Origin of the sequence: Desulfovibrio sp. JY (assembly GCA_021730285.1) — a bacterium.
In the GTDB taxonomy this organism is placed as follows: Bacteria; Desulfobacterota; Desulfovibrionia; order Desulfovibrionales; family Desulfovibrionaceae; genus Solidesulfovibrio.
In genome coordinates, this window is record CP082962.1 from 4271196 (window position 1) to 4385599 (window position 114404).

The 114404-nt window shown below is 63.8% G+C and carries 108 protein-coding genes, 2 other RNA genes and 1 CRISPR repeat array (1 of these 111 only partly in view); of the genes, 69 read left to right on the top strand and 41 right to left on the bottom strand.

The genetic code is table 11. The features are described 5' to 3' along the window. From K9F62_19145 to ftsH, 8 genes are all read right to left on the bottom strand, one after another. Window positions 1-1599, bottom strand: partial view of a PAS domain S-box protein gene (locus K9F62_19145; protein UJX40780.1) — the 5' portion only. The gene continues 444 nt to the left of window position 1, outside the view; the window shows 1599 of its 2043 coding nt (coding positions 1-1599); its start codon is at window positions 1597-1599; its stop codon lies beyond the left edge, outside the window. A 52-nt stretch (window positions 1600-1651) separates the two neighbouring features. Next, complete coding sequence (gene priA / locus K9F62_19150; GenBank protein UJX40781.1) at window positions 1652-4051, bottom strand: primosomal protein N'; 2400 nt, start codon at window positions 4049-4051, stop codon at window positions 1652-1654. Between the two features lie 84 nt (window positions 4052-4135). Next, window positions 4136-5008, bottom strand: a complete 873-nt coding sequence (gene galU, locus K9F62_19155; protein UJX40782.1) for a UTP--glucose-1-phosphate uridylyltransferase GalU — start codon at window positions 5006-5008, stop codon at window positions 4136-4138. Between the two features lie 199 nt (window positions 5009-5207). Next, the gene (glmM, locus tag K9F62_19160; GenBank protein ID UJX40783.1) at window positions 5208-6560 is read right to left on the bottom strand and encodes a phosphoglucosamine mutase; all 1353 of its coding nucleotides are present in this window, start codon (window positions 6558-6560) and stop codon (window positions 5208-5210) included. Window positions 6561-6590: 30 nt separating this feature from the next. Next, window positions 6591-7487: a hypothetical protein gene (locus K9F62_19165; GenBank protein UJX40784.1), complete on the bottom strand. Its 897-nt coding sequence runs from the start codon at window positions 7485-7487 to the stop codon at window positions 6591-6593. Then, a complete protein-coding gene (gene cdaA / locus K9F62_19170) occupies window positions 7484-8254 on the bottom strand; it encodes a diadenylate cyclase CdaA (protein UJX40785.1) in 771 nt (256 codons plus the stop codon). Before cdaA ends, K9F62_19165 begins: the two co-directional genes overlap by 4 nt. Before the next feature lie 44 nt (window positions 8255-8298). Continuing rightward, window positions 8299-9150 carry a dihydropteroate synthase gene (folP, locus tag K9F62_19175; protein UJX40786.1) on the bottom strand — a complete coding sequence of 284 codons (852 nt, stop codon included), beginning with the start codon at window positions 9148-9150 and terminating at the stop codon, window positions 8299-8301. Further along, window positions 9134-11299 carry an ATP-dependent zinc metalloprotease FtsH gene (gene ftsH, locus K9F62_19180; GenBank protein UJX40787.1) on the bottom strand — a complete coding sequence of 722 codons (2166 nt, stop codon included), beginning with the start codon at window positions 11297-11299 and terminating at the stop codon, window positions 9134-9136. Before ftsH ends, folP begins: the two co-directional genes overlap by 17 nt. Before the next feature lie 143 nt (window positions 11300-11442). Between ftsH and K9F62_19185 the strand changes: the two genes are divergently transcribed. The 8 genes from K9F62_19185 (at window position 11443) to K9F62_19220 (ending at window position 18503) form a co-directional block, all read left to right on the top strand. After that, window positions 11443-11808, top strand: coding sequence for a response regulator (locus tag K9F62_19185; protein UJX40788.1), 366 nt, complete (start codon window positions 11443-11445; stop codon window positions 11806-11808). 22 nt (window positions 11809-11830) lie between these two features. Next, the gene (locus K9F62_19190) at window positions 11831-13231 is read left to right on the top strand and encodes a PAS domain S-box protein (GenBank protein UJX40789.1); all 1401 of its coding nucleotides are present in this window, start codon (window positions 11831-11833) and stop codon (window positions 13229-13231) included. Between the two features lie 232 nt (window positions 13232-13463). Further along, window positions 13464-14288, top strand: coding sequence for a nitrogenase iron protein (nifH, locus tag K9F62_19195; protein ID UJX40790.1), 825 nt, complete (start codon window positions 13464-13466; stop codon window positions 14286-14288). Window positions 14289-14343: 55 nt separating this feature from the next. Beyond that, the gene (locus tag K9F62_19200; protein ID UJX40791.1) at window positions 14344-14673 is read left to right on the top strand and encodes a P-II family nitrogen regulator; all 330 of its coding nucleotides are present in this window, start codon (window positions 14344-14346) and stop codon (window positions 14671-14673) included. Between the two features lie 10 nt (window positions 14674-14683). Further along, complete coding sequence (locus K9F62_19205; protein UJX40792.1) at window positions 14684-15058, top strand: P-II family nitrogen regulator; 375 nt, start codon at window positions 14684-14686, stop codon at window positions 15056-15058. A 54-nt stretch (window positions 15059-15112) separates the two neighbouring features. Beyond that, window positions 15113-16738 (top strand): nitrogenase molybdenum-iron protein alpha chain, encoded by a 1626-nt coding sequence (nifD, locus tag K9F62_19210; GenBank protein ID UJX40793.1) that lies wholly within the window; start codon window positions 15113-15115, stop codon window positions 16736-16738. A 31-nt stretch (window positions 16739-16769) separates the two neighbouring features. Continuing rightward, on the top strand, window positions 16770-18155 hold the full coding sequence (gene nifK, locus K9F62_19215) for a nitrogenase molybdenum-iron protein subunit beta (protein UJX40794.1): 1386 nt from the start codon (window positions 16770-16772) through the stop codon (window positions 18153-18155). Window positions 18156-18191: 36 nt separating this feature from the next. Continuing rightward, a complete protein-coding gene (locus K9F62_19220; protein ID UJX40795.1) occupies window positions 18192-18503 on the top strand; it encodes a (2Fe-2S) ferredoxin domain-containing protein in 312 nt (103 codons plus the stop codon). Window positions 18504-18604: 101 nt separating this feature from the next. Here the strand turns inward: K9F62_19220 and K9F62_19225 are convergent, their stop codons facing one another. The 3 genes from K9F62_19225 to K9F62_19235 all read right to left on the bottom strand — a co-directional run bounded on the left by K9F62_19225 (window position 18605) and on the right by K9F62_19235 (window position 22923). Beyond that, window positions 18605-18916 (bottom strand): antibiotic biosynthesis monooxygenase, encoded by a 312-nt coding sequence (locus K9F62_19225; protein UJX43253.1) that lies wholly within the window; start codon window positions 18914-18916, stop codon window positions 18605-18607. Continuing rightward, window positions 18916-20871: a molybdopterin-dependent oxidoreductase gene (locus tag K9F62_19230; protein UJX40796.1), complete on the bottom strand. Its 1956-nt coding sequence runs from the start codon at window positions 20869-20871 to the stop codon at window positions 18916-18918. Before K9F62_19230 ends, K9F62_19225 begins: the two co-directional genes overlap by 1 nt. A gap of 90 nt (window positions 20872-20961) precedes the next feature. After that, the gene (locus K9F62_19235; protein ID UJX43254.1) at window positions 20962-22923 is read right to left on the bottom strand and encodes a PAS domain-containing protein; all 1962 of its coding nucleotides are present in this window, start codon (window positions 22921-22923) and stop codon (window positions 20962-20964) included. Window positions 22924-23509: 586 nt separating this feature from the next. Between K9F62_19235 and K9F62_19240 the strand changes: the two genes are divergently transcribed. The 4 genes from K9F62_19240 (at window position 23510) to K9F62_19255 (ending at window position 26048) form a co-directional block, all read left to right on the top strand. Next, window positions 23510-23758 carry a hypothetical protein gene (locus K9F62_19240; GenBank protein UJX40797.1) on the top strand — a complete coding sequence of 83 codons (249 nt, stop codon included), beginning with the start codon at window positions 23510-23512 and terminating at the stop codon, window positions 23756-23758. Continuing rightward, a complete protein-coding gene (locus tag K9F62_19245) occupies window positions 23725-24804 on the top strand; it encodes a tetratricopeptide repeat protein (GenBank protein ID UJX40798.1) in 1080 nt (359 codons plus the stop codon). Before K9F62_19240 ends, K9F62_19245 begins: the two co-directional genes overlap by 34 nt. A gap of 19 nt (window positions 24805-24823) precedes the next feature. Continuing rightward, the gene (locus K9F62_19250) at window positions 24824-25558 is read left to right on the top strand and encodes a tetratricopeptide repeat protein (GenBank protein UJX40799.1); all 735 of its coding nucleotides are present in this window, start codon (window positions 24824-24826) and stop codon (window positions 25556-25558) included. 91 nt (window positions 25559-25649) lie between these two features. Continuing rightward, window positions 25650-26048: a hypothetical protein gene (locus tag K9F62_19255; GenBank protein UJX40800.1), complete on the top strand. Its 399-nt coding sequence runs from the start codon at window positions 25650-25652 to the stop codon at window positions 26046-26048. A gap of 188 nt (window positions 26049-26236) precedes the next feature. Here the strand turns inward: K9F62_19255 and K9F62_19260 are convergent, their stop codons facing one another. The 7 genes from K9F62_19260 to K9F62_19290 all read right to left on the bottom strand — a co-directional run bounded on the left by K9F62_19260 (window position 26237) and on the right by K9F62_19290 (window position 36064). After that, complete coding sequence (locus tag K9F62_19260; GenBank protein ID UJX40801.1) at window positions 26237-30673, bottom strand: DEAD/DEAH box helicase; 4437 nt, start codon at window positions 30671-30673, stop codon at window positions 26237-26239. Between the two features lie 241 nt (window positions 30674-30914). Next, the gene (locus K9F62_19265; GenBank protein UJX40802.1) at window positions 30915-31187 is read right to left on the bottom strand and encodes a hypothetical protein; all 273 of its coding nucleotides are present in this window, start codon (window positions 31185-31187) and stop codon (window positions 30915-30917) included. 9 nt (window positions 31188-31196) lie between these two features. Next, complete coding sequence (locus K9F62_19270; protein UJX40803.1) at window positions 31197-31997, bottom strand: class I SAM-dependent methyltransferase; 801 nt, start codon at window positions 31995-31997, stop codon at window positions 31197-31199. 267 nt (window positions 31998-32264) lie between these two features. Further along, window positions 32265-33407, bottom strand: coding sequence for an ABC transporter permease (locus K9F62_19275; protein ID UJX40804.1), 1143 nt, complete (start codon window positions 33405-33407; stop codon window positions 32265-32267). After that, window positions 33407-34327: an ABC transporter ATP-binding protein gene (locus tag K9F62_19280; protein UJX40805.1), complete on the bottom strand. Its 921-nt coding sequence runs from the start codon at window positions 34325-34327 to the stop codon at window positions 33407-33409. The genes K9F62_19275 and K9F62_19280 overlap by 1 nt, the downstream gene beginning before the upstream one ends. Beyond that, a complete protein-coding gene (locus K9F62_19285; GenBank protein UJX40806.1) occupies window positions 34324-35289 on the bottom strand; it encodes an HlyD family efflux transporter periplasmic adaptor subunit in 966 nt (321 codons plus the stop codon). The genes K9F62_19280 and K9F62_19285 overlap by 4 nt, the downstream gene beginning before the upstream one ends. Before the next feature lie 115 nt (window positions 35290-35404). Next, the gene (locus K9F62_19290; protein ID UJX40807.1) at window positions 35405-36064 is read right to left on the bottom strand and encodes a TetR/AcrR family transcriptional regulator; all 660 of its coding nucleotides are present in this window, start codon (window positions 36062-36064) and stop codon (window positions 35405-35407) included. 145 nt (window positions 36065-36209) lie between these two features. On the opposite strand from K9F62_19290, the gene K9F62_19295 reads away from it, so the two are divergent. The 6 genes from K9F62_19295 (at window position 36210) to K9F62_19320 (ending at window position 41000) form a co-directional block, all read left to right on the top strand. Continuing rightward, entirely contained in the window at window positions 36210-37016 is an 807-nt protein-coding gene (locus K9F62_19295) for an ABC transporter permease (protein ID UJX40808.1), read from the top strand. Window positions 37017-37074: 58 nt separating this feature from the next. Then, a complete protein-coding gene (gene mlaD / locus K9F62_19300; GenBank protein UJX40809.1) occupies window positions 37075-37524 on the top strand; it encodes an outer membrane lipid asymmetry maintenance protein MlaD in 450 nt (149 codons plus the stop codon). Window positions 37525-37579: 55 nt separating this feature from the next. Beyond that, window positions 37580-38170 carry an ABC transporter substrate-binding protein gene (locus K9F62_19305; protein UJX40810.1) on the top strand — a complete coding sequence of 197 codons (591 nt, stop codon included), beginning with the start codon at window positions 37580-37582 and terminating at the stop codon, window positions 38168-38170. Window positions 38171-38259: 89 nt separating this feature from the next. Beyond that, the gene (locus tag K9F62_19310) at window positions 38260-39132 is read left to right on the top strand and encodes an MlaA family lipoprotein (protein ID UJX40811.1); all 873 of its coding nucleotides are present in this window, start codon (window positions 38260-38262) and stop codon (window positions 39130-39132) included. 28 nt (window positions 39133-39160) lie between these two features. Further along, the gene (locus K9F62_19315) at window positions 39161-40015 is read left to right on the top strand and encodes an AraC family transcriptional regulator (GenBank protein ID UJX40812.1); all 855 of its coding nucleotides are present in this window, start codon (window positions 39161-39163) and stop codon (window positions 40013-40015) included. Window positions 40016-40046: 31 nt separating this feature from the next. Further along, a complete protein-coding gene (locus K9F62_19320) occupies window positions 40047-41000 on the top strand; it encodes a DMT family transporter (GenBank protein UJX40813.1) in 954 nt (317 codons plus the stop codon). A gap of 117 nt (window positions 41001-41117) precedes the next feature. Here K9F62_19320 and K9F62_19325 read toward each other — a convergent pair whose 3' ends face one another. The 7 genes from K9F62_19325 to K9F62_19355 form a co-directional block, all read right to left on the bottom strand. Beyond that, window positions 41118-42008 (bottom strand): SPOR domain-containing protein, encoded by an 891-nt coding sequence (locus K9F62_19325; protein UJX40814.1) that lies wholly within the window; start codon window positions 42006-42008, stop codon window positions 41118-41120. Window positions 42009-42044: 36 nt separating this feature from the next. Next, window positions 42045-42425 carry an Hpt domain-containing protein gene (locus K9F62_19330; protein ID UJX40815.1) on the bottom strand — a complete coding sequence of 127 codons (381 nt, stop codon included), beginning with the start codon at window positions 42423-42425 and terminating at the stop codon, window positions 42045-42047. Window positions 42426-42483: 58 nt separating this feature from the next. Continuing rightward, window positions 42484-43224 (bottom strand): L,D-transpeptidase family protein, encoded by a 741-nt coding sequence (locus K9F62_19335; GenBank protein ID UJX40816.1) that lies wholly within the window; start codon window positions 43222-43224, stop codon window positions 42484-42486. A gap of 88 nt (window positions 43225-43312) precedes the next feature. After that, window positions 43313-44218, bottom strand: a complete 906-nt coding sequence (locus K9F62_19340) for a nitroreductase family protein (GenBank protein ID UJX40817.1) — start codon at window positions 44216-44218, stop codon at window positions 43313-43315. A 43-nt stretch (window positions 44219-44261) separates the two neighbouring features. Further along, entirely contained in the window at window positions 44262-44954 is a 693-nt protein-coding gene (locus K9F62_19345) for a C40 family peptidase (GenBank protein UJX40818.1), read from the bottom strand. 100 nt (window positions 44955-45054) lie between these two features. Continuing rightward, entirely contained in the window at window positions 45055-46422 is a 1368-nt protein-coding gene (locus K9F62_19350) for a PAS domain-containing protein (protein ID UJX40819.1), read from the bottom strand. A 135-nt stretch (window positions 46423-46557) separates the two neighbouring features. Further along, window positions 46558-47340 carry a thioredoxin domain-containing protein gene (locus K9F62_19355; GenBank protein ID UJX40820.1) on the bottom strand — a complete coding sequence of 261 codons (783 nt, stop codon included), beginning with the start codon at window positions 47338-47340 and terminating at the stop codon, window positions 46558-46560. 206 nt (window positions 47341-47546) lie between these two features. Between K9F62_19355 and K9F62_19360 the strand changes: the two genes are divergently transcribed. Further along, window positions 47547-48158 (top strand): rhodanese-like domain-containing protein, encoded by a 612-nt coding sequence (locus K9F62_19360; GenBank protein UJX40821.1) that lies wholly within the window; start codon window positions 47547-47549, stop codon window positions 48156-48158. Here the strand turns inward: K9F62_19360 and K9F62_19365 are convergent. Both K9F62_19365 and K9F62_19370 read right to left on the bottom strand, forming a co-directional pair. Further along, entirely contained in the window at window positions 48140-50215 is a 2076-nt protein-coding gene (locus K9F62_19365; GenBank protein UJX40822.1) for a glycosyltransferase, read from the bottom strand. The genes K9F62_19360 and K9F62_19365 overlap by 19 nt on opposite strands. Before the next feature lie 2 nt (window positions 50216-50217). Next, on the bottom strand, window positions 50218-50964 hold the full coding sequence (locus K9F62_19370; GenBank protein ID UJX40823.1) for a DUF547 domain-containing protein: 747 nt from the start codon (window positions 50962-50964) through the stop codon (window positions 50218-50220). A gap of 222 nt (window positions 50965-51186) precedes the next feature. Here K9F62_19370 and K9F62_19375 point away from each other — a divergent pair, with 222 nt between their 5' ends. Continuing rightward, the gene (locus K9F62_19375) at window positions 51187-51738 is read left to right on the top strand and encodes a response regulator (protein ID UJX40824.1); all 552 of its coding nucleotides are present in this window, start codon (window positions 51187-51189) and stop codon (window positions 51736-51738) included. A gap of 143 nt (window positions 51739-51881) precedes the next feature. Here K9F62_19375 and K9F62_19380 read toward each other — a convergent pair whose 3' ends face one another. After that, the gene (locus tag K9F62_19380; GenBank protein UJX43255.1) at window positions 51882-52286 is read right to left on the bottom strand and encodes a hypothetical protein; all 405 of its coding nucleotides are present in this window, start codon (window positions 52284-52286) and stop codon (window positions 51882-51884) included. A gap of 152 nt (window positions 52287-52438) precedes the next feature. On the opposite strand from K9F62_19380, the gene rnpB reads away from it, so the two are divergent. From rnpB to K9F62_19400, 4 genes are all read left to right on the top strand, one after another. Beyond that, an RNA gene (gene rnpB, locus K9F62_19385) (RNase P RNA component class A) lies at window positions 52439-52801 on the top strand. Window positions 52802-52830: 29 nt separating this feature from the next. Next, a complete protein-coding gene (gene ispD, locus K9F62_19390) occupies window positions 52831-54039 on the top strand; it encodes a 2-C-methyl-D-erythritol 4-phosphate cytidylyltransferase (protein UJX40825.1) in 1209 nt (402 codons plus the stop codon). Between the two features lie 136 nt (window positions 54040-54175). Beyond that, window positions 54176-55258 (top strand): IS110 family transposase, encoded by a 1083-nt coding sequence (locus tag K9F62_19395; GenBank protein UJX40826.1) that lies wholly within the window; start codon window positions 54176-54178, stop codon window positions 55256-55258. A gap of 403 nt (window positions 55259-55661) precedes the next feature. Next, window positions 55662-56612 (top strand): IS1595 family transposase, encoded by a 951-nt coding sequence (locus tag K9F62_19400; GenBank protein UJX40827.1) that lies wholly within the window; start codon window positions 55662-55664, stop codon window positions 56610-56612. A gap of 91 nt (window positions 56613-56703) precedes the next feature. Here K9F62_19400 and K9F62_19405 read toward each other — a convergent pair whose 3' ends face one another. Then, a complete protein-coding gene (locus K9F62_19405; protein UJX40828.1) occupies window positions 56704-57339 on the bottom strand; it encodes a hypothetical protein in 636 nt (211 codons plus the stop codon). Between the two features lie 393 nt (window positions 57340-57732). On the opposite strand from K9F62_19405, the gene K9F62_19410 reads away from it, so the two are divergent. The 5 genes from K9F62_19410 (at window position 57733) to K9F62_19430 (ending at window position 65066) form a co-directional block, all read left to right on the top strand. Beyond that, the gene (locus tag K9F62_19410) at window positions 57733-60147 is read left to right on the top strand and encodes a glycyl radical protein (protein UJX40829.1); all 2415 of its coding nucleotides are present in this window, start codon (window positions 57733-57735) and stop codon (window positions 60145-60147) included. A 128-nt stretch (window positions 60148-60275) separates the two neighbouring features. Then, a complete protein-coding gene (locus K9F62_19415; GenBank protein UJX43256.1) occupies window positions 60276-61244 on the top strand; it encodes a glycyl-radical enzyme activating protein in 969 nt (322 codons plus the stop codon). 328 nt (window positions 61245-61572) lie between these two features. Next, window positions 61573-62364: an aquaporin family protein gene (locus K9F62_19420; protein ID UJX40830.1), complete on the top strand. Its 792-nt coding sequence runs from the start codon at window positions 61573-61575 to the stop codon at window positions 62362-62364. Window positions 62365-62640: 276 nt separating this feature from the next. Beyond that, window positions 62641-63300: a response regulator transcription factor gene (locus K9F62_19425; protein UJX40831.1), complete on the top strand. Its 660-nt coding sequence runs from the start codon at window positions 62641-62643 to the stop codon at window positions 63298-63300. Window positions 63301-63395: 95 nt separating this feature from the next. After that, a complete protein-coding gene (locus tag K9F62_19430; protein UJX40832.1) occupies window positions 63396-65066 on the top strand; it encodes a PocR ligand-binding domain-containing protein in 1671 nt (556 codons plus the stop codon). 143 nt (window positions 65067-65209) lie between these two features. Here the strand turns inward: K9F62_19430 and K9F62_19435 are convergent, their stop codons facing one another. Beyond that, window positions 65210-65851 carry a DsbA family protein gene (locus K9F62_19435; protein UJX40833.1) on the bottom strand — a complete coding sequence of 214 codons (642 nt, stop codon included), beginning with the start codon at window positions 65849-65851 and terminating at the stop codon, window positions 65210-65212. Window positions 65852-65889: 38 nt separating this feature from the next. Then, window positions 65890-67665 carry a protein-disulfide reductase DsbD gene (gene dsbD / locus K9F62_19440; protein UJX40834.1) on the bottom strand — a complete coding sequence of 592 codons (1776 nt, stop codon included), beginning with the start codon at window positions 67663-67665 and terminating at the stop codon, window positions 65890-65892. A 98-nt stretch (window positions 67666-67763) separates the two neighbouring features. On the opposite strand from dsbD, the gene K9F62_19445 reads away from it, so the two are divergent. Together K9F62_19445 and K9F62_19450 are read left to right on the top strand one after the other, a co-directional pair. Further along, window positions 67764-68426 (top strand): response regulator transcription factor, encoded by a 663-nt coding sequence (locus K9F62_19445; protein UJX40835.1) that lies wholly within the window; start codon window positions 67764-67766, stop codon window positions 68424-68426. Then, window positions 68423-69763, top strand: coding sequence for a sensor histidine kinase N-terminal domain-containing protein (locus K9F62_19450; GenBank protein ID UJX40836.1), 1341 nt, complete (start codon window positions 68423-68425; stop codon window positions 69761-69763). Before K9F62_19445 ends, K9F62_19450 begins: the two co-directional genes overlap by 4 nt. Window positions 69764-70004: 241 nt before the next feature. Here K9F62_19450 and K9F62_19455 read toward each other — a convergent pair whose 3' ends face one another. The 9 genes from K9F62_19455 to K9F62_19495 form a co-directional block, all read right to left on the bottom strand. Further along, the gene (locus K9F62_19455) at window positions 70005-71798 is read right to left on the bottom strand and encodes a calcium-binding protein (GenBank protein ID UJX40837.1); all 1794 of its coding nucleotides are present in this window, start codon (window positions 71796-71798) and stop codon (window positions 70005-70007) included. Window positions 71799-72352: 554 nt separating this feature from the next. After that, window positions 72353-74516: a CRISPR direct-repeat array (repeat unit 32 nt; unit sequence GCTTCAATCCACGCCCCCGCGCAGGGAGCGAC). Window positions 74517-74798: 282 nt separating this feature from the next. After that, window positions 74799-75089, bottom strand: coding sequence for a CRISPR-associated endonuclease Cas2 (gene cas2, locus K9F62_19460; protein ID UJX40838.1), 291 nt, complete (start codon window positions 75087-75089; stop codon window positions 74799-74801). A 4-nt stretch (window positions 75090-75093) separates the two neighbouring features. Then, the gene (gene cas1c, locus K9F62_19465; protein UJX40839.1) at window positions 75094-76113 is read right to left on the bottom strand and encodes a type I-C CRISPR-associated endonuclease Cas1c; all 1020 of its coding nucleotides are present in this window, start codon (window positions 76111-76113) and stop codon (window positions 75094-75096) included. After that, window positions 76110-76751: a CRISPR-associated protein Cas4 gene (cas4, locus tag K9F62_19470; protein ID UJX40840.1), complete on the bottom strand. Its 642-nt coding sequence runs from the start codon at window positions 76749-76751 to the stop codon at window positions 76110-76112. Before cas4 ends, cas1c begins: the two co-directional genes overlap by 4 nt. Before the next feature lie 407 nt (window positions 76752-77158). Continuing rightward, window positions 77159-78007 carry a type I-C CRISPR-associated protein Cas7/Csd2 gene (gene cas7c, locus K9F62_19475; protein ID UJX40841.1) on the bottom strand — a complete coding sequence of 283 codons (849 nt, stop codon included), beginning with the start codon at window positions 78005-78007 and terminating at the stop codon, window positions 77159-77161. A gap of 1 nt (window position 78008) precedes the next feature. After that, entirely contained in the window at window positions 78009-80027 is a 2019-nt protein-coding gene (gene cas8c / locus K9F62_19480; GenBank protein ID UJX40842.1) for a type I-C CRISPR-associated protein Cas8c/Csd1, read from the bottom strand. Beyond that, a complete protein-coding gene (gene cas5c, locus K9F62_19485) occupies window positions 80024-80815 on the bottom strand; it encodes a type I-C CRISPR-associated protein Cas5c (protein UJX40843.1) in 792 nt (263 codons plus the stop codon). The genes cas8c and cas5c overlap by 4 nt, the downstream gene beginning before the upstream one ends. A 13-nt stretch (window positions 80816-80828) precedes the next feature. Beyond that, window positions 80829-83330 carry a CRISPR-associated helicase Cas3' gene (cas3, locus tag K9F62_19490; protein UJX40844.1) on the bottom strand — a complete coding sequence of 834 codons (2502 nt, stop codon included), beginning with the start codon at window positions 83328-83330 and terminating at the stop codon, window positions 80829-80831. A gap of 414 nt (window positions 83331-83744) precedes the next feature. Continuing rightward, window positions 83745-84536 carry a helix-turn-helix domain-containing protein gene (locus tag K9F62_19495; GenBank protein ID UJX40845.1) on the bottom strand — a complete coding sequence of 264 codons (792 nt, stop codon included), beginning with the start codon at window positions 84534-84536 and terminating at the stop codon, window positions 83745-83747. A 477-nt stretch (window positions 84537-85013) separates the two neighbouring features. Between K9F62_19495 and K9F62_19500 the strand changes: the two genes are divergently transcribed. From K9F62_19500 to K9F62_19540, 9 genes are all read left to right on the top strand, one after another. Further along, window positions 85014-85169 carry a hypothetical protein gene (locus K9F62_19500; protein ID UJX40846.1) on the top strand — a complete coding sequence of 52 codons (156 nt, stop codon included), beginning with the start codon at window positions 85014-85016 and terminating at the stop codon, window positions 85167-85169. Continuing rightward, the gene (locus tag K9F62_19505; GenBank protein UJX40847.1) at window positions 85166-85384 is read left to right on the top strand and encodes a helix-turn-helix transcriptional regulator; all 219 of its coding nucleotides are present in this window, start codon (window positions 85166-85168) and stop codon (window positions 85382-85384) included. The genes K9F62_19500 and K9F62_19505 overlap by 4 nt, the downstream gene beginning before the upstream one ends. A gap of 13 nt (window positions 85385-85397) precedes the next feature. Then, window positions 85398-87515, top strand: a complete 2118-nt coding sequence (locus tag K9F62_19510; protein ID UJX43257.1) for a Mu transposase C-terminal domain-containing protein — start codon at window positions 85398-85400, stop codon at window positions 87513-87515. 17 nt (window positions 87516-87532) lie between these two features. Next, the gene (locus K9F62_19515; GenBank protein ID UJX40848.1) at window positions 87533-88309 is read left to right on the top strand and encodes an ATP-binding protein; all 777 of its coding nucleotides are present in this window, start codon (window positions 87533-87535) and stop codon (window positions 88307-88309) included. Beyond that, a complete protein-coding gene (locus K9F62_19520) occupies window positions 88310-88888 on the top strand; it encodes a winged helix-turn-helix domain-containing protein (protein UJX40849.1) in 579 nt (192 codons plus the stop codon). It begins immediately after the preceding gene. Beyond that, entirely contained in the window at window positions 88878-89237 is a 360-nt protein-coding gene (locus K9F62_19525) for a LacI family transcriptional regulator (GenBank protein UJX40850.1), read from the top strand. The genes K9F62_19520 and K9F62_19525 overlap by 11 nt, the downstream gene beginning before the upstream one ends. Beyond that, window positions 89234-89851: a DUF3164 family protein gene (locus tag K9F62_19530; GenBank protein ID UJX40851.1), complete on the top strand. Its 618-nt coding sequence runs from the start codon at window positions 89234-89236 to the stop codon at window positions 89849-89851. Before K9F62_19525 ends, K9F62_19530 begins: the two co-directional genes overlap by 4 nt. Next, window positions 89848-90063: a hypothetical protein gene (locus K9F62_19535; GenBank protein ID UJX40852.1), complete on the top strand. Its 216-nt coding sequence runs from the start codon at window positions 89848-89850 to the stop codon at window positions 90061-90063. Before K9F62_19530 ends, K9F62_19535 begins: the two co-directional genes overlap by 4 nt. Further along, window positions 90062-90127: hammerhead ribozyme type II (locus K9F62_19540), an RNA gene on the top strand. Before K9F62_19535 ends, K9F62_19540 begins: the two co-directional genes overlap by 2 nt. Here the strand turns inward: K9F62_19540 and K9F62_19545 are convergent. Further along, entirely contained in the window at window positions 90128-90787 is a 660-nt protein-coding gene (locus tag K9F62_19545; protein UJX40853.1) for a hypothetical protein, read from the bottom strand. It lies immediately after the preceding RNA gene. Window positions 90788-90854: 67 nt separating this feature from the next. Between K9F62_19545 and K9F62_19550 the strand changes: the two genes are divergently transcribed. The 29 genes from K9F62_19550 to K9F62_19690 all read left to right on the top strand — a co-directional run bounded on the left by K9F62_19550 (window position 90855) and on the right by K9F62_19690 (window position 114298). After that, a complete protein-coding gene (locus tag K9F62_19550) occupies window positions 90855-91280 on the top strand; it encodes a regulatory protein GemA (protein ID UJX40854.1) in 426 nt (141 codons plus the stop codon). Continuing rightward, window positions 91277-91699, top strand: a complete 423-nt coding sequence (locus K9F62_19555) for a DNA transposition protein (GenBank protein UJX40855.1) — start codon at window positions 91277-91279, stop codon at window positions 91697-91699. Before K9F62_19550 ends, K9F62_19555 begins: the two co-directional genes overlap by 4 nt. Window positions 91700-91711: 12 nt before the next feature. After that, window positions 91712-92227 (top strand): hypothetical protein, encoded by a 516-nt coding sequence (locus K9F62_19560; GenBank protein ID UJX40856.1) that lies wholly within the window; start codon window positions 91712-91714, stop codon window positions 92225-92227. A 110-nt stretch (window positions 92228-92337) separates the two neighbouring features. Beyond that, entirely contained in the window at window positions 92338-92688 is a 351-nt protein-coding gene (locus K9F62_19565) for a putative holin (GenBank protein UJX40857.1), read from the top strand. 2 nt (window positions 92689-92690) lie between these two features. Continuing rightward, window positions 92691-93431 carry a transglycosylase SLT domain-containing protein gene (locus tag K9F62_19570; protein ID UJX40858.1) on the top strand — a complete coding sequence of 247 codons (741 nt, stop codon included), beginning with the start codon at window positions 92691-92693 and terminating at the stop codon, window positions 93429-93431. After that, window positions 93412-94023 (top strand): hypothetical protein, encoded by a 612-nt coding sequence (locus K9F62_19575; GenBank protein ID UJX40859.1) that lies wholly within the window; start codon window positions 93412-93414, stop codon window positions 94021-94023. Before K9F62_19570 ends, K9F62_19575 begins: the two co-directional genes overlap by 20 nt. Then, window positions 94023-94283 carry a hypothetical protein gene (locus K9F62_19580; protein ID UJX40860.1) on the top strand — a complete coding sequence of 87 codons (261 nt, stop codon included), beginning with the start codon at window positions 94023-94025 and terminating at the stop codon, window positions 94281-94283. The genes K9F62_19575 and K9F62_19580 overlap by 1 nt, the downstream gene beginning before the upstream one ends. Further along, window positions 94280-94474, top strand: coding sequence for a hypothetical protein (locus tag K9F62_19585; protein ID UJX40861.1), 195 nt, complete (start codon window positions 94280-94282; stop codon window positions 94472-94474). Before K9F62_19580 ends, K9F62_19585 begins: the two co-directional genes overlap by 4 nt. 2 nt (window positions 94475-94476) lie before the next feature. Beyond that, the gene (locus K9F62_19590; GenBank protein ID UJX40862.1) at window positions 94477-94974 is read left to right on the top strand and encodes a DUF1804 family protein; all 498 of its coding nucleotides are present in this window, start codon (window positions 94477-94479) and stop codon (window positions 94972-94974) included. 3 nt (window positions 94975-94977) lie between these two features. Then, window positions 94978-96621 carry a phage terminase large subunit gene (terL, locus tag K9F62_19595; protein UJX40863.1) on the top strand — a complete coding sequence of 548 codons (1644 nt, stop codon included), beginning with the start codon at window positions 94978-94980 and terminating at the stop codon, window positions 96619-96621. Then, complete coding sequence (locus K9F62_19600; protein ID UJX40864.1) at window positions 96602-98170, top strand: DUF935 domain-containing protein; 1569 nt, start codon at window positions 96602-96604, stop codon at window positions 98168-98170. The genes terL and K9F62_19600 overlap by 20 nt, the downstream gene beginning before the upstream one ends. 3 nt (window positions 98171-98173) lie before the next feature. Next, a complete protein-coding gene (locus tag K9F62_19605; GenBank protein UJX40865.1) occupies window positions 98174-99415 on the top strand; it encodes a minor capsid protein in 1242 nt (413 codons plus the stop codon). A 135-nt stretch (window positions 99416-99550) separates the two neighbouring features. Further along, on the top strand, window positions 99551-100030 hold the full coding sequence (locus K9F62_19610) for a phage virion morphogenesis protein (GenBank protein ID UJX40866.1): 480 nt from the start codon (window positions 99551-99553) through the stop codon (window positions 100028-100030). Window positions 100031-100211: 181 nt separating this feature from the next. Then, complete coding sequence (locus K9F62_19615) at window positions 100212-102032, top strand: hypothetical protein (protein UJX40867.1); 1821 nt, start codon at window positions 100212-100214, stop codon at window positions 102030-102032. 124 nt (window positions 102033-102156) lie between these two features. Next, complete coding sequence (locus tag K9F62_19620; GenBank protein ID UJX40868.1) at window positions 102157-103311, top strand: phage protease; 1155 nt, start codon at window positions 102157-102159, stop codon at window positions 103309-103311. Beyond that, a complete protein-coding gene (locus K9F62_19625) occupies window positions 103312-104217 on the top strand; it encodes a Mu-like prophage major head subunit gpT family protein (protein ID UJX40869.1) in 906 nt (301 codons plus the stop codon). 12 nt (window positions 104218-104229) lie between these two features. Beyond that, window positions 104230-104532 (top strand): hypothetical protein, encoded by a 303-nt coding sequence (locus K9F62_19630; GenBank protein UJX40870.1) that lies wholly within the window; start codon window positions 104230-104232, stop codon window positions 104530-104532. Next, a complete protein-coding gene (locus tag K9F62_19635) occupies window positions 104533-104961 on the top strand; it encodes a DUF1320 domain-containing protein (GenBank protein ID UJX40871.1) in 429 nt (142 codons plus the stop codon). Further along, complete coding sequence (locus K9F62_19640; GenBank protein UJX40872.1) at window positions 104958-105536, top strand: DUF1834 family protein; 579 nt, start codon at window positions 104958-104960, stop codon at window positions 105534-105536. The genes K9F62_19635 and K9F62_19640 overlap by 4 nt, the downstream gene beginning before the upstream one ends. A 5-nt stretch (window positions 105537-105541) precedes the next feature. After that, the gene (locus K9F62_19645; GenBank protein UJX43258.1) at window positions 105542-105760 is read left to right on the top strand and encodes a DUF2635 domain-containing protein; all 219 of its coding nucleotides are present in this window, start codon (window positions 105542-105544) and stop codon (window positions 105758-105760) included. Continuing rightward, a complete protein-coding gene (locus tag K9F62_19650; protein ID UJX40873.1) occupies window positions 105760-107181 on the top strand; it encodes a phage tail sheath subtilisin-like domain-containing protein in 1422 nt (473 codons plus the stop codon). Before K9F62_19645 ends, K9F62_19650 begins: the two co-directional genes overlap by 1 nt. A 15-nt stretch (window positions 107182-107196) precedes the next feature. Continuing rightward, window positions 107197-107571: a phage tail protein gene (locus tag K9F62_19655; GenBank protein ID UJX40874.1), complete on the top strand. Its 375-nt coding sequence runs from the start codon at window positions 107197-107199 to the stop codon at window positions 107569-107571. 3 nt (window positions 107572-107574) lie between these two features. After that, entirely contained in the window at window positions 107575-107907 is a 333-nt protein-coding gene (locus tag K9F62_19660) for a hypothetical protein (protein UJX40875.1), read from the top strand. Between the two features lie 146 nt (window positions 107908-108053). After that, window positions 108054-110168 carry a phage tail tape measure protein gene (locus K9F62_19665; protein UJX40876.1) on the top strand — a complete coding sequence of 705 codons (2115 nt, stop codon included), beginning with the start codon at window positions 108054-108056 and terminating at the stop codon, window positions 110166-110168. Between the two features lie 2 nt (window positions 110169-110170). Further along, window positions 110171-111529 carry a DNA circularization N-terminal domain-containing protein gene (locus K9F62_19670; GenBank protein UJX40877.1) on the top strand — a complete coding sequence of 453 codons (1359 nt, stop codon included), beginning with the start codon at window positions 110171-110173 and terminating at the stop codon, window positions 111527-111529. Further along, window positions 111513-112613, top strand: coding sequence for a phage tail protein (locus tag K9F62_19675; GenBank protein ID UJX40878.1), 1101 nt, complete (start codon window positions 111513-111515; stop codon window positions 112611-112613). The genes K9F62_19670 and K9F62_19675 overlap by 17 nt, the downstream gene beginning before the upstream one ends. Next, window positions 112610-113257 carry a phage baseplate assembly protein V gene (locus tag K9F62_19680; protein ID UJX40879.1) on the top strand — a complete coding sequence of 216 codons (648 nt, stop codon included), beginning with the start codon at window positions 112610-112612 and terminating at the stop codon, window positions 113255-113257. Before K9F62_19675 ends, K9F62_19680 begins: the two co-directional genes overlap by 4 nt. A gap of 70 nt (window positions 113258-113327) precedes the next feature. Beyond that, window positions 113328-113711: a helix-turn-helix domain-containing protein gene (locus K9F62_19685; GenBank protein UJX40880.1), complete on the top strand. Its 384-nt coding sequence runs from the start codon at window positions 113328-113330 to the stop codon at window positions 113709-113711. Further along, window positions 113708-114298: an ImmA/IrrE family metallo-endopeptidase gene (locus tag K9F62_19690; GenBank protein ID UJX40881.1), complete on the top strand. Its 591-nt coding sequence runs from the start codon at window positions 113708-113710 to the stop codon at window positions 114296-114298. Before K9F62_19685 ends, K9F62_19690 begins: the two co-directional genes overlap by 4 nt. Window positions 114299-114404 lie beyond the last annotated feature (106 nt).

A 114404-nucleotide genomic window follows, 5' to 3' on the forward strand; every position in this document is an offset into this window, starting at 1 on the left:
GAGTTCCTCGTGAATAAGCGCCATGGTGGCGATGCGGTTGCGGCTTTCCTCGAAAATGTCCTGGACGGCCGGATCCTCGATGGCGTCTTTTTGCAGGAAAAGCAGGCTGGAAATGACTTGCAGATTGTTCTTGACCCGGTGGTGCACTTCCTTGAGCAGCACTTCCTTTTCCAGAAGCGAATCGCGCAACTGCCGCTCCCGGATCTTGTCCCGGGTCACGTCGCGGATGACGCCGACGATAAAGCGGCCCCCAGCGGCATCGACGAAAAGCCCCTTGCGCGTGACCAGGGTATGCGAATGCCCCTCCTTGTCGGTGAATTGCTCCTCGAAAAGGTCCTCACGCCCCGTCTCCAAGACCATATTGTCGCGGGCGATAAAGACATCCGCCTCTTCCCGGGCCACGAAATCGTAGTCCGTCGCGCCGACGATCGCCTCCGACGGCTGGCCGAGCATGGCGCAAAGCGCTCCGTTGGCCAGCACGAACCGGTGTTCGTTGTCCTTGACGAAGACAGGGTCGGGAATGGCTTCCACGATCATCCCCAAAAACTCGCGGGAACGGCGCAGCTCGGCTTCCACGGCCCGGCGCTCGGTGAGGTCGCGCAGCACCCCCACCAGCCCCAGGAAAACGCCCTCGGCATCGAAATAAGGCCGCACCACCGCTTCCGCCCAGACCGTTCCCCCGTCCTTGCGACGCAGCTCCAGTTCCAACCGGCTGACGAAGTTCGGATCGACCTTGTTCCCGCTTATGAGTTGCTCCGCCGCCTGGCGGACCCGGGTAGCCGATGCGGGCGTCATCATCTGCTCGATGGTTTCGGCCATGGCCTCCTGGACGCTTATTCCCCGAAGCCGCCGAATCGAAGGACTGACGTAGGTCGGACGCTGCTGCGGGTCCAAGGTGAAAATGACGTCGTGGCAATTGTCGGCCAGCAGACGGTAGGTGAGGTCGCGCTCCCGCAAGGCGAGCTCCATGCTTTTGCGGCGCGAGATATCGCGCACGAACACCAACGCCCCGGCCGTGGCCTCAAGCGCAAACGGCACGGCGGCCACCTCCACCTCGAGGGGGGTGCCGTCCAGCCGCAGATAGCGCTGCTCCCGAAGCCGGGCCGGCGCCTTACGCAGCACATTTTGCCGCATGCGCCCGGCGGTGGCATCCTGGGAATCCTCGTGCACGAACGCCATGACGTCCCGTCCCACGATCTCCTCGGGGCTTGCCGCGCCGAAGAGTTTGGCGGCTTCCGGATTGGCGAAAACGAAACGTTCGCCGTCGTGAATGAGAATGGCGTCCGGCGCGCTCTCCACCACCAGCCGGTACTGTTCCCGGCTTTCGCGCAGTTCGTGTTCCTTGCGCCGGCAGGCGGCTACATGGCGATGCAGGAGGAGAAACAGAAAAGACGAGGTGACAAGGACAAAGGCCAGCCCCTTAAACGACGTCACCCGCAGCAGCAGGTCCGGGTCGTCGCGGAAATACATGGAGGTGAGACGATTGGAGAAAACGACCCACAGAAGACTGATCAGCAAATAGACCAGGGCGATCCTGGCGGGTCTGAGGTTGACCAGCCCTCCCGGGTCGTCCCGATCGTTTCGTCGCGTCATGCCCATCCGCCCACCTTGTTGACGAAGGCTCGTTGAAACCGCCCTTCTCCATCGCCGGTCACAGCATGTCCACCGGGTCGAGATCCAGGGTGAACCGCATCTTGACCGCGCCGGCAAGGGCTTTCCGACCGGCGGCGAATACGCGGCGTACACACGGCCAGTCCGGGGATTTGAACAGGCAGTGAAAGCGCCTGCGCCCGGCGACCAGGGCCAGCGGCGCCGGCGCCGGTCCAAGCACCCGTACCCCGAGCGGCGTGGCGGCCTGGCGCATGGCCTCGCCCACGGCGGCGACGACGGTGAAACCGGCCTCCCACTCCCGGGGAAAGCTCAGGCGCGCGAGTCCCAACCGGGTAAATGGAGGATAACACAGGCGCTTGCGCCGGGAAAGCTCCAGCTCGAAAAAACCTTCAAAATCGCCGCGAACCACGAACTGGAAAAAGGGGTCGTCGGGCATGCGCGTCTGGATGAGCACGCGTCCCGGCCGGTCTCCCCGGCCCGCCCGGCCGGCCAACTGGGTCAGCAGTTGGAAGGTCCGCTCCGAAGCGCGGTAATCGGGCAGGTTGCGCCCGAGATCGGCATCGGCCGCGATGACCAGGGTCACGTCCGGAAAATGGTGGCCCTTGGAAAGCATCTGCGTGCCGACCAGCACCTGGGCCCGACCCGAGGCGAAATCGGCCAGAATGGCCTCGGCCCGCTCGGGCCGCCGGGCGATGTCCTTGTCGAGCCGGGCCACCTCGGTTCCGGCCGGCAGGACGCCGGCCAGCTGTTCCTCGAGCATCTCCGCGCCGACGCCCATGGGCAGAAAGCTGGCCCCGCCGCAAACAGGGCACGGCGCGGGATGGGGCCGGCTGTGGCCGCAATAGTGGCACACCAGCCGTTCCCGATCCTTGTGGTAGGTGAGCGACAAATCGCAGTGGGGACAGCGCACCGGGGCCTCGCAGTCGAGGCAGAATAAAAGCGGCGCATAGCCCCGGCGATTGAGGAGAATCATGGCCTGGTCGCCATCGGCCACGGTTTCGGCCAGGGCGGCGGCGGCGCTGTCGGTCAAAACGCCCACCCGGTCGCCGGTTTCGCGCTGCCCGGCCACGGACGTGAGCTTCGACGCCCCGCGCATGTCCACCAGCTCGATGGCCGGCATGCCGCCGCCGCCGATACGGGAGGGCAGGCGCACCATGGGCACATGGCCCTCCCGGGCGGCGTGGAAAGTCTTGACGTCCGGCGTGGCCGAGCCAAGCACCAAGAGCGCCCCGGCCCGGCCGGCCCGGAAAAAGGCCACTTCCTTGGCCTGGTACGGCAGCCGGTCCTCCTGCTTGAACGCGCCGTCATGTTCCTCGTCGAGGACGATCAGCCCGATGTCCCGCAGCGGCAGAAAAAGCGCCGAGCGCGTGCCGACGACAAGCAGGGGCGCATCGTCGCCGCCGCAACGGCGAAAGGCGTGCTCGCGGGCGGCCGGCGGCTGGTAGCCATGGTAGAGCAGGGGCGGACAGCCCGGAAAGGCTCCGGCCGCGGCACGGTGCAGCCGGGCGGCCAAGGCCACTTCCGGAGCGAGCAGCAGCACCCGCCGTCCCCGGGCCAGCGCCTTGGCGGCAAGCTCCATGTACAGGCGCGTCTTGCCGCTGCCGGTTACGCCGAACACCAGCCGCGCCGCCCCGTCCGGGGCATCAAAGACCGGGGCCAAATTTTCGAGGGCGGCCGCCTGGGCGGCGGTCAGCGGCGGCATGGCGGCCAGGGACGTCTCCCTGCCCCCGGCCTCGGTCGGCCCGACCATGCAATCCGCAGCGGCGGCCCCATCGTCGAGGCGCACCAATTCCAGGCCCACCAGCCGGCGCAGGACGGTGAGGGTGTCCGGGCCGATCTTTTTCTTGAGGTCGGAAAGCGGCATGGGGCCGGCATCGCAAAGCGCGTCGAGGACCGCGATCTGCCTGGCCGCGCCGGGACGCACCGGCCAGGGCGGATCGGCGGCAAGCGCGCACAGCGGATCGGCCGCTTCCTCGGCCAGCCGGCAGCCCATGGCCCCCCTCCGCCAGGCCGCGACCAGTCCGGCCCGGGCCGCCGGGGCAAGCCGGGCAAGAGCCTTGGCCGCCATGCGCCGGGGCAGGCCGGATTCGGTCACCTCGAAGACCACCTGGGCCGTACGCATGCCGCGCGGCAAGAGCGTGCCCAGAATGCGGCCGGGCTCGGCCATGTGCCGGCTGGCCAGGTTTTTCACCAGCTCCAGATAGTCGGCGTCGCAGGCGGGACGGCGTTCCAGGGGCCACAGCACCGGCCGCAGGCGCACGCCCTCGGGCGGCGTGACCCCGACCTCCCAGACCACGCCGGCCCGCAGCATGCCGGCCACCGGCGCAAGCAGGCACAGCCCCACGGGGAAATCCTCCGGGGCGAAGCCGTCCGGCACGGTATAGGTCAGGATGGCATACGGCGGGGCCGTCAGGGCGACGGCCAAGGTGGCGGCAGTCATGGGACACACGGAAAACGCCCGGGAGGCACGCCTCCCGGGCGATACGGACAAGAAAATTCGGACCCGGCGGCCCGTTCGAACGGACTAATCCGCAAAAGGCAAAAGCTCGCGCAGGCGCGGCACCAGGGATTCACGCAGCGCCTCGTCATGCAGGGCAAAATAAATATTGGCCGTCAAATAATCCACCCAGTCGCCGGCGTCGAAACGCTGGCCCTGGATCTTGACCGCCAGCAGGCGGTTGTTGCCGGCAAGGCCTTTGAGGCCGTCGGTGAGCTGGATTTCGCCGCCATGGCCCGGGGTCACCTTCTCCAGATGGTAGAAGATGTCCGGGAACAGCACGTAGCGGCCGACAATGGCGAGCCTGGACGGCGCTTCGTTGACCTTGGGCTTTTCCACCAGATTGCGCACCCGGAACATGCCCGGGGCGAATTCCTCGCCGTCGATGATGCCGTAGCGGGAAACCATGTTCGCCGGCACTTCCATGACGCCGATGACGGGCATGTGCTCGGCCTGGGCCACGGTCAAGAGCTGCTTGATGCCGGGCTCCATGCTGAACATCAGGTCATCGCCGACCATGACGCAGAAGGGATCGTTCTTGCAGACCTCGCGGGCGCACAAAACGGCGTGGCCCAGTCCCAGCTGCTTCTTCTGGCGCACGGAGATGATGTTGGCCATCTCCGCCACCTCGCGCACCATCTTGAGCATATCGGTCTTGCCCGTGCGCGCAAGCAGGTCCTCGAGGGCCAGATTATAGTCGAAGTGGTCCTCGATAATGGTCTTGTTCCGGTTGGTGACGAAAACGACATCCTGCAGTCCCGAAGCCTGGGCTTCCTCGACGACGTACTGCACGATGGGTTTGTTATAAACGGGCAGCATCTCCTTGGGGATGTTCTTCGTGGCCGGCAAGGACCGCGTACCCCATCCGGCAACGGGAATGACCACCTTCTTGATTTCCATGCTCTTCTCCTTGAAAGCGCGCACTGCCCGGTATGATTGCGGCTGTGGCGGACCGCGCCCGTGCGTCCAGCCGGCCGATTTTGACCTATCCCGCGACGCCGGTCCGCCCTGCCGGACGGTACCACGCATCACCAACCGACGTTAATGGCTTTGCACGAACAAGTCCAGCCCCAAAAGGCATTTCCGACGCCCCCGTCGCTCAGCGCAAGGCCGTGGCCAAGACTTCGGCCAACTCCTGGCTCAAACGCGAGACCAGTTCCGGATCCTCGGCTTCGACCATGACCCGGGCCAGGGATTCGGTGCCGGAATAGCGCAACAGCACCCGGCCCCGCCCGGCCAGCTGGCGCTCGGCATCGGCCGTGGCCTGCTCGATGGTCGGCACATCGCAGAAAGGGATCTTGCGCGCCACGGGCACGTTCACCAGTTCCTGGGGAAAGGGGGACAAAAGCGTGGCCAGCTCGGAGAGTGGCCTGCCCCGCTGCACCATGATCCGCATCAGCTGGAGCGCGGCCAGGGTGCCGTCGCCGGTGGTGCTGTGGTTGAGGAAAATCAGGTGGCCGGACTGTTCGCCGCCAAGCACCGCGCCCTGTTCCCGCATGGCCTCGACCACATAGCGGTCGCCGACCGGGGTGCGCAACAACCGCCCGCCATGGGACTGCATGAACAACTCGAGCGCCATGTTGCTCATGACCGTGGCCACCAGCAGATTGCCGGAAAGCTTGCCCCGCGCCATGAAGTCCAGGGCGCAGATGGCCATGATCTGGTCGCCGTCGAGGATGCGGCCCTTTTCGTCGGACACGATGACCCGGTCGGCGTCGCCGTCGAGCGCGATGCCGATGTCGGCCCCGTGCGCAACCACGGCCCGGGCCACGCCTTCCGGATGCAGCGAACCCACGCCCCGGTTGATGTTGGTGCCGTCGGGCTCGACGCCGATTTTCACCACGTCGGCCCCGAGCTCCTCGAACACCTCGGGCGCCACCCGGTAGGCCGCGCCGTTGGCGCAGTCGAGCACGATCTTCATTTTGTCGAAGGAGACGTCGAGGGGCACGGTATTTTTGAGAAACACGTTGTAGCGGCCGATGCTGTCATGGATCTTGGAGGCGCGGCCCACCGCTTCCGGGACCGGCAGTTCCCATTGCTGGCCGCAGCCCTCGACCAATCCCGCGATCTTGTCCTCCACGGCGTCGGGGAGCTTGAACCCCATATGGTCGAAAAATTTGATGCCGTTGTCGGTGTAGGGATTGTGGGAGGCCGAGATGACCACGCCGACGTCCACGCGCATGTCGCGCGTCAGAAAGGAGATGGCGGGCGTGGGCAGCGGGCCGACCAGGATCACATCCATGCCGGCGGCGCAAAAACCCGAGGCCAGGGCGTATTCGTAGACGTAGCCGGAAAGGCGGGTGTCCTTGCCGATAAGGACCTTGTGGCGCCGGCCGCCGTTGCGCAGCACCTGCCCCACGGCCAGCCCCAGCCGCATGACGACGTCCGGGGTCATGGGGTAGGCGTTGACCCTGCCGCGCAGTCCGTCCGTTCCGAAGAGCTTCTTTTCCATGCATTCTCCCAGGCCGGATGCCTCCGACCTTTATTTCACGGTCAGCGTCACCTTTTCGGGCTTGGCTTCGATCAGTTCACACCCCTGAGGCATCTTGACCCGGTACGAGGCAACATATTTACCCGGTTCGATTCCCGGCTTCAACTCCAGCGAAGCCTCGACCAGGCCGGCAAAGGCCTTGTCGGACAAAAGCGCCGCCGGCCCCTTGATGCGCAGCGTCACCGCGGCCGGACTGGCCGTGATCTCGCGCCCCTTGGGCGGCACGAGGGTCAGCGGCGCCCGCAACGTCACCTCCGACTCCCTGCCGACGAAGCCCATGGACACGTCCACGGCCACGGGCGACGCGTCCACGTCATCGGGGACGTCCAGGGCCACCCGCTCCTCGAACCGACCCGGCGGCGGGCTCGGCACGGTCACCGGCTGGGTGCGCACCTGGGTCATGCCGTCGAGCTTCGAGGACGGGCCGGTCAGGCGCACGCTGTCCGGCGTCACCCTGACCCCGGTCATGGAGTAGCCCTCGGGCACGGGCGAACGCAGCACCACTTTGACCGGCACCTTTTTGACCGTCCGCTTTTCCACCTCGAGCTCCAGGCGCGACGGCCTGATCTCCACCACCTCGTAGACCTTGGGCAGCGGGATGTTCTTGGCGTCGAAGACGATGAGATTCTTGCCGGGGGCGATCCTGCCGAGGTTCAGGTTGTAGACGAGCTGGCTGTCCTCGATGCGGCGGGCCACGCCCCGCGGGCCGCGCACCAACACGTCCACCGAGCCGACCATGCCGCTTTTGATGTAAAGCCCCTCGGGCGCGCCGGTCATCTCCACCCGCATGGCCATCCAGGTATCGACCTTCTCCCGGCCGGTGACGAGGTACCAGCAGAAAACGGCCATGGCGAAGGCCAAAAGCAGGTATTGCCAGTTCGGTTTCATACGCGTTTGGTAAAAAGATTCCACAACATGTTTTTGAGCGTGCGTTCATCCACCGGGGAAATGAGCCTGCCGCCCTCGGCCACGGACACCACCCCGCGCTCCTCGGACACGACCACGGCCAGGGAGTCGGTCTCCTCGGTGATGCCAAGGGCCGCCCGGTGCCGCGTGCCGAGCGAGGCGTCAAGCGGCACGCCGGCAATGAGCGGCAGGATGCAGCCGGCGGCGGCGATGGTCTCGCCCTGGACGATGACCGCACCGTCGTGCAGGGGCGTATCCGGGAAAAAGATGGTGCCGAGCAGTTCCCGGCTCATGCGGGCGTAGACCTCCACCCCGCGCTCGATCCAGTCGCCAAGGGGCACCCGGCGCTCGAAGACGATCAGCGCCCCGGTCTTGGTGCGGGCCATCTGGAAAACGGCCAGGACGCAGGCGTCGAGGGCCGCCTCGGTCATGGCCTCGCGCCGTCGGGGACGGAAAAAGCCCCAGGCCCCGACGCTCGAGAGCGCCTTGCGGATGTCGGCCTGAAACAAAATGATGATGACCAGGAAGATCGAGCCCAGGAAGTTGGTGAGGAGCCAATGCAGGGTGTTGAGCCCGAACTCCCCGGACAGGTAATAGAGAATGCAGATGAGCAGGAAACCGTGGAGCACGGACACGGCCCTGGTGCCGTGAATGAGGATGAGCCCACGGTAGAAGATGTAGGTGACGAGCCCGATATCCAGGACCTCGGTCCAGGACAGGTGCAGATTTTCGAGAAAGGCGAGGGACATGGCCACAGTCCGCGGCTGGAGGGTGATTGCCGGGGGAGGTCGCGTCAGGCGGCCATGGCGGCGGCCAGACGCAGGGCCTGGGCGACCCCGGCCACATCATGAACGCGATGGATACGCGCGCCACGGGCGGCGCACAGGGCGGAAGCCACGGCCGTGGCCGGCCCGCGGTTCTCCACCGGCAGGCCGAGAAACGCCCCGAAGAAGGCCTTGTTGGACAGGCCCATATAGATCGGACGCCCCAGAACGGCGAAGCGGTCCAGACCGCGCAGGAGGGCCAGGTTGTGCTCCAGGCGCTTGCCAAAGCCGATGCCCGGATCGAGGACGACATGGTCCTCGGGCAGGCCGGCCCGCACGAGCCGGGAAAGATGCGCCTCGAAAAAGGCCAGGATATCCTCGACCACGTCGTCGTAGCGCGGATCGTCCTGCATGCTTCGGGGCCGGCCCTGGCAGTGCATGAGCACATAGCCGGGCTTACCTACGACCAGCACGTCCGTGAGTTCCGGGTCAAAGGCGCAGGCCGAGATGTCGTTGACGATGACCGCCCCGGCCTCGATGGCGGCGGCGGCGCAGCCGGCCTTGAAGGTGTCCACGGACACCAGCGCGCCGGGAAGCTCGCGCAGAATTCCGGAAACCACGGGCACCACCCGGCGGATTTCCTCTTCCAGTGGCACCTGGGCAGCGCCTGGCCGGGTGGATTCCCCGCCGACGTCGAGGATGTCCGCGCCCTCGGCGGCCAGGGCCAGGCCGTGGGCCACGGCGGCGGCCGCAGTCTCGTGGCGGCCGCCGTCGGAAAAGGAGTCCGGGGTAACGTTTATGATGCCGGCGATGCGGTTGGCCGCGCAGTCGAGGACAAGCCCCCGACCCAGCCGCCAAAGCGTGTTAGCGTTCGTTTCCATGGCCTTCGTCGCCCGGCTTTTTTTCCGGATGCGCGGATTCGTCGGGCTCCAGGGTGAATTCCTCGCCGCCGGCGTGGGGTGCGGCGATGGTCGCCTCGGGCGCGGCAGCCTCAGGAGCGGTTGCCTGGGGAGCCGCCGGATCCGCCTGGGCGGGCGCGTCCTGCGCCGAAGCGGCGGCGGCCTGCGTCCCAGTGGCGCTGTCTGGCGCGGCTTCCTGCCCGGGAGAGGCGTTGCCCCCGGCCGCCGGGCCCGCCGTCCCGGCCGGGGTCTCGGGCGGGGGGAGGGTCTCGCCCCGCATGAGGCGGTCGATGTCATCGCCGGTGATGGTCTCGCGCTCGAGCAGGGCCTTGGCCACGGCCTCAAGGGAGTCGCGCTCGCTCTCCAGGATGGCGCGGGCCCGGCGGTAGGCCGATTCCACGATCTTGCGCACCTCGGCGTCGATCTGGCGCGAGGTCTCTTCGCTGAAGTTCTTGTGGTGCACGAGGTCCTTGCCGAGGAAGATCTCGTTGTCGTGCTCGCCGTAGGAAAGCGGCCCGAGCACTTCGCTCATGCCCCAGGAGCAGACCATCTTGCGGGCCATGGCGGTGGCCCGTTCGATATCGTTGCCGGCCCCGGTGGTCATCTGGTCGAGGACAAGCTCCTCGGCCACCCGGCCGCCCATGAGCACGGCCAGATTGTTTTGCAGGAAATCCCGGGAATAGTTGTGCCTGTCGTCGGTCGGCAGCTGCATGGTGATGCCAAGGGCCATGCCGCGCGGAATGATGGACACCTTGTGCACGGGGTCGGTGCCCGGAAGCTTCCTGGCGACAAGGGCGTGGCCGGCCTCGTGGTAGGCGGTGGTGCGCTTTTCCTCATCGCTGAGGATGAGGCTGCGGCGCTCCTTGCCCATGAGCACCTTGTCCTTGGCCTGCTCGAAATCGGCCATGTCCACCTGGTTCTTGTTGACCTTGGCCGCCTGCAGCGCCGCCTCGTTGACCAGGTTTTCCAGGTCCGCGCCGGAAAAGCCGGGCGTGCCCCGGGCCAGCACATCGAGGTTGACGTCCGGGGACAGCGGCGAACGCCGCGAATGGACTTCCAGGATGCGCCGGCGGCCGCGCACATCGGGGGTGGGCACCACCACCTGCCGGTCGAAACGACCGGGGCGCAGCAGCGCCGGGTCCAGGACGTCCGGGCGGTTGGTGGCGGCAATGAGGATGACGCCCTCGTTGGATTCGAAGCCGTCCATTTCGACGAGCAACTGGTTCAGGGTCTGCTCGCGCTCGTCATGGCCGCCGCCGAGTCCCGCGCCGCGCTGGCGGCCCACGGCGTCGATCTCGTCGATGAAGATGAGGCACGGCGCGCTTTTCTTGCCCTGCAAAAAGAGGTCGCGCACCCGGGCCGCGCCCACGCCCACGAACATCTCCACGAAGTCGGAACCGGAGATGGAGAAAAAGGGCACTCCGGCCTCGCCGGCCACGGCCCTGGCGAGCAGGGTCTTGCCCGTGCCCGGCGAGCCGACCAGGAGCACGCCCTTGGGAATGCGCCCGCCAAGGCGGGTGAATTTCTTCGGGTCCGAGAGGAACTGCACCACTTCGGTCAGCTCCTCCTTGGCCTCGTCCACGCCGGCCACGTCATCGAAGGTCACCCGCGTCGACTCCTGGGTGATCATGCGCGCCCGGGAGCGGCCGAAATTCATGGCCCGGCCGCCGCCGTTCTGCATCTGGCGCATGAAAAAGATCCATACGCCTAAAAGTAGGATCATGGGGAACCAGGAGACGAGCAGAGTCATGTACCAGGGCGACTCCTCGTCGGGTTCGGCCATGACCTCGACTTTTTTTTGCATCAGCGTGGAAACGAGGGTGGGATCCTCGGGCGAGTAGGTCAGAAACTTGCCGCCGCCGGTGGTGACGCCCGAGATTTTCGATCCCTGGATCTTGACGGAAACCACGTCCCCGGCGTTCACTTTCTGAATGAAATCGGAATAGGAAAGCTTGGCGCTTTGGGGCTGCGGTTGGTTGAACAAGTTGAACAGGACGACCATGACCAGTGAAATGGCCGCCCAAAGCATGAGATTTTTCGCAAAGCTGTTCAAACTGGAGTCCTCCAGGAGTCGGGCAAGGAAGGGTGGGGCCCGCGAGTTGTAAAGGTGATGGCCATAGCACAGCCGCATCCGGGCTGTCCACGCGGCAAAACCGGTTTTCCTTCGCCGCCGGCCAAGAGTCGGAAATGCCCGGGCAAGGCTTGCCAAGGCCTTCGTAGCTTCATATTGTATTGCATAATAAGCGTCCAGGACGCGTCCGGCAAGGAGCGGCGATGCCTTCTAAACGTATTTTGACGGTGGACGACGCAAAAAGCGTGCGCGGACTCGTCTCCAGGACCCTGCGCCAGGCCGGCTACGACATTGCCGAAGCCGTGGACGGGGCCGACGCCTTGGAGAAAACCGCCGACGGCGTCGATCTCGTCATTACCGATATCAACATGCCGGGAATGGGCGGCCTGGAACTCATCGCCCGGTTGCGGCAGCGCGAGGACACCCGCTTCACCCCGATCCTGGTCCTGAGCACCGAATCCCAGACAGACATGCGGCGACAGGCCGTTTCGGCCGGAGCCACGGGCTGGATCGTCAAACCCTTCGCTCCGGAAGTGCTGCTGGCCCTGGTGCGCCGCTTCCTGTGCTGAGCCCCGCCCGGACACAACGAACATGGCAGACACCCCGCAGGCAAAATGCTCCGTGCCCGACCTCGACGCCGCCGGCATGGACAGCGGCGCCCTGCTCTTCCACGACGCCCCGCTGGCGGTGTACCTGCGCGGCACGGACGGCGCCCTGCTCGACGCCAACATGGCCATGGCCGTGCTGTTCGGCTTCGACGGTCCGGCGCAGTTCCTGGAGGCCATGGCCGCGACCCCGGACCAGTACTACCTGGACCCGGACACCCGCGCCGCGGTGCTTTCCACCCTGGCCCGCGACGGACACCTGACCGGCCGGCAGCTCCAGGCGCTCGGCCGGGACGGATTCGTCATCTGGGTCGAGGAATCGGCCCGGCGGATCGTGTCCCCGGCCGGCGAGACCTTCTACTTCGGCTACCTCCGCGACATCACGGCCGAGAAAAGCTCGCGCTGGGCGCTGACCGAGATCGAGGAGAAATACCGGGGCATTTTCGAAAACGCCGTGGAAGGGCTTTTCCAGATGACCCCGGGCGGCCGCTTCGTCACGGTCAACATCGCCTTGACCCGCATGCTCGCCTATCCGGCCCCCGAAGACCTGACCGCCATGTCCAACGCCGCCGCGCACGTTTTCGCATCCCCGGCGGAATGGCGCCAGCTGGAGACCGCCCTCGACGCCGCGGGCATGGTGCGGGGATACGAGGTGGAGCTTCTCCGGGCCGACGGGGCGCGCATCTTCGCCTCGATTCATGCCAGGGCCGTACGCGACGTCGACGGTGGCATCGTGCTGTTCGAGGGCTCCATGGAAGACGTGACGGAACGCCGCCAGTCCCAGGAGCAACTGCGCCAGAACCTGGCGCACACCCGGGCGCTTTTTCACCAAACCGTCAAATCCCTGGCCACGACCGTACGCTTCCGCGATTCCTACACCGCCAGCCACCAGGACAACGTGGCCCGCCTGTCCTCGGCCATAGCCCGGACCCTGGGCCTGCCCGAGGACATGACCGCCGGCATCCAGGTGGCCGGACAACTGCACGACATCGGCAAGATCAACGTGCCGTTGCGCTACCTCAGCAAGCCGGGCCGGCTGGTCGGCCTGGAATGGGAATTCATGAAGCAACATGCCCAGACCGGGTACGAGATCCTCAAGGACATCGATTTTCCCTGGCCTGTGGCGGAGATCGTCCTGGCCCACCACGAGCGCCTGGACGGTTCGGGCTACCCGCGGGGGCTTTCGGGCGCGGCCATCGGCATCGAGGCGCGCATCCTGGCCGTGGCCGACGTGCTGGACGCCATGGCCTCCAACCGTCCCTACCGGCCGGCCCTCGGCGTGGACGCGGCGCTTGCGGAACTGGCCCGGCACCGGGGCACGGCCTTCGACCCGGAGGCCGTGGACGCCGCCCGGGCCGTGATCCGCGACGGCGTGGTCCGGTACTGACCCTCGCCCGGCCTGCAATCCTGTCGGGCCCTCCAATACCACAACATTTTTGTCGCATTTCTTGCGACATTTTTGTCTCCGACACTCTCCCCGCGGTTTTCGCCCACCTGCCGTATTTCAATAAACTTATTAAAATTAATAAGTTATCTCAAAAGTATCACGACTTTCCCTGGCTGGCATGACTCTTGCCTTAAAGGCCTCCATCACACTCTGGAGCAGGAGGCTTTACAAAATGCGCAAGATCGCTATTTACGGCAAGGGCGGCATAGGCAAGTCCACCACCACGCAGAACACGGTCGCCGGTCTGGCGGAAATGGGCAAAAAGGTCATGGTGGTCGGCTGCGACCCCAAGGCCGACTCCACCCGGCTCCTGCTGCACGGCCTGGCCCAGAAGACCGTCCTCGACACCCTGCGTGAGGAAGGCGAGGACGTCGATCTCGACGATATCCTCAAGGAAGGCTTCGGCGGCATCATGTGCACCGAGTCCGGCGGCCCCGAGCCCGGCGTCGGCTGCGCCGGCCGCGGCATCATCACCTCCATCAACCTCCTTGAACAGCTCGGCGCCTACGAGGAAGACAAGCACCTCGACTACGCCTTCTACGACGTCCTCGGTGACGTCGTGTGCGGCGGCTTCGCCATGCCGATCCGCGACGGCAAGGCCGAGGAAATCTACATCGTCTGCTCCGGCGAGATGATGGCCATGTACGCGGCCAACAACATCTGCAAGGGCATCGTGAAGTACGCCGACACCGGCGGCGTGCGCCTGGGCGGCATCATCTGCAACAGCCGTAAGGTCGACCAGGAAAGAGAGATGATCGAGGAGTTCTGCAAGCGCCTGGGCACCCAGATGATCCACTTCATGCCCCGTGAAAACCAGGTGCAGCGCGCCGAGATCAACCGCAAGACCGTCATCGACTTTTCGCCCGAGCATCCCCAGGCCGACGAGTACCGGACCCTGGCCAAGAAGATCGACACCAACGAAATGTTCGTCATCCCCAACCCCATTTCCATCAACGAGCTGGAAAAGCTGCTCATCGACTTCGGCATCGCCAACTAGTCACCGCGCCGCATCCAGTGAACACTACACCCACACGCACGTAAGGAGCACAGTCATGCAGACCATGGTGAGAGCCATCGTTCGTCCCGAGAAATGCGATGAAGTCCTGGCAGCCCTGATGGACGCCGGTTTCCCGGCCGTGACCAAGTTCAACGTGGCCGGACGCGGCAAACAGCGCGGCATCAAGATCGGCGAGATCCAGTACGACGAGATCCCCAAAGTGATGCTGATCTGCGTCGTGGACGACAAGGACAAGGAATTCATGGTCAAGACCATCATGGAAAGCGCCCGCACCGGCGCCAAGGGAGCCTTTGGCGACGGTAAAATCTTCGTGAGCCCCGTTGAGGAAATGTACACCATTTCGTCCGGTGTGAAGGAATCCTAAGGAGGGCGTCATGAAGGAGATCATGGCGGTTATCCGCATGAACAAGATGAACCAGACCAAGAAGTCCCTGGCCGATTCCGGAATCCCGGCTTTCGTGGCCCGCGAGGGCTACGGCCGAGGCAAGGGCCTGGTCAACCAGGCGGTGCTCGAAGGCGCCGCCGCCGGCAACGAGGAAGCCATCGCGCTCCTCGGCACCAAGGGCCGGCTGTACCCCAAACGCATCCTGTCCGTCATCGTTCCCGACGCCGAGGTCAAAAAGGTCGTGGACGCCATCATCTCCGTCAACAAGACCGGACAGGCCGGCGACGGCAAGATTTTCGTGATGCCCGTCTCCGATTCCATCCGGGTCCGTACCGGCGAGGACGGAGACGCGGCCATCGTCTAGGCGGCCCCTGCGGACGTCCCCGGACCAATACCGAGCTAACGAGGAAGCATCCAAATGAGCAGCAAGCCCATAAACGTCGAAGAGATCAAGAAGGAATTGATCGCCAAGATGCCCACCAAGGTCGCGCGCAAGCGGGCCAAGTCCATTGTTCCGGGCGCGGGTGGCAGCGGCGAGGCGATTCCCGAAATCCAGGCCAACGTCCGCACAGTTCCGGGCATCATCACCCAGCGCGGCTGCACCTATGCCGGCTGCAAGGGCGTCGTGCTGGGCCCCTCCCGCGACATCGTCAACCTGACCCACGGCCCCATCGGCTGCGGCTTCTACTCCTGGCTGACCCGCCGCAACGAGACCGACGCCGGCCCCGACGGGGACAACTTCATCCCCTACTGCTTCTCCACGGACTTGACCGAGCATGACATCGTGTTCGGCGGCATGAAGAAGCTGTCCGCGGCCATCCAGGAAGCCTACGACAACTTCCATCCCAAGGCGATTTCCGTCTTCTCCACCTGCCCGGTGGGACTCATCGGCGACGACATCCACTCCGTGGCCAGGCAGATGCAGGAAAAGCTCGGCATCACCGTGTTCGCCAACTCCTGCGAGGGCTACCGCGGCGTGTCCCAGTCCGCCGGCCACCACATCGCCAACAACCAGATCATGAAGCACATCATCGGCACGGACGACACGCCGGTGGAGGGCAAGTACAAGATCAACATTCTTGGCGAGTACAACATCGGCGGCGACGCTTTCGAGATCGAGCGCATCCTGGAAAAGTGCGGCATCACCCTGATCGCCACCTTCTCCGGCAACTCCACGGTGGAATCCTTCCGCAAGGCCCACTTCGCCGACCTCAACACCGTCATGTGCCACCGCTCCCTCAACTACGTGGCCGAGATGATGGAAACCAAGTTCGGGATTCCCTGGATCAAGGTGAACTTCATCGGCGCCCATGCCACGGCCAAGTCGTTGCGCCGCATCGCCACCTACTTCGAGGATCAGGAGCTCTTGGATCGGGTCGAGCAGGTCATCGCCGAGGAGATGCCGGCGATCGAGGCGGCGATCAAGGACATCCGCCCCCGCACGGAAGGCAAGACGGCCATGATGTTCGTCGGCGGTTCCCGGGCGCACCACTACCAGGAGCTGTTCGGGGAACTGGGCATGAAGGTCCTGTGCGCCGGCTACGAGTTCGCCCACCGCGACGACTACGAAGGTCGCCACGTGCTGCCCAAGATCAAGGTCGACGCCGACTCGCGCAATATCGAGGAACTGGAAGTCGAGCAGGACGCCACCCGCTACAAGCCCCGCAAGACGCCCGAGCAGCTCGAGGCGCTCAAGGCCAAGGGCGTCGAGGTCAAGGACTACGACGGCATGATCGGCCAGATGGACAAGAACTCGCTGATCATCGACGACATCAGCCAGTACGAGACCGAAAAGCTCATCGAGATCATGAAGCCCGACATCTTCTGCGCCGGCATCAAGGAAAAGTACATCATCCAGAAGATGGGCATGCCCATGAAGCAGCTGCACAACTACGACATCGGCGGCCCCTATGCCGGGTTTGTCGGGGCCATCAACTGGTACCGGGACATCGACCGCATGGTGAATTCCAAGATCTGGTCGCTGACCAAAGCGCCCTGGCAGTCCGAAGGGCCTGAACTCGAAGCCAGTTACGTGGCGGAATAAACAAGCTTTTCGCTAGAGAAGGAACGTATTTATGGCTCTCCTCAGACACACCACCGGCGAGATCAAGGAACGCAAGGCGCTCACCGTCAACCCGGCCAAGACCTGTCAGCCCATCGGCGCCATGTACGCCGCGCTCGGGGTGCACAACTGCTTCCCCCACAGCCACGGCTCCCAGGGCTGCTGCGCCTACCACCGCTCCACCCTGACGCGCCATTACAAGGAGCCCATCGTCGCCGGCACCTCGTCGTTCACCGAAGGCTCCTCGGTCTTCGGCGGCCAGTCGAACCTGATCACGGCCATCGACAACATCTTCACCCTGTACGACCCCGAGATCATCGCGGTCCACACCACCTGCCTGTCCGAGACCATCGGCGACGACCTGCGCCAGATCTCCCAGAAGGCCAAGGACGACGGCAAGGTGCCCGAGGGCAAGGTCCTCATCTACGCCAGCACCCCGAGCTATGTCGGCACCCACATCACGGGCTACTCCAACATGGTCAAGGGCATCCTCAAGGGCTTCGTCGCCAAGACCGGGACCCCCAACGGGAAACTCAACATCATCCCCGGCTTCTGCGAGCCGTCGGACATGGCCGAACTCCGTCGCCTGTGCGGGATGATGGGCATCGAGATCATCATGGTCCCGGACACCAACGGCGTGGTCAACGGCCCGATGACCGGCAAGTACGAGATGTTCCCCAAGGGCGGCGCCACCAAGGAAGAGATCGCCACCATGGGCGACTCCATGGCCACCATCGGCCTCGGCCGCTGGGCCACCACCGACGCCGTCAATTACCTCGACGCCGATTTCAAGGTGCCGGGCACCATCCTCGGCATGCCCATCGGCCTCCAGGCCACGGACCGCTTCATCGAGACCCTGCACAAGCTGACCGGCAAGGCGGTTCCCGACGCCATCACCTTCGAACGCGGCCAGCTCGTGGACATCATCTCCGACTACGACCAGTACCTCTACGGCAAGAAGGTGGCCCTGGCCGGCGATCCGGATCAACTGCTGCCCCTGGTCGAGCTGATCGTCACGCTGGGCATGATTCCGGCCTACGTCGTGTCCGGCACGGCCGGCAAGTACTTCGAGGACCGCATGGCCGAGCTGACCAAGGACGTTCCCTACGACTGCAAGTACAAGTGCGGCCCCCAGGCCGACATGTACCTGCTGCACCAGTGGATCAAGAACGATCCGGTCGACCTGCTCATCGGCAACACCTACCTCAAGTACATCGCCCGCGACGAGGACATCCCGCTTTTGCGCCACGGCTTCCCGATCCTCGACCGGGTGGGACACCAGTACTTCCCGACCTTCGGCTACTCCGGCGGCATGCGCCTTCTGGAAAAGATCCTGGCCGCCATCATGGATCGCCAGGACCGCGACGCCCCCGAGACCCGCTTCGAACTGCAGATGTAACGGAACCGCAACTTCAAGGGAGAGGAGACGAGACGCATGGCCATTGAAAAGCCGCAATACCTCATCAATGTCTGCGCGAGCTTTCGCGTCAAGGGTGAAGCCAAGGGCATCTGCCACAAAAAAGGCTCGCACAACCTGATGGGATACTTTGAAGAGGGTGTCCTCGACCGGGGCATCGACGCCCGAATCGTCAGCACCGGCTGCATGAAGCAGTGCGAAGAAGGCCCCATCGTGGTGGTGATGCCCGAAAACTGGTGGTACCGGGGCATCGACAGCGAAGACAAAGTGGACGAGATCCTGGACGCCCTGGAAAATGGCGAGGCCTGCGAGGAACACTTGCTCCCCTAACCGAAAGCCGGTTTGCCAACCGCTTGGATTGGACTTCCCATAGAAAAAGCCGCCCTGCTGTCACGGACCAGCGGGGCGGCTTCATTTTGCGCGACTTCGCCTCATACAAGCGTCGCGGCCACAACCTCAAAGTGCCGCACCACCGTCTCGGGCACGATTTCGTAGGCGTCGTCGCCGGGATAGAGCACCGCCCGGCCGATATCCGCACCGGCGAAAGCTTCTATGGCGGCCAGGGACTCCCAGTAGCTGACGAACGTCACCTCGACCAGGCCGTCGACCTTGCGCGTGAGAATCTGGTGCCCCCGATACCCCGGCGTCACCGATGTTTCGGCCACGCCCGTGGCGGCCAGATGGGCCAAAAAACCGTCCCTATGGACCGGCGGACACAGACATTTCCATTCCCTGGCAACCATCACGGCAACCTCTCCACGTCAACGACCGCTTCGTAATAGGGTGTTCCCTGCCCCACGGCGCTGACCATATCCGGGATGATCGTGTTGATCCCCTGCCCGGCCTTGATCCAGCCGCCCCGTTCACAGAAAACCACGTCCGGGCGCAGGGCCGGATCGTGGCGCACGGTCACGGGAAGCTCCCCGAGCTCCCCGACCAGTCTGGCCGGTCCGCCGTCGGCAATGCCGCACCGCGTCGCCTCCGAGGTGGCCATGGCCAGCACAATCGGGCCGCCATGGTCGCCCGGCACCCGCTCGGAACACAGATGCTTCGCCATGCCCGGGGTGAGCAGCCGGTACGGATAGCGCGTGGCCTCCCGGCAGTCGTCACAGCCCGTAACGTCCGTCAGAAGCTGGAACCGGCCGCTCGGAGTCGCGAATTTCCCGTCCGCCCAGGGCACCATGGGGGCGTCCGGAATACGCACCGGTCCTTTCCACAAATCGTCCCAGGCCACACCCTGGGCGAGCAGCGGCCGCAGGATCAGCCGCAGCCACTGTTCGTCGGTTTTGACGAACTCGTCGGCAAAGGGAAAGCGCCTGGCCAAGTCCATGAAGATATCGAACTGTGACCGGCACTGCCCGGGCGGCGGCGCGGCCGGCACCAGCGGCCCCACATGGTTGTGGCCGAAGCTGGCCACGATGTCGCGTTGCTCGAAAAAAGCGGCGCAGGGCAGAAACAGGTCGCAATGGTCGGCCGTGTCGTCGAGAAAAAGATTCATGTTCACGACAAAGGGCACGGCGTCGAGCGCCCTGGCCACCAGGTTGGAATTGGGAGCCATGCACACCGGATTGGCGGCGCTTATGACCGCCATTTCGATGGGCGGGTCCTTGGCCGCCAGAATCTCCCGGCCGATCTGCGGCATAAGGAGCTTGCGGCGCGGCGGATGGAGCCCCTCCCCCCACATGGCCTGGTCGTACGGCCCCCACTCCTCGAAGCCCTGGGACACCCCGCCGCCGGGGATGCCGATGTTGCCGGAAACGGCCCCCAGCGCATCGACAGCCCGCACCATCTCGTGGCCGAGCGTGAAGCGGTGCAGGCCCCAGCCCAAAAGCGTGGCCGTGGGCCGACCGGCCACGTAGGCCTCGGCCAGCTCGTCGACGACGCGTTCGTCCACGTCGCAGGCCCGGCACAACTGCTCCAGGGAATAGCGGTGCAAGAGCGCCAGATAGGCGTCCAGATGATCGCAATGGCGGGCAAGGAATTCCCGATCCTCCCGGCCGTTTCCCACGATGCGCCTGGCCACGGCCAGGGCCAGAAAGGCGTCGCGGCCGGGCCGGGGCGCGATGTGTTCGTGGGCCAGGGAAACCGATTCGCACGGGCGCGGGTCGATGAGGATGATGCGCGCGCCACGCTTTTTGGCCTCGCGCAGATGGGCCATGATCCCGGGCTGGGTGGCCACGGGATTACGGCCCCAAAGGACGATGGTGCGGGCGTTTAAAATATCCAGGGGATCGTGGGAAACGCGCGGCCCGTAATCGAGGCTTTGGGCGGCGTAGCCCGTGCCGCCGCACAAGGTGCCGGCCAGGGTGGTCACGCCGCCGAGGTGGGCGAAGAAGCGGGCGTTCACGATCTTGAGCGCCGTGCGCTCGCCAAAACCCATATAGTAGAGGATGGACTCCGGGCCATAGGTGGCCACGCAGGCCTTCAGCCGGTCGGCCATCTCGTCCAGGGCCTCGTCCCAGCTGACCGGGACAAAATTGTCACCCCGCCGGCGAAGCGGCGTCAGCACGCGCTCGGGGCTGTAAAAGCGGCGCAAAAAAGCCGGGGCCTTGCGGCAGATCGTCCCTTTGTTGACAGGATGGTCGGGATTGCCGGTCAAACGCACCACCCGGTCCCCTTCCACATGGGCCAGCAGGCCGCAGGCGCTGGGGCAATCCCGGGTGCAGGTGGCGACGAAGGTTCTCGCGCCGTTTCTCATGTCTCCTCCGGATGCGGGCGTGACCGTTGCCGTCACCCCGCCAACCGGCGTCAATACCGGGAGAAGACCGGCGGCGCAAGCCGCATCGGGTCACGCCTTGATCGGCGCGATCCCGGTCAGCGGCAGGGTCAGGAAAAAGGTCGTGCCCTGGCCGGGTCGGCTGACGAAATCCACAGACGCCTTGTTGCGCGCCATGATGGCGTGGACAATGGCCAGCCCCTGGCCCGTGCCCTTGCCCACCGGCTTGGTGGTGAAAAAGGGGTCGAACACGCGGGGGCGCGCCGTTTCCGGGATGCCGCCCCCGGTATCGGTGATAGCGATGCGCACGGCGTCGCCGTGGCGGGCGGCGCTGACGCGAATGGAGCCTTTGTCCCCGGAACCGGTGTTTTTTTCCTCGAGAGCCTGGGCCGCATTGACGATAATGTTCAAAAGCACCTGGTTGAATTCGCCAGGCACGAACGGCACCAGGGGCAGGCCTTCCTCGATGTCCGTTTCCACGTCGGCCACGTATTTCCAGGCGCTGCGGGAAACGGCCAGGGCGTCGTCGATGGCCTCGCCCACATCGAGCGGCCGTGCGCCCTCCATATCCGGGTGGGCGAAACGCTTCATGGAGCCGACGATGGCAGCCACCCGGTCGAGGCCCTCACGGGATTCGCGGATGGCCGCCGGCGTTTCCTCGAGCACGAAACGCAGGTCCTCGTCGGCCAGCATGGCGGCGAGCCGCTCCGGCAGGTCTTGCGCGCCGCCCCGGGAGGCCAGGACCAGGGCGCTTTGCGCATCGAGCAATTCCACGAGCCGGCTCAGGGCCTTGGCCAGAAATTCCAGATTGCCGCTGATATACTGCACCGGGGTATTGATCTCGTGGGCGATGCCGGCCGCAAGCTGCCCCAGGGACTCCATTTTGAGCGCATGGGCCAGTTGGCGTTCCATGTCCTTCTGGGCGGTGACGTCGACCACGCTCGCCACCACTCCCTCGAGGCCCCCGTCAGGCCCGGTCAGGGGCGCGGCGCTGACGGATATGAACCGCCGTCCGTCCGACGGCCGGGCGATGGAAAGCACCACGTCGTAGACGGGTTTTCCCGTGGCCAGGACCCGGTCAAAGGGATGCCCGCCCAACGGCAGAATATGCCCATGGAGGGTCTCGGGGGCGAACTCCGGCGCGTCGTAGGCCCAAGCGCCCGGACCGCGCGCCGTCAGCTCCAGGATAGCCTCGGCCCGCGGGTTGCAAAAGACGATGGTCCCCTTCCTGTCCAGCCGGACCACCCCGCCCGGCAGCGTATCCACGAGCAGGGCGGAATATTCCCGCTCCCGGCGCAAGGCTTCGTCGCTGCGAAGGCGCATCAGGGTGCGTTCGAGCCGTTCGGCCACAATCCGCGCCAGTGCCGTCTCCTCGGGCGAAAAAGCGGCGTCGGCGTAATGGACTTCCAGGGTGGCGTCCGGCTGCCCGGACCGGGCCAGGGGAAACGACAGTTTGTACGGCCCCGGCGTAAATCCCGGGGAGGCAAAGGCCTGGCCGTCGGCCAGAACGCGCGCCCCGGCGGCCTGCGGGCGCGTCATCGCCGGGGGGAGCAAGGCCGCGATGCCGCAGAAAAGCGCTTCCCGGGGTTGGTCGAAGCGCTGGATCACGGAATGGACGTCGGCCAGGCAGCCAAGCATCTTGACCTTCCAAGCCAGCACGGTCTTTTCCTCGCGCGACGCGACCCGGCAACGGCGCAAGGCCGAAAGCAAGCGCAGCCGCGCGGCCAACTCGGCCGGACCGGCGGGGTCACGCACGACCTCGTCGGCGACGGTAAGCGCCCGGACGACCGTTGCCTCGTCGGCACCCGGCGGCAGCACGGCCACGACCGGAAACCCGTCCGGATCGGCGGCGCGAAGGCTCCGCACGGTGTCGCCATGCCGGTCAAGGAGCGCCAGATCGGCCACCAACCCCTGGCAGTCCCCGGGCAGGGAGGCCGCATCGGTCACCGACCGCACGGAATATCCCGCCGCCTCCAAACCGGCGGCAAGAGCGCCGCCCGTCTTCCCGTCACGCCATAAGCCGATCACACTCATTTCCACCTCGCCGGCGCTTGCGCCCTTGTCCGTGGGCCTGGGCCGTTGCCCAACACCACGCGATTCCTGTATACGATAAAAGACCGCCCCGCTCGCCAGCCCCGTTTCGAGGAGAACCGCCTGGGCCATTCCGGCAGCGATCCTCGATTTGGCCGGCGCCTGGCTCGTCGTCCTCTACAACGGCCCGGCGCGCGGCCGCAACCTGGCCGCCGAGCCCAAAGCGGCATGGACGCGCCGCTGCAACGCCGCGCGGGCCCGATTCCCGATCTCGTCTCCACGGTCCAAGGCTCCATGGCCCATGAACGCGGCATTTTGGAGAGGGCCATTGGAAACGAGATACAGCTTGCCCGCCGCGATTACAACGACGCGGCCACGGCCCCGGAGTCGCGTTCGGGAAGCCCCGGCGACGGCGGAGACGAGGGCGGCGGCGAGGGCTGGTCGCGGCAATCAGGCAAAAAAAGCCGCTGTCCCACAGCCATGAACCCGTCATGGCCCTTGGTTTCAAGGCTGAGGCATGTTAGGCAACCGCAGGCTTTTCGGGCAGCCCTGTTTTCCCAGGCGAAAGCGCCGCAGTGTGGCGTTCCCCTTGAAGCAGCCGGACCGCATGACCGCATCCCCTGCCTTGCATGGCAATATTTCCGGATGCCGTCCCGTTTCCGGCGCGTGCGACATCGCGCTGACAGGCTTTTGCGTTGCCGCCATGTTCCGTTTGCATCCGGTGCAGGCGCGTTCGGTGACCGCCTCCGATCGCCGCCTTGCCCGTAAACGTTGCAACGTTTCCAGCTTGCCCCGTGAGCCACCATGGATAAAAGCGAAATATCCGTCGCCATACTGACCAACAACCAGCATCATGCGGCGCGGGACAAGCAGTGCCTGGTCAAGCTCAACGTCAAAAGCATCCAGGTGTTCGACGATCCGGAGGACGTGCTGGAGTCAATACGGCGGCAGGACGTGCAGCTTTTGCTCATCGACGCGTCCGTCCGGACCATGAGCGGCAGCGCCTGTCTGCGGACCCTGCGCAAGGCGGCGCGCAGCACGCTTTTGCCGGCGGTCATGGTCACACCCGAAAGCCAGTTGCAAAGCGTCATCGACGCCATCGCCGCCGGTTGCAACGGCTACGTCATTCGCCCCTATTCCCTGCAAACCTTCGAGCGCCATCTGCGCATGGCCTTCGATTCCATGCACGGCGACAGCATCGAATCGGCCCAGCTCGAAGCAGCCAACGAGCTGGTCGCGCAAGGCCGCTTTGACGAGGCCATCAGCGAATACACCGAATTGGTGGAAGAGGAAAACGAAGCCACGAGCTTCTTCAACAAGGGTATGGATTACCTGCATCGCCAGAAATTCGGCAAGGCCATCCTGGCGTTCAACAAGGCCGTTGCCCTCAATTCCATGTACGCCGAAGCCTACAAGGGCATGGCCTACGCCTACAAGGGCAAGGGCGACGAGGCTGGTTTTCGGGCCTGCCTGGATAAATCGGCAGCCATCCTGGCCATGCAGGACCGTCTCGACGAACTCAAGGAACTTTTCGCCGAAATACTCCAAGCCAACCCCGACGCGGTCAATCCCTACAACACCATGGGCATCGACCTGCGCAAAAAGGGCGACTACGTGGGCGCGCTGCATGCCTACACCCAGGCCCTGACGCTGACGCCCAACGACGAGAACCTGCACTACAACATCGCCAAGGCCTGCATTTTCTCCAAGGACTACGACGCGGCCATGGGACATCTGGAACAGGCTTCCGCCCTGCGCCAGAATTTCGAGGAAGCCAAGCGCCTGCTTGCCAAGCTTCGGGCCAAGCAATACGATTCCCTCGGCGGATCAAACGGCGCGGCCCGGGACCCTTCCGGACGGGACGGCCTGGCCATGGACTCCTGACCGGTTCCCGCAGCGCGACATGGAGCAAGAAAACCGCATAAACGGCATCTTTTCCCGCAAAACCACCATCAAGGTCGGTTTCGGCACGACAAAGCATGCCGCCCTTTCGGAAACCTACTGGTTCGTCAAGGAACTGGAGTCCGGGCAGTTCCAGGTGCAAAGCCTGGACATGGACTTCAAGCCCCAGGGCCAGCCCTTCACCATATCCCGGAACAAACTCTTCGAGGATTACCATCTGGAGCCGGACCTGAGCTACCGGCTTCTCAGCCAGCCGCTGCTCGTGGGCGACCATTACCGGTCCACGGCCAAATACGGCAACGCCGAGCAGGAATACCTCAAGATCAAGCGTATCGACGAGGACAACATCCGGGCCAATTTCGGACTGGGGCTGATCTATCTGGCCCTCGAGAAGACCGACAAGGCCACCTACATCTTCGATCGGCTGGTGCGGTTGGAGGAAACCTTCGAGCCCAAGCACAAGCACCTCTTCAACGAATTCGGCATCAGCCTGCGCAAGAAAGGCCTCCACGAAGAAGCCCTCAAGTACTACTTCAGGGCGCGTGAACTCTCCCCCAACGACGACCATCTGCTGCTCAACATCGCCCGCGTCCACTACGAGCAAAACCGCCTGCCCGAGGCCGAAGCCGCCGCCCGCGAAGCCCTGGCCATCAACCCCGACCTCATCGAGGCCCGGCGGCTGCTCAACCGCATCTGGGACGGCCCGCCGCGCGAAAAGTCCCCGCCGGATATTTGAAAACCCGGCCGTGAAAAGCGTCGCGCCGACCTACCGCCGCCGCCGGGCCTGTGTTACATACGGGTGACGACCCGCGAACACAGGAGGCGCCATGACCAAGATCGCATCGTTTACCAAACTGGAAAACACCCTGGTCCCCCGCTTCCGGGAAAGCATGTCCCGGGCGCAATCCACGGCCGACGTGCAAAAGTTTTTCGTCTACAGCATGCTGGATCTGCTCAATAGCGTCCTGGCCGAACCCGAAGGCGGCTTCGAGCTGCACTACGAGGACATCTGGCTGACCCCGGACGAGGAGGCCGGGCCGGGCTACGCCCTTTCGCCGCGTCTGGCCGGAAACGAAGCCCTGGCCGAACACCTCGCCGGCTCCGACCTGTCGGCCATCCTGGCCCGATTCGCGGCCGTGGGCGTCAAGCGCTACCAGTATCTGGCCCAGAAACCCGAAAAGACCGAAGCCAAGATGTACCACGGCACCGGCCGCGCCGCGCGGTAGGAAGTGTAAGAGCTTGGGAAGATGAGACCGGGGGGAAACCTTTCTGAAGAAAGGTTCTCCCCCCGGGCCCCCTTTCCAAAGACTTTTAGCGATAACATCCTGTAACCAATAAAAATTTTTCGGAGGGGAGAGCGCGAGAGGGGGATCCTTTTTTCAAAAAGGGTCCCCCTCTCGCACACTCTTTTCCTTCATTTCCTACTTCTGAAAAGTGTAACTCCCTTGCGTTCCTGGACGGCTTCGAAAAGCTGTCGCAGTAGCGCGGCGTAGGGACTTTTTTCGGCGGGCGTTTCGTTGATGCTCGTCAGGGTGAGGCGCGGGACGGGGGCAACGCGGCGCGAGAGCAGGTGCGTCAGGGGCGCGAGGGCTGCCGGGAGCGCGGCGTCTTCGGGTGGGAGTCTTATCGTGAGCCGTCCGGGGCCGGTTTCGAGGGTCAGGACGGGGTCCGGGCCGAGGAAGGCGACATACACGCCGGCGGCCCGGCGCGGCAGCGGGAACTCCCCGATTTGCGGCGTCGGCAGGCTCCACAAGGCGGCGGGATCACGGCCGCAGCACCACCAGTCCTCTCTTCCCGAGAGGCCGGCGGCAACAAGGCGCACGGCCCGGGAGGCCGCGAACTGCGGCCCGGAGAGGCCGGCGAAAAATTCCCCGGAGACGACCTCGCCGGAAAGCTCCATGCGCCGCAGTGCCCGAAATACCCCCGGCCAGGCAAAGGCCTTGCCTTCCCTGGCGATGGTCTCCCGACAGACCACGCCGTAGCGCGCCAAAAGAAGCCGGGCCCGGTCCATGGCCAGTTCCTCGCGGGCCAGCGGATCGTCCGGCGGCTCCGGAACGCGTAGCGCCCGCCACATGCCGGCCGTGGGCAGCGCGGCGGCAAACCGGGCTGGCGCGGTGCGGCGGATGGTACGCCGGCCGCGTATGGCTCCTTCGTAGGTCGCGGCCTCGGGGGTGAAATCCGTGGCCACGCCCCGGCGCAACACAGCCAGGGAGTCGCAGGACGCCCGACCGTCAAAGGCCGCCTGCCACAGGGCCTTGGCCAGTTCCGACGGCGGCAGACCGGTAATTTCCAGCAGGGCGGAAAAATCGTAGCCGGCCCGGGGATCGGGAAACAGCCCTTCCGTCCCCTTGGGCGGCATGAATCCGGCCAAATCCAGGTCGTCCGGCAAGGCGAAAAGCACCCGCTTGGCCCCGGCCCCGTACCAGCCCATGCCGGTCGCGCCAAGGGCCGCGTCGAGCCAGGCCGGATCGTAGCTTATGCTGCGCGCCGGCAGCACGTCGGCCTCCCACAGCGCGGCCGGAAGCGGCAGGCAGGCCAGCTGTTCCAGGCGATCGGCCAGATCGTCGGCATCCCGGGCCGGCTTGGCCAGGCCCTGCCAGACGGCGGCGAAATACGGCAGTCGGTTGGCCGCAAGCGCCGCCACCCGGGGACGCCGGGCCGCCCGGGCCAGCCGCAGCAGGGTCTCGAAATTGGCCGCGTCGCACCAGCGCGATTCTTGGCGGCCGGAAACGAGTTCCCCGGACACCCACTTGCCGGCGGCGGTCAAATCCTCGGCCACCCCGGTCACGATATCCGGTCCGAGGGAAAGCAGTTCCGCCATACGGGCAAGGGGTATGGGGCCGTAAAAGGACATCCATTCCGTGAAAAGCGTTTCCCGTACAGCGGCGATCTCCTCCCCGGCAAGGGCGGTCCGGCGCGGCAGCTTCCCCTGTTCCGAAAAAGGCTTGGCCAAGGTGGCGTCGCCGTAGAGGGCCAGGGCGATCTCCCCGGCCCGTTCCAAGGCGGCCAGACGCGGTTCCCCGTCTCCAGGGACATCGATGTAAGCCAGCTTCGGGGCAAGGGCCGCTTCGAGCGCCTCCGGCTCCTCGCCACTATCGCGGTGGGCGGCGGCGAGCATGTCCCGCCACTGTCCGCGCGTCACCAGCACCCGTTCCTTGAGCCATTCGAGCAGTTCGGCCGGCGTGGTGGGGGCGTAGCCCGGGAAAAGTCGCTGCCGTTTGGTCTCGAAAGCCGTCACCACAGCCTCGGGCACGGCCGGCCGGACCGGCCCCCGGGCCACCTCGGCCACCAGATCGGGCCGGGCTCCGGTCGGACCGGCGGCGGTGCCGGCGTCGGTCAGGTACATGTATTCGGTGACGTGGCGCCAGACGAGATCGGCGGCAAAGGGGCTCTGGACACGGGTATGGACGATGCTGACGGCCACATCCCCGACCCGCAGGGCAGTCAGGAAGCCGGCCAGACCTTCGATGTCGAATATCTCGCCAAGACAGGTGCGCCAGGCTTCGAGCACCATGGGGAAATCGCCGCTTTGGGCCACGGCGGCGAGCAGCTTGCGAGCCCGAAGCCGCGTGATCCAAAGCGGCTGACGCTTGCCGAAGCCGTCCTTGGGCAACAGGAGCGCCCTGCCGGCCGCTTCCCGAAAAGCCAGACCGAACGCGCCCGAACCTTCGAGGCGCGAACGTAGCATGGGGGCGACATCCCCGGCCGGCAGCGCGGCGAGCACGGCCTGCGGATCGATCTCCCGGGGCAGGGTCACGGCCACGCAGTCGTTGCCGGCAAAAACCGGAGCCGTCTCGCCCAGCCGTTCGGTCAGCCCCGTTTCCAGCACAAGGGACAGCGGCGCGGTGACGGCGAGCCCAAGCGGCGCGTGCAGGATCACCTGGCTGCCGGGCGCGCCGCCGGGACCGGTGGCCGTGACCTCGACCACCAGATGCCGGGCATGGGGCAGGCCTACGCCGGTCGTCTCTCTCTGGCCGCGCAGGTAATCGAGGAGTTCCCCGGCCGCCTGGGGCTCCATGGCATATTCGGTTGCAAGCTCCCGGCGGAAATCGGGATCGTCGAGCCGGGTGTCGGCCTCCTCCAGAAAATCGGCCAAGAGCTTCGAGAAATGGCGGTCGCGCGAACGGCCGTCGCCAATCCAAAACGGGGCCGGCACGGTCCCGGTCGGCGCCGGCGACACAAAGACGTCGGCGTCGGTGATGCGCTCGATGCGCCAGTTCTGCGCGCCAAAGGCGAAAATCTGGCCAAGCCTCGCCTCCCAGACGAACACCTCGTCCAGTTCGCCAAGCCTGGCCCCGCTCTCCTGGCGGCGCAGGGCATAATAGCCCCGATCGGCAATGACCCCGCCCGAGGCATAGAGCCGCAACAGCGCCCCCTTGCGGGCGGAAACGGTCCCGTCCAGGCCGTCCACGGCCACGAGCGGGGCCAACTCGCGAATGCGCGTGGCGGCATAGCGCCCGGCCAGCATGCCAAGCGTCAGGTCGAAGGCGGTGCGGGACAAGTCGCGATAAGCCCATATCCGTCGCACGGCCCGATAGAGCGCGCCGACGTCCCAGGTTTCCATGCCGCACATGGCCACGAGCGTCTGGGCCAAAACGTCAAGGGGAGCCAGGACCGGGCGCAGGGGCTCGATGTCACGGGCATTGGCCGCCTTGGCCATGACCGCCGCCTCGAGCAGGTCCTTGCCGCCGGTCGGCAGGAAAACGGCCTTGCTCACCTCGCCCACGCGGTGGCCCGAACGGCCGATGCGCTGCACGGCGGAACTCACCGTGGGCGGGCACTCGACCAGCAGCACCGCGTCCACGGCTCCGATGTCGATGCCGAGCTCCAGGGAATTGGTGGCCACCACGGCCCGTAGCTCGCCGGCCTTGAGCCGCGTTTCCACGGCCTGGCGCAGTTCCCGGGAAAGGGAGCCGTGATGGGCGTAGGCTAGCGGCTCGTCGGCTTCGGCGTTGATGAGCCGGGCCAGCTTTTCGCACAGCCTGCGGTTGTTGACGAAAACGAGCGTCGTGCCGGCGGAAAGAATGCGCGCGCGGATGTCGTCGGCCAGGGCCTTGACGTAGCCGCCTTGGGTCTCGCCGGCCGGCCAGGGAATGCGGCGCACGCCAAGCGACATCCGCTTTGCGGCCCGGCTGGTCACGATGGAAACCGGACGCGGGACAAGCTCCGGGGCATCAGGATCAAGCGGATCGGGCAGATCGGGCGCAGGGGCAAATCCCCCGACCATGGCCGCCACCGTCTCCAAGGGCGAAACCGTGGCCGAAAGGGCCACGCGCTGGAACTCGCCGGCAAGCAAGGCCAGCCGCTCCACAGCGGCCAGCAGGAACACGCCGCGCTTGCTGCCGGCCACGGCATGGATCTCGTCGAGAATGACCAGCCGCACGTCGCCGAGCATGCCCCGGCCGCCCCGGGAACTGAGCAGCAGATTCAGCGATTCCGGCGTGGTGATGAGGATCTCCGGCGGTTGGCGCAGCATGCGGCGTCTGGCCTCGGGCGCGGTATCGCCGGTGCGGACCTCGGCCCGGATGGGGGGCATGGTCCGGCCGGCGGCCACGAAGGCCCGGCGCAGCCCGGCCAGGGGCACGAGCAGATTGGCCCGCACATCCGTGCCAAGGGCTTTGAGCGGTGAAACGTAGACCACCGAAACCCGGCCGGACGGCCAGACGCCCGTGGCCAGCTTGTCCAGGGCGCACAAAAAGGCGGTCAGGGTCTTGCCCGAACCGGTCGGGGCCACGGCCAGCACATGCTCGCCGGCGGCGATGCGCGGCCAGGCGCGCTCCTGGATGTCGGTAGGCGCGCCGACATGCGCCCTGAACCAGTCTGCGACAAGGGGATCGAACGGAATGCCCATGGCCGGCAGGATATGCCGGAGGACGGGCCTGAGGCAAAAGGCTTTCCAGCCCGCGCCAAAAATTATTTCATCTTTTTATTTCAATGTATTACTTAAGATACGCACAGAAAAGGAACACATAGGGAACAATTTCACCATCAAAAGGAACAGCAAAGCGACAATCCGGCCCCGGAAAGGAACACGGAAGGAACAGGTCGCGCACAAACCTTCGCCCGTAGAGAACACGATACGAACACGTTTCCTACACGTCCTCGCCAAAGGCCCGGCGCACCCGCACCTCCACGCCCCGGCCGGAAAGATAGGCGGCATACGCCTCGGCCGAAGCCGCATCGGCAAAAGCCCACACCACCAACTGGGCCCGGTCGATTTCGTCCCAGACCCAGACGTATTCGTCCGGCACGATGGCCAGCAGCAACAACTCCTGGCGCAGCCGCACCCGGGCCACCTCGCGCGCCCCAAAATCGTCGGGATCGTACGCCCCGCCGAGCGCCAGCACCCACCACCCATCAGCCATCCGCAGCCCTCACTTCACGCCGATGCGCATGGTATAGCCCCAATGAAACGGCACGTCGCCAAGCGCCGCCGCTTCCCGGCGCAGCACGTCCAGCCCGAAGGCCGACTCCTCCACCCCATGGGCCAACAGCGTCGCCACGCCGCCCATGGACAAGGCCAACTCCACCAGCCGCGCCCCGCTGCCCGGCTCCACATGATGCGCCAAGACCTCCCGCGTGTAGCGAAACTGGCCCGAGGCAGCCATGCGCCCCAGATGTCCGGCCTTATCCCAGCGCTTGACCGGCGTCAGTTGCAGCTTGTCCTCCAGGGCCCGGTGCCGACGCCGCAGCGACAGAAACGCCGCCTCGGCCGGGCCGCCGAAGGACGGCGTCATGTCCGCGTCAATGGCCGCGAACACCCCGCCCGGCCGCAGGATCCGCGCCGCCTCGGCAAAGGTCGGATGCGGGTCCATCCAATGCAGACTCTGGCTGCACGTCACGATATCCGCGCACCCGGACATAAGCCCCGTTTCATCACCATACCCCTTGCGAAACGAAATGATCTCCCCGCCCGGAACCCTGGTCGTGACCTCCTCCGCCCGCTGCCGCATATCGTCCCCCGGCTCGATGCCCATCACACGCCCGGCCAGCCCGATCCACATCCGCGTCGCCAGCCCGGTGCCGCTGCCAAGATCCACCACCAGCTCCGGCCGCTCCACTCCCGCATACCGGCACAACAATTGCGCCAGGACCACCGGCGGCGCGGGACGGCTTGCCTCGTACACCGCCGCCAAGCCCTCGAACCGATCCGCATTGGATTGCAAATTTGTCATAATAGTTTCCTCCGGAAACTATTATATCGCGTCCCTTGCGGCTTCTCAACCGGGGCTCTGCCCCGGCACCCGGCAGGGGCAGAGCCCCGGCACCCCGCCGGGAGGCCACGGGCCCCCCGGGCCCCCCTTCTCGGCTCTGGTTTGGCGGGGATGACGTTGGCTAGCGGAAGGGCGGAGAGTGGAGAAGATGGAGGCGGAATTTGTCGGGACGCTGCCGCCGCTTCGCGGCAGGCTCGTCCCAAGCAAATTCCGCCTCCACCCCGCCGCCTAATCCAGCGTCTGCCGGTAACGCACGACGCCGATGCCGAGGGAGACGAGCAGAAACAGGCCGATGGGCCACATATGGGGCGCGATTTCGATCCAGGTGTTGCCCTTGAGCACGATGCCCCGCACGACGCGCAGGAAATGGGTCAGCGGCAGCACGGAGCCGATCCACTGGGCCCATTGGGGCATGCCCTGAAAGGGAAACATGAAGCCCGAGAGCAGAATGGAGGGAAGAAAGAAGAAAAAGGACATTTGCACGGCCTGGAGCTGGTTCTGGGCGATGGTGGAAAAGGTGATGCCGACGCCAAGGTTGGCGGCGATGAAGGGAAAGGAGACGAGAAAGAGCAACGGCAGGCTGCCGACGAAGGGGACGTGGAAGAGGAGTTTGGCGGCGATGATGATGAGTATCATCTGGAGATAGCCGACGACGATGTAGGGCAGGATTTTGCCGAGCAGCACCTCCACGGGCCGCACCGGGGTGATGAGCAGGTTTTCCATGGTGCCGCGCTCGCGTTCCCGGGTGATGGCAAGCGAGGTGATGATGACCAGCGTCATGGTGAGGACCACGCCCATGAGTCCGGGCACGATATTGAACTGGGTGATGGCTTCGGGGTTGTAGCGGGCGTGCATGCGCAGGTCGACGAGGCCCTCGCCGGTGCGAAGCGGCAGCAGCGGCCCGGTGAGGTCGCGGTTGAAGGCCTCTGTTGCGGCCTGGCGCACGGCGGCCACGGCATTGGAGGTGGCCGAGGGGTCGGTGGCGTCGGCTTCGAGGAGCACCACCGGCCGGTCGCCGCGCACGAGGTCGCGGCCGAAGTTCTGAGGAATGGTCAGTACGAACTGGATGCGGCCCAGGCGCAGCAGTTCGTCGGCTTCGGCCTCTGTCGTGAGTTCCTTGGTGAACTTGAAGTAGAGGCTGTTTTTCATGGCTGCGGCCATGTCGCGGGAAAAGGCGGACCGGTCGTTGTCCAGGATGGCCGTGGGCAGGTATTTCGGGTCGGAATTGATGGCGTAGCCGAAGAGGATGAGCTGAAGCAGCGGGATGCCGACCATCATGCCGAAGGTGACGCGGTCGCGGCGCATCTGGGTGAATTCCTTGGCCACCATGGCCGCGAACCGCTTGGGGGAAAAGCTGAACAAGCGCGCCATCACGACACCGCCTTGCGCATGAGGCTGATGAAGACCTCTTCGAGGTTGGGGGGAATCTTTTGCAGGGTAAGGGGCGGGTTGGCGTAGGGAGCGAGGCTTTTTTCCAGGGCCGGGCCGTCCCGGCCGCTGACGTGGAGCGTCACCCCGAAGGCCACCACCTGCTCCACGCCGGGAAGCCCCCGCAGCTTGTCGATGAGGCCGTAGAGTTCCGGCCCGGCAATCTCGTAGGTGGTAAGTCCCTCGGACGCCACGATGGCAGCCACGGTCCCGGTGGCGAGCAGATGGCCGTAGGCGATGTAGGCCAGCCGGTGGCAGCGCTCGGCCTCATCCATATAATGGGTGGAAATAAGCGCCGTGATGCCCTCGCCGGCCAGCGTGTGCACCTCGTCCCAGAAGTCGCGCCGGGCCATGGGGTCCACGCCGGCCGTGGGCTCGTCGAGCAGCAGCAGCTTCGGTTCGTGGATCATGCAGCCGGACAGGGCCAGACGCTGTTTCCAGCCGCCGGAAAGCGTGCCGGCGAGCTGGTTGGCGAAGCGGCCGAGGTTCATGCGGCCAATGGTGGCATCGACGGCCTGCCGGCGGTTGGCCACCCCGTACATGCGGGCGATAAATTCCAGGTTTTCCCGCACGGTCATATCCTCGTAGAGGGAAAAACGCTGGGACATATAGCCCACGTGGGGCTTGATGAGCTCGGCCTGTTCCCGGACATCGAATCCGAGACAGGTGCCGCTGCCGTCGTCCGGGCGCAACAGGCCGCAGAGCATGCGGATAAAGGTGGTCTTGCCCGAGCCGTTGGGACCGAGAAAGCCGTAGATCTCGCCGCGCGACACCCGCATATCGATATGGTCGACCACAGTCTTGTGGCCGAAGACCTTGGTCAGCCCGGTCACGTCGATGACCGGTGGCGACGAGGCGTTCATGCGCCGCCCCCGGCCTTTGCGGCCGGCTCCAGGGACACGTCCATGGGCTGGCCGGGGTGCATGCGCGCGGCCACGTCCGGGGCGAAACGCGCCTCGACCATGATGACGAGCTTTTCCCGAAAGCTCTGGCTGTAGATGACCGGCGGCGTGTATTCCACGCTCGGGGCTATATAGGAGATGGCGGCGGTAACGGGCGCCTTGCCGCCGTCCCAGGAAACGCGGATCTTTTGGCCGACGGCCAGCGCGCCGGCCACGGCCTCGGGCACGAAAAAGCGCACCTTGACGTTTCCCGGCGGCAAAAGGACCACCACCGGGCTGCCGGCCGCCACCCATTCGCCCGCGTAGTGCAGCACGTCGTAGACAAGCCCGGCCACGCCGGCCTGCTGGGTCATCTGGTCCAGGTTCCACCGCGCCTGTTCCACGGAGGCCTTGGCCGCGTCCGCAGCGGCCTGGGCGGCCCGGACCTGGTCGATGCGGCTGGAAAGCTTGCCCGTGGCCAACTGGGCCTCCAGGGCTTTGACCTGCTGCTTGTCGCGGTCGTGGGAGGCGCGGGCGTTGTCGAGCTCCTCCTTGGCAATGGTGGCGTCGGCGTAGAGCTTGACCCGGCGATTGAATTCCAGGGTCGACAGGGTCCGGGCGGCCTCGGCCCGGCGCAGGTCGGCCACGATCTGGTCGATCTCCTCCGGACGCAGCCCCTTTTCCTTGTCGTGGAGCGTATCCTCGGCCTGCTGCAACTGCGCCTTGGCCAACGCCAGCCCCTCGGTCTCGTAGGCGTGCTCCAGCACATAGAGTGTCTGCCCGGGCGTGACGGTCTGCCCCCGGGCCACGCGCAAATCGTCCAGCCGGCTGGCGATCTTGCCGGCCACGTACACGAACTCGCCTTCGACATAGCCCTGCCAGACGGCGGGCTTTTGGGCCTCGCACCCGGCCAGGAGAACGAGCACGGCGGCCACCAGCGCCACCTGGAAAAAACGCTTTCGGAAGACAGATTCTCCCCCCCGCCCTTCTTTCCAAGGACATTTCCCCTGGGAAAAGGGAGGGAGACATGCCGCGTCCGCAACCGCTTGCAACCGCGTCTTAACCATGGCCATCGCCTTCCTCCTTGGCCGTCGCGTCCGGCCGCAGTCCCCTGCCGATCAGGTCGCCCAAAAACGCGGCAGCCTCGGCCAGCGGCGCATCGATGCGCGCGTCCATATCCCGGGCTGCGTCCGCAAAGCGCAGGCGTAACGGTTCGGACAGGCTGTAGACCACCAGCGTGCCGACCAGGGCCAGATGAACAAAGGCGGGATTGGCCGGACGCATGACGCCGGCTTCCTGCCCACGGCGCAGGATGTCGCGCGTCGCGCCGAAAATGCGGCGAAATTCGGCCAGGGCCGCCTGGGGCATGTTGCGCGCGCCCGAGGCCATTTCCATGGCCATGATACGCGGCAGCATGGGCAGACGGGCGAAAAGCCCGGCCAGGGCCCCGGCCAGGGCGGAAAGCGCGGCCACCGGGTCCGGGCCGGCCTTGGCCGCCTGCTCCAGGGTCCCGGCCACCTGGCCGAAGAGGTGCAGCAACACGGCCTCGTAGAGCTTTTCCTTGGTGCCGACGTGGTAATACAGCGCCGCCTTGTTCACCCCAGCCAGCCGGGCGATGGCGTCCACCTTGGCCCCGGAAAAGCCGACCCGGCCGAACTCCTCGGCCGCCGCCTCCAGGATGCGGGCCAGGACCGGCGCGGTTTCTTCAGCATCGACCATTTTGTTTAACCTCTTTGTTTAACTATTTGGTTAAAACATATTGTCAGCCTCGTCAAGCCCGCCTGATCGCTTCCCATTCGAGTTAAAGAAGTGTAACCGACACACGCGGTCGGCCCGCGAACACCAAGGGCCAGGCCAGGAAACCATGACCGATGCGCTGATCATACTTTTTTCCCCCATCACCTGGCTTGGCCGGACGGTGCTTTCCATCCTGTCCGAACTGGGCGGTTTTTTCATTTTCCTGTGCCAGGGATTGTGGCGCATCTTCGTGCCGGCGCCCTCGGTGACGAAGATCGTGCAGCAGGTCTATTTCATCGGGGTCAAATCGATCTTCGTCATCGTGCTCATCGGGCTTTTCACGGGCATGGTGCTGGGGCTGCAAGGTTACTACACCCTGGTCAAGTTCGGCTCGGAAGGGCTTCTCGGCGCGGCCGTGGCCCTGTCCATCATCCGGGAGCTGGGGCCGGTGTTGACGGCCATCATGCTCACGGGCCGGGCCGGATCGTCCATGGCGGCCGAGATCGGCATCATGCGCATTTCCGAGCAGATCGACGCGCTGAGCACCATGGGGATCAACCCCATGCGGTTTCTCATCGCGCCGAGGCTTGCCGCATCGCTGATCTGCTTTCCGCTTTTGACGGCCATATTCGACGTGGTCGGCATCGGTGGAGGCTACGTGACGGGCGTGGTGCTTTTGGGCATCAATCCCGGCGTCTATTTCGATCGCATCGACGCGGCGGTGGAGCTGGCCGACGTGACCGGCGGCTTCGAGAAATCCCTTGTCTTCGCCTTGCTCGTTGCGGCCGTGTGCTGCTATGAAGGCTACTTCACCCACACCCGGCGGGAAGGCTTCGGCGCCAAGGGGGTCAGCCTCGCCACGACATCGGCCGTGGTCGTGTCCTGCGTTACCGTTTTGGTGGCGGACTACGTGCTGACATCGTTTTTACTGTGAAGGACACGGAGCCAAGCGTGTTGCATCTTCGACGGGTTCGCCGTAAAAGGCCACTGGCATGAAAAAATACACGATGGAAACCACGGTCGGGGTTTTCGTTCTGGCCGGGCTTTTGTGTGTGGCCTACCTGACCATCAAACTCGGCAAGCTCGAAGTCATCAACAGCGACAGCTATACGGTGACGGCCCGGTTCAAGGACGTGACCGGGCTTAAAAACGGCGCTTACGTGGAGATGGCCGGGGTCCGCATCGGCCGGGTGACCGGCATCAGGCTCGATCCCAAGGACAACATGGCCATGGTCAGCCTGGACATCCAGAAAGGCGTTCGCCTGACCGACGATACCATCGCCTCCATCAAGACCAGCGGGCTTATCGGCGACAAGTTCGTCAAGGTTTCGCCGGGCGGTTCGGACGATATCCTGAAGCCCGGGGGCCTTATCGTCGAAACCGAGCCCTCGATCGATCTCGGCGACCTCATCGGCAAATACGTTTTCGGGGGCGTGAAATAGCCGGCCCTGCCGACTGTCCCAACCCTCTAGCCCAAAAAAAGAGTGGACTGGCCGTATGCATCGCACCCTGCTTCGTTTTTTTCTCGCCCTGCTGCTCGTGGCCGCAACCGTCGCCCCGGCGGCGGCAACTTCGGCCTCGGCAACGCTTTCCGCCTCCGTGGACCGCATCATAGAACTGCTGGTCGATCCGGCCTACAAGAATCCCCAAACCCGGCCGGCCATGCGGGCCAAGCTCATCACCGCCATCAACGGCATCTTCGACATGAAGGAGCTGTCCCGCCGGGCGCTCGGCGCCCAGTGGAACAGGTTCACGCCCGAGCAGCAAGGCCGGTTCGTGACCGCGTTCGGCAATCTGCTGCAACACACCTACCTTGACAAAATCGAGAGCTACACCGATGAAAAGGTGCAGTATCTCAAAGAGCAGGAGTTGGGGCCGGGCAAAGCCGAAATCGCCACCAAGGTGGTCGGCAAGGGCAAGGAAATCCCCATCACCTACAGGCTCATCGACCATAGCGGTTGGAAGGTCTACGACGTGATCATCGAGGGAGTCAGCCTCGTGCAGAACTATCGCACCCAGTTCGGCCAGATACTCGCCAACGAGACTCCGGACGTGCTGATCGCGAAAATATCGGCGAAGATGTCCTGACGCCGGGAAACCAGTCCGTCCAGGAAGACTGTACAGGGAATACGGATCGGTCGGCACCACGGCCGCAAGACCATTCCCGGAGAGGTTCCATGAACGCCATGCCGCGACGTCTCGTCATCTTTCCCCTGCTTGCCGCCATGCTTTTGGCGGGAGTCGATTGCTTCGCCGGTCCCCGCACAGGGGCCCCGGCCAAAGACGCCACGCCCGCGGTGTCCAAGGTCGCCAAGCCGTTTATTCCATCCGCCACGGCGGACGCGACGGCCCAACCGGCCCAATCCACGTCGCAAGCGACGCCCCCGGCCGACGACGAGTACGATGCCGCGCCGGCTCCCGTCGCCGACCCGCTTTACCGCTGGAACAAGTTCTGGTTCGGCTTCAACAACCTTTTCTACAGCGGCCTGATGCGCCCCTTCGCCAGGGGCTACGCCTACGTCGTGCCCAAGCCCCTGCGCCAGGGACTGACCAATGCCTACCAGAACTTCATCTTCCCCATCCGATTTGTAAACGCCCTGCTGCAGCTCAACTTCACCCAGGCGTCCCGGGAATTCGGCCGGTTCATGATCAACTCCACCCTCGGCATCGGCGGCCTGATGGACGTGGCCAAGGCCGATCCGAACCTCCAGCCCGGCAACGAGGATTTCGGCCAGACCCTCGGCCATTACGGCATTGGCGACGGCTTTTACATCGTGTGGCCGCTGCTTGGCCCGTCGAGCCTGCGCGACAGCATAGGCCTCGCCGGCGACGCCGCCGCCAATCCGCTCACCTGGATCTTCGGCCCCTGGTCCATCCACGGCGATTACAACCCCTGGTACTGGTCCTACATCATCAAGGCCGGCGACGTGTTCAACAACATGCCCGGCACGCTTGAGGCCTACGACAGCGTGGTGGGGCCGGCCGTCGACCCCTACAGCGCCATCAAGGACGCCTACATCCAGTACCGCCGCAACGCCGTCAGCAAGTAGACCGCACGCGGCGCGGTCCGGCGGCACCATGAACGGCCAAAGCGACACGCCCTCCCGATCGAAAGTCACAGCCCGCCCGCTCCCTCTGGGAACGGGCGGGCTGGCGCTTTGGGCCAGCTACCATAACCAGCGCTTCTCCCGCCACGCCCACGAAGGCTACGCCCTGGGCGTGATCGAGGCCGGGGGGCTGGCCTTCCGCTACCGGGGCAGTCGACTGGTGGCCCCGGCCGGCAGCGTCAATCTGGTCCAGCCGGGCGTGCCCCATGACGGGGAACCCGCCCTGCCCGGCGGCTGGCGCTACCGCATGCTCTATATTCCTGTCGAGCTCCTGGCCATGGTCCAAGCCCAAGGCGCGCCGCCGCCCTATTTCCGTCAGGGCGTGATCGAGGACCCGGAGCTGGCCGGCTTGGTCGCCGCCACCCACAAGCTGCTTCTGGACGCCAGGGCGGACGCCCTGGCCCGACAAACGCGGCTGTTGTCGCTTCTCGCCTTCTGGGTCCGCCGCCATGCCACGGAGGGGACGGCCGCACCCGCGCCCGGTCCCGAACCACGTGCCGTGCGTCTGGCCCTGGAAGTGATCGACGACCGCTTTGCCACCCCCCTCGCCCTGGCCGATCTGGCCGCCGCAACCGGCCTTTCTCCCTGGCACATGGCCCGCGTGGTGGCCCGGTCCACGGGCCTGCCGCCCCACGCCCACCTGCTCGCCCGGCGGCTGCGGGCCGCCAAGGACGCCCTGGCCGGCCCGACCCGGTTGGCCGACATCGCCGCCGCCGCCGGCTTTGCCGACCAAAGCCACCTGACCCGGGCTTTCGCGGCCCGTTTCGGCATGACGCCCGGGGCCTACCGCAAGATTGTTCAAAACAGCGATTCCGCCGAAGGTTAGCCTGCTTCCCGCAGCAACGCGGGAGGTTTTCATGCACGCGCGCACTCTTGCCGTGACCGCCCTGGTCGCGGCCATGATCCTGGTCGGTTCGTCCGTCGCCGTGGGCCGCATCCTGGCAACCACACTGCCCATTCATTTCGCGTCCATGGTCCGGTTCGCCCTGGCGTCCCTGGTGCTCGTTCCCCTAACCATGGCCGTGGAGGGCCGCTTTCCACGCATCGCCCCACGGACCCTGGCCATCCTGGCGGCCCAGTCGCTTTGCGGATCATTTCTTTTTACGGTTTGTCTGCTCGAAGGACTGCGCCTGACCGGAGCGGCCGACGCCGGCGTGGTGGCGGCAACGACGCCGGCCATGGTAGCGCTTCTGGGCTGGCTGCTCTTCCGCGAGCGGCCGAGCCGACGCGCTCTGGCCGGCATCGTGATCACGGTCGCCGGCGTGGCCGCCGTGAGCGCCGCTCCGGCAAGCGCCCATGGCGCATCCTCGGCCCTTCTCGGCAACGGGCTCGTCGGGCTGGCCGTGGTCTTCGAGGCCGTTTTTTTACTGCTGCGCCGGGCCGTCGACGAACCGCTTTCCCCCCTGGCCGCCGCCATGTGGGTGTCGCTGCTGGGCTTTTTCCTGTTTCTCATCCCGGGGCTCTGGCAGGTGGGCGAGATTGCGGTCGGGTCCATGACGCCCTGGGCCATGGCCGAACTGGCCTACTACGGCCTCGGCGTGACGGCAGCGGCATACATGCTGTGGTTTTACGGCGTGGTGCGGGTGGAAGCGGCCACGGCCGGCGTGGTCACGGGCGTCATGCCCGTGGCGGCCCTGGCCTTTGCCGCCTGGCTGTGCGGCGAAGGGATCGGCGTGCGCCAACTCGTCGGGTGCGCCGGGGTTCTTGCCGGCATCGCCATTTTGTCCGGGATGGGCAGAAGAAAAAGACCGGGGGGAAACCTTTCTTGCAGAAAGGTTCTCCCCCCGGGCCCCCTTTCCAAAGACTTTTAATAGGATAATTGGCCTATTACGGACAAATTCACCCTATTATAAAGTTTAGGAAGGGGAGAGCGCGAGAGGGGAGAACCCTTTGCAAAAGGGTTTCCCTTCTCGCATGTTCATTCTCCCCTATTCCTTCGTTTTGGGAGGCGGCGGCACGTAGCCGTCCGGCAAGGGCGGGGCCGGTTCCACCACCGGGGGCGCGTAGCGCACCTGGGGCTTGGCCGTGGCGGCGGGAGCCGGTTTGGCGGCGACGGGGGCAGGCTGCGCGGCTGTGGCAGGGGCCGGTTTCGCCGCCGGGACGGCGGCCGGAGACGCGGCTGCGGCCGGAGGCGCGGCGACATGGCCGGCGGGCGCGGGAGCCTTTTGCCCGGCCGGGGCGGCGGCGCCGGCGGGGCGCTCCGCCGTCAGGCGCGGCTCGGTCACGCCCAGGGAAAAGAGTTCCCCTTCCAGGGCTGCCCTTGTTCCCTCCTTGGTGGCGAAGACCTTGTAAAACGTCTTCTTGTTGAGCTTTCCCTGGTCGATACGCACGGCGTAGCCCCGGCCCTGGAGCGTGGCCATAAGCTGGTTGGCCGTCTGGGCATGGGCGAAGGCCCCCACCTGGAAGGTGAAAAGCGCGCCATGGGACGTGCCGTGGGCCGCCGGGACCGGCTTGGCCGGGGGCGTGGCCGGGGGCGGCGTGGAGACGGGTCCGGCCGGAGCCGGCTGGGCCGGAGCAAAAAGCTTGGGCGCGGCGGGTTCCTCAGCCGGAGCATGGGGCACGACGGGAGCCGGCGCGTTTCCCTGGGGGACTGGCGCGGGCGCCTCGGCGGGCGGCGGCGCAACCGGCCTTGGCGCGGGCGCGGCGCTCGGCGGCGGGGGGGGCGGAGGCGGTGGTGTTCCCGGCCCACGGGACCACCCCGTGTCGTTCGGTGACGGGGGCGCCGGATGTCCCAGGATTTCCTTTTCAAACGACTTGTCCGTGGCGCACCCGGACAGGCAAAGGGCCAGTGCGGCCGCAGCCAACAACAAACGCCGCATGGGCGACTCCTTTCGTAATCTTGCGGACCGGATTTGTTAACGCGGTTCCATGCCGACCAGACGGCAAAGCGTTTCCCGGGCCGTGCGCAACGCATCCATGGCAGCGTCGAGGGCCTGCTGATCGCGGGCCTCGGCCGCGTGTTCCACCGTAGCGGCGGCGCGGCTCAAGCCCTCGGCGCCAATGGTGGCGGCAGCGCTTTTGATGGTATGGGCATGCAGCCCGATCTGCTTGAAATCCCCGGCCTGCCAGGCAACATCGATCAGGGTGCGGCGCTCGGACACCTCACGCCAGATGTGCTCGAACACGCGGCCAAAGCCGGCCCGGTCGACGCCCATGTGACGCCTCGCCCGTTCGGGATCGAAGGCGGACAGGGCATCCTCGGGCAGCGACGCGCCGCAAGGATACATCGCTTTCATGCGTCTCCTCCCCCGCGCCCCCGGGAATGCCCCGTGTACGGCAGGCAGCCGGGCCTTTTTACTGCAAAAAAACCACTTCCGTGCCTACGTCGAGGAGCTTGGCCATTTCCTTGCCCTCGTCGTTACGCATGCGGATGCAGCCGCTGGTGACGGGAAGGCCGATGGAGCGAGGATTGTTGTTGCCGTGAATGCGAAATCCCATACCGTGGGACAAAAAAACCTTGAAGGTGCCCATGGGGTTTTCCCTGACCCCGGGCGGCACCACCGTGGGCAGCGTCTTGCCCTTCTTGCGGGCCCGTTCCTTCATGGCCACCGTCGGCCGCCACCAGGGCTCGAAGCTGATCCCGGTCACCACGCCCCAACCCTGCGGCGCTTCCATGTCCCGGCCCGGCACGGCGACGGTATAGACCCGGTCCAGCCGCCGGGACCCGTCGGGCAGGTTTTCATACAGATACAACCTTCGCTGGGAGAGACGCACCTCGATGGAGTACCGGTTACTGCTGGCGGCAAAATCCGCCATGCGCGCATCGGACGCCAAGCCTGACCGGCTTCCGGCCGGTTTCCCCAGGTTGCTGATGAAAAGGTCCAGCCCGCCGCCGTCAGCCACCGGCGCATAGGCCGGTCCGGACGCGCCCGGATGCGCCGCCGCGCCTGGCGTGGCCTCGGTCGCGGCCGGCATGTTTCCCGGCAACGAGGCGACCTGCTTGAAATTTTTTCCTTCCTCGGCCGCGACAAAGCGCGGCGACGCCATCGCCAGTCCCAGCACCAAGGCCAGGACGAAAGAGAACCTGCCCCGCATCGCTTCCCCTCCCCGAAAACGTCGGCATCCCCGGCCCCCGCCGGACACGCCCCCCGGACGTCTCGGAATGGACTGCCCCGCCGACTGCTCAGGCGGTGTGGTAGCGCACGACCGGCCGACGCCGAAACGTGTGCCGCAAAAATACTCCGTCCGGCCACCCGAGCGCCACCACGGCGTGTACGGCTTCCCGGGCCGGCAACCCCGCCGCCGCCCGAACCCGCTTGTCGTGGCGGATGGCCTCGACGGCGTAGCCGATCAGGCAGGAGCCAAGGCCCATGGCATGCCCGGCAAGCAGCATGTTCTGGGCGGCCAGCAACGCATCCTCGGCCGGACAACTCGCCCCCGGCGCCGAACCGATGACGATGGCCGCCGTGGCCCCGTGAAAGAGCATATCCGTCTGGTCCCGGTCCCACTTGGCCAAGGCGGCGGCAACGGAAGAATAATGCTCCCGAAAGTAGTTTTCAAGCTCCACCCGGCCAAGCAGGGCATAACCTTTGCGCACGATCGGGTTCGCGGCAAGCTTGTTTATGCGCCGGAAAAAACCGGCCACGGCCTCGGCCAGGCGCAGCACCGCCGCCCGCGACGTCAGCACCGTGAATGTCCAGGCCTGGGAGTTGGTGCCCGACGGGGCGGTCACGGCCGCGCGCACGAGGTCCTCGAGCATGGGACCGGGGACGGGATCGGGCTTGTAGCGGCGGCAGGAGCGCCTGGATCGCAACAGATCCACCAATTCGGCCGGGGAGAACTCTCCGGGCGCGACCACCTTGCCGGGAGCTTCGATGGTGGCGAAGGCCGCCGTCCAGTTTTCCCCGGCGGCAACGGTCACGGCCTCGGCCGGACACACGGCCGCGCAATGCCCGCAGCCGATGCAGCCGTCGGCAACGACAGAGGCCTTCTGCCCGTCGAAACCCAAAACACCCGAAGGGCACACTGCGGCGCAAGCACCGCAGCCCAGACAGGCATCGGCATCGACGCGGGGAACGCTTTTTTCCATGACAACTCCCGTCAGCCGCTTTTTCGCGCGGCGACACGCCGCCTTATCTGGCCGCTCCTTTGGCCTCCGCCACTTCGACCCGGGCCAGACGCCTGGCCCCCACGAACCAGCGCTCATAGTCGGTTCCGGCCAGTCGGTCCACCCCGACGCCGCCACGACGGGGACTCGAGTGCAGCATGCGCCCGCCGCCGAGATAGATGCCCACATGGCTTATGCCCGCGTTTCTGTCCGGGGCGAAAAAAAGCAGGTCCCCGGCCTCAAGCTCGGTCGGGGCGACGGGGGTGCCGCGCTCGGCCTGCAACCGGCTCTGGCGCGGCAGATCACAGCCGAAGCCGGCGAAAACGCCCTTGGTCAGCCCCGAACAGTCGATGCCGGCCGGCGTGTCGCCGCCAAGGCGATACGGCGCGCCGAGATACGGCTGGGCCAGATGCATGATGCGCTCGCCGCGTTCGGACAGCGGACCGAGGTCCACCGGCAGCCCGGCGGCAAGCCGTGGCGGCGCGGGGCCGCCGATGGCGTCCTTGTCCTTGAGTGCCCGCATCAGGGTCTCGTGGTCGGCCTTGCCCGTATACAGCAGCTTGTAGTGGGCATTGCGCTTGACCGGGCTCGTGTGCAGCATGCCGCAGTCGTCCTCATAGCCATAGACGGCCCGCCCCTTGTCCGGACCGGCCCAGGCGACCGGCGCAGCGGCCGCGACGACCGCTGCGGTGAGGGCGCACGGCAAAAGCCACTGCATGGCAATCCCGCATAAGCCTTTCCCGCAACTGCGCCGGATACCGACTTCAATTTCCCTTTTTCTCATAAAAATCAGCGCCGGGGTTGGCGACGAGTTCCCTTCAGGTCGGACCGTCATTGGTCCCCCCGTAGGTGATGCGGCGCACGTCGCCGATGCGGGTCGTCTTCACGCATTCCCGGCGAAAGGCGCACAGTTCCTGGCCGCAGCGGTCATGCACGCCCCAGGCGAAACACGGGGCGAATCCCTCTTTTTCCTGGATGGCCCGCACGGCGTCGATGGTCGTGAGCCCCGTGACGTCGAGCCCCAATTCCCGGGCCTTGGTCTTGATCTCGCGCACATCGAGGCCCATGGGCCCGCAAAAGGCCTCCCGGCCAAGCCCGGCCTCGGGGGTGTCGAAAAGGCGCATGGACACGGTCGTGCCCCCGCCTTCGGCCGGACGCACGTCGATTTCGCCGTTGTGCTCCGACACGGCCCGCCGGGCCAGAGTCAGGCCGATGCCCGCGCCCCGGGCCTTGGTGGTGAAAAACGGGTCGAACACGAAGGGAAGCAGGTCGCGGCGCACGCCCGGGCCGTCGTCGGTCACGGCCAAAAGGACGTTGTCGTCGCGCCGCGCCAGGGTGATGGCCACGCGCACGGTGTCGCGCCCGGAAAATTCCAGGGCGTTGAGCAAAATTTCATGCAGCGCCTGGCCGAGCATGCTGCCGTCGGCCACGATCTCGACGTCCTCCAGGGACAGGGAGCATTCGAGGCGCTTGTGCAGGGACTCGGCCGCCTGCTCGGCCCTTCCCGCCGCCTCCTCGACCAGCCCGCCCAGGGGCAGGGCCGTCAGGCGCGGATGGGGCAGCGAGGACAGCCGCACCACCGCCGCAACCAACTCCTCGAGCCGTCTGGCTTCCTGAAAAATGATGTCCGGGGATTCCGTCGGCAGGTGCCGCTCCTTGTGCTCGCGCAAAAGCTTCAGGGCGAAGCCGCCGATGGCCGCGGCCGGATTGCGGATCTGGTGGGCCACCGACAGGGCCAGATTGTTGAGGCTCTCGATCATGTCGTATTGCAGGCGGTTTTTCTCCCGCAATATGGCCGTCTCGCGCTCCCGGCTGCGGTAGAGCGCCGTGACGTCGTCGAGCAGAAAAGTCACGCCGGCCCGCTTGCCCCCGTTTTCCGCGCACGAGGCGGTCATGGAAAAACGGCGCGGCTGGCCGTCCGGGCACTGGTAATCCGTCAGGCAATGGCGAAAGGCCCGGCCTTTTTCCACGGCATCGCCGACATTGCGATTGAACTGTTCGTTGGCGGGTTCCGGGCGGATGAGCGTGCGCCAGCTTTTGCCTTCCAGGCTTTCCGCCGGTATGCCGAGCAGCACCCCCGCCGAGGGGCTGGCCACCATCACGTCGCCTTTCGGGTCGATGACGACAAGGCCCACGGGCAAGGATTTGATGACGTTCTGGACGAGTATCTGTCTGACGCTTGGCATGGCACGACCTGGCCCAAAGGCCTTTTGGATATCCCTCCATAGGCCGGGCGGGCCCGGATGACAAGCCCGCCCGGGGAGGAGGTTCCTTCCTGCCCGCCTGCGAATCCCGCCCGCGTCAGGGACGGTACGGCGGCGTCAGGGCTTCGGGGTCGCGGCCGCCTTGGGATTCTTGGCCACGGCCACGTATTCTTCAAGAATATCGAGCGGTACGGCCCCGCGCACCGCCGCGCCGTTGATCAGGAAGATGGGGGTGCCGGCAAAGCCGAAGCCCCGCGCCTCCTTCACGTCGGCCTTGATGCGCTCGGCAAGGTCCTTGTGGGTCAGGTCCTTGGCCAGCCTATTCATGTCCACGCCGACTTCCTTGGCTATGGCCGAGAGGGCCTCGTCGCCCTTGGTGGCCACGGCTTCCTGGTCGGCGAAGGCCTTGTCCATGAACGTCCAGGCTTTCTTGGGGTCCTGGAGGTTGATGGCCTCGAAGTAGAGGGCGGCCCGGGCGTCGTTTTTCCCGGTGGCGAAGTGCTTGAAGATGAGCCGCACATCCTCCGGGTGCTTTTTGAGCAGGGCCTTGACCGTGCCGTTGGCCTGGGCGCAGAAATGGCACAGGAAATCGGAGTATTCGACGATGGTCACCGGAGCGTTTGCCGGTCCGAGGGCGGCGCGGCCGGGCTCCAGCGCGGGTTTCAGCGGTTTGGCCAGCTCGGCGGCGAAACGGGCGCGCTCGAGATCGCGTTGCCGGGCCCTGGCCGTATTTTCGATCACTTCCAGCACGGCCGGACCTTGGGCCTTGATGGCCTCCACGACGATCTCGGGGTGCTCCTTTAGCACCTTGCGCACCCGGTCGACATCGTCATCAGCCCGTGCGGGCGCGGCCACGCAGGCAACCAGGGCGGCCGCAAGCAGCCAGTTCCATTTTCGCATGTGTCCTCCAATAGAGCTTCAAAAAGCTATGGCAACTGTCGCCGTCAGATAGATCGTTTTGACGCGGCTGTCATCTCTTGCCCATCGACGTGGAGAGGGAGACATGATAGGATTGCAACAATGGAATATTTGGTCATCATGGCGGTCATCATCATCGGCGTCGTCGCGTTTTGTCTGACCGGCGACAAAGCGAGCCCGGGGGGAACATGATTGCCCGAGACCTGCCGCCGGGAGCGGCGGGAAATTTCAAGCCTCTCTCCCGCCCGAAAGCCTGGGCCGGACAAAAAGAAATCATGAGCCGGACACCGCTGGCAACGGCCCTTTTTCTGCTGGCGGCCCTGCTCGCCCTGGCCGCCTGTTCCCGGCCGCCGGCCGATGACGCCGGGCGCAAGGCCCGCGTCTACGAACTGTTCGCCCAATACAAAAAAGATTTCCCCACCGCGCCGGAAGTCTCGGCCGAGGAAGCCGTGTCGCTGTGGCGGCAGGGCAAGCTCCTGCCCATCGACGTGCGCGAGCCGGCCGAGCGGGCCGTATCCACCCTGCCCGGGGCCATCACGGCCGAGGAGTACCTGGCCGATCCCGGCCGGTTCGGCGACAAGCGGCCCGTGGCTTATTGCACCATCGGCTACCGCAGCGGGAAATGGGCCGAGGCCAAGGCCAAGGAAGGCCTGCCCGTGGCCAACATGGCCGCCGGCTTGCTCGGCTGGCTGCACGCCGGCGGCACGCTGGTCGACGCCAGGGGCGAACCGACCAAGACGGTCAACGTCTACGGCCGCACCTGGGACCTTGCGCCCAAGGGTTATATCGGCGTCTGGTGAGGCGGCCGGCCGTAGTAGCGCCGGTAGTGGCGCACGCCCGTCGGATCGCCCAGCCCCAGGCGGCGGCCCAGGAGATAGCCGATAAAAAGCGTGAGCACCCGGACCACGTTGGGGCCAAATCCCCGGCCGGACCACCGCCTGGCCGAAACGGTCAGCCCGCCGCCGAGATAAGCCGTCTCGCCGGCCTCGCGCAGCCTTAGCGCCAATTCCACGTCCTCCATGAGCGCCATGTCCGGAAAGCCGCCCGCAACGTCCAGGGCCTCGCGCCGGAAAAACTGGCCCTGATCGCCAAAGCTTAGGCCCGTGGCCCGGGCGCGCAGGGCGTTTAAGGCGGCAATGCCCCAAAGCCCGAAACCGCCGCCGGAAAAATCCATGCCCACCGCCCCGCCGGAAAGGCGCAGGTCCCGGTTGAGGGCGAAAAGCACCCGCCCCGGCACGTCCGGCCGGCACACCGCGTCGGCGTGGACCACCAGCACGGCCTCGCCGGCCCAGGCGGCCAGGGAGGCCAGGGAGGCCAGGGCGGCGGCGATCTGCCCCCCCCGACCGCCCGTTGCCGCGACCACCCGCGCCCCATGGGCGGCGGCCACGGCGGCGGTGGCGTCGCTCGAACCGCCGTCGGCGACCACCACCCCGGCGAGGGTTCCGTCGGCAAGCCCCGAAGCCAGGGACGTGAGGCACGCCCCGAGCCGCTCGGCCTCGTTTCGGGTCGGGACCACCACCCAAAGCCGCGCCACCGGCGCAAAGCGCTTGCCGGCGACCAGCAGCAACGGACGTCGCCAGCCAAGGATCGTCAACGCGACAAACGGCAGCCAGACGACCGCCATGGCCCAGGCCTCGCCGCCAAGCCCGCCGGCCCGGAGCCAACTCGGCGCGGTCACAAGGCCCTGGCCGGCCAAAATCCACCAGTAGGCCCAGCCCGGTCGGGCCAAAAGCAAGGGCACAAGTGGCAGGAAGTACCAGGGATAGACCGTGGGCAGGCAGGCGAGCCCGACGGTCAGCCCGGCGATGGGGCCGCGCCGATCGTCCTGGACCGTAAGCCACAGGCCGGTCAGACAAGCCGCGCCAAGGGCCAGGGACGCCCACGGGGCCGCACTTCCGAAAAGTGGACGTAGTCCGGCCGCAACCGGCCCGCCATGGGCGACATAGCCGGCAAAAGCGGCCAGGGAAGTGAAAAGATGCCCCCCGGCCGGGCCATACAGCCCGAAGAGCGCCAGGGGCAGGCAGGCCGTCCAGGCCTTGCCGGCGTTGGTCCGGTGCAAAAAGAAAGGAACAAGGAGCACGGCCGGGTATTTCACCATGGCCGCCGCGCCGAGCAGGAAAAAGCCCATCCGGTCCCGCCTGGAGGCAAAAGCGCCCACGGCCAGGGCTACGCCGAGGGCCGCGAACGCGTCGCAATGCCCCTCCCCGGCCGCCATGGCAAGCGAGAGCGGATTGGCCACGCACAAAAGCAAAAGCGCCGCCGGACGTCCCGTGCGCCACACCCAGACGGCCGCGGCCAGGCACAGCGCAAAGTCCGCCAGGGCGGCCACCGCCTGAAACGCGCCCGGCGTCGGGGAAATCGCGGCCACCAACCGGCAAAAGAGCTCGGCCAGAGGCGGATAGGCGGCAGAGAGTTCCGGGTGGTTGACCCGGCCAATCACCGGGCGCAGGGCTTCGGGCAAAAGCCGCAACGTTTGCGGATCACCCGGGGCCAGCAGATACGGATTGCCGCCGGCGGCTTGCAACGCGCCTTCGACGATGTAGCGGTTGACGTCGGAGTCGGCCGGCCAGGCCCACACAAAGACCAGACGCAGCCCAACGCCCAGGGCAAGGAGCGCCAGGACCGCCCTGCCCCGCCCGAGCGCCGGAAAGCGGACAACGGCCCAGGCCAGCCCGCCAAAGGACGCCAGCCACCAGAAGACAAACCACCATCGCCCGGCTTCCAGCCGCCCGGCCAGCGCCAGCCCGGCCAGGGCGCAGAGCAAGCACAAAAGTGGCGTCGCCGCCCTGGAACTCCACGGCCGGGGAACTCCTTTCCCTGCCCCGCCCGGGAGGAAATCAGGCTTGGCGGAAGGCATGGCTATCCGCCGTTGAGCGACCAGTCGTACGGGTCATAGACCAGTTCGTGGCGGGGCGCGGCGTCCATTTCCCCGGCCAGGGGGGCATCGGCGAAGCGGCGGATGAAGGCCCACACCCCGGACTCGCCGCCGAAATCCTCGCCGTACCAGTCGAAGATGCGACTCACATGCAGCGCGCCGTCCTTGAAAAAGGTGTTTTTCGGGTTGTTCACGAAGGCCCGGGTCGCGGCGTCGAGCTGGGCGTCAAGCGTCTCGCCGCGATACGGCGCGCCGGCCAGGGGCGGACAGCTTATGGAGGCGCAGTTGACGGCGAAATGCACCCGGGGGTCATGGAAACGCGGCCGCAGGATGCCGTGCTCGATGTCGTCGAGGCTCACCACCCCGTCCCGCAGACGCACGAAGGACCGTTTCCACGGCGAACGAAAAAGACTCCCCGCCTCCTTGATGGAACGAATGCCCGGGTAATGCTCCAGGATCAGCTTCAGGGTCCAGGCGTTATAGACATTGATATAGTAGGCGAATTGCTCCTGGGGCGAGAGCGCGGCCGGGTCGACCCGGGCCATGGCCTCCAAGGCCGCGTCGAGTTGCGCTTCCTCTTTTTTCAACCCGGCATAGTCCACGCGCCCGTCCGCCACATGGCGCGCCAAAAGCCGGCCATACCCCGCGTCGTCGCCGGCAACAGCCGGCACGGACACGACGGCCGCCAGAAACAACACCATCGCCGTCAGCAGAACAATGCGCCTATTCATAAAAGAAGCTCAATAATCCTGATCTCTCTTTTGCCGCAAGCCTGCCATAAGCACGTTCATGTTGTCATCAGGCAAGAAGGTTTCTTTTTTTGCGGAACCCTATTGAGCCTGGCAAAAAAAAGTTCCATACTGGAAGAACCGTGATATGTCCGCTATTCGTTGTCCGTTTTCACCCAACAAGTTAAACGTTACGCTTCACGAGCAAACAACACGCGACACACTATGCCAGACTGCCCACGTCCGCCCAACCACCTGCCGGCAGGCCGGCGCGCCCCGCCAGCGGCCCCCTTGCCCGGCATTCTGACCGGGCGGGAGACCGGCCCTCCGCCGGACGCGTCCCCGGACAAAAACGCCGCCCGGACCGGACCGGCCTGGCCCCCGGGCGGCCCCTGGCGCCTGCTCGTGGTCGACGATTCCACCATCAACCGGCACCTCGTGCGGCTGTACCTGGAAGAGGCGCCCGTTGTCCTGGAAGAAGCCCGAAACGGCCGGGAAGCGCTGGAACGGTTCGTCGCCGGGGCCTACGACTGCGTCATCATGGATACGATCATGCCGGTCATGGACGGCCTGGAGGCCACGCGCCGCATCCGGGCCCACGAAGCCGGACGCGGCCTGGCTCCGACTCCCATCGTGGGGCTTTCGGGCAGGGCACTCAATGCGGACGAAGCCGCCTGTCTGGAAGCCGGCTGTACCCTTTTCCTGCGTAAACCCGTGCGCAAGGCGACGCTGCTCGCAGCCCTGGCCGGAATTTTGCCCAAGAAGCCTCCGCAGTGATGCCCCTCGAAAAGAGGCTGGGGGGAAACCTTTCTTGCAGAAAGGTTCTCCCCCCAGACCCCCTTTCCAAAGACTCTTCAACAGAGCCGAATCACCACAGAGCTACAAGGAATATCTAGATAATTTAAACAAGCGTGATCCGTCTAATCCAGTTCCTGGCAAAGCGCCTGGCCCAGGCCCCCGTAGCGCAAGGGCCGCCAGGGCACGCCCGGCGTGGCCACGGTCCGTTCGAGCAGTTTGCCGTTTACGCCGAACCACGCCGCAGCATTGCGCTTGATCCGCCGGCCGGCGCAGTCCAGCAGGATGCGCTCCACACTGTAGGCAATGGGTTGCCCGTCGCCGTGCTCGGCGGCCAGTTCCCGGCCTTCGTCCTCGGAAAAGACCCGCTTCACACGGACCCAGACGGTGTTTCCGGACACCCGCACGGAGTGGCGGTCATAGTATAGTTCCACGGACTGGTCGTCGTGCGCGCCCAAAAAGACCCAATCCGTGGCCAAAGCCGGGCTGGCCACAGTCACGGCAAGGACCATGAAAAAGCAGGTCCGCATCACGCCGCCTCCCGATAATTTCGTGCCATTTCCCATGGTTTCCGTGTATCATCGGCGCGGCGCGGGCACAATATCCCGATCGGAAAGCTTCCCGACCGGGATCGCCCCAATCCCTTTGACGCGCCTGGGAAACGGCCTTATTGGAATGTCGGGGAGTCGGACAGGTCGTCGTCGCGGGCCTTTTGGCCCGGGGAGGAAAGTCCGGGCTCCATAGGGCGGGACGCTGGGTAACCCCCAGCGGGAGCGATCCCGGGAGAGCGCCACAGAAAGCAAACCGCCGGCGCATGCGCCGGTAAGGGTGAAACGGTGGGGTAAGAGCCCACCAGTTGTCGCGGTGACGCGGCAAGCTCGGCAAGCCCCGTTCGGAGCAAGACCAAATAGGAGGGCGTCAAGGCTGGCCCGGCCGTGCCCTCGGGTAGGTTGCTTGAGGCCGCGGGTAATCGCGGTCCTAGAGGAATGACGACCGCCCCGGAATCTCCGGGGAACAAAACCCGGCTTATCGGCCGACTCCCCTTTTTTTCCACCTTAGCCTGAAGGATGTCCCGTGTCCGTTTGGACCGTTCTGCTCGCCGCCGGCTCGGGGACCCGACTCGCCGAAGCCTCGGGCGGCATCAAAAAACAGTTTCTGCGTCTTGACGGCAAACCGCTCTACTGGCGGTCGCTGACCGCCTTTGCCCGCTGCCCGGATGTCGTCGGCGTGGTGGTGGTGTTTCCGCCGACCGAGCTGGACGCGGCCCGGGAAGAGCTGGCCGGATTGCTGGCCGCCCACGATCCGGGCGTGGCGGTCGTCACCACGGCCGGAGGCGTCCGCCGGCAGGATTCGGTCCAAAACGGCCTTGGCGCGCTGCCGTCCGGCTGCCGCTTCGTGCTCGTCCACGATGCGGCGCGGCCCTTTGTCGATCCGGCGCTCATCGGCCGGGTCGTAACCGCCCTTCGCGAGGGACACGAAGCCGTCATTCCGGTGCTGCCCGTCACGGACACCATCAAGGAAGTGCGCGAAGAAACGGTACAGGCCACCTTTGACCGCAGCCGGCTGGCCGCCGTACAAACGCCACAGGGGTTTGACGCGGCCCTGCTGCGCCAGGCCTTCGCCCACGCCGGCGAGGATTTCACCGTCACCGACGACGCAAGCCTCGTCGAGCACCTCGGCCGCCCGGTGCATACCGTACCCGGCCACCCGGACAACCGGAAAATCACCAATCCCGAGGACCTGCTCTTGCTCGAAGACGCCACTCCATCGCCCGTGCCCGTGGTCGGCTACGGCTACGACGTGCACCGCTACGCCGATCCCGCCCACCCCGGCAAACAGCCGGCCCGGCCCATGAAACTCGGCGGCTACCCTATCCTCGGCGCGCCCGAGGTGCTGGCCCATTCCGACGGCGACGTGCTGCTGCACGCCCTGACCGACGCCATCCTCGGCTGTGTGGCCGGCGGCGACATCGGGCAGCTTTTCCCGGACAGCGATCCCGAGTTCGACAACATGGCCTCGGGGGTCTTCGTCAGCGAGGCGCTGCTTCTGGCGCGCGACCGGGGACTTGCCATCACCCACGTGGACCTGACCGTCATCGCCCAGATTCCGCGCATCGGACCCCATGCCCAGGCCATTCGCCTGAACGTGGCGGCGCTTTTGGGGCTCGACAAGTCCCACGTCAACGTCAAGGCCACGACCGAGGAAGGACTGGGATTTACCGGCGAGAAAAAAGGCATCAAGGCCATCGCCCTGGTCACGGGCTGGAAGCTCGCATCGAAATAAGCATTGGGGGAAACCTTTCTGAAGAAAGGTTTCCCCCCGGACCCCCTTTCCAAATACCATGTTGGCCTCGACCCTCAAACTGGCTGATAGTGCCAGTAAATGTGCTCGTAGACACAAACGAGGCGAGGAGACCAACATGGCAGGACAAGCGTTATCCCAACTTCAAGCGTTTGTGGAGGCTTCACAAGGTCGATCTTTTTTTGTCGGATTGGATGTCCATAAAAATAGTTATTTTGTTGCGTTACGTCGGTTTGATGGAGTCGTCCACACCTTGGTGATGTCGGCGAGCCCGCAGGCTCTGATCGACAAATTGGCCGCGGTGGGCGTCACCGTGGCCATGGCGGCCAGTGAATCCGGGCCGACCGGATTCACCCTGTCCAGAGCGCTCACAAAGGCAGGGATTCCCAATCTCGTGGCGGCTCCCAGTCGGATTCCCCGCCCCGTGGTCTGGGGCGCAAAAACAGACCGGCTCGATTGCGTCAAACTGGCCGATTACGCCGCCAAGGGGATGCTGCGTCCCATCGCCGTGCCGACCGAGGAGCAAGAAGCCCAGAGGAGCCTGGAGCGCCGACGACACGATCTGGCCGACGACCTGCGTCGTGTGAAACTTCGCATCCATTCCCATCTGCTTTTTTTGGGCCTTACCGAACCACCCAATCTGAAATACTGGAGCAAGGTCGCTGTAGCATCCCTGCTTAAACTGCCCATGCATCAGGCTGCCCGGTATACGCTGGAAAGTTTTGTGCGGGAGATGCATGCCATCACCAGCGAATTGTCCCTCGTTGAACAGCAACTTGAGACAATTTGCCGCCAGGGAGAGCATGACAAAGTCATCAAGTGCCTGCGCACCGTGCCCGGTGTGGGGCCGCTCATCGCCGCGACCTTCCGTCTGGAGTTGTTTCAGCCGGAACGTTTCAGCCGGGCCGAAGAGGTGACAAGCTATCTGGGACTTGCGCCCATGGTGCGCCAGAGCGGCGAGAGCAAGGGCCGGGCCAGGTTACGGCCCGTGGGGCAGACCAAACTGCGAAGTCTTTTAGTGGAGGCGGCCTGGAAATGGCGCGCACACGATCCGAAGGCTCAGGCCTGGTATCACAAGTTGCTGGGGAAAAGCGGCCTGGCCCAAAAGGCCATCACAGCCTTAGCTCGAAAACTGGCCATCATTTTGTGGCGGCTGAGCCTGGAGAAACGAGCGTACCGATTTGAGGCGGTTATGGCGTGAAACGGCGGCGGGCGAGGATCACGCCGGCTCTGGGAAGCCCCGTGCTCCTCGCCCGCCAAGAGGGTATTGCAGCGCCAACAAGGACCTGTGGCAACGAACGGGGAAGACTGAAAGCCTAACAGCCAACAATTTTTCGGATTGGTCGCGGAAAAGTCTGGCCGCATGGCGGCGTTTCTCAAATGGCGAAAATCCGAAAACTACCGAATCGGTACTTGGCGCTTCGGGCGCGAATAGGAAACGGGCGGTTAGACTACATCAGCCGGCTTGACTTCGGGCCACATAGGAAAGACTTTTAACGATAACAACTTGTCACCGTTAAAAGTTTTCCTGCTTACACACAATCATCAGCTAATTGTCAGCGGTCATTGTTTTGTGTATTTTCTGGGGGTTGGAGGCGCTGGATATGGCAAGAAACATTGTGCAATTCCAGAAGGGTATGAGCGAAGATGCGTTTGAGGCGCAATTCGGCACCGAGGAGAAATGCTGGGCACACCTCGTGCAATGGCGTTGGCCCGAAGGATTCGTTTGTCCAATTTGCGGCAGGGATAAGTACTCGCTGCTTATTGTTGGCAGGCGACGGCTCTTTCAGTGCTCACATTGCCGTACGCAGACTTCGGTGACCGCTGGCACAATCTTCGCTTCCACCAAAGTTCCCCTCAAGAAGTGGTTCCGCGCCATTTATCACCTCACTCAAAGCAAGGGCGGCATCTCCAGTGTCGAATTAGCCCGCAGACTTGGTGTCACGCAAACGACGGCCTGGAAAATGTCTCACAAGCTGATGCAGGTCATGCTCGAACGTGAACACCAGCAACGTCTCACCGGCCGCGTAGAGATGGACGATGCTTACCTTGGCGGTAAACGACGTGGTGGGAAACGTGGACGTGGTGCCCCAGGAAAAATTCCGTTTATTGCGGCAGTTGAAACGACAAAAAGTGGACAACCACACAAGATGAAGCTGTGCCGAGTCAAAGGTTTTCGGCGTAATGAGGTGCAGCGGGCATCTCAGAAAATCTTGCGTTCCGGGACATTGGTGGTGACGGACCGGTTGCCATGTTTTTCCGAGGTCCAGGCTGCGGGCTGTCGGCACGAACCCGTTCAAGACAGTGGCCGCAAGGCTGTGCAGGACTCAGTATTTAAGTGGGTCAACACCATGCTTGGCAATGTGAAGTCAGCATTATTGGGAACATATCGTGCCGTGAGAGGCAAACATGTGTCGCGCTATCTGGCCTCGTTCGGATATCGATTCAATCGCCGTTATGACTTGGCGACAATGCTCACGCGGTTGGCCTGGGTCTCCTTGCGGACGCCGCCCATGCCTTACAGACTGCTCAAACTGGCTGAGGATTGTGCGTAACCAGGAAAGTTTTTGGGAGGGGAGAGCGCGAGAGGGGAACCCTTTTTTCAAAAAGGGTTCCCCTCTCGCATTTCTTTCCTCTCTTCGCCTCCTACCGCGCTTCCACGCGGAGGAGCCGTGGGCCACGGTAGGAACCGTCCGGACCGAAATCGAGGGAGAGCAAGGCCTGGCCGAGCACATCGCAGGCGTGGCAGCCGTTTAGGAGCGGATAGCTGAAGACGAACCCCTGGCCGCCGCCGGGCGGGGTGTTCACGGCGCTCGGGCCCTCGCCGGTCGGCCAGAACATGAGTTCGGGATGGGCCTTTTGCAGGGCGGCATAAACCGGGTCGGCGGCAAGCGGCAGGTCGGCGGGCTCGATTTCGCTCGAAACGAGAGTCGGCGACCCATTGACCAGATAGGTCACGGCGTTGGTGTTGGCCCGCAGCGGAAAGACCATCACCGCCACGTCCACCCGTCCCATTTCCTGGAAAGCCTCCATGTAGCCTTCGCCCTCGAGCAGCTTGTTTACGGCCAGGGCCTGGGGCGTCGCGCCGGTTTGCTCCATGATGCGCGCCAGGCAGCCGGTGGCGTCCTGCCCCTTTTGCAGACAGTCGGTCCAGGCGGCCTCGGGCAACGCCCACACGCCCTTCTGGTCAATGGTTTCCGCGCCATCGGCCAGGGCCAGGCTCTGGGAAAAAAGCGCCCAGACAACCAACCACACGAGAACGCATCCATACCTGGGTCCCATGGGGCCTCCTTTTCCGACCTCCTGCCGACATAGGGGGAATCTGGAGACTCCGCAAGCCAAGCCTATCCCAAAGCACGGTTCAACGTCCGAGGGACCGTCATGGCGATTTCCGGCGGGCCAGGGGCGACGCCGGCGGATTACCGGCCGGCCCATCCCCAAAAGGGGGGAGAACAAATCCCCCTTTCGGGGGATTGGCAAGGGAAGACTTTTTAGGTCACGCTTTTATAAGAAAAGGTAGCGGAAGGATCCGGTCCAGGGGAAGCCAGGGATGCATCCACGCGACGGCGCAATGATACGAATATTTTGAACGGGAAGCAAAGGGAAAATACGCATGTAGCATTGCCATGAAGCCTGGGCCGCTTCGTCAACCTCAACCACCAGGAGGCTTGCGTCATGACCAGCAGTATTGAGAAAGAGTTGTTGAGCAAGATCGACGTACTGCATTTGCCCGGTCCGACGCCGCGTGTCGAGGCCATACGGGAACGCTTCATCTCCCTGACTCCCGAAATCTGCGTGGAACGGGCCCAATACATCACCGAATCGTACAAGGAGACCGAGGACCAGCCCATCCACATCCGCCGGGCCAAGGCGTTGGAAAAGATCCTCGGCCAGATGACCATCTTCATCCAGCCCGACGAAATCATCGTCGGCAACCAGTGCACCAAGCCCCGCGCCGCGCCGGTCTTTCCCGAGTTTTCCTGCAAATGGCTGGAGGACGAACTCGATCGCCTGGAAAAACGCACCGGCGACGTCTTTTTGATCTCCGAGGCCAAGAAGGCCACCCTGCGCGAACTCTTTCCTTACTGGAACGGCAAGACGACCAACGAACTGGCCACGGCGCTCATGCCCCACGCCGCCAAGGAAGCCCAGAAATACGGCGTGTTCACCGTCGGCAACTATTATTTCAATGGCGTGGGCCACATCTCCGTCGACTATGCCAAGGTTCTGGACAAGGGCCTCGACGGCATCATCGCCGAAGCCCGCTCCGAACTGGCCGGGCTCGACATGACCAACCCGGCCCACTCGGCCAAGATCACCTTCCTCAATGCCGTCATCATCTCCAACCAGGCGGTCATCGCCTTTGCCAAGCGCTTTTCCGATCTGGCCGCCGAAATGGCCGAAAAGGAAGCCGACCCGACCCGCAAGGCCGAACTGCTGGAGATCGCCCGGGTCTGCGCCGCGGTGCCCGCCTCCCCGGCCCAAACCTTCGCCGAGGCGCTCCAGTCCTTCTGGTTCATCCAGCTCGTCTTGCAGATCGAATCCAACGGCCACTCCATCTCGCCCATGCGCTTCGACCAGTACCTGTTCCCCTATCTGCTGCGGGACAAGGACCTCGGCGTTGAAAAAGCCCAGGAGCTGCTGGACCTGCTTTTCATCAAGTTCAACGAGATCAACAAGGTGCGTGACGAGGGCTCGACCAAGGCCTTCGGCGGCTACCCCATGTTCCAAAACCTCATCGTCGGCGGCGTGGACCGGGAAGGCGAGGACGCCACCAACCCCCTGTCCTACATGTGCCTCCAGGCCACGGCCAACACCCGGCTCTACCAGCCCTCCATCTCCATCCGGGTGCACAGCGAAACGCCCCGGGCCCTGTACGAGAAAGCGGCCGAAGTGACGCGCCTGGGCCTTGGCATGCCGGCCTATTACAACGACCGCTTCATCATCCCGGGACTGCTCAGCCGCGGGCTCACCCGCGAGGACGCCCGCGACTACGGCATCATCGGTTGCGTCGAACCGCAGGTCGGCGGCAAGACCGAGGGCTGGCACGACGCCGCATTCTTCAATATCGCCAAGGTCCTCGAGCTGACGCTCAACAACGGCGTCGATCCCCTCTCCGGCGAGCGCCTCGGCCCGGAAACCGGCGACCTGACCACGTTCGCCACCTACGACGACCTCATGGCCGCCTACCGCAAGCAGATGGAATACAGCGTCAAGCTGCTCGTGGTCAGCGACAACGCCGTGGACGTGGCCCACGGCCAGCGCGCCCCGCTGCCCTTCCTGTCCTCCCTGGTCGATGACTGCATCGTCAAGGGCAAATCCCTCCAGGAAGGCGGCGCGCATTACAACTTCACCGGCCCCCAGGGCGTCGGCGTGGCCAACGTGGCCGACTCCCTGGCCGCCCTGCGCAAGCTCGTCTACGAGGACAAGGCCGTCAGCCTCGCCGAGCTCAAGGCGGCCCTGGCCTCGGACTTCGCCGGCGTCGAGGGGGAAAGCCTGCGCCAGAGGCTCGTCAACCGCGCGCCCAAGTACGGCAACGACGAGCCCTATGCTGACGAAATCGCCCACGAAGGCGCCCTGATTTATTGCAAGGAAGTCGAGAAATACACCAATCCCAGGGGCGGGCGCTTCCAGCCCGGCCTGTACCCGGTCTCGGCCAACGTGCCCCTGGGCACCGTCGTCGGGGCCACCCCGGACGGGCGCAAGGCCGGCACGCCCCTGGCCGACGGCGTCTCGCCGGTGTCGGGCATGGACCACTCCGGCCCCACGGCCTCGGTCAAGTCCGTCACCAAGCTCGACCACGTCATCGCCTCCAACGGCACCCTGCTCAACATGAAGTTCCACCCGAGCGCCCTCAAGGACGGCCAGGGCATCTCCAACCTCATCGCCGTGACCGAGACGCTCTTTAACGGCGGCGGCACGCATATCCAGTACAACGTCATCAGCAAGGACACGCTCACCGACGCGCAAATGCACCCCGACAACTACCGGGGCCTGGTCGTGCGCGTCGCCGGCTACAGCGCGTTCTTCACCTCCCTTGACCGCTCCATCCAGGACGACATCATCTCGCGTACCGAGCAGATGTTCTAGCCGTCCGCAAGCGGAAACCGAAAGCCGCCGCCTCGCCTGGGAGGCGGCGGCTCCCCGGACGCCCGAAAAACGGCCACGGGGCGATGCCCATGCCGCCCCTTCGGCCCGGCATGGCAAACGGAGCCACCATGACCTTGCGCAAGAAATTTCAGCTTTTCTCCCCTCGGGGCGTCGACGCCGACGACACGACCGGCGTGGTCAGCGACTTCCAGCGTTTTTCCATCCACGACGGCCCCGGCATCCGGACCATCGTCTTTCTCAAGGGCTGCCCGCTCCATTGCCTGTGGTGCCAGAACCCGGAAAACATCCGGCCCGCCCCCCAGCTCATGTACATCGCCGCCAACTGCATCCGCTGCGGCAAGTGCGTGGAGGCCTGTCCCAATCACTGCCTCACGGCCACGCCGGAGGAAGGCATCGTCCTTGACCGGGAGCGCTGCGCCCTGCCCCAGTGCGGGCAATGCCAGCGCGTGTGCTACGCCAACGCCCTCACGGTCTGCGGCCGCTACCTGAGCGTGTCCGAGGTCATGGAGGAAGTGGAGCTCGACCGGGAATTCTACGACCGTTCCGGCGGCGGCGTGACCTTTTCGGGCGGCGAACCCTTCGCCCAGCCCCGCTTTCTGGAGGCGTTGGCCGAGGAGGCGAAAAATCGGGGCCTGCACACGGCCGTCGAAACCTGCGGTCAGGCCGACTGGCAGGTCATGAGGCCGGCCCTGCGCCACATGGACCTGGTTCTTTTCGACATCAAGCACATGGACGCGGCGGTCCACAAGGAACTTACGGGATCGACCAACACGCGCATCCTGGCCAATCTTCGCGCCATCGACGACATGGGCATCCCGACGCGCCTGCGCCTGCCGCTGATACCGGGACGCAACGACTCGCCGGAAAACCTGCGCCGGACAGTCGCCCTGGCCGCCGAACTCAAGCATCTGATCGCCCTGGACATCCTGCCCTACCACCGTATGGGCGAACCGAAATGGCAACAATTGGGCCAGGACTACGCCCTGCACGGCCTCGTTCCCCACGGCCGGGACGAGGTCGAGCGGCTCACGGCGTCGCTGCAGCCGTTTCCCATCGCGGTCACCATCGGCGGTTGACCGCGAAAGCCCTCCGCGCTGAGCGCCGGGGGAGACGATGCGTCTTGTCGCCGTGTCGCCGCCACGGCCGTCTCTTGGCCTCGAAGGCCTGCGTCATGCCATGGGAGTTGCCCCGGTCGTGAGGGCAGGCTGGGGGGAGCGCGGCGGCAAGGGGACCGTCGCGCAAATGAGGAGCAGTGTGCCAACCGCCGCCTCCTGCCCGCATTTCCGGGCAGGAGGGCCGAAAGTCCGGTTGGCGAACACCGTGTCGAAGGAATGCCTGGGCAAACAGCCCATTCCCTCCCGGAGGGGAAGGGATAACGGTCGAAACGCCGCAAGGGAGGGAACCATGAGCGCGCCGTCATTGAGCAAAGAGATGTTCTCCGAATTCCTGGGAACCATGATCCTCATCATCTTCGGAGCCGGAAGCGTGGCCATGAAGGTCTTTTTTGGCGATGCACTCAACATCTCCTGGGATACGATCACCTTCGGCTGGGGCCTGGGCGTATTTTTCGGGGTGCTCGCCAGCCTGCGTTCCGGCGCGCACATCAATCCGGCCGTGACCCTGGGGCTCGCCGTCACGGGTCGCTTCCCCTGGAGCAAGGTGCTCCCCTACGCCCTGGCCCAGACTGCCGGCGGGTTTCTGGGCGCGGCCATCGTATTCCTCGATTTCAAGGCCAAATGGCTCATGGCCGACCCCGCGCTGGTCAAAACGGCCGGCATCTTCTGCACCTTCCCGGCCGTGCCCGGCTTCTGGCCCGGTTTCATCGACCAGGTCATCGGCACCGCCGTGCTGCTCTTCGGCATCCTTTCCATCGGCGACTTCGGGGCCAAGAACAAAGTGCCCTGGATCGGGCCCGTGGCCGTGGCCATGCTGGTCATGGCCATCGGCATGAGCCTTGGCGCCATGAACGGCTACGCCATCAATCCGGCCCGCGACTTCGGTCCCCGGTTCTTCGCCCTGGTGGCCGGCTTCACCCAGCCCAACCTGATGGACGCCAGCATCGTGCTCGTGCCCATCCTTGGTCCCCTGGTCGGTGGCGCGCTTGGCGCGTTCGTGTACGACATGACCACGGGCGCCTTGAACAAAGACCCCGATGCCGAGTTTTGCGAAGACGGCGCGCAGGCGTGCGAGTCATGACCACGCGCCGTGCGCCCACGGGGACACGACACAGCATACATTGCGTTGTTTCCTGACATACTGGCGTACTTTGGATGGACGCAACGCGAACCCGCAACCGCACCCCCGGGCCGTCGTTTCGCTTTCGAGGCGACGGCCCGGCCGGCGGGCGTCTGGCCAGCAGCGTGGCCCGGCACGACACGACACGACAAAGGGGACATACCCTTGCCAGCAAGCCCAGGATATCGCATGCTTTAAACGCCGCCCCGGCAAGACGCACTGGCAGGGAGGAAGCTCATGGGACCGACGGCAGCCAAGCCTCCGATCACGCTTTTTATCGCCGATGACCACCCCTTGCTGCGCATCGGCCTGCGCTTGGCCTTCGACAGCATAGACACCATCACGATCGTCGGCGAATCGGACAACGGCTTCGACACCATCGAAAAGATCCAAAAGACCGTTCCCGATGTTGCCCTCATCGACATCGACATGCCAGGCCTCTCGGGTATCCCGGCCATCCGCGTCTTGCGCAAGGTCTTGCCGGCCATGAAGATCCTGGCCCTCTCCACCTACAACGACACCAATTACATCAAAAACGCCATGCAGGCCGGGGCCGACGGCTACGTGCTCAAGACCATCGGCATCGACAACCTGGCGCGCCTCATCGAGGCCTTCCATGCCGGCGAGCCCATCGTTTCCCCCTATCTGGTCAATCTCTCCATCGACCTGGCCCCCGAGGATGCCCAACCGGACCTCCCCATCGAAGCGCTCACCCATCGCGAGATGCAGATTCTGCGATCCATCGCGGCGGGAAAAAACAACAAGGATATCTCGGCGCTGCTTTTCCTGAGCATCGAGACGGTCAAGTCGCACATCAAGCATATTTTCAGGAAACTCCACGTCAACAACCGGTTCGAAGCCGTGATCGCGGCCCGGGAAGCCAAGCTGATCGATTGACGGCCCCGCATGGCCCTTGGCCACGAATCGATCCGTCCTCTCAATCCCCGGTCCCCACTGGCGCAAAACGTGTCAGGCCCAGGAGTCACGCCGTCATGAAGCAGTCCATCAAGCTTCTGGATCTGATATCCAAAGAAAAACTCGATGAGATTTTGCAAGCCGTCAACGAAGCCTGCGGCATCGGATCGGTCATCGCCGATACCGAGGGCCGGCCTATTTCCAGCGAATCCAATTTCTGCACCTTTTGCAAGGACTACTGCCGGGCGACCACGGAAGGACGGCTGAAGTGCTATGCCAGCGACGCCTATGGCGGCAAGATGTCGCTCAACGACAAGGAACCCTACGTCTACGATTGCCTCAATGCGGGCTTGGTCGACTGTGCGACTCCGATCATCGTGGCCGGGCAACACATCGGGAACCTCAACGGCGGTCAGGTCTTGGAGGAAGCCATCCCCATGGAGGAAGCCGTCCTGCGCGCCAAAAGCATCGGCGTCACGGATCTGGACGGCTACCTGCTGGCGCTCAAAAAAATTCCCCGGGTGAAACGCTCGCGGCTTCGCAAGATCGTCAACCTCATGTCGGTCATCACGCAGACCATCAGCGACATGGCCTTGCAGCAGATCCTGTTGACCCTGCAATCCAAGGAATATTTGAACAAACTCATCAACAGCGTTTCGGACTGCATCATCTCCGTGGACACGGATTTCTCCATCGCCGTCAACAACGACCGCTGCGCGGACGTGTTCGGCTGCCCGCCGAGCTCCTTCACGGGGCAGTCCCTGCTCAATTTCATCCAGGATGAGAAGATCCTCAACGCCTACAAGCAGAACCTCGACCAGGGCGCTCAGGACAACTTCCGCTTTGAATTGACGGCCCTGACGCAGCAAAAAAGACCTTTTCCCGCCCAGATATCCCTCTCGCGCGTCAACGACGAGTCAGGCAAGGCCGTCAGTTACGTCGCCATCCTGCGCGATATCACCGAGGAAAGACGCATCGCCAAGATGAAGGAAGACCTCGTCGGCATGCTCACCCACGACATGCGCAATCCCATCCTGGCCATCGACCGGGCCCTGGAACTGCTGTGCAACGGCCGCCTTGGGCCGGTCAGCAGCAATCAGGAGAAAATCCTCAAGCTGGCCATCAATACCAACGATCAGTTGAGCAGCATGGTCAACGCCTTCCTCGACATTTTTCGCGACGAAAGCGGCCGGTTCGAACTCCATGCGAATTACTACGATATCCACAAGATCATAAACCAATGCATAGAAGAATATTCCCTTCTGGCCGAAGAGAAGGAATTGACCATTTCCTTCCCACAACAAGGACATTTCCTTAAATTATATTGTGATTTATTCCGAATAAAAAGAACTATCAGCAACATCCTTGCCAACGCCATCAACTACAACGTGATAGGCGGCAGAATCGATATCTCCACCACGGTCATCAATGGCAGCACCCTCGGGCTCAGCCCCTGCCTGCCCGGATCGTACCGCCAGAAGGTCGTGCCAGCCCGAAGTTATCTCTGGATCATCATTTCTGATACCGGATTTGGCGTCCCCGAGGCTTACCAAGAGACCATTTTCGAAAAATTCTTCACGATCCAAACCGAGGAAGGCCTGGGCCGGCGGGGGATCGGACTTGGCCTCGCCTTCAGCAAGCTCGTCGTGGAAGCGCACCAGGGCTTCATCTTCTGCCGCACGCCGTCTCGTTCGGACAGCAAGTCCCGTTCTCCCGGCGTGGAATTCCATCTGATCCTTCCCCATTAGCGACCGCCGTACGGGTATCCAGCCAGGTTATCCGCATGAGAAAAGGGGTCAGGCATACATTCCCTGACCCCTTCTTTTTCTTTTCGTGCGCTCGGAAGGATTCGGACCTACGGCCGTCTCCAGGAAGCACCCCGGAAGGCTCCCTACTTGTCGCCTCTCATTTTCGTCCGCGCATCGGCGACAACCTGCTTGAAATCGTCATAGCCAAGAGCGGAAGGAACAATGTAGGGGCCGACGAGAAATGCCGGCGTCCCTTGCAGGCCCAACGTTTCGGCCTGTTCGGAATTGCGTTCCAGCAAGGCGTCGATCTCCTTGGCATGCGCTTTGAGATCGCTTTCCAGACGCTTCATATCCACGCCCGAGGCCTTGACGGCTTCCAGCATCCGGTCCTTTGGAATCCGCATGCCCGGGATTTGCATGAGCGCCGCATGGACCGCGGCGTATTTCCCCTGATAGCCGGCGGCCAGGGCCAAGCGCGCCCCATAGGCCGAGGCATCCGTCAGCACGGGCCAATCCTTGTGAACGACACGGATTTTGCCGTCCGACTTGACCAACTTGTCGAGGGCCGCGGCGGATCGCTTGCAAAAGGGGCAATTGTAATCGGAAAACTCGACGATGGTGACATCCCCTTTCGGATTGCCGGTGACCGGAGCGGCGGGATCGTTAAATACCGCGGCGGAATCCACGGACACGGGTTGCTCGGTCGCGACGGCGCGCCGCAACGGCGCGATGGCGGCCACCAGGGCCAGACAGACGACAAGCGCAAACAACACCTTCGATTTCATGCATGCATCCTTTCTTTTGCGGTTGGAAGGGGGATCGCTCAGGCGCCGACCTTCCCCAGGGTCCGGAGAAACTGCGCGACCGAAACCGCGCCGACAGAGCGGCTGTTGTCGATTTCCCGGCCGGTATGGGCATCGACGAACAGCAGGGTGGGCGGTCCCACGACGTCGAAGCGGCGCATGAGCGCGCGGCTTTGGGGAGTGTCCGCCGTTACGTCCACGCGCAGGATGGAAACGTTGCGCAGGCGCGGGGCAACGGCCGCATCGGCCATGACCTCGCGGTCGATCTCCCGGCAGACCACACACCAGTCGGCAGAGAAATCGACCAGGATAGGCTGCCCCTTGGAACGGGCCTCGGCCATGGCCGCGTCAAACCCGTCCATGGTGCGCACCTTGCGAGAAAAAACACTCGCCGTATCCATGGATGCCGTCGGCGCATCGGCGCAGGCTGCCAGGGGACAGGAAAAGGGGAAAACGCCCAAGCTGACCGTCAACAGGAGCACTCCGCCAAGAGCGATCCCGCCGCCAGCCAGACGCATCCCGTATCCGTGGCTTCGCAGCAGGCCGAACCACACTCCGGCCGCGATCGCCAACAGGCCCCACAACCCACGGATCACCTGCCCGGGCAACACCCGCCCCAGGATCCAGATGGCAAGCCCCAGGAAGAGGAAGCCGAACACCTGTTTGACCGTGACGAGCCAGGGGCCGGATTTCGGCAGCAACCTGCCGCCGAATGCGCCAAAAGCAAGAAGTGGCAGCCCCATGCCAAGCCCCAGCGCGAACAAGGCGGCCGCCCCCCGGGCGATGTCACCCGTTTGCGCCACGTACAAAAGCGCCGCGGCCAAGGGCGGCGTCACGCACGGGCCGACAATGAGCGCCGATCCGAAGCCGAGCAGCGCCGCGCCGCCGACCGAGCCCCCGGTCCGCCCCGTGGCCCGGGACAGGCGCACGGTGAGCGATGCCGGCAGCGCCAGATCGTAGAGCCCGAACATGGAGAGCGAGAGGACCACGAAGACAAGGCCCATCAGGACGATCGCCACCGGCCGTTGCAGCAGAATCTGGAGGTTTTGCCCCGACCAGGCGGCAACGACGCCAAGGGCCGCATAGGCAAGGGCCATGGCCAGCACGTAGGCGCCGGAAAGGACAAGTCCCTTGCGCGCCGAAAATTCCCGGCCGGAGCGCGCCAGCATGCCGGAAAGGATCGGCACCATGGGGAAGACACAGGGGGTGAAGGCCAAAAGCAGGCCGAACCCCAGGAAACTGAACACCATCGCCGGCAAGCCGCCGGAAAGCGCGGACGCCAACGCGCCGTCCGTCTTGCCGTGGGCGGTTTGCGCCGTTTCGGCTGGCAGCGCGACGTCCGGCTCAAGGCTCTTTTTTCCCGGCGACAACGCGAGCGTGGCCAGATCGATGTTCTTGCGCACGGGTGGATAGCACACGCCATGCTCGGCGCAGCCCTGGTAGGTCACCTGGACCGCGCCCGAGGAAGGCAGGGCCGACCTGGCGAGGGACGCCGCCACGTGGTCGTGGTAGACCTGCGTGCTGCCGAAGGTCGGATCGTCCTTTTCCTGCCCGGGGGGCAGGGCAAGGGGCACGGCCTTGCCGTCGTTCGTCGTGACTTCGATCCGGTCCTTATAAAGGTAATGCCCCGGGGCGATATCCCAGGTGCAAACGAGGTTCCCGTCGCCGCCCCTGGCGACGCCCAACCGGAATGCCGCATCGGCCGGAAGTGGCGTCCTGGCCGGTGCCGCGGCGGGAAGCAGGATCAGCGCGACAACAAAGGCCAGGCTGTACGTCCATGGAAATGCTCTTGACATGCCGCTCCTTCCTTGAATGAAGTTTCCCCCAGTTTCGCCGTCCACCTTAAGCCAGCCTTAAGGCGCGGGAAGAAAACCGGGGGCGGAGGAAGCCGGACATGCGGATTCTTATTATCGAAGACGACCAGATCCTTGCCGACGGGCTCAAGGTGGGGCTTGGCCTGGCCGGCATGACCGTGGATCTGGTCGGCTCCTGCGCGCAGGCAGGCGAGGCGCTTGCCACGACAACCTTCGACGCCGTGGTGCTCGACCTGATGTTGCCGGACGGTTCCGGGCTTGATGTGCTGCGGGGCATGCGCCAGCGGGGAGACCGCACCCCGGTCCTGCTGCTCACCGCCCTTGACGAGATCGCGGACAGGGTCAAGGGACTCGACCTCGGCGCGGACGACTACTGCGGCAAGCCTTTTGATCTGGAGGAACTGGCCGCACGCATCCGGGCCATAGGACGGCGTGGAGCCGGGCGCGCCTCCCCTTGCCTGACGGCCGCCGGCATTGCCCTTGAGCCGTCAACCCTGTCGGTCACCTTAAACGGGCAGCCTCTCACGCTGTCCAGGCGGGAGTTCGCGGTCCTGGCGCTCTTGATGGAGCATCCCGGCGCGATCCGCTCCAAGGGTGAAATCGAGGATCGCCTCTACGGCTGGGGCGAGGAAGTGGAAAGCAATGCGGTGGAGGTGCACGTGCATCATTTACGGGCCAAGGTCGGCCGTGAAAAAATAGAAACCGTACGGGGTATTGGCTACCGTATGCGGGTCTCGCCATGACGTCCCTGCGCCGGCGTCTTTTCGTCATTCTGGTCGCCGCCACAGGCATCATATGGCTGTGCGGCATCCTCTGGATTTTCGTGGGGGCAAAAGCGGAACTCGAACATGTGCTCGACACCCGCCTGAAGGAGGCGGCGCGCATGGTCAATTCCCTCGTGGCCAAAAGCGGCCCCTCCTTTGCCGCCGCGGCAAGCGCCGCCGCAACGCCGGAACATTATGAACGCCAGCTTTCCTGCCAGATATGGACGTTGGACGGACACCTTCTCGCCCGGTCCGGCAGCGCGCCGGACGTCTCCCTGACCGACCAGGCGTCCGGCTTCTCCGATCGCCGCATCCAGGGCGAATACTGGCGGGTGTACACCATCGACAACCCGGCCAAGGGCGTGCGCGTGATGATCGGCGACCGTCTCGGCCAGCGCGACCAGCTTGCGGTCGACCTGGTCAAGGGGCTTTCCATCCCCGCCATCCTGATGCTTCCCCTGCTCGGCGGCCTCATCTGGCTCAGCCTGGGACGCGGACTGCGCCCACTGCTCGGCATGGCCGTGGAGCTCAAATCCCGGGCAGCCGACGACATGCGGCCTTTGCGGACACGACACGCCCCTGACGAACTTCTGCCCCTGGCCGAGGCATTAAACAGCCTGTTCGCCAAGGTGGAGACGGCCCGACGCCACGAACGAGATGTCACGGCCTTCGCCGCCCACGAACTCCGCACGCCCCTGGCCGGGTTGAAGACCCATGCGCAAATCGCCATGGCCACCGACGATCCCGGCGTCCGGCAAGGAGCCTTGCGGCACATCCTGCTCTCCGTCGACCGCTCCACGCGCCTGGTGCGCCAACTGCTGACCCTGGCCAAGCTCGAAAGCGGACTGGTCACCAGCCAAGCGGAGCCGATTTGCGTTGGCGAGATTATCGAGGAGATCGGCAAATCGGCGCAGCCGGCCGGGCAGGTCATCACGGTGCGCATCGATCCCGCCCTGCGAGACTTCACGATCACGGCGAATCGGGAAACCCTCGGCATCGCCCTGCGCAACCTCCATGAAAATGCACTGCAACATACGCCAGACGGCGGCACCGTCACCTGGAACGTCATGCCGGATGGGCGTGGCATACTGGTGGAAGACGAAGGCCCCGGCATGCCTCCTGACGAAATTCCCCTGGCGACGCAACGCTTCTTTCGCGGCAAACGGCAGACGCCTGCGGGGTGCGGGCTGGGACTCGCCATCGTCGAGGCCGTGCTGCAACAGATGGGAGGCCACCTTGTGCTGGAAAATCGAGAAGGCGGCCTGGGGCTTAGGGCCATGGCTGTGTTGCTGCGCGCAACCACTTCGTGCCCTTGAGGTTGTCCCGATGGACGTGCCGTCAGCCCTACAGCATAGGCCTTGCCGTTCTTGGGGATAAATTTCGAAGCAATCTCCTCTACACGGTCCGCCGACGTTGGGTTGTGGCGGTTCGTCAGCTCAAAGCGGTTCGCTACCGTACCACAGGGGGTTCAGGAGCGGCGGATTTCAAAGGCGCCCGCCGAAAATCCTCCTCCATTTTGCCGGCGTTCCCCGCTTTTGCTGATGGTTCTTCGTCCGTTCAACCAAAATAACGGGCACTCCACTCGTGCATGAAATTATCGTTAGCGGCATTGCGTGCTTCAATCTCCGCTGTGGTCATGGACCGATTGAGATAGGTGGTCTGCCCGGTGCCCTGCTTCACAGGGGTTTCGTCTCTCCCAAAAAAGATGGTATTTTGGCCATTCCCCACGCTGATGCTTGGCGACAAGGTAAACCAGCCAAAATACTCTGCCAATTCAAGAGTATTGTTGCCGTCACCCAAGGTAAGGTCGCCAATTATATCCATGCTGCACCCTATGGCAGTGTTGTTTCCATCGCCAAGATGGATTGATACGCCAGGAGCTGACGAATTCCAGCGCAGAGTGTTATTGCCATCGCCCATTTCCACCTTACCACCTATCATATTTACTGTGACCGTATTATCGCCTTGCCCCAGAAAAATGGATGTTTTGCTATGGCCGAACATACGCCCTATGTTAACGGTATTGTCTCCACCACCTGCGGCAAGCATTCCTTGAAAGGAGTTGATAAGGACAGCATTGTTTCCGTCGCCTGCCGTTATGCCGCCGTCACGCCATGAATCAGCCGTAATCGTGTTGTTCCCTTTGCCCAGCATGATGTTCCCGCTCCCCGAACACGCAGTGATGGTATTGTCGCCGCCCCCCGCAGTAACCTGACCTGAAAGATAACTGGCATTCAGGGTGTTATCGCAATTCCCCATAATAATCTGGCCTGACAAAGAACAAGTAGTCAATGTATTAGTGCCGCATCCCGCAGAAACATAGCCTTCAAGAGAGCAGGTATTAAATTCATTGCTTCCACCACCAACAGTAACTTTGCCAGCAAGGGAACATATATTCAATGTATTATTGCCATCCTCCGCAGTAACCCGTCCGGCAAGATAATCGGCTTTCACGGTATTGTCGCCGTTCCCCAAATCTATGTTCCCCTTCACATTGCCCACCTCCACGGTGTCGTCGCCATCGCCCATATCGACGGAAATACAGGCATTCAGGACGTCGCCGCGGAGGGTGTCATTTCCATTGCCGGCATTGAGGCAGGTCGCGCCTGCAACCCCCTTGCCGACCAGAATAGTATCATTGCCCGCGCCGGCGTTGGTTGCTCCGCCCCCGGCCAACACGACAATGGCGTCGTCGCCCGCACCCGCGTCAATGGTGCTGGCCGCCGTAAGTTGCAAAAATACGTCGTTTCCGTCCGTGCCGGACAGTTCGCCGGGCGCTCCCTGTTCCACGGTCACGGAACCGTCCGCAGCGTAAATGCGGATTTCACCCGTGGACGCAAAGGCCACGGCCAGAGATCCGTCTTCCCGCTCGTTAAGGCGCACGTTGCCGTCCGCTGCAAAGGCGACGCTTTGCCCGTTGGCGCGGACAACGGAAACGGAAGCTCCCGTCACGGCAGCATTGTGATAATTTGTTGTCACAACAACACGCATGCCGCTGCCGGTGGTCAGCGCGTCTTGCGTCTGCGTCGGCGCTATCCCTCGCGCGGCGGCCAAGGCGGGAGATACCGTGCCCTTATTGAGGTATTCAAGTAGATCCGCGCCGCTCACCATATCTGCGGAGCGCACCAGGCCCTTGAGCAAATTATGCATGGTGCAACCGCGGGATAGCAACGTTTGCTCCAACAGGGATTGCGCACGCTCGGTCTGGCTCTGGCCGGATTGGCCAAGGGAGACGGCATCGCCCGCAGCAGCAGTCGCAGTGGACGTATCCAATTGCTCCATGGGAAATTCATATATTCGCTCTGGCGCAGTCCACTGATGAACATTATACGCATATGAAATACTGTTCATGTAATACTCATTATAATATAAACTATTACGACGTTACATAAGGCGCATCCAACTCATTTTTTAAAGGCATGTACTCCGTGTCAAAAATTGACCAATGGCGGCACGGTATGAAGTGTATCGGGGAACGCGCCTGAAGCGGTCAGGCTCTCCCGCCGTGCTGTCATCCTGCCAACGGAGCCTTTCTCCCCGGGTAATCCTTTTTGACGTCCTCAGTACAGGATTTCGCAGTTGCGTGAACGCCGGACATGTTTCCTCCTCACCCTCTTGCCGCTCGAGGCAATGGAGACCCAGAGGGGAATTTTTTTCCCAATAAATAATATAGCAAAATTGACGCCAAAAAGCCCTGAAGTTGCGGCCTTGAAATAAACATACCGTCTCCTGTTAAAGAGACTCGCATGGGGGGTTCGGGTAACAGTCGCGTTGGCGGAGGAGCTGGCAGCGAGGCTGTGCATATGGGTCGGTTCCGGTCTAAATGGGGGCTACTCCAGAATAAATTTACCGAATATTTTATTCATTCTATTAAGGTATGACTTTCCCGACGCCACGGTATATCCGCTTCAATCCACGCCCCCGTGCGGGAAGCGACTGGCGTCTACCTTGAGAGCTTGAAGCATCGTTCGACGTTTCAATCCGCGCTCCCGCGCAGGGAGCGACGTGGTCCTGATGTCCTGGCGCACCCCTCCGTCCAGACTTCAATCCACGCTCCCGCGCAGGGAGCGACCCAGCCCGGCCATGTCGTTCATGCCCATGCGGTGCTTCAATCCACGCCCCCGCACGGGGAGCGACTGGTTCGGGAGCGGCGCAAGAAGATGAAGGGCATGCTTCAATCCACGCCCCCGCACGGGGAGCGACGCCGCTGATCGTGCCGTAGGAGAGCGGTACGCAATGGCTTCAATCCACGCTCCCGCGCAGGGAGCGACCCGGAGACGACCAGGGGCATGACCTCCCCTTCCTGCTTCAATCCACGCTCCCGCGCAGGGAGCGACTCACGCACTACATTAGACTCTTTTAAACGATTGATGCTTCAATCCACGCTCCCGCGCAGGGAGCGACGGGCTCGATGTCGGGCAAGTTCGGTTCGGGCATAGGGCTTCAATCCACGCCCCCGCGCAGGGAGCGACACATCCAACGGGTGGTGACCTTCACCGGGCCTGCGCTTCAATCCACGCCCCCGCGCAGGGAGCGACTCGCGCTTGACCGCCCGCCCTTGGCCGGGGCCGTGCTTCAATCCACGCCCCCGCGCAGGGAGCGACCCGGGTCAGTCCGCTCTAAGCCTTTGCCGACGATGCTTCAATCCACGCCCCCGCGCAGGGAGCGACTTGATCGCCCCGCCCGTGGAGCCGCCCGCGTTGGTGCTTCAATCCACGCCCCCGCGCAGGGAGCGACCCCGCCGCGACCTCGATTTCCGTCTCGGGGAACGCTTCAATCCACGCCCCCGCGCAGGGAGCGACACGCCGGCTGCACCATCGTTTCGTCGGCCGAAAGCGCTTCAATCCACGCCCCCGCGCAGGGAGCGACTAAAGGGGGCGACATGAAAGCGATCTGCAAAACGCTTCAATCCACGCCCCCGCGCAGGGAGCGACCACAAAATGGGCCTGCTGCGCAACGTCGTCGGGGTGCTTCAATCCACGCCCCCGCGCAGGGAGCGACGAACGCGCCGGCTTTAACCAAGTCACGTACGGTCGGGCTTCAATCCACGCCCCCGCGCAGGGAGCGACCGATGGAGCGCCTTCCCCGGATACAAAACAGTACGAGCTTCAATCCACGCCCCCGCGCAGGGAGCGACGCGACGTGCGGAAGAGGCGGAGGCAAAACTGCGTGCTTCAATCCACGCCCCCGCGCAGGGAGCGACCTTGTCCTTGGCAAGGACATGTATTATTTGTATCTGCTTCAATCCACGCCCCCGCGCAGGGAGCGACGTCGCGCTTGACCGCCCGCCCTTGGCCGGGGCCGTGCTTCAATCCACGCCCCCGCGCAGGGAGCGACCGAAATTCCAGGTCCGGTAGGGTCTCTTGAGGCTTGCTTCAATCCACGCCCCCGCGCAGGGAGCGACCTGTTTGAGCATGCCGCCCTTCGATCCCAGCGATGCTTCAATCCACGCCCCCGCGCAGGGAGCGACACATGCTCGAACTCTCGGGGGATTGTCGCCACCATGCTTCAATCCACGCCCCCGCGCAGGGAGCGACCAGACGTTATTGAGGACCTCGTCAATGCTGAAATGCTTCAATCCACGCCCCCGCGCAGGGAGCGACGGAGGTTACCCGGCGTGGCTCTAAACGTAAGGATGCTTCAATCCACGCCCCCGCGCAGGGAGCGACCGGTCGCCGGGGGCGCATTGTTGTCCAGCGCATGAGCTTCAATCCACGCCCCCGCGCAGGGAGCGACGCGCACGCGGAGGCCGGGCCGCAGCCGACGGGCGGCTTCAATCCACGCCCCCGCGCAGGGAGCGACGCAGTCCCGGTAGCGTCAGTGGCCAAGTCAGCCTGGCTTCAATCCACGCCCCCGCGCAGGGAGCGACTTCCTGTATTACAACAAAATTACGTCGAGAAAATGCTTCAATCCACGCCCCCGCGCAGGGAGCGACTCGGACTCGGGCCGTCTTTTTCTCTCCGAGGCGAGGCTTCAATCCACGCCCCCGCGCAGGGAGCGACCCGGAGTGCTCGGACACCAAAGCGCAGGAGACGGCGCTTCAATCCACGCCCCCGCGCAGGGAGCGACTGTTACGCCGATTATGCCTTGCCGTCACACGATTTGCCAGCCACGATTCGAGGACGGCGTCAACCTCGAACGGCAAGCGCTGGATCACTTCAACCACAAAAATATTAAGTAAATTATATCAATGCATTACAAAATCGAGGACCTCCCAGGAAAACCCTGTGTGCTTCAGGTCCTCGCACCCCAGCCTCCCCTCCTCCGCGCCTGGCATTTTTCCGGGCCAGCTTGTTCCTCGCAGACGGTCGCTGGCCAATGTCCGCCGCATCCCGCACATCCGGAAGGCTGTTAAAGAATGAGAAGTCCCTGCGGATCATAGGCGGGTTTGGCCCCCACATGCTCAACACGATTTTTCCAGTTGGCCCCGAGAAAATAAAACCGCAGACTGTCTTTCTCCGTATCCATGCACTCCAGCAGATTGGTACGCAGGGCTACCCACTGGGCGGGGTCCACCACGCACTCGAAAACCGAAAACTGCACCCGCTGTCCCCAGTTCTCACAGTGCCGCGCGATCCTCCGCAACCGACGCCGTCCGGCGGCATCCTGCGTGTTCACGTCATAGCTTACCAGAACCATCATGGCGTCACCGGATCACAAAGGGAGGGTAGGCGTCCAGGTCACCGCGCAGATAGCGGGCAAGCAACCGTGCCTGACAATGATACAGCAGGCCCGCCGCCATCTTTTCCTGCAAAAAGGGATGCTCCACGGTCTCCTGTTTGCGCTCCTGCCAGGCGGTTATCACGTCCTTGCGGGTGTCCTCGTCCATGATGACGGCCCCTGATTCCGTGCGCCTGAAGCCTTTGCCCTTCACCTGCCCCCGGTTGATCAGCGTGCAAGCCAGTCTGTCCGCCAGATAGGGACGAAATTCCTCCATGATGTCCAGAGCAAGGCTTGGCCGGCCGGGCCGGTCGCGGTGCAGAAAACCTACCGCCGGATCAAGCCCGCAGCCTTCAAGCGCGCTCCGCACGTCGTGGGCAAGCAGCGTATACAGAAAGGAAAGGAGGCAGTTCACGGCATCCAGCGGCGGACGCCGGTTGCGGCCGGCAAAACGGAACGCGGGGTCCTTGCTATGGATAAGACTGCCGAAAGCGCCAAAATAGGCCTGCGCGGCCTCGCCCTCGATACCGCGAACCATATTAAGAGGTTGAGGCTCGCGTAAACGCATAAGACACTGGGCCAGGCGGGCTACGGCTGTATCGAGCTCCGGGCCTGGGCGCTCCCGCGCGGTGCGCAGCAGCACGGTGCGGCAGTTGGCTATTTTGCCGATGACGATGAACGCGGCAATGGCGGCGGAGGAGGCATCCTCGTCCGCCCGGCGGTACTGCTCGCGGCGCAGCAGCACGTTGCCGCTGACCGGGCCATGCATGGAGGCCAGAAAACGCCCGTTTTGCGTCAACCACGAGACCGTCACGCCGTGTTCCGCGCAGTGGCCCAGCAGAAAGGGGCTGCACGAGATCTGACCGAAAAGCACGAGCCCGCCCAACGTATGGATAGGCACTTTGCCCTTCAAGGCATCGCCCTGGTACACGGCCACGCATTCGCCATCCTTGGCGAGATAACTTTCCTGGGTGGTGACGAACAGCGTGTTGAGCAGCGGCTTCATGCGTCCTCCAGTACGGATTGCAGATAGGCAGCCGCCGATTTTCGCGGCGCAAGCGGCATGCAGACGTCGCGCAACGAGCAGGCCGGGCAGATGGTGTTGGCGATTTCCAGCGGCGGAGGCGGCGGCGTTGCGCCTTGACCCAACAGGGCATGCACGGCCTCGGCGGTTTTGCGGGTTTCTTCCCGCAGGGCTTCGTCGAAGGACACCACCTGTCGTCGTCGGGTTTTGCCGTAAAAAAGCGCACCCTCGGGAATGGAGGCATCCAGCATTTCTTCCAGACAAAACGCCTGGGCGCAAAGCTGTATGCGGTCGGCGTCGTTGTTTTTGGGGCGACCGCGCTTGTATTCCACGGGGTACGGCTGCCAGCGTCCTTCGCGCCGGTGGAACTCCACCACATCGGCCTGGCCGGTCAGCCCGTATTCATGGGAGCAAAGCAAAAGCCCGGTGACGATTTTGCGGTCGCCACGGCTTTCCGCCACGTTGCCGTGGGCTTTTTCGTGCAGCTGCCGCCCTTCGGCCGTGTAGACGTTCTCCGTCCACAGCTGTTCCAGATGGATAAGCGCGCACTGCCGGGGGCAGTACAAATAGTGCTGCAACGCGGAGATGGGGATGGGGTCGGTCGGGGGAAGGTGCTGCATGGCGGCATTCTCCTAAGAGGTTTCGGCCCCCTCCTTAAGGAAGGGGCCTGCCTACCACCGCGAATCATCTCATACAGGCTTCAATCCACGCTCCCGCACAGGAGCGACGAGCAATCAGTGGACCCATGATTGCCCCGCCTGTTGACAGACGGGACAATCATAAGTTTAAATGAATAGAAATCGACAGGGACTGGAGAGTCTTCCTGACACTCTTGCCAGGACGCGCGGGAAGACTCTCCAACTGCGGCGAAAATCACGCCCCTATATGACTGCCGCCTGCGGCTAATAACATCTGCATATTGCCATCCTCCTTAATACCCTTTTTCCCGGCCCCAGAAATACGTACGAGAGAATTTGCGGGCTGTCTAGCAAAAAATCTTCCTGTAGAGATAATTCAAGGTAACAAATTAAAACCCCTCCAAAACCTCCGCCGTCAGCCCCGGCGTGGCCTCACCGTCCAGCTCGTAACTCCCGTCGCCCTTGACCGTCAGGCTCTTGTGGACCTTGGCCGACGAGAACTGCCCGGCCTTGCTGTTGTGCTGCCACCAGAAGACGTGGTTGACGGCCATGCTGCCTTCCGGCCGGGCGGACGAGGCGTCGTTCTCGAACAGCCGGGGCAAAATACCCTTGAGTACCGTCGCGTCCTCGTCACGAAAGCCCGTGCGCTCGGCAAGCTGTGGGTTGATGCTGCCGTAAAAAACGTACACGCCCCTATCCACACGGTGCTTCATGCCCATGGTGTCCGAGCCGCGCTTACTGCCGTCGCCCTCGCTGCTCACGCTCTTGGTGATCTGGATGCTGGCCACGCTGACCGGCTCCACACTGAAGGCGGCATGGAGGCTCACCGGGCCGCGAACCGCAATGGAAACGCCGGCGGCGTCATCCTGCTTGCCAAAGGCGAAAAGCTGGCCGAAAGCCCGCACGTCGTACCACTTGGCGCAGGCCTTGCGCGCCGTTTCTTCCTTGCTGCTCTTTTTCGGGTTGAAAGCGTCCTTGCCCAGGCCATGTTCGGCGGATTCCGCCCGCTCCTTGAGCGAAGCCATGCCGTCCAGCTTGCGGTCGTCGGACTGCACAAAAACACCCTGCCCCAGCTCCATGAGCCGGTCACGAATCTTGCGTTTGAGACAGACGTCGCTGATTTCGCCGTAGCCTTCATAGTCGGTGCGGGGGCGGTTGCCGTTGAGCGGATCGCCGTTGGGGTTGGCATGGTCAACGGTGAGAATGACGGCGAAGTCGATCTTGTGTTGCAGACTCATTCTATTCTCCTTCCTGATTATTTTCTTCTGGTGTATTGTCTTTTTCTGTCTTGGTATAGAGATCTGCCATCTGGGTGTGATAGCCCAACAGAAATTCTCCGCTGAGCTTGGCAGAGGAGATAAACGCCTCCGGCAAAAATTTATCGAAAATTTCGCGCAGAACTTTCTGCGCGCGCGCAAGCAACTTGACACGTGCGCTACTTTGCAGCCGCTGAATATAGGGAGAAAGTTGCAGTTCCAGCTGCCGCCAAGTGGCATACGGATGGTCGGCAAAGCGCTGCATAAGACGCTCCGCATTCGTAGGACGTCTTTCTTCCGTCATCGTAAGAGCCGTGCGCTCTATGTATTCCGCCACAGCCAGAAGTCGCCCGTACAGGTAGTCTCGGGATGTACGATCCTTATCAAGAGCCATACCGTATTCCTCTTTTTGAAGATGCCTGGCGTAATACCCTTTATAGACGCCGCAGGCCACGCCGAGCACTTCCGGCCATTCCCATTTTTCCAGCGCGACACGGTTGCAGGCCCGGCGCACGCAGCACTCCACGATGTCGCGCGGCAGAGGCGCGGCATCCACAACGCAGGGCAGCAGGCGCTCCACCGTGGCCTTGCGCAGCTTGTCGTCGATACGCCTGCCGTAGGCCACCCGGGCGATGGTTTCCGGCGTCGGCGCGCAGACGGCAAAGACCGTTCGCAAACGCTTTTTACCACGCCCCGTATCTTCTTCCGGCAGACGCACCGGCAGCACCCAGGCGCAATCTTCCTGCCATTTTTCCAGATTGCCCAAATACTGTTCCAGCATCTGTTCGCGGTAGAAGGTCACGGCAAGACGGCCGGGGCTGGCGGCATCCAGCGCCATGATCGCAATGCCGTCCGTGTCTCGCAGGTCGGCCCGGTAGCCCGCCAGGGCCTTGCGTAGCCTTTCGGCGAACACCAGCCCCATATTCGGCGGCGGCGTTTTGGGCTGCGCGCCGGCGTCCGCGTCCGCCGACAACTCCGGCGCATCATCCCGCAACAAATCCTCGTCAGCCATGTTTAAGAAGTCTTCGCAAGGATTGGGCACGCGCGCGCCGCTCACGGCCCAGGCCACAACCGCCTGCTCCCCGTTGCGGTAGCCTTGGCGGGCGATGAGCCAACGCAGAGCGTTATGGGCCTTGTGGCTTGTTTCATACCCCACGGTGCAGGCCTCATCCGCCTCGATAAATCGCCCCCTGAAGGTGAAGTTGGCGGCATCATTGGACGAGATGAGCTTGGCTCCGTCACCGGGGCGACGGATATTGCGGGGATGGTTCTGGGCGCACGCCACAACCTCGCCGGCAGCCATACAAAGTGCGCTGTTCTTTACCAGCTGCGCATCGAAAAGCATCCACTGCTTTTGCAGTTCCTTGTTTCTCCACGTGCGGTCTTCCAGTTCCTTACCGACAACTTTCCAGCATACGATGGCATCACCCTGATCAAAGAGTTTTGTCTTCTGATCCTTGGTGATATATTTAAAAATTCCGTCGATCTCCCCTTCCTTCGGGTTTGTCAGCAAATTTCCCGACGTATCGACACGAAGGATTCCTTCCTCAACAAGCTTTGAAACCAGCTCTCCCTTGGCAATGAATGCGCGAACAGCCTGAACCATGGGATGTGTAAATTCTGACTCGCTCCACTTCGTCAAAAGCTCAAAATATGCTTCAAACCCACCCTTGAATGTTTCCGCCTTTTTCCCCTTGTAGTCCCTGGCGCAATAATGGATCTTATCAATCAAAGGGTGCGGGGCGACTTTTGCGCCAGCTCTTCCAGCGGAACCTTCCGTCGCGGGAATGATGAGTTGCGCCTTAAGCGGCATGAGTTCGGCGCGTTTGAAATTGCCCTCGCTGTCAAGCGTAACGCAAATGTGCGCCTGCTGGCTGGTGTGGCTCACGGGCATGAGCGTCGGGGCTTCCTTGCCGCCGTCCTCCGCCTGCGGTGGCTCCGTGTAGTCTGAGTTGCTGGCGCAGGCCTCATAGGTTTCAAAAAGCTTCTGCATCCAGCTCACAGCGCGCCCCCTTGCGACCCGTCTTCCCCAAGCAGGGTTCGCGCGTCCGGGTAGGCCACGGTTTCCGGCTCCTGGACAAGGCGCGTCAACTCCGCTTCCTCATATCCCGCATGGTTCTTGCCTGGCGTGAAAACCTTGGCTTCCATGGCGCGAATATCCTTGCGCAAAAGCGAAGCATCGTCCGGGGCGGGAAATTCTATGATCCCACGCCGCATGACAGGCTTCCAGAACCGCGCCCCGAAACGCGTTTCGCCGGTTTCATCCGGGTAGTCGAAGCCATGAAACGTGAGGCCGAAGGCCAGTTCCTCCAGATCGTCATAGGCTCCCTGCCCTTCCCCAAAAACGCAGGGCTCCACATAGCCCTGACAGTCGCGTGTGCCCAAAAAAATATCCTGCCGACCGCCGCGCGCCAGCATGCGCTTGGCGATTTCGTAATGCTTGCCGTCAATCCGGTCCCGCTCCAGTTCCGGCCTGTGCTCGTTCCAGACAAAGCGGGCCGTGACTTGATAGGCCACATCCGCCAGATACGTGTAGATGGAAAGATCGTTGCCGCCCGTGGTGGGCCGGATGGGTTTGATGCCCTTGGTCTGGGTGCGGAAGGGACGCAACACGCGCACCTTTTCGATGATCCAGATGAAGGTGGGTTTCCAGTAGATCGACTTGGCGATGCCCTTGAGGGCCTCGTAGGTGGGGATGTGGTAGGAACATTTCTCGCCCCCCACACGGGTGACCGGATCGGAAAACAAGGCATAACGCCCGTAGACGGTAAAAGATATGTCGTTTTTCACTCAAGCCTCCTGGCTACATTTGCAAAGAAGCGAGATTGGCCAGCGGTTGCGTAACAACCCCCATTTCATCGCAATAAAAATTCTTTTTCAATGCATAGATGCCACTGTCTTGAATAGGATACAAGGCTTCCTTTCTGTCAAGTTGTGTTTTGATATTCGGAAAAATATTCACGGAATAACGCTGTGCCTGGCGCAACAGTTCCTTTTTTTTGTACAGAATATCCATTGAACAAAGATCGGCAATGATCCTTTTCCCTTCTCCATACGGCACCAAAATACTTGTCGCCGCCGATTCTATGGCCTGGAACTTCTTTGCCGCCGTGCCAAAGGACTGGCCCAGCATGGGGGCACAACTTTTTTCTCCAGTGGCATGCTTGTTACTGCCGAGCAAATCCAGCAGGTTTTTTTTACCTCCGTCAACAGCATAGAACATGACGGCGGCCCTGCGGTGAAAATAATGTTTGAAATAGGCTGCTGTCAGTTGCGGCAGGGTCAGGTCATCGTTCGAGGCCTGCAATATATCCGCGAACGTTACCCGTATCACATCCAAAAAGATATCCCGACCATCCTTAATGTCTTGTAGCCGCGTGAGATTTTCCGCATCGCCGTCCACGCGCACCACATGCACCCGCCCTGCGGCCCCCTCGCCGTGACGGTTGCAGCGCCCCGCCGCTTGCAAAATGGAATCCAGCCCCGCCGCCAGACGGATGACGGAGCGAAAACTGATGTCCACGCCGCATTCGATAAGCTGGGTGCTTATGCACAGCACAGGCTTTCCGGCATCCAGATCCTTGCGCATGGCTTCAAGCTTTTCCAGGCGATGCGCCGGACACAGGTTTGTGCTGAGGTAATAGCGGCTCAGGTCCTCTCGCGCGGCGCAGAGCGCATAGAGGTTTTCAGCCATTTTCTTGGTGTTGCACACCACAAGACAGGAACCGTTCCCGGCCAGTTCTTCCTGGGCCAGGGCGGCCACCGCTTCGGCGCTCATACTTTCCTGACAGTGATCGAAAAACTCCGTGCGTCGAAGCTCCTCAAAATAGCGCGGCACGTCGGGCATGATTTCCTGCTCCGGCCCCAGGGACAGGCTGCCAAGCAGCGGCCTGGGCAGGTCACCGAGGCGGGGCTGGGTGGCGGTGCAAAGCACAGCGGAGGAACCGCACTGGCCGACCAAAAACTCCACGGCGTTGCAGAACATGCGCAGACAGCGCACCGGCACGGTCTGGACTTCGTCAAAGACAATGACGCTGCGGGCAAGATTATGCATGCGGCGGGCATGGCGCGCGCCGGAACCGAACAGGCTTTCCAAAAATTGCACCATCGTGGTGAAAACCACCGGGGCATCCCAGTTTTCCGCCAACTTTTCCCACCGCTTGACCGCGTTTTCGTCGGTGGTGTCTTTGTCCGGCAAGAAGTTGGAGTGGTGCTCCAGCACCATGGAACCGGGCGTCTCGCCCTCTTCCAAAATTTTGCGCGCCACATCGGCGTTCTGGTCGATGATGGAGGTATACGGGATAACGTAGATCACCCGATCCAGATCGTGCTTTTGCGCATGCAGCAGAGCGAACCGCAGGCTCGACAGAGTCTTGCCTCCACCCGTAGGCACGGTGAGAGTAAAAATGCCCTGATCATCCGTGGCCCGACGGGCACAGTGGTCGGAAATATCACACCGCAGGTGGTCAATGGGATGTTTTGGTTTTTTCGCTGCCAGGGCCGCCTCCAGACGCGGCACAAGCCTCTCCCACGGGCGACGTGGCATAGCGGCACGCAGCTTTTGTAACGCCGGCTCTTCAAATTCGGCGCTGTCCGTTCGGTCCGCGTCCACGAGGCAACTGAACAAAAAACGCGCCAGCAAACCCTGCTGGAAATCGCGGCTGTTCTCGTTATCCAGCTGATCATCCGTGCTCGCATCGTGGTGCAGCCGTTTCCGTAGCCGCGCATGCAGTTTTTTAAGGACGCCGCAGACTTCTCGCACCAAGTTATCCGAAATCATTGAATGTAGTTCAGCGGTCAAGGGAGGATCGCAAGCCCGCTCGCATTGATTGTGATGGGTTTTCTCCTCGCTTCGCGTCATGTAGTCGTCAAGAAAGGCATTTTCACCCTCAGGCGTCATGCAGTCCTTGAGGCCAGAATGGTGTGAGAGCACACACAGGGCCAACATTTGCGCTATGGCCTGCTTATAAATATTGCCTTTCAAGTGCCGCCAGAGGTGTTGCTCACCTGCGAAAGCGTGATTGATCTTGCCCTTGTGCGCGACCGGATCGACATAGTGCGGTTCTCCAGGCTGGATGCAGCCCGCCGCTGACAGGATGTAATACTGAAATGCTTCGGAGTACTTTCCGAAATCGTGTAGGAGCCCCACAAGGTGGCCAGCCAACGGTATGCCCGCCTTGCCCGCGAATATTTCCGTCAACATCGCCACATTGCGCAGATGCTCTTCCAGCGGTTGCACCCTGGCACAGGGAGTGCCTTTCAGGCTGGATACATGAGCAATATAAGATTTTCGAGCGTCGACCATAAATATTCTATTTCCAATTCGTTGCAACTTATCACACTGCGCAATATGGATATACCTCACCACACCCGCTTGTGGATCTGCGAATATTACCCCTATAGAAATTATAAATCACTACAAACATAAAAATATCGATACAATCTACTTAAAACCTGCGTCAGCCCATTTTTATGGGCTAGAAGCACCGACGCCTGCCAGGGGGCAGTCGCGGCCGTGCCGGTCGGTCCCATCTTTCGCTTCACGACCGGGGAGGCGATCAGTTTGGCACTAGAAAGAAAGGGAGGTGAACGGCCGAAAATGCCCGCCGTGCCTAGGTTTTAGGGCGACGCCAAGCACGAAGGAGTTTTGGCACTGATTGACAGAAAATGACGGAAAAATGCGCGCCTTTTGGCACGGAATTGAACGGCTTTTGACGGGCTAGCGCACGTACTCGCGGCAGCTCCAGACAACGCGCCCGATAATGCGCACCGTGCCGGCCAAGTCGCCGTTCATATCCACTTCTATGGGCGCATAGCGTTCGTTACGGCTTTGCAAAACAAGCTTCCCAGGCACACGAAGCAGGGACTTCACAAAAACTTCCTGCTCTATGCCCACCGCAAACATCGCACCGGCTATTATCTCTCGTTGACTTTCATCTATTAAAACCGTGTCACCGTCCAAAAGCATCGGCTCCATGCTGTCGCCGGCGACATCCATAAGCACCATTTTCTTTGGGTGCCCCTTCCGCTGCAAGAAATCCAACTTGAACGCGTAGTACCCGATTACTTTTCCTTCCGTTTCCAGACTTCCCGTCCCGGCCGCCAATCGCGCCATCACCTTGGGAACAAGGGCATACCCCATGCTCGGCGCGGCATCCGGGGCCATCCACTGCGGCTCGCCAGGCGGAATTGGGCACTTTGTCTGTGCTTCCGCAGACGCTACTTGGGCGTTCCCGCGATACTTGGGGGACTCTCCAGTGACAAGCCAATCAATTGAAATATTAGTCTTTTTTCCTACGGCGAGAAACCAGGCTGGAGGAATTTTGGCAGCCCTTCCAGCTTTATAGATGGCGTCTTTGCTGATTTCGAGAAACGAGGCGAGGTCTTCCTGACATTTGCCTTCAATGGCCTGCAACATTCTGGAAATCGTTGCTTCGAATTCCTTCCGACTTTCGGAGTGAAAGTCGGAAGAAAAGTCGGAAGTGGACGAATTTCTATCTTTATTATTCATTTTAATTAGTTACAAGAATTTTTGAAGCCGTTAATCGGAACAAAAGTCGGAAGAGTCAAAACACTAGTTGACGACTTTTCTTCCAAACTGTAGAGCTTTGGTCGTGGGCGACGGTTAACCCGCTACAAACGTAGCTATCAGGGGCGACACCGTTACACAATGTCCGACGCCTGGGAATTTTCGGATCAAGGATCACGCGTTCGATGCAAAGCGCCCGACATCTCAGCCCGCTGGAACCGCCCAGCCTCAACGTGGATGCGCAAATCGCGGCATCCATGAACCGGATCGGGGAAAGCTCCGGGCTTTCACGGGCAAAGGCTGTCAACCGGCCCAACAGGACGGCGTGGTGCTACGGGGTGATCCTTTGTGGCGGCAACGCCGAAGCCCTCGCACCGGCGACTCTCGAAAAATGGCTCCGTCCCAGCGACCCCAGAAACGTGCCGCGCACGCGGGTCTTGAACATTTTTTGCCGCGTGTTTGCCAGCGGGACCTCTGGACTGCGGGCTCGGCCGCATGGGCAAGGGCTGGCGGGTCATCGACGGCGACGACGCCCGGCTCCTGGAATGGGCGCGGACGGAACAGGAAATCAAGCGTCTGAAGGCGCGCAAACGCAAAATCGAGACGGAATTATGAAGCGTGAAGGCAGGAAAGTCCGGGCCTGGATGGTGGAAAGAGACATTTCGGTATCCGACGTCGCCCGTCGGGCCGGCATCGCCCGCTCCATCGTCTCGGAAACCGTCCACGGCAGGCGCAACAACAGAAAGGCGCTTCGGGCGCTGCTTGCTGTGGGTTGCCCGGGGCGGCTGTTGGCGTTGCCGGAAGACATGAGAGGAAAGGAAGCGGCCTAAGGCGGTTGTGATGATGCAAGATACGGTCACGGTAAAAGAGATTGCGCAGGCGCTTGGTAAATCCGAGCGCGCGATCCAGCTGAGAGCGGGCAAGGAATCCTGGCCCTTTGAACAATCCACCTGCCGTGGCGGCAAGCGCCGCCTCTACCCTGTGCGTTCCCTCCCCGAGAACGTGCGCCAAGCTCTTGCCGCCGCCATGCTGGCCGGCAGTCCCGGACCGGACACCCCGCCCGCCGTTTCCTCCCTCTCTGTACCCGCGACGCCGGCTCAGGCCCGCGTGCCGTCTCCCCTCTCCAGGCTGACCAGGCACCAACGCGAGACCGCCCTGGCCCGGCTGGCCTTTGTGCGCGAGATCGAACACGCCATGCCGCTCGTCGGCAAGGAGAAGGCCATTCGCAACCTGCTCGCTGCGGCCACGGACAAGACCCTGCCCACCCGGCTGGCGGCATTGATCCAGGTGGCCAACGACCGCATGACCGTCGGGCGCGGCCTGTCCCGACGCCGGCTTTACGACTGGTGCTCGAAGTTCGCCGAAGGCGGCGAAGCGGCGCTGGCTCCTCGCCGTCAGGGCCAGGACATGGGCGTGCCCGATTGGGCTCCGGCCTTCCTGGCCATCTGGCAGCGGCCGCAAAAGCCCACCGTGGCCGATGCCTACAAGCGGTTCGCGGAGGCCTGGGAAGGCACGCCGCCCTCCATTTTCGCCGTGCGGCGGTTTTTGGCCAAGATGGCCGATCCCGACCGCGAGGCCGGCCGCGACACGGGCAACGCGCTGCTCAAGCGCCGCCCCCACAAACGCCGCAGCACCACCGAACTGTGGCCCGCCGACGTCTACACCGCCGACGGCACCACCTTTGACGCCGAAATCCAGCACCCGATCCACGGCCAACCTTTCAAGGCCGAGGTGACCTTCGTGCTCGACGTGGCCACGCGCCGCTGCGTGGGCATGTCCATCGGCGAGGCCGAAAGCGCCGGCACGGTGCTGGACGCCCTGCGCATGGCCTGCCTGTTCGGCGGCATCCCGGCGCTTTTCTACACCGACAACGGCCCGGGCTACGTCAATAACATCATGCTCACCCCGGGCTCGGGCATGCTCGACCGGCTAGGCATCGAGGCGGTCCGCGCCATCCCCGGCCGACCCCAGGGCAAGGGGCTCATGGAGCGCGCGGTCAAGACGCTGTGCGAGCCCCTGTCCAAGCGCCTGCCGTCCTGTTCCCATGCCGACATGGACGGCGACGCCGCCCACAAAATTTTCAAGATCACCCGGGCGGACCTGAAAAAGCACGCCGCCTCACGGCTGCTCCCCACCTGGGAGGCGTTCAAGGCGGCGCTTCTCGCCCGTGTGGAAGAATACAACGCCACGCCGCATCGCGGCCTGCCCCGGATCGAGGACCAGACCACCGGCCGGCGGCGGCACCTTTCGCCCAATGAAGCCTGGCAACGCTTCGTCGAACGTGGCTTCGAGCCTTTTCGGGTTCCCGAGGCCGTCCGCGACGAGCTTTTCATGCCCGGCATCCCCCGCAAGGTGCGAAACGGCGAGGTGCGGCTTTTCAACAACACCTATTTTTCCGAAGTGTTGGCCGACTTTCACGGCGATTTCGTGGACGTGCGCTACGACATTTGGGACGCGTCCAAGGTCTATTGCTGGACCACCCGGGGCGAGATGATTTGCACGGCCCGGCTCGACGGCAACAGCATCGACTATTTCCCGAAAAACCAGGTGGAAGCCGCCCGCGAGCGGCGCGCCAAGGGGCAGGTGGCCAGGCTCGCCGGCAAGATCGCCCGGATCGCGCCCGGGGCCACGGTGAAACTCGCCGAAGCGCCGCAAGACATCACGCTTGTGGCCGACGCGGTCACGCCGCCCGCGCCCGAGCTGCCCAATCTGCCCGACCTGCCGGCTCCCGAGCCCCAGGCTGTCGTCCCGGCGGCCTCCGGGAAGCGGCCCCTCTTTTTGTCCGAACAGGAGCGCTACACCTGGCTCATGCGCCACCGCGACGGGTGGACCGAAGGCGATCAGGCCTGGATGGACGCCTATGTCCGGTCGCCGGCCTACGCCGACCTCCACGATTTCTACCGCTACGAAGGCATCGCCTGGGACGGCGGCAACGTCCTGCCCAGGGCGCAAACCAAATAGACCGACAGGGAGAAGGCATGCGCAAGCAGTTTGTCAAAACGGAGAACTATTCGCGCTTCACGGCCGGCATCGCCGCCGTGGAGCAGCGCGGCGCGGCCGAGGCCGGCATGATGCTGGTGCACGGCGCGCCGGGACTCGGCAAGTCCCATATCGTCGGGCATTGGGCGGCCGAGACCGGGGCCGTGTTCTTGCGGGCCAATGTGGATTGGACGCCCAAGTATTTCCTGGTGGAGCTGGCCAAGGCCATCAAGGTGGACCCTTCGGGCACGGCGCAGCAGCTTTTCGGCCGCCTGCTGGAGCGGGTGGTGGAGACGCAGCTGCCCATCGTCATCGACGAAGCCGAGTTCACGCTCCACAACAAGGCCGTGGTCCTGGAGAAAATCCGGGACCTATCCGACCGGGCCGAGGTGACGGTGGTGCTGATCGGCATGGACCGCATCCAGCAGCAAATCGGCAAATGCAAGCAGATTCACGGTCGCATCGCCCAGGTGTTGGAGTTTCAGCCCGCGAGCCTCGCCGACGTGGCCCATGCCTGCGAGCAGCTTTCCGAGGTGCGCATGGCCCCGGCGCTCATGGCCGAGGTGCACCGCATTTCCGGCGGTCGCATGCGCGAGGCCTTAAACGTCATCGCGGCCGTCGAACGCCTGGCCAGACTCAACGGCCTGGACACGGTGGACGTGGCCGACCTGGAAGGCGCGCCACTGGCTTTCGACTGGCAAAGCCGCACGCCCAAGATGGTCCGCATCGGCGTCGCCGGTCCGAACCGCGCCACCCGCGCCGCCGGAGGCCGTTAGATGGGCTGGTCAGGGCTGGCGATCCTTAACGCTTTGGCGGAAGGGCCGAAGCTGACGCGGCAGATCGCTGCCAGCCTCGGGAAAACCCGCGATGCCGCGCGGCTGTGCCTGGAAAGCCTATGTCGCAAGGGGCTTATCCTCTCCGCCGAAGGCGCGCACCAGATCACGGACAAGGGGCGGCAATTCCTGGCCGAGGGGCGCGAGATTACTTCCGGTCCCTGCGGCAATGCGGCCCCGAGCCGACGCGCGTTATCCCTGCGCCAAAAGGCCTGGCGCGCCATGAGCATACGCGACGGCTTTAGCCTCGACGACCTGCTCACCATGCTGTGCGACGGCAGCGAGAAGGAACCGGAGCGCAACCTGACGCGCTACCTCGCCGCGCTGGAGACGGCCGGCTATCTGCTGCCGCTTGCCCGTCGCGGCGAAGGCGGCGTCCAGCGCTGGCGGCTGCGCCGCGACCGCATCAGCGGCCCCGAAGCCCCGGCCTTCAACACCCAAACCCGACGCTTGACGGATTGCAACACCGGCCAGGTCTTCGAGCTTGGCCGCTCATCCCGGAGGGCCGCCCATGTCCGCTGACTGGCTGGCGCTGCTGGCCGCCGAAGCGGCGCGAACGTCCATTGCGGCCACTGGCCGGCGGCTGGGCTACTCGCGCACCTCCATCAGCCTGGCCCTGGCCGGCAAGTATCCGGGAGGCACGGACAAGCTGGCCGCCAAGGTCCTGGCCACTCTCGGACATCGGGTCTGTCCGCATCTCGGCCGGGAAGTGACGCCGGCCGAATGCGCGGACAACGGCGACAAAATGCCCACGTCCAGCCCGGCGGCCCTGCGCCTGTGGCGGGCCTGCCAGACCTGCCCGCACCGGACAGCCCCCCAAACCAACGCCAACGCCCGGCCCCGGGAGGCCGGAAAGGAGCAAACGGCATGATGACGGCTACGGCAATTCCCGACGGCTACATGGAAGACGCCAAGGGACGGCTTATTCCCACCGCTAAGGTCAAGGAAGTGGACAAGCTGCGCGACGAGCTGACGCGCAACATCGTGGCCACCGCCAAGGGCGTGCAGACGGCCATGCGCGATTTCCGCGCCAACACCCTGGGCGACATCCAGGCCTTCGCCGACCTCTCGGCCGAGAAGTACGGGGCCAGGCGCGGCGGCCTCAAGGGCAATCTTTCGCTTTTGAGCTTCGACGGCCGCTACAAGGTGCAGGTGCAGATCAGCGAACACCTGGCCTTTGACGAGCGCTTGCAGGCGGCCAAGGCGCTTATCGACGAGTGCCTGACCGAATGGACCCAGGGCAGCCCCGACGAGATCAAGGCCATCATCAACCAGGCCTTTGCCGTGGACAAGGAAGGCCGGGTCAACACCGGCGCGATCCTGGGCTTGCGGCGGCTCGACATCCAGGACACGCGCTGGACCGGGGCCATGACGGCCATTGCCGACAGCTTGCAGGTGGTGGGCAGCAAGAAGCTCCTGCGCGTCTACGAACGCCAGGACGACGGTGCCTACGCCCCCATCGCCCTGGACCTGGCGGCGCTGTGATGGACGCGCTGCCCAGGAATGAACCGGGGGCGGCCCCGCCGGTGGGCCGCCCGGTCCCCCTGCGGGTGCTGCGTAGCGCCGAAGCGCAAGCGCTGCGCTGGAAGAAACAGGCCGAAGCCCTGTCCCAGCTGCTGAACCAGGCCATCAAGGACGGGCAGCTGGGCGAGGCCTACACCCTCCAGGCCAAACGCATCATTGCGAGGACCGTTTAAGCGAAACCGCCCCGCGTGGGCGGTCGTCCGGGCGTGGCGGCCCTGGCCTGACGAGCAGCCAATATCAAAGAAAAAATATTAAGAAACTCTTTGACATGAGAACATACGAGATCATTCCCCAAATATATATACCAATATAGCCGTAAAAAAAGACAGACATAATTCCCGACATACTCGTTGGTGCTGAATAATAGATATATAGTGTTGTACCAACTATCACGATATACTCGGTAAAGAAAAAAATAAATCTAACCATTGAAGGATAGCTCTTTCCTTTTGTTCTCGCATAGCTAAACAAGAATGAAAAATTAATATTGCTGATTAAATACCTATGAAACCCATTTTGATACAATATTGGATCTAGAACTTTGCTTATATTATCATATAGGTATAAGTTTTTAGCACAAAAATAAATATTCTTTTTGTAGATACTTTCTACAAAAAATGTAACTATTGGAAAAATAATTATGACAATATCATTATTTTTTATACTTAAAACTGTCACGGAATTAATTTCTATAGCACCGCAAACAAGCAGTGAATACGAAAGCATCAAAATAAGACGAAATATAAATAATTTTTCTATTTTTGTGGAGGTGGTATTAATTTGGTCAACAAGTCCAGCATAGTATTTATCAAGTAAGTTTTTATTGTTTAAACTGTTGACAACATCTTTGATGCGATCTTCTAGCCGCATGCTTTTTTGTGCATATGTGAAATCCATTTTATACTTTTCCTACATGGTGCTTTGTTAAGATGAAATACAACTACAACTACAGGATAAAATCACAATGCTAAATTATAACTCCCACAAGTTGCGCAGGTCAATGCTGGCCAAAATCCATATCGCCAAGAAAGACTTGGGATTGGATGACGCCAGCTATCGCGCCGTCCTGGAACGGCTGACCGACCACGAAAGCGCCGGCGACTGCACCGTGCCGCAGCTGGTGCGGGTGGTCGCCTACCTGCGTACCCTCGGCTGGCAGGAGCCGGCCAAGAAGCCCTCGCGCCGCAAGCCGGCCGTCCCCGGCGCGGCCGGGTATATCGACAAGATGGAAGCCTTGTTGGCCGAGGCCAAGCGGCCCTGGAGCTATGCCGGGGGCATCGCCAAGCGCATGTTCGGCGTGGAAAAGCTGGAATGGCTTACGCCCGAGCAGGCGCGCGGCGTGCTGGCGGCGCTTTCCCGCGACGCCAAGCGCCATGGGAGGCCGGCATGAGCGAGCGGCACAACCTTCCGGCGTCCGTGCAGGAGCTTGTGGACCTCATCGGCCTGCCAAAGGCCATGAAGCTGGTGCGGTCCCTGGGCGGCACCACCTTCCCCGTGCCCAAACGGCAAACCAAGCTGGGCGAGCTGCGCTACAACATGCTGGCCGACGTGGTGGGCGTGGACGCGGCGGATGCGCTGGTGCGGCATTTCGGCGGCGACGAGCTGTACGTGCCACGGTGCGCGGCGGCCTTGCAGGCGGCGCGTGATGCCGAGATCAATGAATATTTCGTGGCCGAGACCAGCAAGGGCCGGTCGTCGGCCGAGGTTGTTTTCCATTTGGCCAGACGGTATAAACTTTCCGATAGGCGTATTTGGCTCATTCTCAAGACCGTTCCGGTCAAGCCAGATGACCAATTCCGGTTAGTTTAACGGAGGAGAAGCATGAAACGGGTGATGGTGTTGGCGGTTGCATGGTTGCTTTTAACCGGCTCAGCTTGGGCTGCGTCCAAAAAAGCCTTCGACATCAATCCGGTGGGCTGTGTTGATGGTTTTGCCACGTCAGCCGAAAAGGTCGGTGCAATCAATCCCGAATCATGGCAGTTGGGTATAAAGGGAAAGACGCCTATGTTGGGCGGTCAAAGCGGCAAATCTATCGTGACCTTTGTCCTGGATAGAAAATCCGCTAAACCAACCGGCATTATCGTTGCGGCTTCTCATGTCGCAGGCGCAAACAAGGACACCATGGCCCAAGCATCCAGTATCATGGCCATGCATGCCGTGGTTGATATGACAGCCTCACTTTCTTTGAAGCAACGGACTAAGCTTGTAACAGAATTGGTCGACACGGCAAGTCAAGGGAAAGAAGCGCAATATAAAGTTGGTTCTATTGCTTACACATTGAGCTTGGTTGATGACACCCTTATGTTTATGGCCACACCTGCTGAAAACTTAAAATAATATCGTCTGAATCCCTTCACCTATCACCGCCCCTGGTGCGCCGCCTAGCATAGGCGGCGTCCGGGGGCGGTTCCATTTCCGCCTCCCAACCGCAATGCAAGGAGGCGTCCATGTTCCACAAATTCCATTCCCCGCGTCTGCTCGCCTGTTCCGTGGCGGCCGCGTTGCTGGTGGCGGCGCTGGCCGTTGTGTCGCCGGTGCAGCTGCCGGTCATGCTCTACAAGCTCACCCTGGTCTTGCTCGCCGGCTATGTGGGCTACTGGCTCGACCGCTGGCTGTTCCCCTACGCCAGACCCGACGGATACCTGGCCCGCGAATGGCGCGCCCACGACACCGCTTTCCCCGACGACGAAGCCGATTACGCCGTGGTGCCGGGCTACGCATCCATCTTCGCCGCCGCGCTGCTGCGCCGCGCCTTGATCGTGCTCGGCGTCATGCTGGCCGTGTGCCTGGGGCTGTAGCCATGCGCCGGTTCCTGGCCGACGTGCTCGGCCGCATCCCCGACGCCTGGCTCGCCCGGGCGGAAGCGGCCTCGGGCTTTGTCTGCAAACACTTTTTCACGGGCTTTCTGTGGGGCGCGGGCTTCGCCGCCGGGGCGTTGGCCGTGCTCCTGTTCACCCTTGTGGCGGCCCGGGCCGAGACCATCCCGGCCAATGCCCTGCGCCACCGGGCCGAGCTGACCCGGTGCGGCCGCTACGCCTTCGGCCTGGAAGCGCCGGTCGCGACGCTCGCCGCGCAGGTGCACCAGGAAAGCCGCTGGCGGGAAAACGCCGTCTCCCCGGTGGGGGCGCGTGGCCTGGCGCAGTTCATGCCGTCCACGTCCAAGTGGATCGCCGGACTTGTGCCCGAGCTGGCCGCCAATGATCCCTTCAACCCCGGCTGGGCGCTTCGCGCCCTGGCCACCTACGACAAGTGGCTGTGGGACCGGGTGACGGCCCGGGACGGCTGCCAGCGCATGGGCATGGCCCTTTCCGGCTACAACGGCGGCCTGGGCTGGGTGCGGCGCGACAAGGCGCTTGCCGGGCGAAACGGTGCGGACGGGCTCGTCTGGTTCGGGCAGGTGGAGCGCTACAACGCTGGCCGCAATGCCGCCGCCTGGAAAGAAAACCGGGGCTATCCCCGCCGCATCCTGGGGACGCTCGAACCGCTCTATATCCGGGCCGGCTGGGGCCAGGGGGTGTGCCATGTCACTGCTGCTCAATAAGTGGGTGCTGGGGGCCGTGGCCGGGGTGCTCGCCTGCATCCTGGCCTTTGGGGCCGGCTACCGCACCGGCTTCGGCCGGGCCGACGCCGCGCGCCGGGCCGAGGTGGCGGAGCTTTCCGCCCGGGCCGAGACCTGGAAGGCCGAGCAGGCCCAAGCCTGGGCCGAGGCGGAACGCAAGGCCCGCCAGGAGCTGGAAGCGGCCCAAAGCCGGGCCAACGCCCTTGCCGCGAGGCTGGACCGGAGCAAGCGCCAAAGCGCGGCCAAGATCAGAAGCATCACAAGGAGAATCCCCCATGCGACTGCCGGCCTTGATTGTGTTTTCGGCCCTGAGTTTGTGCGCCTGTACAACGAGGCCATCGGTGCCGCCGCCCCTGGTCCCGGTGACGGTGCCGTGCCCCAAGCCGCAGGTCCCGCCCCAGTTGCTGGAGCGCCCGACGCCGCCCCGGCCGCTCACCCCGGATTACGACCGCGCCGCGCCGTGACCCCGGCCGACATCCTGGCCCACATCCGCGACTATGGCGCACGCTCGCAAGCCATGGAAGCGCAGCTTGACGCCCTGATCGACCTGGCCACGGACGGCGGGAATCGCTGATGGACGCCGCCGTGTGGGTGCCCATGGCCGTCAACGTGCTGCTGGGCCTGATCGCCTTTTTCGGCGGCCTGTGGGTCAAGCACTTGCAGGATGCGCTCAAGCGCCACGAGGCCGACGTGGCGGCCTTGCGGGAAAAGGTGGCGGACGGCTGCGTGCGCCGCGACGATTATATCCTGATGCGGTCGGAAATGCTGGAACGCCTGGCCGTTATCGAAAGCAAGCTGGATCGTCTCATCGAGAGGCCGGGAGGAAAAGCATGACACAGGAACGGGAAAGCGAATCCGCCGAGCTGGCGCTCCTGCGTCGCATCGACGGCAAGGTGGACTGTCTGACGACGCGCCTGGACGCCGTGGACAAGAGAGCGGCCGTCGCCGGGGCCGTGTCCGGCTCCGTGGCCGGCGGCGTGGTGGCGGTCGCCATCAACTATATCCGGGTCAAGATGGGCTGGTAGCCATGGCCCACGGCAAGGACAAGGTCGCGGCCGTGCGGGCGGCCTACGTGCATGAGCGGCTGCCCCTGGAGATGGCGGCGGCCAAAGCCGGCGTGTCCACGGCCACGGCCGGCCGCTGGAAGCGCGCGGCGCGCGAGGCCGGCGAGGATTGGGACAAGCTGCGGGCCGCCTGCCTGCTCGCCGGCGACGGCGTGGAGGCGGTGGCCCGGCAGATGCTGGCCGACTACGTGGTGCAGCACAAAGCCATGATGGACGCCATCGCCACGGGCGACATGCCGGCGGCGGCCAAGGTCGATATGCTGGCCAGCCTGGCCGACAGCTTCAACAAGACCATCGCCGCCAGCAAGCGCGTGCTGCCCGAGACGTCCGAGCTGGCCACGGCGCTGGCCGTTCTGGACAAACTCGGCAACTTCATCCGCGACCGCTACCCGCAGCACGGACCGGCGTTCCTGGAGATTCTGGAACCGTTCGGGGCGGAGATTGCCAAGGCCTTCGGTTAGCCCATGGCGCGCAAACTCAAGCAAAAGGATTTCCTGGCCGAGCTGGCGCGGCTGGCCGAAAGCATGCGCCGCACCATCGAGGCCGAATGCGACGGCTTCGCCTCGGACCCGGACGCCTCGCGCGAGCGCCGCGACCGCGTGCAAGGCGATTTTTCCTTTTTTCGCCACACCTATTTCCCGCATTACTGCCGCTACGGCGATTCCGTGCTCCACGCCTGGCTGGACGACACCCTGCCGGCGCTGGTGGACCGCCCGGACGGCCAGCGGTTGGCCTGCGCCGCCCCGCGCGGCGAAGCCAAGTCCACCATCGTGGCCATGATCTTCGTGTTGTGGTGCTTGGCGACCGGCCGCAAACGCTACGTGATCCTCATCGCCGACGCCTTCGAGCAGGCCGCCGCGCTTCTCGAAGCGGTCAAGGCGGAGCTGGAAGCCAACCCGCGCCTGGCCATGGATTTTCCCGAAGCCGTGGGCCTGGGGCGCGTCTGGAACGTGGGCGTGGCCATCACGGCCACGGACGCCAAAATCCAGGCCTTCGGCTCGGGCAAGCGCATGCGCGGCCTGCGCCACGGCCCGCACCGGCCGGACCTGGTCATTTGCGACGACCTGGAGAACGACGAGAACGTCAAAAGCCCGGAGCAGCGCGACAAGCTCCTCGGCTGGCTGCAAAAAACCGTGCTTTCGCTTGGCGAGGCCGGGGACACCATGGACGTGATCCTGGTCGGCACGGTGCTGCATTACGATTCCGTGCTGGCCCGGCTGCTCGGCAACCGGCTTTGGCGCTCGCGCAAGTTCAAGGCCGTGATCCAGTGGCCGGACCGGCTCGACCTGTGGGACCGCTGGGAGGAAATCCTGCTTTCCCTGGGCGAGGACGCGGCCCATGCCTTTTACGAGAAGGCCCGGGCGGCCATGGAAAAGGGGGCGGTGGTCTCCTGGCCGTCGGCCCGGCCGCTCTACAAGCTCATGGTGAAGCGCGCCCGGGACGGCCACGCCGCCTTTGACAGCGAGCAGCAAAACGACCCGCTGGCCGGCGAGGACGCGCCCTTTGCCGCCTGCCTCACCTTCTGGGTCGAACACCGCGACGACTGGCGCTATTTCGGGGCCGTGGACCCGAGCCTGGGCAAGGCCGGCTCCAGCCGCGACCCGTCGGCCATCCTCATCGGCGGCTATTCCCGGGAGCGCGGCGTGCTGGACGTGGTCGAGGCCGCCATCCGCAAGCGCGTGCCCGACCGCATCATCGAAGACGTCATCGCCTTCCACGAGCGCTACCGCTGCCTGCTGTGGGTGGTGGAGGCGGTGCAGTTCCAAGAGTTCCTGCGCACCGAACTGATCCGCCGGGCCATGCTGCGGGGCCTTGCCATTCCGGCCCGGGGCGTCGTGCCCATCGCCGACAAGGCGCTTCGCATCGAGGCCATGCAACCCTATTTTGCCCAGGGCCGCATCCGTCTGCATCCTTCCCAGCGCGCGCTCATCGAGCAGCTGCGCCATTTCCCGAAAGCCGACCACGACGATGGCCCGGACGCCCTGGAAATGCTGTGGCAGGCCGCCGTCAAAGGCTTTGCCGCCATGGCCTTCACCCGCGTGCCCAAGGCCGGCGGCCGCAACCTGATCCGCAAAGGACGCCACGATCATGACGACGACGATGCTTGATCGCCTGCGGGCGGCGCTGGCCGCCTTCAAGGGCCAGGCCCGCAAGGGCATGCAAACGGCCGCGCTCGGCGCGCTCCACAACGACTACATCGCCAGCCTGACCGGCGGGCTGACGCCCAGGCGTCTGGAAGCCTTGCTGCGCGCCGCCGATGCCGGCGACATCGTGGGCCAGCACACCCTTTTCGCCGAGATCGAGGACCGGGACGAGCATATCCACGCCGAGCTGTCCAAGCGCCGCCGGGCGCTCCTTTCCATCCCCTGGCGCATCGACCCGGGCAAGGCCGGCGGCAAGCGGGCCGAGGCCGTGGCCGGGGCCGTGCGCGAACAGGTGGAGGCCATCCCGGACTTCGAGGACGTGATCCTGGACATGGCCGACGCCATCGGCCACGGCTTCGCCTGCCTGGAGTTCGAGTGGACCTTCGACGGCGCGCAGCACCTTCCCGCCGCCTTGCACCATCGGCCGCAAAATTGGTTCATGCTGGCCGACGACCTGGCCACCTTGCGCCTGCGCGACGACACGCCCGAGGGACAGGAACTGTGGGAGCTGGGCTGGATCATCCACAAGCACCGCTCCAAGTCGGGCATGTTCGCCCGGGCCGGGCTGTTCCGCGTGCTGTGCTGGACCTACCTGCTCAAGCAGTATTGCCGGGGCGACTTCTCGCAATTCCTGGAAATCCACGGCCTGCCCATGCGCCTGGGCAAGTATCCGTCCACGTCCAGCGACGAGGAGCAAAAGACCTTGCTCGCCGCCTTGCAGGCGCTTGGGTCCGACGCCGCCGGCATCATCCCGGAAGGCATGGACATCGAGTTCAAGGAGGCGGCCCGGGGAAGCGAAAAGCCCTTTGTCGCCATGCACGACCTGTGCGAGACCGGCCAGTCCAAGGCCATCTTGGGCAGTACGCTGACCACCGACACCAAGGGCGTGGGCTCCCAGGCGCTGGGGGAAATCCACAACGAGGTGCGCCTGGACATCCTGGCCAGTGACGCGCGCCAGATCGCCGGCTCGCTCACCCGGCAGCTCTTGGCCCCGCTGGCCTTTCTCAACGAAGGGGTCAGCGACCCGGCCTTGCTGCCGCGCTTCATCTTCGACCCGTCGCGCCCCGAAGACCTGGAAAAGCTGGCCAAATCCTTGCCCGAGCTGGCCACGGTCATGGACATCCCCATCCGCTGGGCGCACGAGCGCGCCGGCATTCCCCTGCCCGAGAAGGGCGAGGCGGTGCTGGCCCGCAAGGATGGAGTCACGAAAAATGACCCGGCCGAGGCCACTGCTGCCTTGGCAGCCGCAGGCAGCGACGCGCCGCGCTTTCCCGACCAGGACGCCGTGGACGCGACCACGGTGCCGGACAGCACCTTGACCGCCCTGGCCAGGGACCTGCTGGCCCCGGTCTTTGCCGAGGCGGCAAACGGCGTCGCCCCGGAGGCGCTCCTCGGCAAGCTGGCCGAGCTGTACCCGAAGATGGACACGACCGCCCTGGAGGAGCTGACCGCCCGGGTGCTGTTCGTGGGCGAGCTGTGGGGGCGACTCTCGGCCCAGGCCGAGGCCGAATAGCTCATGCCCAAACCCGTTTCCCTGTCCTTCGCCCTGGGGCTGCCGCCCGCCGACGCCGTGGCCTACTTCGAGTCCAAGGGCTACACGATCACCTTCGACTGGCACGAGCTGGACCAGGCCGCCCATGCCCAAGCCTTTACCGTGGCCAAGGCGGCCAGCCTCGACGTGCTGGCCGACATCCGCGCCGCGCTCAAGACCGCCCTGGCCGAGGGCAAGACCGAAGCCTGGTTCCGCAAGGACTTGGAACCCAAGCTCCGCGAAAAGGGCTGGTGGGGCAAGAAAAAGATGGTCGCGCCCCGAACCGGCGAGGAGCGGCGCGTCCAGCTCGGCAGCCCGGCCCGGCTGCGGCTTATCTATCGCCAGAACCTGCAAACCGCCTTCATGGCCGGCCGCTACAAGCAGATGCTCGCCAACGCCGACGCCCGGCCCTGGTGGCAATACGTGGCCGTGCTGGACGGCAGGACACGCCCCTCCCACAAGGTGCTCGCCGACCGCACCTTCCGCTTCGACGATCCTTTTTGGAGTTCGCATTATCCGCCCAACGGCTTCAACTGCCGTTGCCGCGTGCGGGCGCTGTCGGACAGCCGCATGCAGGCCGAAAACGTCACGCCCGAATCCGGCGTGGGCAACATGGTCACCGAGCGGGTGACCGTACCCGCCGCCGATGGCCAACGGCTCACGCGGCCGGTCACGGGCTACAAGGTCCCGCAGTCCGGCTACGTGGCTTTCACCGATCCGGGCTTTTCGGCCAACCCCGGCGCGTCCTGGCTGGGCGGGGCGCTGGATGAGCTGGTGCGCAAGCTCGACGCCGCGCCGCCGGACCTGGCCCGGGCGACCGTGGACGCCATGACGCGCGGCCCGGTGCTGGGCCGATGGCTGGCCAAGCCCGTGGGCAACTTCCCCCTGGCCGTGCTGCCGGCCGAGGACGCCGGGCTTATCGGCGCACGCGCGCAAGTGGCCCGGCTTTCGCCCCAGACCGCCGGCAAGCAGGCGGCAAAGCACCCGGAGCTTGGCCCCGAGGATTACCGGCTGGTCCAGGAAGCCGTGGACCATGGCGAGCGGGTCCAAGAGAGTGCGCGAAAGCTGGATTACGTGCTGGATCGGCCCGGCGGCGTGCTGGTCGTGGTGAAGGCCACCGTCGCAGGCGAGGAAGTGTACGTGCAAAGCCTGCTGCGCCTGAGCGGCGACGCGGCCAAGCGGGAGCGGGAATTGCGGCGGCTCAAAAAGCGAAGCGCCCCGCACTAGGCAGGGCGCTTTGAACCGTGGATGGCGAGGCCTCCCACCCGCTTTTCGCGGAAACCTCGCATTGCGCTCCGGGCGGCTGCCCGTGCTACGGCAGGGAGAGTGTCACCGTGTCGCATCCACAAGGATAAAATAAGCATGATCGAGATCGAAGTCCATATCGACCAGGCGCAAAGCCTGCTGGCCACCATCATCGCCACCGGCCGGGACATGACGCCCGTGACCCGCGCTCTGGCCGGGGTGCTGGCCGACATCCCCGAGCGGGCCTTCGCCAGCCAGTCCGACCCGGTCACCGGGGAGCCCTGGGCGGCTCTGTCGCCGGCGACCGTGGCTAAGCGTGGCAGCGCCCAGCCCATCTTGCAGGTCAGCGGCATCCTGGCCGGCTCCATCCAGAGCGAGGCCGGCCCGGACTTCGCCCGGGTGGGAACGGCCGACGTGAAGGCCCCCACGCACCAGTTCGGGGCCAAGAAAGGCCAGTACGGCAGCACGCGCCGGGGAACGCCCATCCCCTGGGGCGACATCCCGGCGAGGCGCTTTTTCGGCATCGGTCCCGAGGACGAGGCGGAAATCGAGGGAACGGCGTTAGAAGCGCTGCAAAGGGTGCTGGAGGGCAGGTGAGGACTTTGGCCCTTGCGTGGGCACAATGTATGGGTATAGAATTTAATATAGATTCTAACGGGGAACTAACGGCCATTCCGCCCGCCTTAATGAGCAATGCCATGCACGAAAGGCAATGATGCCGCCTCGTTCGGTATAATAAAATTGTAGAAAACATCTAATATCTAACTAGGTGAATTTTATGAAAATATCAGAATATTCCAAGCAGTTGAAAGCTTTGTTGGAACAAAAAGATGGTTGCGTCATTCTATTGAATGGATCTTGGGGTGTTGGAAAAACGCATTTCTGGAATGAATTCATAAAAAATGAATTTAATTATAATGATGCATATAAAGATGGTAGCCAGAGTAATATTTTTAAAAAGCTTTGGGACTATACATGTTCTTCAATAAACAAATTGTGTGACAGTAAATCTTCCATCAATATAGTAGATAGTCAAAGTGTACAACATAATAAAGTTGCTTATGTTTCGCTCTTTGGTAAAAAAGATATAAATGAAATACAATCTGAGGCCTTGGTTCAATTGTTCACCCGTAATAAGCTTATTGATAAATATACTAAAATTGCAAATTTAATAACAGGAAAATTCAATCTAGGCAGGTTGAATTTAGGAATTTCTAGCAATTCATTAGGAATTCTATTGTCTTTGATAAAAGCAAAGGAATTAAATGATAAATACATCTGTCTTGATGATTTTGAAAGAAAATGTGATGAACTAAAAATTGTAGAAATAATCGGCTATGCCTCTATTTTGTCTGAGCGATATGCGTGCAAAGTAATTATTGTTATGGATGAGCGTGAAGTCCTGAAAAGCAGTGAAGGAGATATCTATAAAGCATATAAGGAAAAAATGGTTGATTTTGAAATAAAATTCATTCCTGATCATGTGGAGATAATTGGCAGTATTCTCAAGGATGTCAGTGAGAAATACAAGCCTGGCATCATTGAAGCTATTAAGTTTGCAGAAATTAATAATTTGAGGACTATAAAAAGAATTGAACATTGGATAATACTTTTTGATAACTTCATAAACGAAAAATATACTAGCGAGTTTTACTTTGAAATAGCCTATGATATTTCGTTGCTTGTCGTTATATACTTTGAATATGGGAAAGATGGGCTTGGAAAATTGTCTAAAACGGAACCTATAAAGGAAGGCCACTCCGCAATAAAGGACGAAGCTTTGGTAAAAATGGACTCAAGGATTCAACATCGAGTTTCATTATATTCTGAGCTAGATCAATTGCTCTGGAACTTTCTGGACACCATGACTATCGATGCACAAGCCGTGACCAATATATTTAACGAAAACAAAGACAAATCGGAGAGAAATAAAATTAGAGAATCTGTTCATGAAATGCTAAGCAGGTATACATTCGACTTGAGTTATAGTGACACAGAATATGTTTCCGACATTAAAAACATATTTGAAAAGCATATGAATGATTTGATTGGGATTTTTTCACTAGATGACTTGTTTTATATAATAGGATCTCTTTTGGATGTCTCAAAAGATGAGGCATATTTGAATGGGTTGAAAAATCATGTTTTAGATTCATATGTGGAAAAATGTTTGAGCAAGATAAAAACACTTGATGATTTAAATAATGCCAAAAGAAACGAAACTCTTAAAACTATTCTAGAGCAAAATAGTAATATTAAAAATAAATTTGAAAAGAGAATATCGTTGTCGGAAAATGAACTAAAAAATACAAAAAACATCCAGGATATGTTGGGTAAAATTCAAAAAGGGGCAGGATGGAATCCGGAGGATTCAGCTATGCTCGATTCTATGCCTATCGATTTTATTAAAGAAAGTATTTTGAACAATCATGGTTTTCTAGAGGCGTTAGTAGATTTCCTCCGTTGGAGAAATCACATTACTGGCACAAGCTCGTTTGATGAATTTTGTAAGAAATCAAAAGATGCTCTTATAAGCTTGGGCGAGGACAAGCTTGGTTCTTTTCGTTATAAAAGAATAACTCATCTTTTGAATTTCTAAATTCAGCTCTCACAGCTTGCTAGCAGGACAAGGATAGTTCAGAATTAATATTATGTGTTATTTATCCAGCTCCTGAACCCCTTCACCTATCGCGCATAGCCCTTCCGCCACTAGCGTGGCGGACATGCGCAACGCGACCCACTCTCCCATAATCCACGCCACGGCCGCCCTGGCCGTGGCGCTGGCCCCGGCGGCCGACGCCGCATCCCTTCCCGATGGCTGCAACGTCCAGCTGTTCCCGGACGGCAGTTTCGACGCCCGGGACGGCCGGCCGGGCAGCATCGAGGGCTGCACCGCCAAGACCTGGCAGCTCGACGCCGCCATTGCCACCGCGCTCATCGCCCGCGCCAACCAGCGCGAGACGCCGCTTTGCATCGACTACGAGCACCACACCCTGACCGCCAAGGACGCCGGCCACAAGGCCGTGGCCGCTGGTTGGATCGAGGCGCTTGCCTACGTGCCCGGCCGGGGGCTCTTTGCCCGCGTGGCCTGGACCGAGGCCGCCCGCGCCCACATCCAGGCCGACGAATACCGCTACATCTCGCCGCTTTTCACCTTCGACCCCGCCACCGGGGCGGTGCTGTCGCTCGTCAACGCCGCGCTCACCAACAACCCGGCCCTGGACGGCATGGCCGCCGTGGCCGCCGCGCGGCAGGTCGCCGCATCCCAAACACAGAAACCTCAACCGGAGGATCGCATGGACGAACTGCTCAAGCGCCTGCGCTTTCTGCTCAACCTGCCGGTGGCCGCCACCGCCGAGGAGGTGACGGCCCAACTGGACAAGCTCAAGGGCCAGGTCGCGCCCGAGGCCGACGCCGCCACGAGCGTGGACCTGCTCGGCATCCTGGCCGGCAAGGACGCCGCCATCGCCGACTTGCGCGCCAAAGTGGCCGCGCCGGACCCGGCCAAGTTCGCGCCCGCTCCCGCCGTGGCCGCGCTGACGGCCGAAAACGCCGACCTCAAAAAGCGCCTGGCTGAAGTCGAGTCGCAAAACGGCGCCGCCGCCTTGTCGGCGGAGATCAAGGCCGCCGTGGCCGACGGCCGCGTGCACAAGACCCTCGAAGGCTGGCTCACCGACCTGGCGGCCAAGGACCCGGACGCCGCCCGGGACTACCTGGCCAAGGCCGCGCCCGTGGCCGCGCTCACCACCATGCAGACCACCACCGTGACGCCGCCGGCCGGGGGCGGCACGGCCGCGCTGTCGGCCGACGAAAAAGAGGCCGCGCGCCTCTTGGGTAAAACCGAAGCCGACTATCTGGCGTTTAAGGAGGGCAAGTAAATGGCCATTCTCACCCCGGCGCTCATCAGCGCCCTGTTTACCGGCTTCCGGGGGGATTTCCGCAAGGCTCTGGCCGCCGCGCCGAGCGCTTGGAAAAACGTGGCCACGCTGATCCCCTCCACCTCGGCGTCCAATACCTATGGCTGGCTCGGCCAGTTCCCCAAGTTCCGGGAATGGGTTGGCCCCCGTGCGGTCAAGGACATGGCCGCCCATGGCTACAGCATCACCAACAAAAAGTTTGAAGATACGGTCGGTGTGCCCCGTGAGGCCATCGAGGACGACACCGTGGGCGTTTACTCGCCGATCTTCGAGGAGATGGGCCGGGCTGCCGGCGTCTTCCCGGACGAGCTGGTCTTTGCGCTGCTGGCCCTTGGGGGGGCGACCGCCTGTTACGACGGCCAGAACTTCTTCGACACCGACCACCCGGTCTTTCCGGGCGTGGACGGCACCGGCGAGGCGGCCACCGTGGCCAACTACGCCGACGGCACGGACCCGGCCTGGTATCTGGTCGATACCTCCCGGGCCATCAAACCCATCATCTTCCAGGAGCGCACCAAGCCGGAAATCACGTCCATGACCAAGCTCGACGACGAGACGGTCTTTTCCACGGACGTCTTCCGCTTCGGCATCCGCTACCGCTGCAACGTGGGCTTCGGCTTCTGGCAGTTCGCTTACTGCTCGAAAAAGCCGCTGACCGACGCCAACTTCAATGCCGCCTACGACGCCATGACCGCTTTCAAGGCCGACGGCGGCCGTCCCCTCGGCATCAAGGCCACGCAGTTGGTGGTGCCCACCAACCTGCGCACCGCCGCCGCCGAGGTGGTGCAGGTGGCGCGCCGGGCCGACGGCTCGGACAACCCCAACGCGGGCATCGTGGACGTGCTGGTCACGCCCTGGCTGAACTAGCAGGAGGCCGTCATGAGCAAGAAAATCGACGCCACCGTGCGCACGCGCAGTATGCGCGGCGGCCATTACCGGGCCGGGCGCAAGCATGAGGAGACCGTGGGCGACTTCCCGCCCGGCACCTTCACCGAGGAGCAGCTGGCCCAGCTTCAGGCCGATCCCGACCTGAAGGTGGAAGTTCTCGAAGCGCCGCGCAAGAAAAAGCAGCCGGCCGAGGGCGAGGAGAAGTCCCCGGAAGCCCCAGACACGGCGGACGAGGCGGACGAGGATTTCGCCTTCGATGAGGCGGCGAAAGCCCCCGAAGCCAAGGCCAAGTAAATGTACGCCAGCCTGGACGACTTGCGCGCCGCTTTTGGCGAGGACGAGCTGCTGGCCATCACCGACCGGGACAATGCCGGCGCGGTGGACGCGGGGCTGGCCGAGGAAGCCCTGGTCCGCGCCGCTTCCGAGGCGGACAGCTACCTGGCCCGGCGCTACGCCGTGCCCGTGGCCGCTCCCGCGCCGCCGGTGCTGGTCGCCGCCGTGTGCGACATCGCCCGCTATCGTCTGACCGGCGGCCCGGCCAGCGAGACGGACCCGATCCTGGAGCGCTACCGCCAGGCGGTAAAGTGGCTTGAGCGCATCGCCGCCGGCACGGCCGATTTACCCGGCCAGTCCCTGCCCGGCGAGGGCAGCGCGGCCGGGGTGGCCTTTTCCACCGGCCGCCGCGTCTTCGACCGGCGGCCGAGGCAAGGGGATGCGGCGTGATTGCGGTCATCGAGGAGGCCATAAAGCACTGCCTCGCGGCGGCGGCCCTGCCGTACAAGCCGGCCATCGCCACCTACGGCGGCGAGTTCGACGAAGGGCTTGAGCAGGTGGTGCGCCGCTTTCCGGCCCTGTGGGTCACCTTTGCCCACGACGGCCCGGGCAAGCCGGTCGGCACCAGCCGCGACGTCTGGCATATCCCGGCCACCTTCGTGGTGCTGGTTGGGGCGCGAAACCTGCGCTGCGAGGCTTCCACCCGCCAGGGCGACGGCAGGCAGGTCGGCACCTACCGCATGATCGCGGACGTGCGCCGGCTGCTGACCGGCCAGGACCTGGGGCTCGAAATCGACCCCTTCACCCCGGGCCGCGCCCGCACCGTCGTGAGCGCCAGCTTGCGCGGCCAGGCCGTGTCCGCCTTCGCCCTGGAATGGCACACCATCTATCCGCTGCGCCTGCGCGAACCCGAGGCCCCGGAGCCGCCCCTGCTGGAGCGCGTGGGGCTCAACTATCACCTGCTGCCGGACGACGGCGTGCCCGACGCCGCCGACCTGGTCGAGCTGCAAGGAGAAAAGCCGTGACCACCATCACCGTGCGCGCCGCGCCCGGCCTGCGCGTGCCCATGGAGGGCATGCCGCGCCGCCACATCACCGGGGACGCCGCCGTGGCCGTGCCGGACAGCGCCTATTACCGCCGCCGCATTGCGGACGGCGACCTGCTTCCGGCGTCCGACAAGACGCCCGACAAGGCCGCCGCGCTCAAGCCCGCGCCCGAGGCCGCGCCGCAAAAGCCCAAGGAGGAATGATGGCCAGCCCCAACATCAGCTTCGACACCTTGCCGGCCTCCATCCGCAAGCCGGGCAAGTATTTCGAGTTCAACACCAAGCTGGCGGTGCGCACCCTGCCGGCCAACGTGCAGCGCGTGCTGATCGTGGCCCAAGGCACGGCCGAGGGCACGCAGCCCATCCTCACGCCCGTGGAGGTCTTCTCCGACGAGGAGGCGCGCACGCTTTTCGGCACCGGCTCCCTGGCCCACTTGATGGTGCGCGCGGCCATCACCGCCAACCCGTACCTGCGCCTGACGGTTGTCACCGTGCCAGGCGACGAAGCCGGCATCGCCGCCGCCGGCACGGTGACACTGACCGGCACGTCCGCCGGCATCGGCGTGGTCAACCTGACCATCGGCGCACAGCTCCTCCAGGTCGCGGCCGCCCTGGGCGACACCGCCGCCGCCGTGGCCGACGCCCTGGCCGCAAAGGTCAACGCCAACCGCACGCTGCCCGTGACGGCCGCCGCCGCAAACGGCGTGGTGACCCTGACCGCGCGCAACAAGGGCGAAACGGGCAACGGCATCACGCTGGCCTGCTCCCTGGCCGTGGACGGCCTGGCCATGGAGCTTTCGGCCATGGCCGGCGGCGCGGTGGACCCGGACATTGCCCCGGCCCTTGCCGCCGTATTCGCCGACGGCCACGACATCATCGCCGTGCCCTATAGCGGCCAGGCCCAGCTGACCGCCTTGCGGTCGCACCTGGACGCGGTCAGCCACGCCCTGGAGCAGCGCGGGGCCATCGGCGTCTATGCCCACACCGGCACCCTGGCCCAGGCCACGACCCTGGCCGGGCAGATCAACAGCGGTCGCATCACCTGCGCGCTGTTGCCCGGCACGACCTCGCCGGCCTGGGTGGTGGCCGCCGCCTATGCCGCCGTCATCGCCAGCGAGGAAGACCCGGCCCGGCCGCTCAACACCTTGGCGCTTACGCCCGTGGCCGTGCCGCCCGTGCCCAAGCGCCTGGGCCGCATGGAGCAGGAGTCCGCCCTCTACAACGGCGTGACGCCCTTGGAAGTCGGCCCCGGCGAGGTGGTGCAGATCGTGCGGGCCATCACCACCTACACCCGCGACCCGCAAGGCATCGAGGACATCGCGCTTTTGGACCTGACCACCATTCGCACCCTGGACTACGTGCGCACGGCCTGCCGCGAACGCATCAGCCTGCGCTTTCCGCGCGAAAAGCTGACCAACCGCACGGCGGCCAAGGTCAGAAGCGAGCTTATCGACGTGCTCTACAAGCTGGAGGAGCTGGAGATCGTAGAGGAGGTCAAGGCCAACCTGCCGGCGCTCATCGTGGAGCGCGACAGCCAGGACCCCAACCGGCTGGACGCCGCCATCCCGGCCGACGTGGTCAACGGCCTGCACGTCTTTGCCGGCCGCATCGACCTGCTGCTCTAACGGAGGGAAATCACCATGGCGTTAAAGGAATACCTCGGGGCCGTCGTGCTGGAAATCGACGGCCGGGAATACGAGGTCATCGAGTTCGGCGAACAGCACGACGCCGGCCGCAAGGTCGTCAAGACCATGAACCGCACCGGCCGCGCCCTGGGCTACCACCAGGGCGTCAAAACCTGGGAACTGTCCATCACCGCCGCCGTGCCCAAGGACGACGCCCTGGACTGGTCGGGCGTGGAAGGGGCCAAGCTGACCATTTATCCCGTCACCGACGGCGGCAAGCGCGAAACCTACCAGGACTGCGCCGTGGTCAGCGTCGGCGGCAAATACACCGTGGACAACGAGGCGCGCATCGACGCCAAGTTGCTCTCCCTCAACAAGGTGGAGGAATAGCCCATGCTGACCGTTACCGGGCAATTGTCCGTCGGCTACAAGGACGCCGCCGGCGCGCTGCACAAGGACTTCGAGATGCGGGTGCCCACCATCGAGGACATGGAGTGGGCCATTGAAAACGCCCCGGAAAACGCCTGTTCGGCGCGCCTGTCCCGCTACATCTGGTCCCGGGCGCTCACCCGCCTGGGGACGCTTGCGCCCGGGGACATCACCCCCGAGCTTTTGGCCGGGCTGCATTACAGCGACTACACGCCCCTTGCCGCGGCCGAGGAGTCCCTGCGGGGAAAGCTCGCGCCCGCGAGCGCCGACTCCGGGACTTCCGGCTCCTCGAAGTAGCGCTGGCGGGCAAATTTACCTTGGGAGACATCCGCGCCATGACCATGCCGCAGGCGGAAGCCTATCTGGCCATCCTGACCGGCCGCGCCGGTTCCGGCAACGGTCGGCGCATCGTGCCGCGCCGTCGCAAGGGAGGGGCGTAGGCCATGGGCAAGTCCACGGAAATCGCCATTGTCCTGCGCCTGCGCGACGAGATGGCCGGCCGGGCGGCCAAGTCCCTGGAGACGCTGACCCGGGCCGCCAAGGGCGTGGGCCAGGGAGCCGGGGCCGCCGCCCGGCAGTTGGGCCGGCTGGACCGCGCCGGCGACGGCGTGCGCGCGGTCGGCATCGCGGCCGCCGATACGGACAAGCTCATGGGCGGCCTGGGGCAAACCGCGCGCCGGGCGGCTCGGGAAGTCTCGGACGTCGGCCGGGCGGGAAGCGCGGTCAAGTCCGTGGGCACCATGGCCTACGAGGCCCTGCACGGGCTCAACGAAGCGGCCCGGGCCGGCAATCGTCTGCGCGACGCCCTGCGCGGCGTGGGCGCGGCCGGTCGGGCGGCCCTGGGCGCGGTCAAGGGCATTGGCCAAGTCGGCGCGGGCGCAACCGCCGGGGCCATGGTCGCCGGCCGGGCGCTGGCTAGGCCGATTTCCTTCGAGAAGCGCCTGGCGCTCATGGCCAACACCGCTTACGCCGACCGCGACGTGGCCGGCCGCATCGCCGGCATGCAGGGCCTGGAGAAGGCGGTCAACACGGCCGTGCGCCAGGGCGGCGGCGGGCGCGACCAGGCGGCCGAAGCCCTGGACGCCATGCTGGCCTCGGGAGCCGTCAAGGCCGACGCGGCAACCAAGCTCCTGCCCACCATCCAGAAGTTCGCCACCGCTTCCGGGGCCGGCTCGAACGAGATCGCCGAGATCGTCATCCGGGGCATTCAGCAGAAATTTTTCACCGAAGGGCAGGCCGGCCAAGCCCTGGACAAGGCCATGGCCGCCGGACAGGCCGGCGGCTTCGAGCTGCGGGACATGGCCAAGTGGCTGCCCAAGATGATGGCCCTTGGCTCGGGCATGAAGTCCATGGCCGGCTTCGAGCAGCTTTTGGCCTATGCCCAGGCGGCGGCCGTCACCGCCGGCAGCCGCGACGAGGCCGGCAACAACCTGGTCAACCTGCTGCAAAAGCTCAATAGCCAGGACACGCGCAAGGATTTCGCCAAGCTCGGCATCGACCTGACCGGCACGCTCACCCGGGCGCGGGAACAGGGCATGCTGCCCTTGGAAGCCTTCGCCAAGCTCGTGGACAAGGAGATCGTCGGCAAGGACAAGCGCTACGCCAAGCTCCAGGCGCGCCTCGGCAAGGCCCAGGGGGCCGAGCGCCAGCAGATCCTTTCCGACATGGCCGACCTGGCCAATGCCTCGGCCGTGGGCAAGGTGGTCCAGGACCGGCAGGCCTTGCTGGCCTTGATCGCGGCTACCAGCCAGAAAGCCTACATCGCGGACGTGGCCGGGCAGATACGAAGCGCCCAGGGCACGGGCGAGAAAGCCTATCAGGTGTACCGCTCCACCACGGCCGCGCACATGGAAAGCACGGCCAACGAGGCCGATATCGCGCGCTCCCGCATGCTCGGCGACGTGGGCGGGCCGATGCGGGCGGTGGCGGACGCGGCCACCGACCTGGCCCGGCGTTTTCCCACCCTGGCCACGGTGGCCACCGAGGCGGCCACGGCCATTGGCACCATGAGCGCGGCGGCCGCCGCCTTCGGGGCCATGCGGCTTTTTACCGGCGGTGCCGGTGGCGGGGCCGCCGCCGCTGCCGGAAGTGGCGGCCTGCTCGGCATGTTTGGCGGCAAGGGCGGACTTTTGGCCACGGCCGGGCTGGCCGCCTGGGACATCTACGCCACCGAGAGCAACGACGCCCTGACCCGGGCGCAAAAAAACGTGCGCCATAGCGAAAACGCCGGCGGACTGGCCGGAGCCATCGCCGGCATGAAGCTGGGGGCTGTCGGCGGCGCGGCCCTGGGGTCCGTGGTGCCCGGGCTCGGCACGGCCGCCGGCGGCATTGTGGGCGGTCTGGCCGGCGGGGCCGCCGGCTGGTGGGCCGGCAGCGACCTGGGCCGATGGGCCGGGGAAAAGCTATGGGGGCCGTCCACCCAGGCCAAGGCCGACGCCCAAAAGGTGGTGGTCGAGGACAAGAGCACCTTGCACGTGGAATCCGTGCTCCACCTGGACGGCCGCGAAGTGGCCCGGGCCGTCAACGACTACAACACGGCCGACGCCAAACGGGAGTAGCCATGGCCTGGCGCGATTCGCTTTTGCCCGCCTCCTTTCGCGGCGTGCCCTTCGACGTCATCGCCGCGCGCGACGACGTGGAGCGGGCGCTGGTGCAGCACGAATACCCGTACCGCGACGGCGCGGAAATCGAGGACATGGGCCGCCGGCCGCGCAAGGTCACCTTCCGGGCCGTCTTTTGGGGCGACGACTACGAGGAGGCCGTGACCCGCCTCATTGCCGCCCTGGACACGCCCGGCAAGGGCGAACTCATCCACCCGGTGTTCGGCTCCCTGACCATGGCCTGCCCCAGCTACCGTGTGGACCACCACGAGGACCACCCGGACTATGCCGAGATGGAGCTGGTCTTCATGGAGGCAAGCCCGGACATTCCCTTTTTCGACAAGCCGGCCACGGCCACGGCCCAAGCGGCGAGCCTGGCCGGCGACCAGCAAAGCGCCTTGTCCCTGGCCACCCTGGCCTCCTGGGTCGGTTATGCCGCCTGGGCCGCCGCCGTGCCGGCCAGGCTCGCGGCTTACGTCCGGGGCGAGGTGCTGGGCGCGGTCCGTTTCGTCACCAACCTGGCCAGGGACCTGGCCGGGCTCCCCCGGGTGGTGGCCTCCGACTTTTTGGCCATCCCGCAAGCCCTGGCTTCCGATGCCCGGGCCGTGACCGCCGCCGTGACCGACCTGGCCGACCTTCCGGCGGAAACCTTCGGCCGTTTCGCCCGGTTGGCGGCCATCTCGGACAAGCTGCCGCGCCTGCCCCTGACGGCCGCCGGGAGCCCCTCGGCCTATCGCCTGGACCCGGCGCTTTATGCCGGGGGCGTGGTCACCGGGCCGCTGACCGGCGCGGCCATAGCCCGGCCAAGCGTGGTCGTGGCCGCGACCGGCACGAAAAACGCCGCGCCCGAGGCGGACCTTTCCAGCGCCACCGGCCAGGCCTGGGCCATGGCGGCGGCCGTGTGCAACCTGGAGCGGGCCGTGGCCATGGGCAATGCCGCCGGCGAGGCCCTGGCCGGGGACGCGGCCGAGCCGACCCTCACTCCGGCCGAGGTGGAGGCCATCGTCGGCGCGACGCGCCAGCGCTACCAGGACTGCATGGACGAGCACCGGCTGGTGCTGCCCACCGAGCAGGCCTACCCGGTGGTCGAGCGGCTGCGCACGGCGGCGCTTTCCGTCCAGGAGCTTGGGGCCACGGTCATTCACCTGCACCCGCCGCTGGTGACGCATGCCGCCCCGAGCCTGTGCAACCTGCGGCTGCTCGCCCACTGGCTCTACGGCGACCACACGCGCGCCGCCGAGCTGGCCCGGCTCAATCCGGGCCTGCGCAATCCTAATTTCGTGGCCCAAGGCCAGGTGCTGTATGGCTTCGCCAGCTAACGCCGCCGACGAGCGCATCACTCTCCGCGTGGCCGGCCGGGAGCACCGGGACTGGACCAGCTACCGCATCGAGTCGCATCTGATCACCCCGGCCGACGCCTGGCGCGTGACGCTCGGCATTCCGGCGGACAGGATTCCGGCCACGGTGCGGCCCTGGGCGGCAATGGAGGCCTGCCTGGGCCAGGACGTGGTCCTGACCGGCCGCATCGACCGCATCGAGCGCGAGGTGGCCAAGGGCCAACACGCCCTGACGCTTTCCGGCCGCGACGGCGCTTCCGTGCTGGTGGACTGCTCGGCCCCCGTTTTCACCCGCCGCAAGGTCACGCTCACCGAAGTGGTGGATCTGGCCGTGCGGCCGCTCGGCGTCTCGAAGGTCCGGGTGGACGTCACGAACGCGCGGGAGAAGGTGGAGATCGAGCCGGGCATGACCGCCTGGGACGCCTTGGGGCAGGCCTGCGAGGCCAACGGCTGCTGGGCCTGGTTCGAGCCGGGCGGCGTCCTCGTGGTCGGCGGCCCGGACTACGCCGCCGCGCCCGTGGCCACGCTGGTCATGCGCTTCGACGGCACAGGCAACAACGTCCTGTCCCTGGCCGTCACCGAGGACGTTTCCGGCCGCTACAGCGAGGTCACGGTGCTGGGCCAATCGCACGGCACCGAGACGACGGACGGCAAGCATGACATCCAGCACCGCGAGACCGACCCGGACGTGCCGGGCTACCGGCCGCTGATCCTCGTCGCGGGCGACTGCGATGGCGCGGCCGAGGCCAAGCGCCGGGCGCAAAAGGCGCTCATGGATTCGCGCCTGGAGGGGCTGACCCTCACCGCCCTGGTGCGCGGCCATCGCATTGCCCTGGGCGGCAAGCCCTGGACGCCCGGCCAGCGTGTGCGGCTGGTCAGCGAGCCCCACGGCCTGGACGCCACCTATTTCCTGATGGGCCGCACGTTCCTGGGCGGCCGCGACAAGGGGGGCGTCACCGAGCTGACGCTCAAAGAGGACGGCGTCTGGCTGCCCGCGCTGGCCAAGACCGGCGGCACGAGCAAAGGCAAGACGGCAAGCGTCGGGAAGGTGGTGGACTTGTCATGAGCAACGATTTTCTGCGGCGTGTGGACGCCAAGATCACGCGCGCCTTGTCCCGGGTGCGCCTGGGGTTTCGGGCCGTTCTCACGGCGCTGGACACCACGCCCGGCGTGCAACTCCTCCAGGCCAACGGCCTGGCCGGCGAGCAGTTGCAGGCCTCGGAAGTCTTCCAGCAGTTCGGCTTTACGTCGGCCCCGCCGGCCGGCAGCCAGTGCATCGTGCTGCCGCTTGGCGGCAAGAGCGCGCACAGCGTCATCGTGGCCACCGAGCACGGCAATTACCGGGTGCAGGCGCTCAAAAGCGGCGAGGTCTGCGTCTACAACCAGGCCGGGGCCAAGATCACCCTGAAGCAGGACAAGGTCGTGGCCATCGAATGCGACAAGCTGGAGGTCCGGGCCAAGGACGAAATCGACATGACGGCGGCGCGCATCCGCCTGCGCGCCAGCCAGCGCATGGGGCTTTATGCGCCTGTTTGGGATTTAGGCGGCGATGAGGATGGGGCGGACTGCGACGGCGTCTGGCGCGGGAATCTGCATATCACCGGGACGTCCCGGGCGGACGTGGATCACATTACGGGCGGGGTGTCGCTGGTGCACCACGTGCACCCCGAAAATGATGGTGGCGGGCCGACGGATGAGCCTATTGTCTAATAAATTTAATGTGTTAAAAAATTCTAAACTATTTCTTGACTCGTTAAGCTAATATGCTTATTAGCTTCCCATGAACATCACCACAAAACCGGGGGAAGCCATGAACACCTTTGGGGAGCGTTTACGCCTTCTCAGGGAACAAGCGGACAAGAAAATGAGAGATGTGGCTGAAGCGCTAGGTTGTTCAGTCGTCTATATTTCTGATATTGAAAGAGGACGGCGCAATCCTCCTTCCGCTGATAAGATTAAGAAAATTGCGCAAGTCATTTCTACTCCTGCTACAGAACTTCTTGACTTAGCCACTAAGGAGAAGGGTCGCATCGAACTTGATCTTGATGGTGCAAGCCCGAGCCTTGAAGAAGCTGGATTGGTATTGGCTCGTTCATGGAAAGACTTGTCAGAAGAACAAGCAAAAAAGATTCTTGCTATTATCGAAAAGCGAGGTGAACATTGAACAGCTTGGCAGATGCAAGAGTAGTTGCCGTTCCGGGCTTGAGTTGGGCAGAAGTACAAAAGTCTGCTCGTGACTTGTTAGAATTAGTTTGCCCGGAACGGCTAAATTCTCCTGGACCTACTCCAGTTGCAGAACTATTTGAAGGTGGTTTACGCGAAGTCCTAGGTGTAGAGTATCGGATTGACGACTTGTATGACGGAGAAGCCGAATATGACCCTAAGAAACGTGAACTAACACTTGACGAAGGTGTGTACCTTGGGCTTCTCGACGAGAATGGCCGCGACCGCTTTACGGTAGCGCATGAAATAGGACATGCGCATCTCCATGGCCCATACTATCGAGGTGTCATTAGGGGCAAACGTAAAGCGATTGTTCTTCAACGTTCGCAAGTTCCCGTTTATCAAAACCCTGAAAAGCAAGCGGATGTATATGCGTCGGAACTTTTGATGCCGTCACCTTTGGTGGCGCAAATGATCCGCGATGACGCCTCGTTAATCGACCTCAGCAGAACTTTTAAGGTTTCGCATGATGCCGCACGAGTGAAGCAGGAACGGGTGCTGCGGTCGATGAGGGCAGGAAAGCTATGAACCAATCAAGATCGGAACGGCATCAAGCCGTAAACATGGGCAAAGGCCGCTACCCCCCGAAATTCGACGAGCGCGGCCCTTGGCGCATGCTGTGCAAAGAAGCTAA

Excerpts from the sequence above, each read along its gene's own strand:
- K9F62_19375 (UJX40824.1), top strand. The coding sequence starts at position 51,187 with ATGCCAGACTGCCCACGTCCGCCCAACCACCTGCCGGCAGGCCGGCGC.
- K9F62_19660 (UJX40875.1), top strand. The coding sequence starts at position 107,575 with ATGCTGACCGTTACCGGGCAATTGTCCGTCGGCTACAAGGACGCCGCC.
- K9F62_19605 (UJX40865.1), top strand. The coding sequence starts at position 98,174 with ATGCCCAAACCCGTTTCCCTGTCCTTCGCCCTGGGGCTGCCGCCCGCC.
- K9F62_19580 (UJX40860.1), top strand. The coding sequence starts at position 94,023 with ATGGACGCCGCCGTGTGGGTGCCCATGGCCGTCAACGTGCTGCTGGGC.
- K9F62_19570 (UJX40858.1), top strand. The coding sequence starts at position 92,691 with ATGCGCCGGTTCCTGGCCGACGTGCTCGGCCGCATCCCCGACGCCTGG.
- K9F62_19165 (UJX40784.1), bottom strand. The coding sequence starts at position 7,487 with ATGAAACCGAACTGGCAATACCTGCTTTTGGCCTTCGCCATGGCCGTT.
- K9F62_19670 (UJX40877.1), top strand. The coding sequence starts at position 110,171 with ATGGCCTGGCGCGATTCGCTTTTGCCCGCCTCCTTTCGCGGCGTGCCC.
- cas4 (UJX40840.1), bottom strand. The coding sequence starts at position 76,751 with ATGCAGCACCTTCCCCCGACCGACCCCATCCCCATCTCCGCGTTGCAG.
- K9F62_19220 (UJX40795.1), top strand. The coding sequence starts at position 18,192 with ATGGCCATTGAAAAGCCGCAATACCTCATCAATGTCTGCGCGAGCTTT.
- K9F62_19620 (UJX40868.1), top strand. The coding sequence starts at position 102,157 with ATGCGCAACGCGACCCACTCTCCCATAATCCACGCCACGGCCGCCCTG.
- K9F62_19305 (UJX40810.1), top strand. The coding sequence starts at position 37,580 with ATGCATCGCACCCTGCTTCGTTTTTTTCTCGCCCTGCTGCTCGTGGCC.
- cas1c (UJX40839.1), bottom strand. The coding sequence starts at position 76,113 with ATGAAGCCGCTGCTCAACACGCTGTTCGTCACCACCCAGGAAAGTTAT.
- K9F62_19520 (UJX40849.1), top strand. The coding sequence starts at position 88,310 with ATGGGCTGGTCAGGGCTGGCGATCCTTAACGCTTTGGCGGAAGGGCCG.
- K9F62_19655 (UJX40874.1), top strand. The coding sequence starts at position 107,197 with ATGGCGTTAAAGGAATACCTCGGGGCCGTCGTGCTGGAAATCGACGGC.
- K9F62_19650 (UJX40873.1), top strand. The coding sequence starts at position 105,760 with ATGGCCAGCCCCAACATCAGCTTCGACACCTTGCCGGCCTCCATCCGC.
- K9F62_19550 (UJX40854.1), top strand. The coding sequence starts at position 90,855 with ATGCTAAATTATAACTCCCACAAGTTGCGCAGGTCAATGCTGGCCAAA.
- K9F62_19430 (UJX40832.1), top strand. The coding sequence starts at position 63,396 with ATGAAGCAGTCCATCAAGCTTCTGGATCTGATATCCAAAGAAAAACTC.
- K9F62_19320 (UJX40813.1), top strand. The coding sequence starts at position 40,047 with ATGCACGCGCGCACTCTTGCCGTGACCGCCCTGGTCGCGGCCATGATC.
- terL (UJX40863.1), top strand. The coding sequence starts at position 94,978 with ATGGCGCGCAAACTCAAGCAAAAGGATTTCCTGGCCGAGCTGGCGCGG.
- K9F62_19335 (UJX40816.1), bottom strand. The coding sequence starts at position 43,224 with ATGCGGGGCAGGTTCTCTTTCGTCCTGGCCTTGGTGCTGGGACTGGCG.
- K9F62_19340 (UJX40817.1), bottom strand. The coding sequence starts at position 44,218 with ATGGAAAAAAGCGTTCCCCGCGTCGATGCCGATGCCTGTCTGGGCTGC.
- K9F62_19190 (UJX40789.1), top strand. The coding sequence starts at position 11,831 with ATGGCAGACACCCCGCAGGCAAAATGCTCCGTGCCCGACCTCGACGCC.
- K9F62_19405 (UJX40828.1), bottom strand. The coding sequence starts at position 57,339 with ATGGGACCCAGGTATGGATGCGTTCTCGTGTGGTTGGTTGTCTGGGCG.
- K9F62_19425 (UJX40831.1), top strand. The coding sequence starts at position 62,641 with ATGGGACCGACGGCAGCCAAGCCTCCGATCACGCTTTTTATCGCCGAT.
- cdaA (UJX40785.1), bottom strand. The coding sequence starts at position 8,254 with ATGTCCCTCGCCTTTCTCGAAAATCTGCACCTGTCCTGGACCGAGGTC.
- K9F62_19370 (UJX40823.1), bottom strand. The coding sequence starts at position 50,964 with ATGAATAGGCGCATTGTTCTGCTGACGGCGATGGTGTTGTTTCTGGCG.
- K9F62_19615 (UJX40867.1), top strand. The coding sequence starts at position 100,212 with ATGAAAATATCAGAATATTCCAAGCAGTTGAAAGCTTTGTTGGAACAA.
- cas2 (UJX40838.1), bottom strand. The coding sequence starts at position 75,089 with ATGATGGTTCTGGTAAGCTATGACGTGAACACGCAGGATGCCGCCGGA.
- K9F62_19575 (UJX40859.1), top strand. The coding sequence starts at position 93,412 with ATGTCACTGCTGCTCAATAAGTGGGTGCTGGGGGCCGTGGCCGGGGTG.
- K9F62_19200 (UJX40791.1), top strand. The coding sequence starts at position 14,344 with ATGCAGACCATGGTGAGAGCCATCGTTCGTCCCGAGAAATGCGATGAA.
- K9F62_19325 (UJX40814.1), bottom strand. The coding sequence starts at position 42,008 with ATGCGGCGTTTGTTGTTGGCTGCGGCCGCACTGGCCCTTTGCCTGTCC.
- K9F62_19525 (UJX40850.1), top strand. The coding sequence starts at position 88,878 with ATGTCCGCTGACTGGCTGGCGCTGCTGGCCGCCGAAGCGGCGCGAACG.
- K9F62_19565 (UJX40857.1), top strand. The coding sequence starts at position 92,338 with ATGTTCCACAAATTCCATTCCCCGCGTCTGCTCGCCTGTTCCGTGGCG.
- K9F62_19685 (UJX40880.1), top strand. The coding sequence starts at position 113,328 with ATGAACATCACCACAAAACCGGGGGAAGCCATGAACACCTTTGGGGAG.
- K9F62_19350 (UJX40819.1), bottom strand. The coding sequence starts at position 46,422 with ATGCCAAGCGTCAGACAGATACTCGTCCAGAACGTCATCAAATCCTTG.
- K9F62_19515 (UJX40848.1), top strand. The coding sequence starts at position 87,533 with ATGCGCAAGCAGTTTGTCAAAACGGAGAACTATTCGCGCTTCACGGCC.
- nifD (UJX40793.1), top strand. The coding sequence starts at position 15,113 with ATGAGCAGCAAGCCCATAAACGTCGAAGAGATCAAGAAGGAATTGATC.
- K9F62_19680 (UJX40879.1), top strand. The coding sequence starts at position 112,610 with ATGAGCAACGATTTTCTGCGGCGTGTGGACGCCAAGATCACGCGCGCC.
- K9F62_19630 (UJX40870.1), top strand. The coding sequence starts at position 104,230 with ATGAGCAAGAAAATCGACGCCACCGTGCGCACGCGCAGTATGCGCGGC.
- K9F62_19185 (UJX40788.1), top strand. The coding sequence starts at position 11,443 with ATGCCTTCTAAACGTATTTTGACGGTGGACGACGCAAAAAGCGTGCGC.
- K9F62_19665 (UJX40876.1), top strand. The coding sequence starts at position 108,054 with ATGGGCAAGTCCACGGAAATCGCCATTGTCCTGCGCCTGCGCGACGAG.
- K9F62_19410 (UJX40829.1), top strand. The coding sequence starts at position 57,733 with ATGACCAGCAGTATTGAGAAAGAGTTGTTGAGCAAGATCGACGTACTG.
- K9F62_19505 (UJX40847.1), top strand. The coding sequence starts at position 85,166 with ATGAAGCGTGAAGGCAGGAAAGTCCGGGCCTGGATGGTGGAAAGAGAC.
- K9F62_19310 (UJX40811.1), top strand. The coding sequence starts at position 38,260 with ATGAACGCCATGCCGCGACGTCTCGTCATCTTTCCCCTGCTTGCCGCC.
- nifH (UJX40790.1), top strand. The coding sequence starts at position 13,464 with ATGCGCAAGATCGCTATTTACGGCAAGGGCGGCATAGGCAAGTCCACC.
- K9F62_19235 (UJX43254.1), bottom strand. The coding sequence starts at position 22,923 with ATGAGTGTGATCGGCTTATGGCGTGACGGGAAGACGGGCGGCGCTCTT.
- K9F62_19585 (UJX40861.1), top strand. The coding sequence starts at position 94,280 with ATGACACAGGAACGGGAAAGCGAATCCGCCGAGCTGGCGCTCCTGCGT.
- K9F62_19530 (UJX40851.1), top strand. The coding sequence starts at position 89,234 with ATGATGACGGCTACGGCAATTCCCGACGGCTACATGGAAGACGCCAAG.
- K9F62_19360 (UJX40821.1), top strand. The coding sequence starts at position 47,547 with ATGATTGCCCGAGACCTGCCGCCGGGAGCGGCGGGAAATTTCAAGCCT.
- mlaD (UJX40809.1), top strand. The coding sequence starts at position 37,075 with ATGAAAAAATACACGATGGAAACCACGGTCGGGGTTTTCGTTCTGGCC.
- K9F62_19395 (UJX40826.1), top strand. The coding sequence starts at position 54,176 with ATGGCAGGACAAGCGTTATCCCAACTTCAAGCGTTTGTGGAGGCTTCA.
- K9F62_19555 (UJX40855.1), top strand. The coding sequence starts at position 91,277 with ATGAGCGAGCGGCACAACCTTCCGGCGTCCGTGCAGGAGCTTGTGGAC.
- K9F62_19420 (UJX40830.1), top strand. The coding sequence starts at position 61,573 with ATGAGCGCGCCGTCATTGAGCAAAGAGATGTTCTCCGAATTCCTGGGA.
- K9F62_19510 (UJX43257.1), top strand. The coding sequence starts at position 85,398 with ATGCAAGATACGGTCACGGTAAAAGAGATTGCGCAGGCGCTTGGTAAA.
- K9F62_19275 (UJX40804.1), bottom strand. The coding sequence starts at position 33,407 with ATGGCGCGCTTGTTCAGCTTTTCCCCCAAGCGGTTCGCGGCCATGGTG.
- K9F62_19225 (UJX43253.1), bottom strand. The coding sequence starts at position 18,916 with ATGGTTGCCAGGGAATGGAAATGTCTGTGTCCGCCGGTCCATAGGGAC.
- K9F62_19445 (UJX40835.1), top strand. The coding sequence starts at position 67,764 with ATGCGGATTCTTATTATCGAAGACGACCAGATCCTTGCCGACGGGCTC.
- K9F62_19315 (UJX40812.1), top strand. The coding sequence starts at position 39,161 with ATGAACGGCCAAAGCGACACGCCCTCCCGATCGAAAGTCACAGCCCGC.
- folP (UJX40786.1), bottom strand. The coding sequence starts at position 9,150 with ATGGAAACGAACGCTAACACGCTTTGGCGGCTGGGTCGGGGGCTTGTC.
- K9F62_19245 (UJX40798.1), top strand. The coding sequence starts at position 23,725 with ATGGATAAAAGCGAAATATCCGTCGCCATACTGACCAACAACCAGCAT.
- K9F62_19280 (UJX40805.1), bottom strand. The coding sequence starts at position 34,327 with ATGAACGCCTCGTCGCCACCGGTCATCGACGTGACCGGGCTGACCAAG.
- cas3 (UJX40844.1), bottom strand. The coding sequence starts at position 83,330 with ATGGTCGACGCTCGAAAATCTTATATTGCTCATGTATCCAGCCTGAAA.
- K9F62_19265 (UJX40802.1), bottom strand. The coding sequence starts at position 31,187 with ATGGCTGATGGGTGGTGGGTGCTGGCGCTCGGCGGGGCGTACGATCCC.
- K9F62_19450 (UJX40836.1), top strand. The coding sequence starts at position 68,423 with ATGACGTCCCTGCGCCGGCGTCTTTTCGTCATTCTGGTCGCCGCCACA.
- K9F62_19380 (UJX43255.1), bottom strand. The coding sequence starts at position 52,286 with ATGCGGACCTGCTTTTTCATGGTCCTTGCCGTGACTGTGGCCAGCCCG.
- K9F62_19205 (UJX40792.1), top strand. The coding sequence starts at position 14,684 with ATGAAGGAGATCATGGCGGTTATCCGCATGAACAAGATGAACCAGACC.
- K9F62_19355 (UJX40820.1), bottom strand. The coding sequence starts at position 47,340 with ATGCGAAAATGGAACTGGCTGCTTGCGGCCGCCCTGGTTGCCTGCGTG.
- K9F62_19610 (UJX40866.1), top strand. The coding sequence starts at position 99,551 with ATGATCGAGATCGAAGTCCATATCGACCAGGCGCAAAGCCTGCTGGCC.
- K9F62_19295 (UJX40808.1), top strand. The coding sequence starts at position 36,210 with ATGACCGATGCGCTGATCATACTTTTTTCCCCCATCACCTGGCTTGGC.
- K9F62_19290 (UJX40807.1), bottom strand. The coding sequence starts at position 36,064 with ATGGTCGATGCTGAAGAAACCGCGCCGGTCCTGGCCCGCATCCTGGAG.
- K9F62_19590 (UJX40862.1), top strand. The coding sequence starts at position 94,477 with ATGGCCCACGGCAAGGACAAGGTCGCGGCCGTGCGGGCGGCCTACGTG.
- K9F62_19455 (UJX40837.1), bottom strand. The coding sequence starts at position 71,798 with ATGAACAGTATTTCATATGCGTATAATGTTCATCAGTGGACTGCGCCA.
- ftsH (UJX40787.1), bottom strand. The coding sequence starts at position 11,299 with ATGCGGCTGTGCTATGGCCATCACCTTTACAACTCGCGGGCCCCACCC.
- K9F62_19250 (UJX40799.1), top strand. The coding sequence starts at position 24,824 with ATGGAGCAAGAAAACCGCATAAACGGCATCTTTTCCCGCAAAACCACC.
- K9F62_19400 (UJX40827.1), top strand. The coding sequence starts at position 55,662 with ATGGCAAGAAACATTGTGCAATTCCAGAAGGGTATGAGCGAAGATGCG.
- K9F62_19675 (UJX40878.1), top strand. The coding sequence starts at position 111,513 with ATGGCTTCGCCAGCTAACGCCGCCGACGAGCGCATCACTCTCCGCGTG.
- K9F62_19260 (UJX40801.1), bottom strand. The coding sequence starts at position 30,673 with ATGGGCATTCCGTTCGATCCCCTTGTCGCAGACTGGTTCAGGGCGCAT.
- K9F62_19545 (UJX40853.1), bottom strand. The coding sequence starts at position 90,787 with ATGGATTTCACATATGCACAAAAAAGCATGCGGCTAGAAGATCGCATC.
- K9F62_19600 (UJX40864.1), top strand. The coding sequence starts at position 96,602 with ATGACGACGACGATGCTTGATCGCCTGCGGGCGGCGCTGGCCGCCTTC.
- K9F62_19365 (UJX40822.1), bottom strand. The coding sequence starts at position 50,215 with ATGCCTTCCGCCAAGCCTGATTTCCTCCCGGGCGGGGCAGGGAAAGGA.
- K9F62_19560 (UJX40856.1), top strand. The coding sequence starts at position 91,712 with ATGAAACGGGTGATGGTGTTGGCGGTTGCATGGTTGCTTTTAACCGGC.
- K9F62_19230 (UJX40796.1), bottom strand. The coding sequence starts at position 20,871 with ATGAGAAACGGCGCGAGAACCTTCGTCGCCACCTGCACCCGGGATTGC.
- glmM (UJX40783.1), bottom strand. The coding sequence starts at position 6,560 with ATGGAAAAGAAGCTCTTCGGAACGGACGGACTGCGCGGCAGGGTCAAC.
- galU (UJX40782.1), bottom strand. The coding sequence starts at position 5,008 with ATGGAAATCAAGAAGGTGGTCATTCCCGTTGCCGGATGGGGTACGCGG.
- K9F62_19345 (UJX40818.1), bottom strand. The coding sequence starts at position 44,954 with ATGCAGTGGCTTTTGCCGTGCGCCCTCACCGCAGCGGTCGTCGCGGCC.
- K9F62_19415 (UJX43256.1), top strand. The coding sequence starts at position 60,276 with ATGACCTTGCGCAAGAAATTTCAGCTTTTCTCCCCTCGGGGCGTCGAC.
- K9F62_19270 (UJX40803.1), bottom strand. The coding sequence starts at position 31,997 with ATGACAAATTTGCAATCCAATGCGGATCGGTTCGAGGGCTTGGCGGCG.
- K9F62_19435 (UJX40833.1), bottom strand. The coding sequence starts at position 65,851 with ATGAAATCGAAGGTGTTGTTTGCGCTTGTCGTCTGTCTGGCCCTGGTG.
- K9F62_19635 (UJX40871.1), top strand. The coding sequence starts at position 104,533 with ATGTACGCCAGCCTGGACGACTTGCGCGCCGCTTTTGGCGAGGACGAG.
- K9F62_19255 (UJX40800.1), top strand. The coding sequence starts at position 25,650 with ATGACCAAGATCGCATCGTTTACCAAACTGGAAAACACCCTGGTCCCC.
- dsbD (UJX40834.1), bottom strand. The coding sequence starts at position 67,665 with ATGTCAAGAGCATTTCCATGGACGTACAGCCTGGCCTTTGTTGTCGCG.
- nifK (UJX40794.1), top strand. The coding sequence starts at position 16,770 with ATGGCTCTCCTCAGACACACCACCGGCGAGATCAAGGAACGCAAGGCG.
- K9F62_19625 (UJX40869.1), top strand. The coding sequence starts at position 103,312 with ATGGCCATTCTCACCCCGGCGCTCATCAGCGCCCTGTTTACCGGCTTC.
- priA (UJX40781.1), bottom strand. The coding sequence starts at position 4,051 with ATGACTGCCGCCACCTTGGCCGTCGCCCTGACGGCCCCGCCGTATGCC.
- K9F62_19495 (UJX40845.1), bottom strand. The coding sequence starts at position 84,536 with ATGAATAATAAAGATAGAAATTCGTCCACTTCCGACTTTTCTTCCGAC.
- cas7c (UJX40841.1), bottom strand. The coding sequence starts at position 78,007 with ATGAGTCTGCAACACAAGATCGACTTCGCCGTCATTCTCACCGTTGAC.
- K9F62_19330 (UJX40815.1), bottom strand. The coding sequence starts at position 42,425 with ATGAAAGCGATGTATCCTTGCGGCGCGTCGCTGCCCGAGGATGCCCTG.